The sequence below is a fragment of the Pseudomonas sp. NPDC089996 genome (assembly GCF_044748405.1).
Classification (GTDB): Bacteria; Pseudomonadota; Gammaproteobacteria; order Pseudomonadales; family Pseudomonadaceae; genus Aquipseudomonas.
This window is the reverse complement of sequence record NZ_JBIVGA010000018.1, coordinates 1-94,297: the sequence shown is the minus strand read 5'-3', so window position 1 is coordinate 94,297 and position 94,297 is coordinate 1. Positions and strand designations below refer to the sequence as shown.

The 94,297-nt window shown below is 63.2% G+C and carries 85 protein-coding genes, 4 tRNA genes, 1 pseudogene and 1 riboswitch; of the genes and pseudogenes, 37 read left to right on the top strand and 53 right to left on the bottom strand.

What is annotated here, in order from left to right; genetic code table 11:
- The 5 genes from ACIPW4_RS24390 to ACIPW4_RS24370 all read left to right on the top strand — a co-directional run.
- Positions 1-769: type VI secretion system Vgr family protein (locus tag ACIPW4_RS24390; protein ID WP_400662443.1), on the top strand; the 769-nt coding region annotated here is incomplete at its 5' end.
- Positions 766-1,680: a hypothetical protein gene (locus tag ACIPW4_RS24385; RefSeq protein ID WP_400662441.1), complete on the top strand. Its 915-nt coding sequence runs from the start codon at positions 766-768 to the stop codon at positions 1,678-1,680. The genes ACIPW4_RS24390 and ACIPW4_RS24385, both read left to right, overlap by 4 nt.
- Positions 1,677-4,874, top strand: a complete 3,198-nt coding sequence (locus ACIPW4_RS24380) for a T6SS effector BTH_I2691 family protein (protein ID WP_400662439.1) — start codon at positions 1,677-1,679, stop codon at positions 4,872-4,874. Before ACIPW4_RS24385 ends, ACIPW4_RS24380 begins: the two co-directional genes overlap by 4 nt.
- Entirely contained in the window at positions 4,871-5,674 is an 804-nt protein-coding gene (locus tag ACIPW4_RS24375) for a DUF6708 domain-containing protein (protein WP_400662436.1), read from the top strand. The genes ACIPW4_RS24380 and ACIPW4_RS24375 overlap by 4 nt, the downstream gene beginning before the upstream one ends.
- Complete coding sequence (locus ACIPW4_RS24370) at positions 5,671-5,928, top strand: PAAR domain-containing protein (protein ID WP_400662434.1); 258 nt, start codon at positions 5,671-5,673, stop codon at positions 5,926-5,928. Before ACIPW4_RS24375 ends, ACIPW4_RS24370 begins: the two co-directional genes overlap by 4 nt.
- Positions 5,929-6,062: 134 nt before the next feature.
- Here the strand turns inward: ACIPW4_RS24370 and nirD are convergent, their stop codons facing one another.
- The 3 genes from nirD to ACIPW4_RS24355 all read right to left on the bottom strand — a co-directional run bounded on the left by nirD (position 6,063) and on the right by ACIPW4_RS24355 (position 13,331).
- On the bottom strand, positions 6,063-6,425 hold the full coding sequence (nirD, locus tag ACIPW4_RS24365) for a nitrite reductase small subunit NirD (protein ID WP_400662431.1): 363 nt from the start codon (positions 6,423-6,425) through the stop codon (positions 6,063-6,065).
- On the bottom strand, positions 6,425-8,974 hold the full coding sequence (gene nirB / locus ACIPW4_RS24360) for a nitrite reductase large subunit NirB (protein ID WP_400662428.1): 2,550 nt from the start codon (positions 8,972-8,974) through the stop codon (positions 6,425-6,427). The genes nirD and nirB overlap by 1 nt, the downstream gene beginning before the upstream one ends.
- 346 nt (positions 8,975-9,320) lie before the next feature.
- A complete protein-coding gene (locus ACIPW4_RS24355) occupies positions 9,321-13,331 on the bottom strand; it encodes a molybdopterin-dependent oxidoreductase (RefSeq protein ID WP_400662425.1) in 4,011 nt (1,336 codons plus the stop codon).
- A gap of 336 nt (positions 13,332-13,667) precedes the next feature.
- Here ACIPW4_RS24355 and map point away from each other — a divergent pair, with 336 nt between their 5' ends.
- Entirely contained in the window at positions 13,668-14,456 is a 789-nt protein-coding gene (gene map, locus ACIPW4_RS24350; RefSeq protein WP_400662422.1) for a type I methionyl aminopeptidase, read from the top strand.
- Positions 14,457-14,626: 170 nt separating this feature from the next.
- Here map and ACIPW4_RS24345 read toward each other — a convergent pair.
- The 4 genes from ACIPW4_RS24345 to ACIPW4_RS24330 form a co-directional block, all read right to left on the bottom strand.
- Positions 14,627-14,703 (bottom strand) — tRNA-Asp (locus tag ACIPW4_RS24345).
- Between the two features lie 13 nt (positions 14,704-14,716).
- Positions 14,717-14,792 (bottom strand) — tRNA-Val (locus ACIPW4_RS24340).
- Positions 14,793-14,962: 170 nt separating this feature from the next.
- Positions 14,963-15,039, bottom strand: a tRNA-Asp gene (locus ACIPW4_RS24335).
- A gap of 13 nt (positions 15,040-15,052) precedes the next feature.
- A tRNA-Val gene (locus ACIPW4_RS24330) sits at positions 15,053-15,128 on the bottom strand.
- 215 nt (positions 15,129-15,343) lie between these two features.
- Here ACIPW4_RS24330 and rdgC point away from each other — a divergent pair.
- From rdgC to sugE, 3 genes are all read left to right on the top strand, one after another.
- The gene (rdgC, locus tag ACIPW4_RS24325; protein ID WP_400662419.1) at positions 15,344-16,264 is read left to right on the top strand and encodes a recombination-associated protein RdgC; all 921 of its coding nucleotides are present in this window, start codon (positions 15,344-15,346) and stop codon (positions 16,262-16,264) included.
- 185 nt (positions 16,265-16,449) lie between these two features.
- Positions 16,450-17,415: a bile acid:sodium symporter family protein gene (locus ACIPW4_RS24320; RefSeq protein WP_400662416.1), complete on the top strand. Its 966-nt coding sequence runs from the start codon at positions 16,450-16,452 to the stop codon at positions 17,413-17,415.
- Positions 17,416-17,510: 95 nt separating this feature from the next.
- Positions 17,511-17,828, top strand: coding sequence for a quaternary ammonium compound efflux SMR transporter SugE (gene sugE / locus ACIPW4_RS24315; protein WP_167068038.1), 318 nt, complete (start codon positions 17,511-17,513; stop codon positions 17,826-17,828).
- A gap of 9 nt (positions 17,829-17,837) precedes the next feature.
- Here sugE and ACIPW4_RS24310 read toward each other — a convergent pair whose 3' ends face one another.
- Positions 17,838-19,715, bottom strand: a complete 1,878-nt coding sequence (locus ACIPW4_RS24310) for a 1-acyl-sn-glycerol-3-phosphate acyltransferase (RefSeq protein ID WP_400662413.1) — start codon at positions 19,713-19,715, stop codon at positions 17,838-17,840.
- Between the two features lie 206 nt (positions 19,716-19,921).
- Here ACIPW4_RS24310 and ACIPW4_RS24305 point away from each other — a divergent pair.
- Positions 19,922-21,034, top strand: a pseudogene (locus tag ACIPW4_RS24305) (methyl-accepting chemotaxis protein); the annotation flags it as partial.
- Positions 21,026-21,889, top strand: a complete 864-nt coding sequence (locus tag ACIPW4_RS24300) for a methyl-accepting chemotaxis protein (protein ID WP_400662452.1) — start codon at positions 21,026-21,028, stop codon at positions 21,887-21,889. The pseudogene ACIPW4_RS24305 and the gene ACIPW4_RS24300, both read left to right, overlap by 9 nt.
- Before the next feature lie 70 nt (positions 21,890-21,959).
- Here ACIPW4_RS24300 and ACIPW4_RS24295 read toward each other — a convergent pair whose 3' ends face one another.
- A complete protein-coding gene (locus tag ACIPW4_RS24295; protein ID WP_400662411.1) occupies positions 21,960-23,261 on the bottom strand; it encodes an SLC13 family permease in 1,302 nt (433 codons plus the stop codon).
- Positions 23,262-23,293: 32 nt separating this feature from the next.
- The gene (locus tag ACIPW4_RS24290) at positions 23,294-24,127 is read right to left on the bottom strand and encodes an amidohydrolase family protein (RefSeq protein ID WP_400662408.1); all 834 of its coding nucleotides are present in this window, start codon (positions 24,125-24,127) and stop codon (positions 23,294-23,296) included.
- 169 nt (positions 24,128-24,296) lie between these two features.
- Between ACIPW4_RS24290 and ACIPW4_RS24285 the strand changes: the two genes are divergently transcribed.
- The 3 genes from ACIPW4_RS24285 (at position 24,297) to ACIPW4_RS24275 (ending at position 30,026) form a co-directional block, all read left to right on the top strand.
- Entirely contained in the window at positions 24,297-25,034 is a 738-nt protein-coding gene (locus ACIPW4_RS24285; protein WP_400662406.1) for a GntR family transcriptional regulator, read from the top strand.
- A gap of 105 nt (positions 25,035-25,139) precedes the next feature.
- Positions 25,140-26,318 (top strand): MFS transporter, encoded by a 1,179-nt coding sequence (locus ACIPW4_RS24280; protein WP_400662403.1) that lies wholly within the window; start codon positions 25,140-25,142, stop codon positions 26,316-26,318.
- Between the two features lie 231 nt (positions 26,319-26,549).
- Positions 26,550-30,026: a NahK/ErcS family hybrid sensor histidine kinase/response regulator gene (locus ACIPW4_RS24275; protein WP_400662401.1), complete on the top strand. Its 3,477-nt coding sequence runs from the start codon at positions 26,550-26,552 to the stop codon at positions 30,024-30,026.
- Here the strand turns inward: ACIPW4_RS24275 and rmuC are convergent.
- Positions 29,998-31,371: a DNA recombination protein RmuC gene (gene rmuC / locus ACIPW4_RS24270; RefSeq protein WP_400662449.1), complete on the bottom strand. Its 1,374-nt coding sequence runs from the start codon at positions 31,369-31,371 to the stop codon at positions 29,998-30,000. The two genes, ACIPW4_RS24275 and rmuC, sit on opposite strands and share 29 nt — an antisense overlap.
- Positions 31,372-31,525: 154 nt before the next feature.
- On the bottom strand, positions 31,526-31,885 hold the full coding sequence (locus ACIPW4_RS24265; protein ID WP_400662398.1) for a sel1 repeat family protein: 360 nt from the start codon (positions 31,883-31,885) through the stop codon (positions 31,526-31,528).
- Between the two features lie 951 nt (positions 31,886-32,836).
- On the opposite strand from ACIPW4_RS24265, the gene ACIPW4_RS24260 reads away from it, so the two are divergent.
- The 3 genes from ACIPW4_RS24260 (at position 32,837) to ACIPW4_RS24250 (ending at position 35,204) form a co-directional block, all read left to right on the top strand.
- Positions 32,837-33,061, top strand: coding sequence for a hypothetical protein (locus ACIPW4_RS24260; protein WP_400662395.1), 225 nt, complete (start codon positions 32,837-32,839; stop codon positions 33,059-33,061).
- 248 nt (positions 33,062-33,309) lie between these two features.
- Positions 33,310-33,792, top strand: coding sequence for a hypothetical protein (locus ACIPW4_RS24255; protein WP_400662393.1), 483 nt, complete (start codon positions 33,310-33,312; stop codon positions 33,790-33,792).
- A 146-nt stretch (positions 33,793-33,938) separates the two neighbouring features.
- Positions 33,939-35,204: an OmpP1/FadL family transporter gene (locus ACIPW4_RS24250; protein WP_400662391.1), complete on the top strand. Its 1,266-nt coding sequence runs from the start codon at positions 33,939-33,941 to the stop codon at positions 35,202-35,204.
- A 41-nt stretch (positions 35,205-35,245) separates the two neighbouring features.
- On the opposite strand, the gene ACIPW4_RS24245 is transcribed toward ACIPW4_RS24250, so the two are convergent.
- Positions 35,246-36,175 carry a LysR family transcriptional regulator gene (locus ACIPW4_RS24245; protein ID WP_400662388.1) on the bottom strand — a complete coding sequence of 310 codons (930 nt, stop codon included), beginning with the start codon at positions 36,173-36,175 and terminating at the stop codon, positions 35,246-35,248.
- Positions 36,176-36,292: 117 nt separating this feature from the next.
- Between ACIPW4_RS24245 and ACIPW4_RS24240 the strand changes: the two genes are divergently transcribed.
- Complete coding sequence (locus tag ACIPW4_RS24240) at positions 36,293-36,553, top strand: DUF2798 domain-containing protein (protein ID WP_400662385.1); 261 nt, start codon at positions 36,293-36,295, stop codon at positions 36,551-36,553.
- A 141-nt stretch (positions 36,554-36,694) separates the two neighbouring features.
- Here the strand turns inward: ACIPW4_RS24240 and ACIPW4_RS24235 are convergent, their stop codons facing one another.
- The 21 genes from ACIPW4_RS24235 to ACIPW4_RS24135 form a co-directional block, all read right to left on the bottom strand.
- A complete protein-coding gene (locus tag ACIPW4_RS24235; RefSeq protein ID WP_400662382.1) occupies positions 36,695-37,246 on the bottom strand; it encodes a glutathione peroxidase in 552 nt (183 codons plus the stop codon).
- Between the two features lie 46 nt (positions 37,247-37,292).
- The gene (locus ACIPW4_RS24230; RefSeq protein WP_400662379.1) at positions 37,293-37,415 is read right to left on the bottom strand and encodes a hypothetical protein; all 123 of its coding nucleotides are present in this window, start codon (positions 37,413-37,415) and stop codon (positions 37,293-37,295) included.
- Entirely contained in the window at positions 37,412-38,614 is a 1,203-nt protein-coding gene (locus tag ACIPW4_RS24225; protein ID WP_400662376.1) for an MFS transporter, read from the bottom strand. The genes ACIPW4_RS24230 and ACIPW4_RS24225 overlap by 4 nt, the downstream gene beginning before the upstream one ends.
- A 63-nt stretch (positions 38,615-38,677) precedes the next feature.
- Complete coding sequence (locus tag ACIPW4_RS24220) at positions 38,678-39,082, bottom strand: MarR family winged helix-turn-helix transcriptional regulator (protein WP_400662373.1); 405 nt, start codon at positions 39,080-39,082, stop codon at positions 38,678-38,680.
- Positions 39,083-39,124: 42 nt separating this feature from the next.
- Positions 39,125-40,288: a glycoside hydrolase family 5 protein gene (locus ACIPW4_RS24215; protein ID WP_400662370.1), complete on the bottom strand. Its 1,164-nt coding sequence runs from the start codon at positions 40,286-40,288 to the stop codon at positions 39,125-39,127.
- Positions 40,289-40,449: 161 nt separating this feature from the next.
- Positions 40,450-41,178, bottom strand: a complete 729-nt coding sequence (locus ACIPW4_RS24210; RefSeq protein WP_400662367.1) for an adenosylcobinamide-GDP ribazoletransferase — start codon at positions 41,176-41,178, stop codon at positions 40,450-40,452.
- A 1-nt stretch (position 41,179) separates the two neighbouring features.
- Positions 41,180-41,737: a histidine phosphatase family protein gene (locus ACIPW4_RS24205; protein ID WP_400662364.1), complete on the bottom strand. Its 558-nt coding sequence runs from the start codon at positions 41,735-41,737 to the stop codon at positions 41,180-41,182.
- Positions 41,734-42,789 (bottom strand): nicotinate-nucleotide--dimethylbenzimidazole phosphoribosyltransferase, encoded by a 1,056-nt coding sequence (gene cobT, locus ACIPW4_RS24200; RefSeq protein ID WP_400662361.1) that lies wholly within the window; start codon positions 42,787-42,789, stop codon positions 41,734-41,736. Before cobT ends, ACIPW4_RS24205 begins: the two co-directional genes overlap by 4 nt.
- Positions 42,786-43,307: a bifunctional adenosylcobinamide kinase/adenosylcobinamide-phosphate guanylyltransferase gene (cobU, locus tag ACIPW4_RS24195; protein WP_400662358.1), complete on the bottom strand. Its 522-nt coding sequence runs from the start codon at positions 43,305-43,307 to the stop codon at positions 42,786-42,788. Before cobU ends, cobT begins: the two co-directional genes overlap by 4 nt.
- 1 nt (position 43,308) lies before the next feature.
- Positions 43,309-44,763: a cobyric acid synthase gene (locus tag ACIPW4_RS24190; RefSeq protein WP_400662355.1), complete on the bottom strand. Its 1,455-nt coding sequence runs from the start codon at positions 44,761-44,763 to the stop codon at positions 43,309-43,311.
- Positions 44,760-45,752, bottom strand: a complete 993-nt coding sequence (gene cobD / locus ACIPW4_RS24185) for a threonine-phosphate decarboxylase CobD (RefSeq protein ID WP_400662353.1) — start codon at positions 45,750-45,752, stop codon at positions 44,760-44,762. The genes ACIPW4_RS24190 and cobD overlap by 4 nt, the downstream gene beginning before the upstream one ends.
- Entirely contained in the window at positions 45,745-46,653 is a 909-nt protein-coding gene (gene cbiB, locus ACIPW4_RS24180) for an adenosylcobinamide-phosphate synthase CbiB (RefSeq protein WP_400662350.1), read from the bottom strand. The genes cobD and cbiB overlap by 8 nt, the downstream gene beginning before the upstream one ends.
- Entirely contained in the window at positions 46,650-47,300 is a 651-nt protein-coding gene (gene bluB, locus ACIPW4_RS24175; protein ID WP_400662347.1) for a 5,6-dimethylbenzimidazole synthase, read from the bottom strand. The genes cbiB and bluB overlap by 4 nt, the downstream gene beginning before the upstream one ends.
- Complete coding sequence (locus ACIPW4_RS24170) at positions 47,297-48,592, bottom strand: cobyrinate a,c-diamide synthase (RefSeq protein ID WP_400662344.1); 1,296 nt, start codon at positions 48,590-48,592, stop codon at positions 47,297-47,299. The genes bluB and ACIPW4_RS24170 overlap by 4 nt, the downstream gene beginning before the upstream one ends.
- Positions 48,589-49,200 (bottom strand): cob(I)yrinic acid a,c-diamide adenosyltransferase, encoded by a 612-nt coding sequence (gene cobO, locus ACIPW4_RS24165; RefSeq protein ID WP_054885546.1) that lies wholly within the window; start codon positions 49,198-49,200, stop codon positions 48,589-48,591. Before cobO ends, ACIPW4_RS24170 begins: the two co-directional genes overlap by 4 nt.
- Positions 49,201-49,319: 119 nt before the next feature.
- Positions 49,320-49,541, bottom strand: a riboswitch (cobalamin riboswitch).
- Between the two features lie 103 nt (positions 49,542-49,644).
- Positions 49,645-52,191: a dermonecrotic toxin domain-containing protein gene (locus ACIPW4_RS24160; RefSeq protein ID WP_400662341.1), complete on the bottom strand. Its 2,547-nt coding sequence runs from the start codon at positions 52,189-52,191 to the stop codon at positions 49,645-49,647.
- Positions 52,192-52,331: 140 nt separating this feature from the next.
- Positions 52,332-52,865 carry a C40 family peptidase gene (locus tag ACIPW4_RS24155; protein ID WP_400662338.1) on the bottom strand — a complete coding sequence of 178 codons (534 nt, stop codon included), beginning with the start codon at positions 52,863-52,865 and terminating at the stop codon, positions 52,332-52,334.
- A gap of 137 nt (positions 52,866-53,002) precedes the next feature.
- Positions 53,003-53,641 (bottom strand): C40 family peptidase, encoded by a 639-nt coding sequence (locus ACIPW4_RS24150; protein ID WP_400662335.1) that lies wholly within the window; start codon positions 53,639-53,641, stop codon positions 53,003-53,005.
- 126 nt (positions 53,642-53,767) lie between these two features.
- Positions 53,768-54,475: a DnaA regulatory inactivator Hda gene (hda, locus tag ACIPW4_RS24145; RefSeq protein WP_060509165.1), complete on the bottom strand. Its 708-nt coding sequence runs from the start codon at positions 54,473-54,475 to the stop codon at positions 53,768-53,770.
- 152 nt (positions 54,476-54,627) lie between these two features.
- Complete coding sequence (locus tag ACIPW4_RS24140; RefSeq protein WP_400662332.1) at positions 54,628-55,701, bottom strand: AI-2E family transporter; 1,074 nt, start codon at positions 55,699-55,701, stop codon at positions 54,628-54,630.
- Positions 55,702-55,713: 12 nt separating this feature from the next.
- On the bottom strand, positions 55,714-56,778 hold the full coding sequence (locus ACIPW4_RS24135) for a DUF2066 domain-containing protein (protein ID WP_400662329.1): 1,065 nt from the start codon (positions 56,776-56,778) through the stop codon (positions 55,714-55,716).
- A gap of 254 nt (positions 56,779-57,032) precedes the next feature.
- Between ACIPW4_RS24135 and purM the strand changes: the two genes are divergently transcribed.
- The 4 genes from purM (at position 57,033) to ACIPW4_RS24115 (ending at position 60,140) form a co-directional block, all read left to right on the top strand.
- Entirely contained in the window at positions 57,033-58,091 is a 1,059-nt protein-coding gene (purM, locus tag ACIPW4_RS24130; protein ID WP_400662327.1) for a phosphoribosylformylglycinamidine cyclo-ligase, read from the top strand.
- Positions 58,091-58,744: a phosphoribosylglycinamide formyltransferase gene (purN, locus tag ACIPW4_RS24125; RefSeq protein WP_400662324.1), complete on the top strand. Its 654-nt coding sequence runs from the start codon at positions 58,091-58,093 to the stop codon at positions 58,742-58,744. Before purM ends, purN begins: the two co-directional genes overlap by 1 nt.
- Positions 58,745-58,752: 8 nt before the next feature.
- Positions 58,753-59,463, top strand: a complete 711-nt coding sequence (locus ACIPW4_RS24120) for a DUF3108 domain-containing protein (protein ID WP_400662321.1) — start codon at positions 58,753-58,755, stop codon at positions 59,461-59,463.
- A 494-nt stretch (positions 59,464-59,957) separates the two neighbouring features.
- Positions 59,958-60,140: a hypothetical protein gene (locus ACIPW4_RS24115; protein WP_103449505.1), complete on the top strand. Its 183-nt coding sequence runs from the start codon at positions 59,958-59,960 to the stop codon at positions 60,138-60,140.
- A 190-nt stretch (positions 60,141-60,330) separates the two neighbouring features.
- On the opposite strand, the gene ACIPW4_RS24110 is transcribed toward ACIPW4_RS24115, so the two are convergent.
- The 9 genes from ACIPW4_RS24110 to ACIPW4_RS24070 form a co-directional block, all read right to left on the bottom strand.
- Complete coding sequence (locus ACIPW4_RS24110) at positions 60,331-60,702, bottom strand: hypothetical protein (protein WP_400662317.1); 372 nt, start codon at positions 60,700-60,702, stop codon at positions 60,331-60,333.
- Between the two features lie 10 nt (positions 60,703-60,712).
- Positions 60,713-60,796, bottom strand: coding sequence for a hypothetical protein (locus ACIPW4_RS24105; protein ID WP_400662447.1), 84 nt, complete (start codon positions 60,794-60,796; stop codon positions 60,713-60,715).
- Positions 60,797-61,312: 516 nt separating this feature from the next.
- Entirely contained in the window at positions 61,313-61,852 is a 540-nt protein-coding gene (locus tag ACIPW4_RS24100) for a DUF2058 domain-containing protein (RefSeq protein ID WP_400662314.1), read from the bottom strand.
- A gap of 26 nt (positions 61,853-61,878) precedes the next feature.
- On the bottom strand, positions 61,879-62,712 hold the full coding sequence (mazG, locus tag ACIPW4_RS24095; RefSeq protein WP_400662311.1) for a nucleoside triphosphate pyrophosphohydrolase: 834 nt from the start codon (positions 62,710-62,712) through the stop codon (positions 61,879-61,881).
- 62 nt (positions 62,713-62,774) lie between these two features.
- The gene (relA, locus tag ACIPW4_RS24090; protein WP_400662308.1) at positions 62,775-65,015 is read right to left on the bottom strand and encodes a GTP diphosphokinase; all 2,241 of its coding nucleotides are present in this window, start codon (positions 65,013-65,015) and stop codon (positions 62,775-62,777) included.
- A 96-nt stretch (positions 65,016-65,111) separates the two neighbouring features.
- Positions 65,112-66,470 carry a 23S rRNA (uracil(1939)-C(5))-methyltransferase RlmD gene (rlmD, locus tag ACIPW4_RS24085; protein WP_400662305.1) on the bottom strand — a complete coding sequence of 453 codons (1,359 nt, stop codon included), beginning with the start codon at positions 66,468-66,470 and terminating at the stop codon, positions 65,112-65,114.
- Entirely contained in the window at positions 66,471-67,370 is a 900-nt protein-coding gene (gene cysM, locus ACIPW4_RS24080; protein ID WP_400662302.1) for a cysteine synthase CysM, read from the bottom strand.
- Positions 67,371-67,464: 94 nt separating this feature from the next.
- Positions 67,465-68,895, bottom strand: coding sequence for a histidine kinase sensor domain-containing protein (locus ACIPW4_RS24075; RefSeq protein ID WP_400662299.1), 1,431 nt, complete (start codon positions 68,893-68,895; stop codon positions 67,465-67,467).
- 3 nt (positions 68,896-68,898) lie between these two features.
- A complete protein-coding gene (locus ACIPW4_RS24070) occupies positions 68,899-69,615 on the bottom strand; it encodes a response regulator transcription factor (RefSeq protein WP_400662296.1) in 717 nt (238 codons plus the stop codon).
- A gap of 193 nt (positions 69,616-69,808) precedes the next feature.
- On the opposite strand from ACIPW4_RS24070, the gene ACIPW4_RS24065 reads away from it, so the two are divergent.
- The 4 genes from ACIPW4_RS24065 (at position 69,809) to ACIPW4_RS24050 (ending at position 74,507) form a co-directional block, all read left to right on the top strand.
- Entirely contained in the window at positions 69,809-72,568 is a 2,760-nt protein-coding gene (locus ACIPW4_RS24065; protein ID WP_400662295.1) for a response regulator, read from the top strand.
- Positions 72,569-72,647: 79 nt separating this feature from the next.
- Entirely contained in the window at positions 72,648-73,637 is a 990-nt protein-coding gene (locus ACIPW4_RS24060; protein WP_400662292.1) for a 2-hydroxyacid dehydrogenase, read from the top strand.
- A gap of 31 nt (positions 73,638-73,668) precedes the next feature.
- The gene (locus ACIPW4_RS24055; RefSeq protein ID WP_400662289.1) at positions 73,669-74,106 is read left to right on the top strand and encodes a hypothetical protein; all 438 of its coding nucleotides are present in this window, start codon (positions 73,669-73,671) and stop codon (positions 74,104-74,106) included.
- Entirely contained in the window at positions 74,103-74,507 is a 405-nt protein-coding gene (locus tag ACIPW4_RS24050; RefSeq protein WP_400662286.1) for an META domain-containing protein, read from the top strand. The genes ACIPW4_RS24055 and ACIPW4_RS24050 overlap by 4 nt, the downstream gene beginning before the upstream one ends.
- 165 nt (positions 74,508-74,672) lie before the next feature.
- Here ACIPW4_RS24050 and ACIPW4_RS24045 read toward each other — a convergent pair whose 3' ends face one another.
- Positions 74,673-75,137, bottom strand: a complete 465-nt coding sequence (locus tag ACIPW4_RS24045; RefSeq protein WP_400662283.1) for a TlpA disulfide reductase family protein — start codon at positions 75,135-75,137, stop codon at positions 74,673-74,675.
- 85 nt (positions 75,138-75,222) lie between these two features.
- On the opposite strand from ACIPW4_RS24045, the gene arsC reads away from it, so the two are divergent.
- The 3 genes from arsC to ACIPW4_RS24030 are packed head-to-tail and all read left to right on the top strand — an operon-like array spanning position 75,223 to position 76,584.
- Positions 75,223-75,576 (top strand): arsenate reductase (glutaredoxin), encoded by a 354-nt coding sequence (arsC, locus tag ACIPW4_RS24040; RefSeq protein WP_400662280.1) that lies wholly within the window; start codon positions 75,223-75,225, stop codon positions 75,574-75,576.
- Positions 75,573-76,178 carry an NAD(P)H:quinone oxidoreductase gene (wrbA, locus tag ACIPW4_RS24035; RefSeq protein WP_016501124.1) on the top strand — a complete coding sequence of 202 codons (606 nt, stop codon included), beginning with the start codon at positions 75,573-75,575 and terminating at the stop codon, positions 76,176-76,178. Before arsC ends, wrbA begins: the two co-directional genes overlap by 4 nt.
- A complete protein-coding gene (locus ACIPW4_RS24030; protein ID WP_400662277.1) occupies positions 76,171-76,584 on the top strand; it encodes a DUF2069 domain-containing protein in 414 nt (137 codons plus the stop codon). The genes wrbA and ACIPW4_RS24030 overlap by 8 nt, the downstream gene beginning before the upstream one ends.
- 116 nt (positions 76,585-76,700) lie before the next feature.
- Here the strand turns inward: ACIPW4_RS24030 and ACIPW4_RS24025 are convergent, their stop codons facing one another.
- Both ACIPW4_RS24025 and ttcA read right to left on the bottom strand, forming a co-directional pair.
- Positions 76,701-77,372: a DNA-3-methyladenine glycosylase I gene (locus tag ACIPW4_RS24025; RefSeq protein WP_400662275.1), complete on the bottom strand. Its 672-nt coding sequence runs from the start codon at positions 77,370-77,372 to the stop codon at positions 76,701-76,703.
- 4 nt (positions 77,373-77,376) lie between these two features.
- On the bottom strand, positions 77,377-78,201 hold the full coding sequence (gene ttcA / locus ACIPW4_RS24020) for a tRNA 2-thiocytidine(32) synthetase TtcA (RefSeq protein WP_400662272.1): 825 nt from the start codon (positions 78,199-78,201) through the stop codon (positions 77,377-77,379).
- Positions 78,202-78,464: 263 nt separating this feature from the next.
- On the opposite strand from ttcA, the gene ACIPW4_RS24015 reads away from it, so the two are divergent.
- On the top strand, positions 78,465-79,064 hold the full coding sequence (locus ACIPW4_RS24015) for a Yip1 family protein (RefSeq protein ID WP_159409192.1): 600 nt from the start codon (positions 78,465-78,467) through the stop codon (positions 79,062-79,064).
- Positions 79,065-79,204: 140 nt separating this feature from the next.
- Complete coding sequence (locus ACIPW4_RS24010; protein ID WP_400662269.1) at positions 79,205-79,699, top strand: SprT family zinc-dependent metalloprotease; 495 nt, start codon at positions 79,205-79,207, stop codon at positions 79,697-79,699.
- A 53-nt stretch (positions 79,700-79,752) separates the two neighbouring features.
- Here ACIPW4_RS24010 and ACIPW4_RS24005 read toward each other — a convergent pair whose 3' ends face one another.
- The 4 genes from ACIPW4_RS24005 to ACIPW4_RS23990 form a co-directional block, all read right to left on the bottom strand.
- Positions 79,753-81,075: a dicarboxylate/amino acid:cation symporter gene (locus tag ACIPW4_RS24005; protein WP_400662267.1), complete on the bottom strand. Its 1,323-nt coding sequence runs from the start codon at positions 81,073-81,075 to the stop codon at positions 79,753-79,755.
- 293 nt (positions 81,076-81,368) lie between these two features.
- On the bottom strand, positions 81,369-82,715 hold the full coding sequence (locus ACIPW4_RS24000) for an ATP-binding protein (protein WP_400662262.1): 1,347 nt from the start codon (positions 82,713-82,715) through the stop codon (positions 81,369-81,371).
- Positions 82,712-83,389, bottom strand: coding sequence for a response regulator (locus ACIPW4_RS23995; RefSeq protein ID WP_400662259.1), 678 nt, complete (start codon positions 83,387-83,389; stop codon positions 82,712-82,714). Before ACIPW4_RS23995 ends, ACIPW4_RS24000 begins: the two co-directional genes overlap by 4 nt.
- A 126-nt stretch (positions 83,390-83,515) precedes the next feature.
- The gene (locus ACIPW4_RS23990; protein ID WP_400662256.1) at positions 83,516-84,121 is read right to left on the bottom strand and encodes an outer membrane beta-barrel protein; all 606 of its coding nucleotides are present in this window, start codon (positions 84,119-84,121) and stop codon (positions 83,516-83,518) included.
- Between the two features lie 129 nt (positions 84,122-84,250).
- Here ACIPW4_RS23990 and ACIPW4_RS23985 point away from each other — a divergent pair, with 129 nt between their 5' ends.
- Positions 84,251-85,045, top strand: coding sequence for a dienelactone hydrolase family protein (locus ACIPW4_RS23985; RefSeq protein ID WP_400662255.1), 795 nt, complete (start codon positions 84,251-84,253; stop codon positions 85,043-85,045).
- 68 nt (positions 85,046-85,113) lie between these two features.
- Positions 85,114-85,815, top strand: coding sequence for a 4'-phosphopantetheinyl transferase (locus tag ACIPW4_RS23980; protein ID WP_400662253.1), 702 nt, complete (start codon positions 85,114-85,116; stop codon positions 85,813-85,815).
- Positions 85,816-85,818: 3 nt separating this feature from the next.
- Here the strand turns inward: ACIPW4_RS23980 and ACIPW4_RS23975 are convergent, their stop codons facing one another.
- Both ACIPW4_RS23975 and ACIPW4_RS23970 read right to left on the bottom strand, forming a co-directional pair.
- The gene (locus ACIPW4_RS23975; RefSeq protein WP_400662251.1) at positions 85,819-87,420 is read right to left on the bottom strand and encodes an ATP-binding protein; all 1,602 of its coding nucleotides are present in this window, start codon (positions 87,418-87,420) and stop codon (positions 85,819-85,821) included.
- Positions 87,417-88,115, bottom strand: coding sequence for a response regulator (locus tag ACIPW4_RS23970; RefSeq protein WP_400662248.1), 699 nt, complete (start codon positions 88,113-88,115; stop codon positions 87,417-87,419). Before ACIPW4_RS23970 ends, ACIPW4_RS23975 begins: the two co-directional genes overlap by 4 nt.
- 647 nt (positions 88,116-88,762) lie before the next feature.
- Between ACIPW4_RS23970 and ACIPW4_RS23965 the strand changes: the two genes are divergently transcribed.
- Both ACIPW4_RS23965 and ACIPW4_RS23960 read left to right on the top strand, forming a co-directional pair.
- Positions 88,763-91,642 (top strand): ribonucleoside-diphosphate reductase subunit alpha, encoded by a 2,880-nt coding sequence (locus ACIPW4_RS23965; RefSeq protein ID WP_400662245.1) that lies wholly within the window; start codon positions 88,763-88,765, stop codon positions 91,640-91,642.
- A 571-nt stretch (positions 91,643-92,213) separates the two neighbouring features.
- Positions 92,214-93,464: a ribonucleotide-diphosphate reductase subunit beta gene (locus ACIPW4_RS23960; RefSeq protein ID WP_400662243.1), complete on the top strand. Its 1,251-nt coding sequence runs from the start codon at positions 92,214-92,216 to the stop codon at positions 93,462-93,464.
- Positions 93,465-93,509: 45 nt separating this feature from the next.
- Here the strand turns inward: ACIPW4_RS23960 and ACIPW4_RS23955 are convergent, their stop codons facing one another.
- Positions 93,510-93,740: a hypothetical protein gene (locus tag ACIPW4_RS23955; RefSeq protein ID WP_400662454.1), complete on the bottom strand. Its 231-nt coding sequence runs from the start codon at positions 93,738-93,740 to the stop codon at positions 93,510-93,512.
- Between ACIPW4_RS23955 and ACIPW4_RS23950 the strand changes: the two genes are divergently transcribed.
- Positions 93,630-93,860, top strand: coding sequence for a transposase family protein (locus tag ACIPW4_RS23950; protein WP_400662446.1), 231 nt, complete (start codon positions 93,630-93,632; stop codon positions 93,858-93,860). The two genes, ACIPW4_RS23955 and ACIPW4_RS23950, sit on opposite strands and share 111 nt — an antisense overlap.
- Positions 93,861-93,863: 3 nt before the next feature.
- Positions 93,864-94,097, top strand: a complete 234-nt coding sequence (locus ACIPW4_RS23945; protein WP_400662240.1) for a transposase family protein — start codon at positions 93,864-93,866, stop codon at positions 94,095-94,097.
- Positions 94,098-94,297 lie beyond the last annotated feature (200 nt).

Genomic DNA, 94,297 nt, shown 5'->3' with positions numbered 1-94,297 from the left:
GGCCGGCGGCAGTTGGGGCTCGATGGCCATCCCGCGCATCGGCCAGGACGTGATCGTCCAGTACGTCAACGGTGACCCCGACCAGCCGATCATCACCGGGCGTACTTACTGCGGTAACCAGCTGCCGCCGTACGACCTGCCGGAACACAAGACCCGCATGACCATCAAGAGCCAGACACACAAGGGCGATGGCTTCAACGAGCTGCGTTTCGAGGATGAGCTGGGCCGGCAAGAGGTGTTCATCCATGCCGAGCGGGACCAGAACAATGTGGTCAAGCACGACGAAACCACCCGTGTCGGGCGTAACCGCGTCGAGCAGGTGGGCAATGACGAACAGCTGAAAGTGGGTAATGACCTGCTCCAGGAAACCGGGCGCGACCGTACGCTTCGGGTCGGGCGTAGCAGCCAGGTTGACATCGGCAAGGACCTGATCGAGCAAGTCGAAAATGACCATCGTGAAACCACAGGTGCCAATCACCATGTCGCCATCGGTGGGCACAGCGAGTTGCACATCAAAGGGCGACGACTGATCAACGTCGGCGCAGGTGTGAACAAGCAAACCACCGTCTATCAACTGCAGGCCAGTGAGCGCATCGAGTTCAGAAGCCCCGGCGGCAGCATCGTGCTGGATCAGCAAGGTATCACCCTGAACGGCCTGACACTCACGTTGCTCGGTCCGACCAAAGCGGCCACAGAGGGATCGGGAAACACGCTGACCCTGGATCTGCTCGCCAATGACAGCGATGGGTGCGAGGAAAAAGGCCGATGAACAGTAAAGCCTTGGTCGAACTCATCATCGAGCAACACCGCCCCGAGCAGTACAGTTATGTGCTGCTGGACCCGCTGGCAGTCCCGGAAGCCAGCGAGCACTCATTATTCGCAAGCCTGAAATCGGTAGTGGGCGACAGTGCGATGACACGCGTGGTTCGGCCTGACCTACCCCATTCTGCCGGATCGCATCCCGTGCTCGTGTGCCTGGGCTCACCCGGCAGCGTGCCTGACGCGGCGCTGTTGGCGCTGACGGCACAAGCTGCAGAACACGACCTGCATCGTCGCAAGCGCCAGGTCTGCGGCTGGCTGCTCAGTGAAGCGGCGCCCCCTGCCATTGCAGCCCACCTGACCGCGCTGTGTCGTTTTCCCGAAGCATCCGGAGCGACGTCGTTTCACCCCGTTTACGAGCCGCTGCGCCTGGAGCTGCTGGTCGCGCTGTACGAGCGTGCAGAACAGGGACCGTGGTGGCCGATCGAGCGCTGGGTGTTCGTGACCAGTGGCGGCAGCCTGGCGAGCCTGAAAGGTCAGCGCCATAACCGGCGTGGTTTGCCTGCGGGCGCCATCAGTGTCCAGCAGGACGCTGCGCTGATCGAGGCCGTGTTAGCCGCCTGGAGGACATTGCCTGCGTTTCCCGGTGCCCGCGAGATCCCACCATTTGCTGCCGTGCGGGCATCCAACCATCTCGATGACGCGCGCGGGCTTGGCCTGAAGGTCGAGCAGGACATCCTGGTAATGACCCTTCACCTGCTACGGCTGCACCCGCGCCTGCATACCCAGAAAGCCGTACGCGACATGATCGACATGGCCATCCGTCAGCCACGGCCTCTCGCCGAGATGTTCGCGCATTTTACCGATTCGAGCTGGCAACGCCTGGTTGCAGCCACTCCCCAGCCAGAGGCTCACCCATGAGCATCACTCAAGACATTGCCAATGCAGTCGCCGAAGTCGACTTCCTCCTGAGCCCCTGCAAAGCCTGCCAGCGCCAGGGCCTGCCCATCCTCCCCCTGCGCCACGCCGTGGTCCCCGATACCCGACCCGGCAGCGACCCCGTCACGCAAACCCGCATGGGCCTGCGCACCTTGCGCAGCGGCTACCTCTACGTGCTGCTCGACCAGCGCATCTGGCATGCCTACGAAGTCACTGCTCAAGGTCACCTGCGTCGCTTCGATCCCTACGAACCGAATCCAGGGCCGCCACCGTCCCTGCCCGAGTACTGCGTGCATGAGGATCACGACATCCCCTCGTCCTTCCTCAACATCGACACCGACACTTACGGCTCGGCCTGGCTGGCGTTTTCCAGCGATCCCTGGCCAATCAGCGTGCTGCAGGCCTACAAAAGCGGCCGGGGCCCCGCGCACCGCTTCGAGGGCCTGGACCTGATCCAGGCGCGCAACAATCCTGAGCTGCTGGGCCTGGCCATGACCCCGGACAATCTTCAGGTTGACCGTCAGGTATTCGAATATGCCCAGCAGCTTAACGGTCCGTTCGACAGCGCTCATGGTTTTCACAGCCGGTTCCTGCGCAAGACCGCCCTGCGCGGGTACCTGACCAACGCCATCGCCCAGCACAAGCTGGAGAACGGTGTGCTCGCGGTGGTGATCAACGACACGGTCGGCCTGATCCAGGAATATAACCACCAGCGCCTGAACTGGGTGGTCAAACGCCAGGCCTGGCGCGAGGACCCGCTGCGTGCCTACCAGCTGCAGACCTCGCAGATTCTGCAGATCATCCGCGCTACCCAGCGCGAGTGGGCGGCGCAGGAAGTGCCGACGGTCGAGCCACAGATCAGAGACAGGCTACCGGTGTTCAACGATCCCGAGGTGGTACGACAGCGTGTGGTCGAGAAGCGTCAGCTTAAAAGTGATGAGAACTTGGAGGAGCGCTATGACGAACCCCGGCGCGCGGCGTTCCAAGCGGAGTATGAACAAGAGGAAGCCCGCTTCCAGGGCTTCATCGACCGGCATGCCAGCACCTATGCGAAGCTCTGCGAGAGCGCGGCCTTCGCCCTCATCGAGCGGCACGACTACGACGGCCGGGACCGTGAATCGGGTATCGCTTACAGCAAGACCATGGCCGCCTGTCTGACAGGCGGGATCACCGAAGCTGTACGACCAGGTGCGGAGCCATCCCCGCCAGCCCCCCATACCAGCGAAGCGCTGTGGCTGAAATGGCTACAAGACCCGAACAGCCCACCCTATCGCGCCCTGCTGCTGCGCGACGGGCCCTTGATGGCAGCGCTACTGCCAAGCTTCTCGGCGACCGAGCCGACCAGCTGGAATGACAGCGAAAAGCTCTACAACGTCTTGAGCAGTTTCATCGCCAGTGATGACATTGGCTTCAAACTGCGTGACTCGCTCAAGCAGGCCATCACCGAACTGCAGGGCGCGGTAAACGCCGCCAGTCTGCGCCTTCAAGTGCAGCTCGACCCCGGCATTCAGCAGGCTGTGCGGCACCTGAACAGTGCCAGCCAGCGGGTTTACAACGGTGTGCACCTCATCGAACTGCAGGTGCAGATGAAGCTGGGTGAGTACTACGCCCTGCAAAGCGCGCACCTGCGTGAACTGCAGAACGGCGCCAGCGAGAAACTGGCCAAGGCGCGGGAAGGCATGATGTTGTCCCTCGACGAACTGCAAGCTGGCGTGGAGAACGGAGCGCGCAAGGTCAAACCGATCATCCAGACCGGGCTGCTGAGCCTTGCCGTGCTCGACCCGAAGGTCGCGCATCAGGTGATCCCGGTCAGCGTCTGGGTCGAAGGCACGGCGTATGAACTGCATGAGCGGTTGGCCAGAGAAGTGAAGCTGAACGTCAACCAGCTGAATGACGCCTCGAAGATGGCGTTGGTGGACATCAAGGTGGCTGCGGGGACGCTGGAACTGGAGGCGCGGAAGTCATTGAATGGCATGAAGATCAGTGCGGGCCAAGCATCGCAGTTGGTACGCGACAGTTTCACTGGACTACGAGGAACGGGAAAAGGCTGGGAGTTGCTGGTTTCGTTGGGTGGGCTTTACTTGATGAGCGACAGCCTTGAAAAGAATCTCAAGAAAGCGGAGGAAGAAATCGGCTCGAAGTCGAATGAGGCCATGATGGCACTTTACGGATCGAGTTTAGGTGTCCTTGGCGGAGGAGCTGAACTCCTGGGTTTATTGATGCCGCACAGAGCGAGCATAGGAAGTAAATTCTCCATTGGTCGCGCAATTGTGAAAACCGGGGCAGTCATCGGTGCCGTCACTGGTCTATTTGACGCAACCCAGGCATTGCTCGCAATGAGGCGTAGCAACACGTCCGGCGACGAAACCTCATTCAAATGGTACAGGCGCACTTTCGTTGTGGGAATATTCAGCACTGCCTTCTCAACCGCCGCCGTATTCTACCCAATCATGATGGGCCCTTTAGGTATCGCCATAATTCTTGGCTTTTCCACATACATCCTGATGAAAAAAGCCGCGGATAACGAGTCGACACCTTTGGAGCGGTGGGCTAGGCGCTGTTATTTCGGCCACGCCAACGAATCACCACCCATTCATTGGAACTCGCCCAATCACGCGGACATCGCAATTTCCGAATTGAACGCTTGCACACTGGGCCTCAACAGCGGACTAGAATTCGAAACCTTCAGAGCAGACCACGCAACAAGCTCCAAAATAGGCGGCCTTGTCAACCTTGAAACCAAAACAACACTGAAATTCAGAATCATGCTTCCTCAATTCACAGAAAGCGCCTCCAGTTACCATTGGGCTCTAATAGTTCATCGCTCAGACGACGGAAACCCACCAAATCACACAGGAGGTGAAGTCATTGCAAGCCAACAGCATTTCGTTCCCTCCCAGACCACAGCAACCTCAGGGTACGCATCGCTACAGCCCTCGAAACGTCCAAGCATTCCAGACTACCTGGCAAACACCATTGAAATAACAAACATCAACCAAAAGCCCACGCAACCATACGACACCCACGTATTAAAAATCATCTCTGGAAGTGTAGAGCTCGCTCCTGATATTGGAAGACACAACATTGTGTCTGCCACCCTTGTTGCAGCTTACTGGCCAAACCGAAATATTCCATCCGCGGTCGCAGAAGTTAAAAATCAGGAGGCAAAACAATGAGCCTTCCACATCGCGGACTTGGCTGGAAATATGACCTGCCCTCTCCAGATGACCCTGCTTTTCCGCAATCAATTTCCAATCAATTAGACCCACCCCCAAATCAAGTTAGTCAAAGCCACCTGGAAATCCCCAGACGCATACTGAAGCTCAGGGGATACTGGATCGCCATCGGGCCAATTTTAATTTTACTGGCCACCTTGGAAACAGTATTCGAACTATTTTATGACTTCAGCGGAACACCTGAACTCAATATCGCTCTTGCGAGCGTAACATTGACCCTATTCATAGCCTCGATTTTCCTAGTCACTCCCTACATTCGTTTTGAGTTAGAACTTCCACGCGACCAGCCAATTCGTTTCAATAGGCACCGCCGAAAAGTCTATTTCTACCAGTATCGAATGGATCGATATCGCCCATTCGGCCGTAAGAACTGGGGAGTTAAACCCGTTGCCTACGACTGGGAGAATCTAACTGCCGAGGTTTATCGATTTTATGCGCCCATGGGTTATGGCGGCATAAAGGAAGAAGTCCGAATTTCTGTGAGCAAGCCCGGAGCCGACGAGATAATTGATCGTTTTTTCTTTACCGACGATATCAAAAAAGGCGAACAGTATTGGAATATAGCAAGGCTGTTCATGCACCAAGGTTCAGAAGCTCTCCCCAGCTTCATCAACCCACCCTGGGACTGGAACGAGGGCATTCACTCCAACCCTTTTGATCAACTTGCCCCCAAAGTCCAATGGCCAGCCGAAATGGACCTGGAGTCCCGCACCGCCCCCGCCCCAGGAGAACGACCATGAAACCTGTAGTGCTCGTCGGCCACTCCCACACCTGCCCGATCCACGGAAAAAGCGTCGTGGAAACCGGCAGTCCCAACTACACCTTCAACGGCAAGGCCGTGGCCAGGGTCTGTGACCGGACTAGTTGCGGGGCAGTAATCGTCAGCGGCTCTACGGCCTACCAGATCGGAGGCAAGGCCGTGGCTCGCCAGGGTGATCGTACCGACCATGGTGGGTATCTGGAGGAAGGCGATGCTAGCTGGCTACTTGAATGATCTGCCTGGCCACACATAAAGGGGGCCGCGCCGCGGCCCTCTCGCGACACAAGGCCGCTCCTACAACGGGACGCGATTTCCTGTAGGAGCGGCCTTGTGTCGCGAAAGGGGCGCAAAGCGCCCCCAGCGATTTATCAGGCCACCGCCAGCTCCACCGTCCCGCCATTCAACCGCACCGGCCACACCCGCAACCGCTGCCCGGCATCCTCCAGGCACGCCCCGCTCTGCAGGCTGAAGTGCTGCTTGTACAAGGGCGCCGCCACCACCAGTTCCCCCTGCAAGCTACCCACCAGCCCACGCCCGATGATGTTGGCCCCGGACCGCGGGTCGCGGTTGTCCAGCGCATACAGGCTCTGCTCCAGCCCGGGCAGGTAGAACAACGCCACCTGCGCCCCGTCATGCCACACGACCACGCCGGAATCGGCCACCAGGTCATCGGCCTGGCACACCGCCTGCCAGTTCACTTGGGTTTTCACAGCAGCATTGGACAGGTTCATCAGACAGCCTCCTCGACGGTTGGGATCAGGTGCAGTGGTGCAGCCGGCCGGCGTTGTTCGCGTTCGCGCACGAAGTGCACGTCCGGGTCGGCGCGCCGGTCGTTGACGAAGGTGCGGAAGCGCTTGAGCTTCTCGGGGTCGTTGAGGGCGTTGGCCCACTCGCATTCATACTGGTCGACCACATGCTGCATCTGCGCCTCCAGCTCGGCCGCCAGGCCCAGGCTGTCGTCGAGGATCACCTGCTTGAGGTAGTCCAGTCCGCCTTCCAGGCTTTCGCGCCAGACCGAGGTGCGCTGCAGCTTGTCGGCCGTGCGGATGTAGAACATCAATACGCGGTCGATCAGGCGCACCAGGGTGTCGTCGTCCAGGTCGGTGGCGAACAGCTCGGCGTGGCGCGGGCGCATGCCGCCGTTGCCGCAGACGTACAGGTTCCAGCCCTTGTCGGTAGCGATCACGCCAATGTCCTTGCTCTGCGCCTCGGCGCACTCGCGAGTGCAGCCGGAGACGGCGAACTTGAGCTTGTGCGGGCTGCGCAGGCCCTTGTAGCGGTCTTCAAGGCGCAGGGCCATGCCGACGCTGTCCTGCACGCCATAACGGCACCAAGTGCTGCCCACGCACGACTTCACGGTACGGGTCGACTTGCCGTAGGCGTGGCCGGTCTCGAAGCCGGCTTCGATCAGCTCGCCCCAGATCAGCGGCAGTTCGTGCAGCTGGGCGCCGAACAGGTCGATGCGCTGGCCGCCGGTGATCTTGGTGTAGAGGTCGTATTTTTTTGCCACCTGGCCGATCACGATCAGCTTGTCCGGGGTGATCTCGCCGCCCGGGATGCGCGGCACCACCGAGTAGGTGCCGTTCTTCTGCATGTTGGCCATGAAGGTGTCGTTGGTGTCCTGCAGCGGCACCAGCGCCGGGTCCATGATCGGCTGGTTCCAGCACGAGGCGAGGATCGAGCCCACCGCCGGCTTGCAGATGTCGCAACCGACATGGCCCTTGCCGTGGCGTTCGAGCAGCTCGCTGAAGGTACGGATGCCCTCGACCCGCACCAGCCCGTAGAGCTCCTGGCGGGTGTAGGCGAAGTGTTCGCACAGGCTCTTGTCGACGGTCACGCCGCGGGCCGTGAGCTCATGCTCGAACACCTGCTTGAGCAGTGCCGCGCAACCGCCACAGCCGGTGGCGGCCTTGGTGCAGCCCTTGACCGCAGCGAGATCGCCGCAGCCATTGTCGATGGCCGCACACACCGCGCCCTTGCTGACGTTGTGGCACGAGCAGATGGTCGCGCTGTCGGGCAGCGCGTCGGCGCCGAGTGCAGGAGCACCGCCACTCTGCGGCAGGATCAGCGCTGCCGGATCAGCCGGCAAGGCAATGCCGTTCTGGGCGTACTGCAGCAGGGTGTCGTAGTAGCTGTTATCGCCCACCAGCACCGCACCGAGCACGTGCTTGCCGCTGGCATCCACCACCAGCCGGCGGTAGGCACTGTTGGCCTCGTCGATGAAGCGGTAGCTGCGCGAACCCGGTGTGGCACCGTGGGCATCGCCGATGGAGCCGACATCCACGCCCAGCAGCTTGAGCTTGGTCGACATGTCGGCACCGGTGAATGCGCTGGCGGCTTCGCCCATCAGCAGTGCTGCCAGGTTGCGGGCCATGCTGTAGCCCGGGGCGACCAGGCCGAACACGCTGCCGTTCCACGAGGCGCATTCGCCGATGGCGAAGATGCGCGGGTCGCTGCTGCGGCAATGGTTGTCGATCACCACGCCACCGCGTGCGGCGATCTCCAGGCCGCAGGCACGGCCCAGGGCGTCTTGCGGGCGGATGCCGGCAGAGAACACGATCAGGTCGGTTTCCAGGTGGTCGCCGCCGTCGAAGTTCATGCGGTAGCGGTAGGCTTCGCCGCCACTGATCGACTGGGTGGCGCGCGACAGGTGCACGCCCACACCCAGCGCTTCGATCTGCGCCTTGAGCGCCGCGCCGCCCTCGCCATCCAGCTGCACCGGCATCAGGCGCGGGGCGAACTCCACCACGTGCGCCTCAAGCCCGAGGGACTTCAACGCATTGGCGGCTTCCAGGCCGAGCAGGCCGCCACCGACCACTACGCCACGGCGCGCCTGGCTGGCAGCGGTGCGAATGGCATCGAGATCATCGAGGGTGCGGTAGACCAGGCGGGCATCGCCGCTGGAGCCTTCGATCGGCGGCACGAACGGATAGGAGCCGGTGGCCAGTACCAGTTGGTCGTAGCCGTAACGCCCCTTGGCAGTCACCACTTCGCAGCGCTCACGGTCGATTTCCAGTACCGCTTCGCCCAGGTGCAGGTGCACGCCGTTGTTGCCGTAATAGTCGTGTCCGCACAGGGCCAAGGTCTCGGCACAGCTGCCGCCGAAATACTCCGACAGGTGCACGCGGTCGTAGGCACGCTGGCGCTCTTCGCCGAACACGTGCAGCTCGAAGCGCTCCAGGGCGCCGCGTTCGACCAGTTGCTCCACGCAATGGTGGCCGACCATGCCGTTGCCGACGATGACCAGTCGCTCTCGTTGCCCGCTCGCTGTTGCCTTCATAAGCCGATCCTCGATCAAAAAAAAAGCGCCTGGAGCCGAAGCTCCAGGCGCCTTTGCCTGTATTCATCACGGTGGGTGGCCCGGGTTGATCGCCGTTGATCAATGGGCTTTGTTGTATCAGGGGTAAAGCAGGGACTGTGCCAAATCTGCTTCATGTGCTGGCCCTATCGCTTGTAGGAGCGGCCTTGTGTCGCGAAAGGGCCGCACAGCGGCCCCCGGTCAACGGTGCTCCCTTTCGCCGGGGCTGCTGCGCAGCCCTTTCGCGACACAAGGCCGCTCCTACAGGTATGAGGCGCAAATGCAAGAATGCACATTTCAAGTGCAGCGCTCCCCAACCTGGAGCACATCAATACACATCACGCCGATACCGCTTGGCCTTGCTCAACGCCTCGACATAGGCATCCGCATCCACGCGCCCATGAACGGCAATCACCTCACGCAACGCCGCGTCCACGTCCTTGGCCATGCGCTGGGCATCACCACAGACATAGAAGTACGCCCCCGCCTCCAGCCACTGCCACAGCTGCGCGCCGTGCTCGAGCATGCGCTGCTGCACATAGACCTTCGCGGCCTGGTCCCGCGAGAACGCCGTGTCCAGGCGCAGATGCCCGCTCGCCTGCCAGGCCTGGAGCTGTTCCTGATAGTAGAAATCGGTGGCCGCATACTGCTCGCCGAAGAACAGCCAATTACTCCCTTTGGCCCCCCGCGCCTCGCGCTCTTCGAGGAAGGCGCGAAATGGTGCGATGCCGGTGCCGGGCCCGACCATGATCACTGGCACGTCGTTGTCCTCGGGCAGGCGAAAGTGCTTCGACACCTGCGGGTAAATTGCCACCTTCAGTGATGCCGCGCGATCGGCGAGGAAGGTAGAGCACACGCCCTTGCGCTCACCATAACGCACAGTAGAAACGGTCAGATGCACCTGCTCCGGGTGAGCCAGCGGGCTGGAGCTGATCGAATACAGGCGCGGCTGGAGCGGCTTGAGCAGGTCGAGCCAAGTGGCCAACGGCAATTGCTGAGGAAACGCCCGCAGGACATCGACCAACTGCCGCCCCCACAACCAGTCCTGCAGCTCGGCCTTGCATTCGGGTTGCAGCAGGCGCTGCAAGTCGGCGGCCTGCGCGCTGAACATCTGCAGTTGCTGTGGGGTGACCTTGGCGATTTCCAGCTGGGTTTCCAGGGCCTCGGCCAGTGACATCGCCGACTGCCCCTTCAACTCCACCCGCACCTGGCCATCGAGGTGCATCAGCACCAGCAGTTCCTCGACCAATGCCGGGCAGTTGCGCGGCCATACACCCAAGGCATCGCCAGCGGCGTAGGTGAAACCGCTGCCAGACAGGTCGAACACCAGCTGACGGGTTTCCTTGCTCGCGCCCGGACCGTTGAGCAGCCGATTGGCAACCAGCGGGGCCGAATACGGCTGCTGCTTGCTGTAGCTCGCCACGGGCGCGGGTTCACTGACCGGTGCAGGTGAGCCCGCACTGCCAAGCTCCGGCAACAGGGCTTCGAGCCAGGCGGCGAAGGCCTCATCGAAATCCGGTTCGCAATCGACCCGTTGCAGCAAGCGGCGCCCACCCAGTTCGGCCAGACGCTGGTCGAGCTTGCGGCCAAAGCCGCAGAACTGGTCGTAGCTGGAGTCCCCCAGCGCCAGCACAGCGTAAGGCAGCTGCGCGTAACAGGTGCCCTGCTCGCCTTGCAGTGCCTGCCAGAACGCCGTGGCACTGTCGGGCGCGTCACCGTCGCCGAAGGTGCTGGTGATCAGCACCACACTGGCGGCACCTTGCAGCTGGCAGGGGCTGACCGCCTCCATGCAGTTGAGCACCACGTCGAGACCGGCGCCGCGCAGGCGCTCGGCACAACGTTCGGCCAGCGCCTCGCCGTTGCCGGTTTGCGAGGCCCACAACACCTGGTGGCGCGGCGCGGCGATGGCGGGCGTGGCGGCTGGCTGCGCGAACAAACCGGCCAGCAGGCCATCGACGAACAGCCGCCGGGATGCGGCCAGCGGCGCGCTGGCCGGCAGGCGGGGCACGCCCTCGGCACGCGCCTGGTCGAGGCCGAGCAGAAAGCCTTGCAGGTAATGACGCTCGTCATCTGCCAGCACTGGCGCTGGCAGGGTATCCAGGCCAAGCAGGCGGGACAGGGTCGCGGTCGGCATGCGGGCAGGCTCCGGGAGGGCGGTGTTGAGTTCAAGGGCATCGATGCGCTCGCCAGCGACCCGCTCCAGGGCTACGGCACAGTGCTTGAAGGCTGGCTGCAGCGACAGCGGGTCGACCGCGTCGCAGGTCACGGCATTGATCGCCAACTGCTCGCCGATCAGGTCGTTCCAGTGGAACGGTGCAAAGCAGTTGCCGGGCATGACCCGGTCACTGATGCGCGCAGGCATCACGGCCTGGCCGCGTCGTGAGCGGATGGCGATCTGGTCCTTGTCGGCGATGCCCAGGCGGGCAGCATCATCGGGGTGGATTTCAACGAAGGGGCCGGGCTCCAGCTTGTTCAGCGCCGACACCTTGCCGGTCTTGGTCAGGGTGTGCCACTGGTGCTGCACCCGGCCGGTGTTGAGCACCAGCGGGTAGTCGGCGTCCGGCAGCTCGGCCGCCGGCAGCCAGGGCCGGGCGAAGAAGCGCGCTTTGCCGCTGGCGGTGGGGAACGCCAGGCCAGGCACATTGCCCTGGGGGTCGCGCAACAGTGTCTGGCTGCTGCCATCGTTCAGGTAGCGCAGCGGGCTGCGGTCATCTTCGCGGCCCGGCGCGCAGGGCCACTGCCTTGGGCTGTGGCGCAGCTGCTCATAACCGATCCCGCGCAAGTCATAGCCGGTGGCCGGGTTCCAGAAACGCCGGATTTCGTCGTATACCGCCTCGGCGTCGGGGTAGTCGAAGGCTTCGGCGTAGCCCATTGCGCAGGCGACCCGGGCGATGATCTCCCAGTCCGCCAGGCTCTGGCCCGGGGCCTGGATCGCCCGGGGCATCAGCGTCAGGTTGCGCTCGCTGTTGATCATCACGCCCTCGCCTTCGGCCCACAGGGCAGCGGGTAGCAGGATATCGGCGTAGCGGTTGGTCTCGGTGTCGAGAAAGGCGTCCTGAGTGATCACCAGCTCGGCCTGGCACAGGCCGTCGATCACCTGCTGGCGGTTGGCGACGCTGGCCACCGGGTTGCTGCAGATGACCCAGCAGGCTTTAACCTCGCCGGCCTTCATCTGCTCGAAAAGTGCGATCGTGCCCTCGCCCCCTTCGCTGCGCAGGCTGCCCGCCTGCAAGCCCCACTGCTGCTCGACGAACGCGCGATCCGTGTCCACCAACGCCGAACGTTGCCCCGGCAGGCCCGGGCCCATGTAGCCCATCTCGCGGCCGCCCATGGCATTGGGCTGGCCGGTCAGCGAAAACGGCCCACTGCCCGGGCGGCAGATGGCGCCGGTGGCCAGGTGCAGGTTGCACAGGGCGTTGCTGTGCCAGGTGCCGTGCACACTCTGGTTGAGGCCCATGGTCCAGCAGCTCATCCACTCCCTCGCCGTGCCGATCCATTCTGCAGCCTGGCGGATGCCGGCTTCGCTCAGGCCGGTGATGGCGGCCACGCGCTCGGGGGTGTAATCGTCGAGAAAAGCCGGCAACTCGCCCCAGCCTTCAGTGTGACGGGCGATGAAGTCGGGATTGGTATGGCCGTTGTGCAGCAGCAGGTGCAGCAGGCCGTTGAGCAGGGCCATGTCAGTGCCGGGGCGCACTTGCAGGAACAGGTCGGCCTTGTCGGCGGTGGCGGTGCGCCGCGGATCGACGACGATGAGTCTGGCACCAGCCTTGACCCGGTCGAGCAGGCGCAAGAACAGGATCGGGTGGCAGTCGGCCATGTTCGCGCCGATCACCAGGAACACGTCGGCGCGTTCGAAATCCTGGTAGCTACCGGGCGGGCCATCGGCGCCAAGCGACAGCTTGTAGCCGCTGCCAGCGCTGGCCATGCACAGCCGCGAATTGGATTCGATATGACGGGTGCGGATGAAGCCTTTGGCCAGTTTGTTGGCCAGGTACTGGGCCTCCAGCGACATCTGCCCGGACACGTACAGCGCCACCGCGTCCGCGCCGTGCTGGTCGATGATGCTGCGCAGGCGCTCGCCGGCCTGGACAATGGCCTGGTCCATGCTGCTGCGTGCCGGCGGCAGGTTGCGCTGCTGGCGCACGTAGGCGTCCTCCATGCGCCCGGCGGCGGTCAGCGGCAGATGCGCGGTAAGGCCCTTGGTGCACAGGCGGCCGAAGTTGCTGGGGTGCTGCTTGTCGCCGCTGATCTTGCTGACCTTGCCATCGGCGACGCTCATGACGATGCCGCAACCGACGCCACAGTAGGGGCAGACGCTGCGGACTTCGCGGGTGGACATGGGCGGTCTCCCCTTTCAGGAACGCAAAAGGCGCCGGCTGCCCGGGCTTGCATGGCAAGCGGGGCAACACGGCGCCTTTGTCGTGAGTTTCTGGGCTGTCGACGTTGATAGCCCTGGATAGCAGTCAAATTGCAATTAGTGGGCCAGCTGTGCCGGCCTCTTCGCGGGCACGCCCGCTCCCACAGGATCACCACGGGTTTGAAGACTGCGCAGTACCTGTGGGAGCGGGCGTGCCCGCGAATGGGCCGGCATAGGCAGCGCACCACGCGGTGGCAAGCGAGTGACCCATGGCGCTATGCTGGGGCAATTTCCAGCAAGAGCTACAGCCCGTATTCCATGTCCAAGGTGATCCTCAAGACCCCCGCCCAACTCGAACTGATGCGCAACGCCGGCCAGCTGTTGGCCAAAGTGTTCGCCGAACTCGACCGTTTCATCTGCCCCGGCGTGACCACGATGCAGATCAACGACCGCGCCGAGGCGTTCATCGTCGAGACTCTCAAGGCCCGCCCGGCCAGCAAGGGCCAGTACGGTTTCCCCTACTCGCTCAACACCTCGGTGGACCATGTGGTCTGCCACGGCATCCCAAAGGCCGATGAAGTATTGAAGGAAGGCTCGATCATCAACGTCGACATCACCCTTGAACAGGGCGGCTACATTGCCGACTCGTCGAAGATGTATTGCATCGGGCCGGTCAGTGAAGACGCGCAGCGGTTGGTCGACACCACGTACGACGCGCTATGGAAAGGCATCGAACAGGTACGCCCCGGGGCGACGCTGGGGGATATCGGCCACGCCATCCAGGCCCATGCCGAAGCGGCTGGCTACAGTGTGGTGCGCGAGTACTGTGGCCATGGCATTGGCCAGCAGATGCACGAAGGGCCCGAAGTGCTGCATTTCGGCCAGCGTGGCATGGGCATGAAGTTACAGCCGGGAATGGTGTTCACCATCGAACCGATGATCAACCAGGGTGGGCGCGGCACGCGGACGCTGAAGGATGGCTGGACGGTGATTACCCGCGACCACGGCTTGTCGGCGCAGTGGGAGCATACGGTCGCAGTGACCGAGGATGGGGTCGAGGTGCTGACGTTGCGGGAGGAGGAGCGTAGTCGCTTGAGTTTGATGTGATCGCTGTGGGAGCGGGTTTACCCGCGAAGGCGGCAGTGGCCCCACATTCGCTTTCGCGGGTGAACCCGCTCCCACAAGGTATTACGCAAGGCGGCAGAAACAAAAAAAGCGACCCTAAGGTCGCTTTTTTTGTGGCTTCCGGGTGTTCAGTGGGCCCTGGAAGCGGAATATGGCGCAGCGGACGGGACTCGAACCCGCGACCCCCGGCGTGACAGGCCGGTATTCTAACCGACTGAACTACCGCTGCGCTATTCAACGAGTGGTGGGTGATGACGGGATCGAACCGCCGACCCTCTGCTTGTAAGGCAGATGCTCTCCCGGCTGAGCTAATCACCCATTCGTCTCGGTGAGGCGCGCATTCTACGGACGAACCAACAACCTGACAAGCCATTGATACAACTTTTTCGCAAAAATTATCAAAGGCAAATTTCAGGCACAAAAAAAGCGACCCTAAGGTCGCTTTCTTTGTTACTTCCGGGTGTTCAGTGGGCCCTGGAAGTGGAATATGGCGCAGCGGACGGGACTCGAACCCGCGACCCCCGGCGTGACAGGCCGGTATTCTAACCGACTGAACTACCGCTGCGCTATACATCGAGTGGTGGGTGATGACGGGATCGAACCGCCGACCCTCTGCTTGTAAGGCAGATGCTCTCCCGGCTGAGCTAATCACCCTTCGTCTCGGTGTGGCGCGCATTCTACGGACGGCCTTCCACCCTGGCAAGCACTTTTTTAATTTTTCTCAAAAAAAACTCCAAGCCTTTCAAAGACCTAGCGCAGCCGGTGTTTTCTTCCCTCATATGGCACTGCTGGCCCTCTGACAGGGTTGGCCTCGGAGCACTGCTCGGAGAATAATGCCCGCCTTATGCATTAAGGAGAGATTGCCCCTCATGTGGTTCAAGAACCTGCTGTCCTACCGCCTGACCCAGGAAGTACCGTTCGAGGCTGAAGCATTGGAAGCCGCCCTGGCCACCAAGCCGGCCCGCCCCTGCGCCAGCCAGGAGCTGACCACCTACGGTTTCGTCGCGCCGTTCGGCAAAGGCGAAGACGCTCCCCTGGTGCACGTCAGCGGCGAGTTCCTGCTGGTGGCCGCGCGCAAGGAAGAACGCATTCTGCCAAGCAGCGTGGTCAACGATGCAGTGAAGGAAAAGGTCGAAGAGATCGAGACCGAGCAAATGCGCAAGGTCTACAAGAAAGAGCGCGACCAGATCAAGGACGAGATCATCCAGGCCTTCCTGCCGCGCGCGTTCATCCGCCGCTCGATGATCTTCGCCGCCATCGCCCCGCGCCTGGGCATGATCCTGGTCAACTCGGCCAGCGCCAAGCGCGCCGAAGACCTGCTGTCGACCCTGCGTGAAGTGATGGGCTCGCTGCCGGTGCGCCCGGCCACGGTGAAGATCGCACCGACCGCGACCATGACCGACTGGGTCAAGTCGCAACAGGCGGCCGAAGGCTTCTATGTGCTGGACGAGTGCGAGCTGCGTGACACTGCCGAAGACGGCGGTATCGTGCGTTGCAAGCGCCAGGACCTGACCAGCGAAGAAATCCAGCTGCACCTGAGCACCGGCAAGGTGGTCACCCAGCTGGCCCTGGCCTGGCAGGACAAGCTGTCGTTCGTGCTCGACGACAAGATGGTGATCAAACGCCTGAAGTTCGAAGAACTGCTGCAGGAGCAGGCCGAACAGGACGGCGGCGATGAGGCCGCCCAGCAGTTCGATGCCAGCTTCCAGCTGATGATGATGACCTTTGCCGAGTTCCTGCCGGTGCTGTTCGAAGCGTTGGGTGGCGAGGAGATTCCGCAAGGGGTCTGATTCGTTTGAAATGCCGGTGCTGGCCTGCTGTTCAGTTATAGCCAGTACCGGCCTCTTCGCGGGCACGCCCGCTCCCACAGGTACTGCACAGCCTTCAGATTCTGTGCAGTACCTGTGGGAGCGGGCGTGCCCGCGAAGAGGCCAGTGAAATTCACCAAAGCTATAAATAGAAAAGGAATTGCCCCATGCGCGCCCTCGCCGCCCTCAGCCGCTTCGTCGGCAACACCTTCGCCCTGTGGGTGCTGGTGTTCGCCGTACTGGCCTTCCTGATGCCCCAGTGGTTCATCGCCCTCAAGGTCGCCATCGTGCCGCTGCTGGGCCTGGTGATGTTCGGCATGGGCCTGACCCTCAAGCTCGACGACTTCGCCGCCCTCGCCCGCCAGCCCTGGCGTGTGGCTCTGGGCGTGGTGGCGCACTTCGTGATCATGCCGGGCATGGCCTGGCTGCTGTGCCAGCTGTTCCACCTGCCGGCAGAAATCGCCGTGGGCGTCATCCTGGTCGGCTGCTGCCCGAGCGGCACGGCGTCGAACGTGATGGTCTGGCTGTCCAAGGGCGACCTGGCGCTGGCAGTGGCCATTGCCGCAGTGACCACCCTGCTCGCCCCGCTGCTGACCCCGGCGCTGATCTGGTTCCTGGCCTCCGCCTGGCTGCCGGTGTCCTTCATGGACATGTTCTGGTCGATCCTGCAGCTGGTGATGTTGCCGATCGTGCTCGGCGTGCTGGCCCAGCGCTTGCTGGGTGCGCGGGTGCAGATGGCAGTGCAGGTGCTGCCGCTGGTGTCGGTGGTGAGCATCGTGATGATCGTCTGCGCGGTGGTGGCAGCCAGCCAGGCCAAGATTGCCGAATCGGGGCTGCTGATCATGGCGGTGGTGGTGCTGCACAATACCTTTGGCTACCTGCTGGGTTACCTCACCGGCCGGCTCTGCAACCTGCCGCTGGCCCAGCGCAAGTCGCTGGCGCTGGAGGTGGGCATGCAGAACTCGGGGCTGGGGGCGGCGCTGGCAGCGGCGCATTTCTCGCCGCTGGCGGCGGTGCCGAGCGCGTTGTTCAGCGTCTGGCACAATATTTCCGGGGCACTGCTTTCGACCTGGTTCCGCCGTCTTGAGGAGCCATCGGCCGCACGTGAAGAGGTTGAGCCGGCCGGGCATTGATGTGTACCCTGATGGCCACTGTGAGGACGACCTCACGACGCACCGCGTGACCATCCCGGGGACGGCCCCATCATTCGCAACGATGGAGACGCATCATGTCCTGGATCATCCTGTTCTTCGCCGGCCTGTTCGAGGTCGGCTGGGCCGTCGGCCTGAAGTACACCGACGGCTTCAGCAAACCTCTGCCCACCGCACTCACGGTCGCCGCCATGGCCATCAGCCTGGGCCTGCTGGGCCTGGCCATGAAGGAACTGCCGCTGGGCACCGCCTACGCGATCTGGACCGGCGTCGGCGCCGTCGGCACGGTGATCGCCGGGATCATCCTGTTCGGCGAGTCGATGGCCCTGGTACGGCTGGTCAGCGTGGCGCTGATCGTGACCGGCCTGATCGGCCTGAAAGTCAGCGCCAGCTGATACCCCTCCTTAACGCAGGCCGCCGCGCAAGCGGCTGACCTGCTCACGCAGGGCCTCTGGCTGCGCCGCCTCCACCGGGATGGCGGCGCCTGCCACGATGGTCACCCGCGACCACAGGCGCTTGAAGAAGCCCTTGGCCGGGTCGCGGCTGAAGAAGCTCCCCCACAAACCCTGCAGCGCCAGCGGAATCACCGGCACCGGAGTTTCTTCGAGGATGCGGCTGACGCCCCCCTTGAACACATCGATCTCGCCATCGCCGGTCAGCTTGCCCTCCGGGAACACGCACACCAGTTCACCGTCCGCCAGGTATTGGGCGATACGGGCAAAGGCTCGCTCGTAGGTGGCCTGGTCTTCGTTGCGCCCGGCAATCGGAATGGCACCCGCCGTGCGGAACACGAAGTTGAGAATCGGCAAGTTGTAGATCTTGTAGTACATGACGAAGCGGATCGGCCGACGGATCGCCCCGCCCAGCAGCAGCGCGTCGACGAACGACACGTGGTTGCACACCAGCAGCGCTGCGCCTTCATCAGGGATGCGCTCAAGGTCGCGGTGCTCCACGCGGTACATCGAGTGGCTGAGCAGCCAGATCAGGAAGCGCATGGTGAACTCGGGCACGATGCTGAAGATGTAGGCATTGACCAGCACGTTCAGCAGCGACACCACCAGGAACAGCTGCGGGATGCTCAGCTTGAGAACGCTCAGCAGGACGATGGTGAAAATCGCCGAGACCACCATGAACAGGGCATTGAGGATGTTGTTCGAGGCGATCACCCGTGCCCGCTGATCCTCGGCGGTACGCGCCTGGATCAATGCATACAGCGGCACGATGTAGAAGCCGCCGAAAACACCAAGGCCGACGATCGAGACCAGGATCCACCAGGCCTGGTGCATGCCCAGCAGCGCCAGCCAGTCGTGCGGTTCGGTACCGGCCGGTACGTCACCGGAATGCCACCACCAGAGCAGGCCGAACAGGGTCAGGCCGAACGAGCCGAACGGCACCAGGCCGATTTCCACCTTGCGCCCGCTGAGGCGCTCGCACAGCAACGAACCCAGGGCAATGCCCACCGAGAACAGGGTCAGCACCAGGGTCACTGCGGTCTCGTCGCCGTGCAGCCAGTCCTGGGCGTAGGTCGGGATCTGGGTCAGGTAGATGGCGCCGACGAACCAGAACCACGAGTTGCCGACGATCGAGCGCGACACGGCCGGGGTCTGCCCCAGGCCCATGCGCAGGATCACCCACGACTGCTTGAAGATGTTCCAGTCCAGCGCCATCTGCGGCGACGCTGCCGCAGCCCGCGGGATCCAGCGGCTGGCCAGGTAGCCCAGCACGGCAGTGCCGACCACGCCACCGGCCACTACCGCAGCGTAATTCTCGGTGGACATCATCACCCCGGCGCCGATGGTGCCGACCAGGATGGCGAGAAAGGTGCCCATCTCCACCAGGCCGTTCCCCCCCACCAGCTCTTCTTCGCGCAGAGCCTGGGGCAGGATCGAGTATTTCACCGGGCCGAACAGCGCCGAGTGGGTGCCCATGCCGAACAGCGCCAGCAGCATCAGCGTGAGGTGGTTGGTCACGAAGCCGATGGCGCCGACCGCCATGATGCCGATCTCGGCCAGCTTGATCACGCGGATCAGCGCGTCCTTGGCGAACTTCTCGCCGAACTGCCCGCCCAGTGCCGAGAACAGGAAGAACGGCAGGATGAACAGCAGCGCGCAGAGGTTGACCCAGATCGAACGGTCGCCGTCGCCCAGGCTGAGCTTGAACAGGATCGCCAGGATCAGTGACTGCTTGAACAGGTTGTCGTTGAAGGCACCCAGCAACTGGGTGATGAAGAATGGCAGGAAACGTCGCTTGCCGAGCAAGGTGAATTGCGAGGGGTGACTCATCGTCCTTGTTCCTGAGTGTCTTTTGTCATTGGAGGCACGCGGAGCGCGGCGAGCCACAAATCTGCATTGGAAAGCGGAACTGGCAAGCGATACGGGAACCCGCTCACAGTTTGATATCACGGTGATACTAAATTCATGAACATTGCTGTTCAGATCTCCTTCCCCATGCCGATAATTCATATAGATGACTATATCTGACAGAAGGAATGGACCTCAGGTCTCCTCCACCCACAAGAAAAGGAGCTCGGCAGTATATGTTTACCTGGTTCGGCGACCTCAGGATCGCCCACAAACTCTTCCTCGGTTTCGGCCTGGTGCTGTGCCTGACCCTGCTGCAGTCGCTGATCAGCTGGGACGGCCTGGGCAACCTGGTACGGCGCAGCGAGGTGGTGAGCGATGTTTCGCGCCTCAACGACGCCCTGGGCGACCTGCGCGAAGCGCGCTTGCGTCACGCCATGGCCAATGGCGCGCCCACCGAGGGCAAACAGTTGCAGGCCGCGCTGGAGGCGTTCAAGCCAGCCCTGGCGAAGCTGCGCGAAGTGATGATCAAGGCTCGGACCCACGCGCTGATCGATACCGCCGACCAGGCACTGCAGGGCTATAGCAGCAACCAGGCTGCCAGCTTCCGTTCCTACGAAACGATGCGCGCCGCACAGAAGGAAATGGGCGTGCTGGCCACCCGGTCGTTCGCCAGCATCGAGCAGATTCGCAACCAGGTACGCGCATTGCCCGATGCCGAGCAGCGTTTCGTGCGTATCGAGGCCATCAACCAGATACGGGAAAACCTGATCCTGCTGCGCTATCACGTTCGCGGCTATACCGGTAACACCAATGCCCAGACCGAGCAGCTGATGAACGCCCAGATCGCCACTGCGGTGAATGATCTGCCTGGGCTGGTCGCGCGCTTCAACGGCAATTTCCCGCAGCAATTCCAGCAACTGCAGCAGCAGGTACAGGCCTATGCCGCCGCTGTCGAAGCGTTCCGCGGTGAGGTCAGCAAGCTGGTCGATTACCGCGCGGGCATGGCCAAAGACATCGAAACCCTCAACGGGGTCATTGGCCAACTGCTCGATGACCAGGCCGTGCTGGTCGCCAAGGACAGCCATTTCGCCCGCACCCTGCAGATCGCCACCACCCTGCTCGCCTTGCTGATCGGTGCACTGGCTGCCGTGATCATTGCCCGCCAGATCAGCCAGCCGCTGCGCCAGGCACTGGGCGCCATGGAGCGGGTCGCCGCCGGTGACCTCGGCGAACAACCGGCCAGCCGCCGCCGCGACGAAGTCGGACAGCTGCAGAATGCTTTGCAAGGCATGACCAGCAATCTGCGCGAGCTGATCGCCCAGGTGCGCGATGGCATTTCCCAGATCGCCAGCGCCACCGAGGAGCTTTCGGCGATCACCGAGCAGACCAGCGCCGGCGCCAACAACCAGAAGGTGGAGACCGACCAGGTGGCCACGGCCATGCAGGAAATGGCTGCCACTGTGCATGAAGTGGCGCGCAATGCCGGCGAAGCCTCTGCGGCCGCCAGTGCCACCGATGAGGAGGCCCGCGAAGGGGACGGCGTGGTCAACCGCGCCGTGGTGCAAATCAGCCGCCTGGCCAGCCAGGTGGATGCCACGGGTGAAGCCATGGATGCCCTGCGCAGCGAAAGCCAGCGCATCGGCAAGGTCATGGACGTGATCAAGGCGGTGGCCGAACAGACCAACCTGCTGGCGCTCAATGCCGCCATCGAAGCGGCGCGGGCCGGTGAAGCGGGCCGCGGTTTTGCCGTGGTGGCCGATGAAGTGCGCAGCCTGGCACAACGTACCCAGGCATCGACGCTGGAGATCGAATCGGCGATCGGTAGCCTGGAGGATGGCACCCGTTCGGTGAGCGAATTGATGGAGCAGAGTCAGAGCCTGACACAAAGCAGCGTGGCGCTGGTGCGCGAGGCTGGGGTGGCGCTGGAAGGGATTACCCAGCGCGTGTCGGGGATCCAGCTGATGAACCAGCAGATTGCCGCGGCCTCGGAGCAGCAGAGTGCAGTGGCTGAGGAAATCAGCCGCAGCGTGGTGACGGTGCGGGATATTTCCGAACAGACCGCTGAAGCCAGCCAGCAGACATCGGCGTCCAGTGTCGAGCTGGCGCGGTTGGGTGGGCAGTTGCAGCAGATGATCAGCCGCTTCCGGTTCTGACACGTCGCGCCAAGGCGCAGCAAAAAAAAACCGCAGCCAGGGGCTGCGGTTTTTTTTGCTGCGCGGTGCGTCAAAGTACGAAGGTGAGCACCACGTTAAACGCCAGCGCTGCCACGAACCCGATCGGCGCCGCCTTGAACAACAACTGCGGGAACAGTGATACGCGGCTCTGCTCATTGCTGCAGGAGCCAAGAATCAAGCTACCACCGGAGGAGAACGGCGAAATCGAGGTGGCTTGCGCACCGGCAACGATGGCGATGAACAGGATCATCGGCTCGATCCCCATGCTGCTGGCGATCGGCATCACCATCGGGAACAGCGCAGGCGTGACCACACCCAGGGTGCTGGAGAAGATCGACATGAACGCGGCAACTGCACCGAACACCACCGGCACCAGGATCGGTGGAATGCTGCTGCCGATCCACGACGCGAGAATAGCGATGGTACCGGCCTTGATCGCCACCGAAATCAGCATGCCGACACCGCAGATCATGATCAACGTGCCCCACGGCACGGTGGCCATGGCCTTGCGCTCATCACCCAGCTTCAGCAGCAGCGCGATGACCGAGAACAGGCTGGCGATCAGGCCGATGTCCATTTTCGAGTTGATGAAGGCAGCGGTCGCGTTGTCCGGCATGACAATGGCCGCCACCGGTGCAGCCAGCACGATGACCATCATCGCCAGGGTCAGCCACAGGGTGGTTTTCTGCTGGCCGTTGAGCGGTGCCGGCTCAGTGGAAACGAAGGCCGAAGCCTTCAGTGCGCGGCCGTGGCCGGCAACGAAGACAAAGATGGCGATGACCAGCAGCGGAATGATCAGGGTGCTGACGAAGATACCGGTGGCGTTGATGAACGCCTGGTTGTCGCTCAGCCCGGCATTGGTCATCAGGCCACGGAAGATGATACCGCTCTGGCTGGACATGAAGTTGGCACCGCTCAGGGCACCGTAGTTCACGGCCATGCCGCCGACGATCAGGCTCATGCCGGTGCGCTGGCACAGCAGCAGGGTAATCGGTGCCATGAACGCCAGCACCGTGTAGTAGCCTGCGCCCATCGCCGCGATCAGGGTGGCGGCAAAGAACACCGCGAACGGCAGCAGCTGGGGCACTGCCCGGCAGCGGTAGATCAGGTGCTCGGCCAGTTTCTCCAGAGTGCCGTTGACGGTGGCAAAGCTGTAGAACAGGCACACCGAGAAAATCACGAAGAAGATCTTCAACGGCCACATGCCGATGATCTCGGAGGGGCTCAGGCCCATGCCGAAACTGCCGATCAGGTAAGCGAAGGCAATGGCGAAGAGGCCGATGTTGATCTTGGTCTTGTAGCCAAGGGCCACGGCAGCGACGATGGCCGCGACGACGAGCATGCTCATCATGGTGAAAGTGTCCTGTTGTTATTGTCGAAGTATCAGCGAGAACGGTCGAAGCCGAACAGCCTGGCCGCATTGCTGCCGAGCACCTGCGCACGTTCACCCGCATCGGGCAGCAACGCTTCGAAGAAGGCGTACTGGTCGGCATAGCAGGTCTGGGTTTCATACTGGGTATGCGGCCAGTCGCTGCCCCAGAGCAGGCGGTCGATGCCACCCGCTGCCTGGCGCAGCTGGGCCAGCATCACCCGGGCCTTGGCCAGGTCGGTGTGGCTGCGATAGCCCGCCGACAACTTGAGCCACAGCTTCGGTTCGCTGAGCAGGTGCAGGAAAGTGCGGTGGCTGGCCATTTGCGGGTCGATGCCTTCGGCAGGCAGGCCGAAGTGGTCGACCACCACATCCACGCCACAGGCGAGTATCGCCGGGACGATCATGGCCAGGTCGTCGAAGCCGCGCTGAATCTCGACCTGCCAGCCACGCACCGCCAGGCGTCTGAATAGGGCAGCCCATTCTGGCCCGGCGTAATCGGCGAGGTGCTTGCCAATCAGGTTGAGGCGGATACCCACCACACCGGCCTCGTCCAGCGCCTGCAGCTGCTGGTCACTGATGGTTGCATCGACCACTGCCACCGCACGCAGGCGCTGCGGATGCAGGCGCAGGGCATGGAGCATGTAGCTGTTGTCGGTGCCGAGGAAACTGGGCTGGATCAGTACACCGTGCGACAGGCCGTGCTGGTCCAGATGCGCGAGGTACTGTGAGATCGGCGCGTCGTAGTCAGGGCTGTAGCGGCGGTTAGCCACCATGGGCAGGTGCTGGTGGAAGATATGGGCATGGGTATCGACGCCGATGACGGCGGGCAGATAGGGGTTGGTCATGAACAGATCACCCTGGTCGATTGTTATGGCAGCCACGTTCAGCTGTGGTTTTTATCAAACATGCAGTCATATATATGAATAGTTGACCATATCTTCAGTAGACTGGCTCTGTCAATCGAACAGCTGGTGGTAAAGTACCGTCACTCGTCAGCCACGGACCCTTCGAACCATGAGTACCGGGATACTCGGACAAGACCCACGCCTGCCGCTCTACCAGCAGCTGCGCGAAGAAATGCTCGCCAAGATTGCCGCCGGCCACTGGCTGCCTGGCGCACCGATCCCCACCGAAGCTGAGCTGACACGCAGCTACGGCGTCGCTATCGGCACCGTGCGCAAAGCCGTGGACACCCTGGTCAATGAAGGCTTGCTGTTACGCAGCCAAGGCCGCGGCACCTTCGTGCGGCGGCCCAACTTCGATGCATCGCTGTTCCGGTTTTTCCGACAGGTGGATTCCACCGGCCAGCGCCTGGTGCCGACCAGCCGCATCATCGGCAAGCAGTTGCTTGAACCCCCGGCAGACGTGAGCAGTGCGCTCGCCCTGCATCCGGGGGAACAGGTGGTCAGGCTCGAACGCCTGCGGCTGATCGAGGGTCGGCCCCTGTTCCATGAGGAGATCTGGCTACCGGCTTCGCGCTTCCTGGCGTTGATGGATATCGATGCCGATACGTTCGGCGATCTGCTCTACCCGTTCTACGAATCGCACTGTGGCCAATGCGTGGCCTCGGCCCGGGAGACGCTCACGGTCGGCACTGCCGATGGCGCCAGCGCCGAGCACCTGGCAATCAGCCAGGGAGCACCGGTGGTGGTGATCCAGCGCACAGCCCAGGGCTACGACCGCAACCCGCTGGAATACCGCCTGTCCCAGGCAGCCGCAGAAGGCTTCCGCTACCAGATCGATATATCCTGAAGCGCTGGCGGGCATCGCTCGCCGCGTGAACGCCAGCTTTCGGCTATCACATGTTCAATGACCGAACAGGGGCCATGCGTGCGCCCCGGCATCAAGGATGTGGCCATGACAGGTTTCTTTGCGCACTACCCCAGCGCCGTGCGCCTGCTGTTGCTGACGACGTTCAGCCTGACGCTGGCCCGGGCACTCACCCTGCCCTACCTGGTGGTCTACCTGGCCGACAACTTCCAACTGTCGGTCGGCGACATCGGCCTGTTGATCGGTGGCGCGCTGATCCTTGCCTCGCTGCTGAGCCTCTACGGCGGCCACCTGGTCGACACCGTGCGCAACCACACCTTGGTCAGCACCAGCACGCTGGTCTTTGCCCTGGCCTTCGTGGCTGCCATTGCCAGCCGATCGGCGTTGCTGTTCTTTCTTTGCCTGGTGCTGATCAACCTGGCCCTGGCGGTGGTCGACATCGCCGCCAAGGCCGGTTTCTGCGCACTGCTGCCAGTGGCGCAACGGGCCGAGGTGTTTGCCATCAAGTACACCTTGAGCAACATCGGCTACGCCGTCGGCCCGATGCTCGGCGTGGCCATGCTGGAGTTCGACGACCACCTGCCCTTCATTGCCTCGGCGCTGACTGGCCTGGGCATGAGCCTGGCCTACTGGCGGCTTGGCGACCGCAGGTTGCAAGCCAGCACACAGGAACAGCCGAGCGCTGGATTCAGCCAAGTGGTGCTGGGCCTGGCGCGTGACCGTCGGTTGGTGTGCTTCACCCTGGGCGGGGTGCTGAGCGCGGTGGTGTTCGGCCAGTTCACCGCGTATCTGTCGCAGTACCTGGTGGTGACCAGCAGCGCCAGCGAGGCGGCGCGGCTGGTTGGCTACCTGGTGACCACCAACGCGGTCACGGTGATTGCCCTGCAATATGTGATCGGTCGACGCATCGGCCGCCAGCAGCTGATGCCCTGGCTGCTGGCTGGCATGGCGCTGTTCATTGCCGGGTTGCTGGGGTTTGCCATGGCCGGCTCGGTGGTGGCCTGGTGCCTGGCGATGTTGGTGTTCACGCTGGGCGAGATCATCGTCATACCGGCCGAATACATGTTCATCGACCTGATTGCCCCAGAGCATCTGCGCGGGGTGTATTACGGCGCGCAGAACCTGTCCAACCTTGGCGCGGCGCTGGGGCCGGTGATGGTGGGGTTCGCCCTGGGGCGGTGGTGGCCGGGGGTGGTCTTCTACCTGCTGGTGATGGCGGTGATACTGGCGGGGGTGTTCTACTGGCTGGGCACCCGCAGAGGTTGATGTTGCCTGTGCCGGCCCTTTCGCGGGTGAACCCGCTCCCACAGGTTCTTTGTCAGCCTTGAATGTTGTGATGTCCTCTGGGAGCGGGTTTACCCGCGAAGAGGTCGGCACAGGAGAACGGTGAACCTGCGACGACGCGCCGCTGCGACCATCGTCGGCGCTGACGAACCGCCGCCCGCGTGCCAGACTGACTGATCGGGACCGCGTTATCTTTTTTGCTCCGGAGTCTTCATGTCGTTGTCCAGCGGGCTGATCGCCGTGGTCGCCCTGGCCTATATGGCCGTCATGTTCGCCATCGCCTTCTACGGCGACCGCCGCAGCACACCGTTGCCGCCGCGCCTGCGTGCGTGGGTGTACAGCCTGTCGCTGGCGGTGTACTGCACCAGCTGGACCTTCTTCGGCGCAGTCGGCCAGGCCGCCGAACAGCTCTGGGCGTTCCTGCCGATCTACCTCGGGCCGATCCTGCTGCTGATCTTCGCCCCCTGGGTGCTGCAGAAGATGGTGCTGATCAGCAAGCAGCAGAACATCACCTCGATCGCCGACTTCATTGCCGCACGCTACGGTAAGTCGCAGTCCCTCGCTGTGGTAGTGGCGCTGATCTGCCTGGTTGGCGTGCTGCCCTATATCGCCCTGCAGCTCAAGGGCATCGTGCTCGGCGTCAACCTGCTGATCGGCGCCAACGCCGACGCCACCGGCACCCGCGTGCAGGACACCGCGCTGGTGGTGTCGCTGGTGCTGGCGCTGTTCGCCATCGTCTTCGGCACGCGCAGCCTTGACGTCACCGAGCACCACCGCGGCATGGTGCTGGCCATCGCCTTCGAGTCGCTGATCAAGCTGCTTGCCTTCCTCGCCGTGGGCGTGTTCGTGGTGTTCAACCTGTATGACGGCTTCGACGACCTGCTCACCCAGGCGCGCCAGTCGGTGCATCTGGACAGCTACTGGCAGGAAACCATCAACTGGCCGTCGATGGTGGTGCAGACCGCCGTGGCGATGATGGCGATCATCTGCCTGCCGCGGCAGTTCCATGTCACCGTGGTGGAGAACATCGAACCCCAGGACATGCGCCTGGCGCGTTGGGTGTTCCCGCTGTACCTGGCCCTGGCCGCGCTGTTCGTGGTGCCGATCGCCCTGGCTGGGCAGATGCTGCTGCCTGGCACGGTGATCTCCGACTCCTTCGTCATCAGCCTGCCGCTGGCCCAGGCCCATCCAAGCCTGGCCCTGCTGGCCTTCATCGGCGGTGCTTCGGCCGCCACCGGTATGGTCATCGTCGAGGCCGTGGCGCTGTCGACCATGGTCTCCAACGACATGCTGCTACCCTGGCTGCTGCGCCGCAACAACGCCGAGCGGCCGTTCGAGGCCTTCCGCCACTGGATGCTCTCGGTGCGCCGGGTGACCATCGTAGTGATTCTGCTGCTGGCCTATGTCAGCTACCGCCTGCTCGGCTCTACCGCGAGCCTGGCGACCATCGGCCAGATCGCGTTCGCTGCCGTCACCCAGCTGACCCCGGCCATGCTCGGTGCGCTGTACTGGAAGCAGGCCAACCGCCGTGGCGTGTTCGCAGGCCTGGCGGCGGGCATCTTCCTGTGGTTCTACACCCTGGTGCTGCCGATCATCGCCCATAGCCTGGGCCTGCCGCTCGGGCTGTTCCCGGGCCTGGCCTGGCTGCATGGCAACCCGTTCGACCTGCCGATCAGCCCTTTGACCCAGGGCGTGGTGCTGTCGCTGGCGGGCAACTTCACGCTGTTCGTATGGGTATCGACGCTGTCGCGCACACGTGTGTCGGAGCACTGGCAGGCGGGGCGTTTCATCGGCCAGCAGACCAGCGCCAGGCCCAGTAGCAAACCGCTGCTGGCGGTGCAGATCGATGACCTGCTCAACCTGGCCTCGCGCTTCGTCGGCGAGGAACGCGCGCGGCAAAGCTTCATCCGCTTCGCCTACCGCCAGGGCAAGGGCTTCAACCCCAACCAGAACGCCGACGGCGACTGGATCGAGCACACCGAACGCCTGCTCGCCGGCGTGCTCGGCAGCTCTTCGACCCGCGCCGTGGTCAAGGCCGCCATCGAAGGCCGCGACATGCAGCTCGAAGACGTGGTGCGCATCGCCGACGAGGCCAGCGAGGTGCTGCAGTTCAACCGCGCCCTGCTGCAGGGTGCCATCGAGAACATCAACCAGGGCATCAGCGTGGTCGACCAGAACCTGCACCTGGTGGCCTGGAACCGCCGCTACCTGGAGCTGTTCAACTACCCCGACGGGCTGATCAGCGTCGGCCGGCCGATCGCCGACATCATCCGCTACAACGCCGAGCGTGGCCTGTGCGGCCCGGGCGAGGCACAAGTGCATGTGGCGCGGCGCCTGCACTGGATGCGCCAGGGCCGTGCCCACTCCTCCGAGCGGCTGTTCCCCAATGGCCGGGTGATCGAGCTGATCGGCAACCCGATGCCCGGGGGCGGCTTCGTCATGAGCTTCACCGACATTACCCCGTTCCGCGAGGCCGAGCAGGCCCTGCGTGACGCCAACGAGGGGCTGGAGCAGCGCGTGGCCGAACGTACCCACGAGTTGTCGCAACTCAACCAGGCGCTGTCGGAAGCCAAGAGCCAGGCCGAAGCGGTCAGCAAGTCCAAGACCCGTTTCCTCGCCGCGGTCAGCCACGACCTGATGCAACCGCTGAACGCCGCCAGGCTGTTCTCCGCCGCCCTGTCGCAGCAGGCCGAAGGCATGAACGACGAGGCCCAGCAACTGGTGCAGCACATGGACAGCTCGCTGCGCTCGGCCGAGGAGCTGATCAGCGACCTGCTGGACATTTCGCGCCTGGAAAACGGCAAGATCACCCCCGATGCAAAGCCCTTCGCCCTTAACGAGCTGTTCGACACCCTCGGCGCCGAGTTCAAGGTGCTGGCGGCCGAAAAGGGCCTGGAGTTCCGGCTGCGCGGCAGCCGCCTGCGGGTCGACAGCGACATGAAGCTGCTGCGCCGGGTGCTGCAGAACTTCCTGACCAACGCCCTGCGTTACGGCAAGAGCCCGATTTTGCTGGGGGTACGCCGCCAGGGCGAGCACCTGTGGCTGGAGGTGTGGGACCGCGGCCCAGGCATTGCCGACGACAAGCTGCAGGTGATCTTCCAGGAGTTCAAACGCCTGGACAGCCACCAGACCCGCGCCGAAAAAGGCCTGGGCCTGGGCCTGGCGATCGCCGACGGCCTGTGCCGGGTGCTGGGCCACAAGCTGGAAGTGCGCTCCTGGCCCGGCAAGGGCACGGTGTTCCGCGTCAATGTACCGATTGCCCATCAGGCTGCGGCAGTGTCGAACACCCCGGTGGAATCCGCCAGCCAGCCACTGGCCGGTTTGCAGGTGCTGTGCGTGGACAACGAAGACAGCATCCTGATCGGCATGAACAGCCTGCTCAGCCGCTGGGGCTGCCAGGTGTGGACCGCTCGCAACCGCGCCGAATGCGAAGCGCTGCTGGCCAAGGGCATGCGCCCGCACCTGGCGCTGGTGGACTTCCACCTGGACGACGGCGAAACCGGTAGCGGGCTGATGGGCTGGTTACGTGCGCGCCTGGGCGAGCCGGTGCCCGGCGTGGTGATCAGTGCCGACGGCAGCAAGGAAACCTTGGCCACGGTGCACGCCGCGGGCCTGGATTACCTGGCCAAACCGGTGAAGCCGGCGGCCTTGCGTGCCCTGCTCAATCGCCATCTGAGCCTGGTTCAGTAACTGCCTGGTCGGCCAACGCTTCGTCCGAGAGTGCCCGTTCCAGCAGTTCGGCCGGCAAGCTCTTGCTGGCGCGGGCACCGAGCAGCTTCAACTGCTCGCTGCGGCTGACCAGGTTGCCGCGCCCTTCGCACAGCTTATTGCGCGCTGCGGCGTAGGCCTTGTCGACCTGCTGCAGGCGGCTGCCCAGTTCGTCCAGGTCCTGGATGAACAGCACGAACTTGTCGTACAGCCAACCGGCGCGCTCGGCGATCTCACGGGCGTTCTGGCCCTGGCGCTCCTGCTTCCACAGGCTGTCGATCACCCGCAGGGTGGCCAGCAAGGTCGTAGGGCTGACGATCACGATCTGCCGGTCGAACGCCTCCTGGAACAGGTTGGGTTCGGCCTGCAGGGCCGCCGAGAAGGCCGCTTCGATGGGCACGAACAGCAGCACGAAATCCAGGCTGTGCAAACCTTCGAGGCGGTTGTAGTCCTTGCTCGACAGGCCTTTGACGTGACTGCGCAGCGACTGTACATGCTGCTTGAGTGCGGCTTCGTCGTTGCTGCTGACAAATTGCTGGTAGGCGGTGAGGCTGACCTTGGCATCGACCACCACCTGCTTGTCACCGGGCAGCATGATCAGCACGTCAGGCTGGAAGCGCTCGCCATCGGCGCTCTTCAGGCTGACCTGAGTCTGGTACTCGCGGCCCTTCTCCAGGCCGGCATGTTCCAGCACTCGCTCGAGGATCAGCTCGCCCCAGTTGCCCTGGGTCTTCTGGCCCTTGAGTGCCTGGGTGAGGTTGGTGGCTTCGTCGGACAGGCGCAGGTTGAGCTGCTGCAGGCGCTCCAGCTCCTTGCCCAGCGAGAAGCGCTCGCGGGCTTCCTGCTGGTAGCTTTCCTCGACGCGCTTTTCAAAAGCCTGGATGCGCTCCTTGAGCGGGTCGAGGAGCTGGCCCAAGTGCTGCTGGCTGGTCTGGGCGAAGCGCTGCTCGCGCTCGTCGAAGATTTTCGTGGCTAGGTCGGCGAACTGGGCGCGCAGCGTGTCACGGGCTTCCTGCAGGTCTTCCAGGCGCTGCTGGTGGCTGTCCTGCTGCTCGCGCAGCTCGGCCTCCAGGCGTGCGGTCTGGGCTTCCAGGCGGCGCAATTCAGCTTCGCGCGTGGCGCGTTCGAGGTGCCAGGCGTGGGCGGCATCGCGGGCATTGTCGCGGTCGATCTGCAGCAGTTCCAGTTCACGGCCCTGAGCGGCCAGCTGGGTCTGCTTGACGGTGTTGGCTTCGCTGAGGTCGCTGACCTCGTCGCGGCTGGCATCCAGTTGCGCCTGCAGGCCGGCTTGCGCCAATTGCGCACTGCCCAGGCGCTCTTCGAGCAGGGCCTGCTCGCCCTGCCGCGCGCCCTGCCGGCGCTGTACGTGCAAGACCCAACCCAGGCAAGGCAAGGCCCCTGCCACCAAGCCCAGCAGAATGCTGGTCAGATCCACTGCCATGCTTACCCCGATCACACTGTTGCGAGTTGCGTGCAGCTTATCAGTCTGCCGGGGCAGGCGCCTGTTCCGACGCATCAGCCGGGAACAGCTGCGCATACTCCAGCTGCGCCTGCCGATCCCCGGCCCGCGCCGCCTGGCGCAGCAGCTCATGGCCAATGCGGCGGTCACGGGCGTTGCCGCACTCGCGGCAGAGCATCTGCCCCAGCCGGCTCTGCGCCACCACTACGCCTTCACGCGCGGGCTGCTTGAGCAGGCGCCCGGCAAGGTGTTTGACCTGCTGCTTGTGACCCAGGCGCGGGCTGTCGAGCAGCCAGAGGGCCACTTTCAGGGAAAAGCGCTTGGTCGAATGGGCTGAAGAGGCAACAGCGGGGCTGGCGAGGGGTTTACCGCGAAACTTCATGACCGACAGGGATGGCAACTCGAAAGGCGCGCACTGTACTCCTTTTTTCCGTGCATGACCTGTCGATTTCCGGAGGATTGAAATTTTTTTTCAATGATCTTTTCTTGACGTTTCCGAGTGGGTGACTGGCGGGTCGGCTGATGCCTGTCGATTGTCGGACAGTTCTCCAATTTGCTGGCACGCCCGTCCTAGAGCAAGCGCTCGGGACAATCCACAGTTCCTGTGGATAACTCGGTGGACAACCCCTTCAACGCGCCCGCAAACCCCCGTGAAATGGGGCCTACAGTCAAACTGACGATTTTTTCACCAGCAAAAATTAGTGTTTTTTTTCATTGACTTAAGGTGCCAGTCAAGTCATTGGCGAGCCTCGACTGGGCTGTTGCCGGGCTGTTACAACTCACGCCTCGAATGTGAACAAGTGCACCGAAAGCCTGCGTTTGACTGCACGAAATTGGCACATCGGGCCAGTTGGAGGGGCGTTACCCCCTCTTCCCATCAGGCGAAAGACGCGCCATACTGCGCGGCTCGCCTGAAGAAACGTACAAAGCTTGCAAAGGCCGTACAGTTTCGGTAAGGTGCGCCTCGTTAGTACCAAGCTGAAAGTCAATTCTGGCCAGATGCGTCCTTTGCAGCCCATCGCTCTCCCGAACGATCGCTGCTGAAACCAGGACCGGCCCACTCGATGATTCACTCGCCAGCCCAGCGCTGTTCAAGCACGAATCAACCGGAAGATTGATCAGGATTCCACCCGACGGCCTAGAACCTTGGCCCCGGTGTGCTGCCTGCCTTCTGAAGTACCTACCAGTCAGCCCTGCGCCCACATTTGATTGCGCCCCCTCTGGCTGCCCTGTTCCAGTCAGGTTCGTTCGTCCCTTAATAAAGGCGTCACTGGAACGTTTCTATCATGCACGGATCATATCCCCCGTGTTTAAAGCAGGAACCTCCAACAACATGCAAACTCATCATCAAATTCAGGTTGCCATTGGCACCCTCACCCAGGCCTTCTCGCCGCTGAAGTGCCTGATCACCGCCCCACGCAAGGGCAACTTCAGCTTTACCCTGGTGGACGAGCACGGCGTCGCCTGCCACACCGAACGCCTGTACCCCGAACAGTACAACCGCTCGGAACCGCTGCAGGCAGTGATTGCCCGCACGCGCCAATCGCTTACCGCGTGAGCGGCGAATACCGGGGTATTCAGCGACCGAATGGCACCTGCCAGATGCTGCCCGATCGTTCTTGGCCTAATTGCCGCAAGGCATATAGCGCCGGGAAGCGGGCAGCAATCGATTTAAAAACAGCCCTTTACACCACGATTATCACACTACACTTCAACTCGAGCGGCCCGTGCCGCTTCCGGCGGGCCTGACCACTTACCAGCTGCCAAGCTCCAGCGCCCGTCGGCACCTTACTGCTCGAGGGCATCATGGGTATCGCGGCGAATGAATTGTGTCAGTATGTGATCCGACCAACCCTGGTCTATCTGAATCGTCACTGCGCCAGCGCCGAAGCCCTTCTGCTAGGGATCGCGGCCAGCCAATCGGCTCTTGGTTCAGCCCTGCACGACCGCCGTGGCCACGGCCTCTACCGCATTGGCGAAAGCCGACACCAAGCCGTCTGGGACCACTTCCTGGCCCGTGATCCAGAGCTGGCCAGCCTGGTACGCGGCCTGGCGAGCCAGCACGCATTCCTCGGCGGGCCGCACCTGGAACTCACGGTGAACTTGCGCTACTCCACCGCCATCGCCTGGATGCTGATCGAAGAGCAAGCCACGGCGCTGCCTGCAGCCGATGACCTGCTCGGTCTGGCACGTATCTGGCGGCAGATTTTCCACCCTCAAGGTCGCCTGCGCGACTTTACCCAGGCCTGGCATCTGTGCATTGAACAGAAATTGCCACAGGCATCTTAAGAAACGCCCTACATCACTACCGGAAAAAAAGGAATTTTGGTCGGATTGTCCTACAAAACCGCTCTATCTCCTGTGATTCAGGCTATAGCGCGGCGCGTGATTTGTTGGTAGCTTTTCGCCCCGGAGATCACAAGGAGTTTCTAATAATGAAAAAAGCAATGCTCAAAACCTCCCTCGGTGTAGCCGTTGCCCTGGCTTCCAGCCAACTGTTCGCTGCCGGCTTCGCACTTAACGAACAAAGCATCAGCGGCATGGGGACAGGTTTCGCAGGTCGCTCTTCTTCTGCCGATGATGCCAGCACCGTGTATGGCAACCCGGCCGGCATGTCGCGCCTCAAGCGCCAGGAAGTGACCGTGGGCGGGGCTGCAGTAATCGCCAAAACCGATATTTCGGGCCCGGGCAGCAGCCCGCTGCCAGGCGAAACCGACGGCGACATGGTGCCTGTCGTTGGCGTACCCATGGGCTACTACGTGAAACCGATCGATGATCACTGGAGCGTCGGCTTCGGTGTTTACGTTCCGTACGGTCTGGTAACCGACTACGGCAGCGGCGACGCCGCTCGCTACTGGGGTAAAAAGAGCCACGTCGAGGTCATCACCTTCCAGCCTACCGTCAGCTACGCCTTCAACGACAAGGTGTCGATCGGTTTCGGCCCGACCATCAACCGCATCAAGGGCGAGCTGGGTTCGAACACCATCAACCCGCGCTCCCCGGGCGTGAACGATGGCGAAGTGAAGATCAAGGGTGACGACACTGCCATCGGTTACAACGTCGGTATTCTGGTGCAGGCCACTGACCGCACCCGCGTCGGCCTGACCTACCACTCGATGGTCGACTACAAGCTCGAGGGCGACACCAAGGTCAACAACGCCCTGATCGGGCCGTTCAGCGGCAGCAAGTTCGACGCTACCCTGAAGATCAAGACACCTGAGTCGGTGGACTTCTCGGTCACCCACGAACTGGACGACCAGTGGACTCTGTATGCAGGCAGCACCTGGACCCGCTGGAGCCGCCTGAAGGACATCACCGTCAACAACGAAGTCCCGGCCCCGCTTGCGGCCCAGTTCGGTACCATCACCGAAGAGCAGAACTGGCACGACACCTGGGCTCACGCCATTGGCGCCTCGTACAAAGTGAACAAGGAGTGGGTGCTGCGCACCGGCTTCTCCGTCGACCAGTCGCCAACCAACAACACCGACCGCTCGCCGCGCATCCCTACGGGTGATCGCAAGGCGATCAGCATTGGTGCTGGCTGGAGCCCAAGCGACGACATGACCATCGACGTGGCCTACTCCTACCTGTGGGAAGAGGACACCAAGGTCAACCTGGCAAGCCCTACCAAGGGCCGTTACCAGGCCAAGTACGAGAACAGCGCACACGGTATCGGTGCCTCGCTCACCTACCGTTTCTGATTCGTACTGCAGCATGAAGAACCGCCCTCGTGGCGGTTTTTTCATGCCTGGACCTGCCAGCTATCGCCCAGCGCCTCGCGCAGGTAATCCAGAAAGGCACGCACTTTCGCCGTCATGGCAAAACGGTCAGCCACGCACAGGTAGATGTCCATCGGCTCGGTCTGGGCGTAGGCCTGCCCGCTGTCGCTGTACTCGAACAGCGGCACCAGTGCTCCGCTGGCCAGATGCGGCCTTACGATGAACTCGGCCAACCGGGTGATTCCGCCATCGTTGAGGGCCATCTGGGTCAAGGCATCGATGTCGTCGCTGATCAACACGCCGCCAAACTCCGCCTCGAAACGCATGCCGTCACGCTCGAAGCCCCAGCGCAGGAACCGGCCATCTACCGGGTAACGGAAAACCAGACAGCGATGCTCACGCAACGCCTCGGGCGTGGCCGGCAACCCCGCGCTGGCAAGGTACCCCGGCGACGCGCAGCAGATGAACGGGATGCGGGCGATATGCCGAGCCAGCAACTGGCCTTCCAGTTGTGGGGTGATGCGCAGGCTGACGTCCACATCTTCGCGGGCGTGATTCACCTTGCGATCAGTCGTTACCAACTCTATCGAAAGCAGCGGATAGCGTGCACTGAAGGCAGGGATCAGCGGTGCCAGGACGTGACGACCGAAGGCGGAGGTCGAGGCAATGCACAGGCGGCCCTGGGGCACGCTGTCGGGGGTGGTGATGGCTTGTTCTGCGAGGGCCAGGTCGCGCTCGATATGCCTGACCCGTTCATAGTACTGGCTACCGGCAGGAGTAAGCGCCATGCTGCGGGTGGTGCGACTGAGCAGGCGGACTTGCAGGTGCCCTTCCAGACGCGCCAGATTCTGGCTGACCGCCGCCGGGCTGAGCCCGAGGTTTCGGGCGGCAGCGGCGATGCTGCCGGCTTCGACCACTTTGATGAAACTGCGGATGGCGTTGAGCAGGTCCATGGCTGGCTCTTCGATTCGTAAGAATCTATTTATAAAGAACTCAACTCAGCGGGTCTACAGCCGCTGCCGGCGGCATTGCTAACCTGCAACCCTTCAGCCAGTTTGAGGAGAGTTCACATGAGCAATCTGTCCCCTACGCGCCGCCGGCGCAAACTACGTCCGAGCGCTACACCGTATGTGTTCGCGTTCTACATGTCATCGATCATGGCGCTGCTGATGTGCTTCGTGATCACGGCGGCGAATGCCGGCGTGAATCCGGAGTATCTGGGCAATGTGCTGAAGGCCTATCAGCTGGCGATGCCAGTGGCATTCGTGTGCGTATTGATGGTGAGGCCGGTGGTGTTGAAGCTGGTGGCGATTACGGTGCATCCGCATTGAAAATGCGTTCGCCGAAGGTTATGCAGCGCCTGTGAGATGGAGCGCCGCGCGGGCGGCGCTCCATCTCACAGGCGCTGCATAACCTTCGGCGAACACTTGTCAGCCTCTACGCGATCACCTTGCGCCCTTACAAAACGCCACCTACGGCTGCGAGGCTATCGCCTTCTCGATTGCGGCCCTGAAGGCAGGATCATCGGGCTTGGTGAGACTGGAGAAATTACCGATCACCTTGCCCTTGCGATCCACCACGTATTTGTAGAAATTCCACTTCGGCGCGCTGCTCTGACTCGCCAGCTCGGCAAACAGCGGAATCGCATCCTTGCCGCGAACCGGCTGGGTCTTGGTCATGGTGAAGGTCACACCGTAATTGGCATAGCAGACCTTGGCAGTCTTCTCACTGTCGGCGTCTTCCTGCTTGAAGTCGTTGGACGGCACGCCGAGCATTTCCAGGCCTTGCTCGTGAAACTCCTTGTAGGTCGACTCCAGCCCCTCGAATTGCGGCGCGAAACCGCAATAGCTGGCCGTGTTGACCACCACCAAGGGCTTGCCGGCGAAGCGCTGGCACAGGTCGACCTGCTCCTTGCCACGCAACTCGGGCAAGCTGCCCTGCAACAACGCCGGGCAGTCGGCTGCCCAGCTGGACGTAGCAGCCAGCATGGCCAGCAACGGCATCGTCAGCCAATGTGCACGCATCGTTCATTCCTCCTGCAAACCATTCCTTGAACTTGCAGGGTAGCGCTTAACAAACGCTCATGCCCAATTGCATCAACGCCAACCCACCCCGCTGCCAGCCCCACCACACCAGCGCCAGCAGCAACGCCGCCGCAGCCAGCAGCAGGCCACGGGCCAGGTAGCGGTTCATGCCGCTTGCGCCTGCAAACGGGCCACCGGCCACTCACGCACCGGCCAGTTGAGCGCGGCAGCCAGCAGGCTGAGCAGAATCGAAATCTGCCAGACCAGGTCATAATTGCCGGTCTGGTCATACACCACGCCTCCCAGCCACCCCCCCAGGAAGGCACCCAGCTGATGGAACAGGAAGACGATGCCGCCCAGCATCGACAGGTTGCGTACGCCGAATACCGTGGCCACGGTGCCATTGGTCAGCGGCACGGTGGAAAGCCACAGCAGGCCCATGGCAATACCGAACAGATAGGCACTGACCTGCGTCACCGGCGCCCACAGGAACAGCGCGATCACCACTGCACGCAGCAGGTACAGCCCGGTGAGCAGGCGTGGCTTGGACATGCGCCCACCCAGCCAGCCAGCGGTATAGGTCCCTGCGATGTTGAACAACCCGACCAGCGCCAGCACCGTAGTGCCGGTAGTTGCAGGCAGGTGCTGGTCCACCAGGTAAGCAGGCAGATGCACGCCAATGAACACCACCTGGAACCCACACACGAAGAAACCCAAGGCAAGCAGCCAGAAGCCGGAATGCGAGCACGCCTCACGCAGGGCCTGGCCCAACGTCTGCTCCGCACCATGGCTGGGCAGCGGGCGGTCACGCAGCAGGCCGACGAAGGGCACGATCAGGGCCACCAGCAGACCCAGTACCAGCAGCGCCGAAGACCAGCCCAGCCATTCGATCAGGCCAAGGGTTCCGGGGAGCATGGCAAACTGGCCGAAGGAGCCGGCAGCGCTGGCAATGCCCATGGCCATGCTGCGTTTTTCTGCCGGGACGGCGCGGCCGACCACGCCGAGGATCACCGAGAATGAAGTACCGGACAGGCCGATACCGATCAACAGGCCGGCACTGAGCGACAACGACCAGGCCGAATCGGCGGTACTCATCAACAACAGGCCTGCGGCATAGAGAATGCCGCCGATAATCACCACGCGCGCGGCACCGAGGCGGTCGGCCAGCGCACCGGCAAACGGCTGTGCCAGGCCCCAGATCAGGTTTTGCAGGGCAATGGCAAAGGCAAATACTTCGCGGCCCCAGCCAAAATCGGCGCTCATCGGCGCCAGGAACAGGCCGAAACCGTGGCGCACGCCCAGCGATAGCGCCAGGATCAACGCCGCGCCTACAAGTACCCACCCACTGGTTCGCCACACCGATGTCATTGTCGTAATCTCCGGCACATCGCAAGGTTATACGGGTATATACCCGCTTCTATTCGTAATGCTTCAGGCAAGCCGCTCCAGCAAACGCACAAGCTCATCACGCTGCCCTTCGCCCAACTGCTCGACCAGCGTCAACTGCGCCTGCTCCCAGGCTGGATGGGCCGCTTGCACACGTGCTATACCCGCCTCGGTCAGCAACACCATGCGGTTGCGCTGGTCATCGCCGTCAGCCAGGGCGATCAGGCCTTCTGCCTCCAGCACGCGCAGGTTGCGGCCCAGGGTACTGCGCTCCAGGCCCATGGCCTCGGCCAATGTGGTGATGCTGGGCCGATCGAGCCGTTGCAGATGGCGTAACAGGGAAAACTGGGCGACGTTGATGCCGTGGCCGGCAAGGGCCTCGTCGTAATGCCGGCTCACCCCTCGGGCGGCGCGACGCAGGTGGGTGCAGATGCATTCACTGGTCAACATGGATACGTGTATATACCCGCACCCCTGTTGTTGCAAGAAGTTTCAGTCTGCCAGCCGTCGCCGAATTGGCTCGAATTCCGCTGTGGCTTTGCGTGCCAATGGGTCAGGAGCATCTTGCTCGATCGCCTGCCAATACTGCCAAGGCACCTTTGCCGATCCCAGCTCGTAATCCATGCCATCCCAGCTGTCTTCACGGAAGCTGTAGAACGCCCAGTGCAAACGATGCCGATCCGTGACCGAGAGGACATCTTCCAGGTATTCGCTGCAACCAGGCAGTCGGCGCATGCACCCGAACTCCCCCACGACCAGCCGGGAAAACGGCAGTTTCATACGCTCCATCCAGACCAACGGCAGGTTGAGATACTGACGAACCCGCTCGGCATCCCATTGCTGGATTTCACCACCGAACGGCGCTGGGCCGGGGTAATGGATGGGATCTTTACGCAACAGGTTAGGCGCACTGGTGGCTGCATAGGGCTCGTACATGTGTACGCTGTACAGCACGCGTTCATCTGCCAACGGCGCCCGCCAGTAACCGAAGGCATCGGCGCTGGCGAACCACCCCGCATCGACCATCACCGGGGTCTTGGTATCCACCTCGCGAATCGCCGCTATCAGTTGCCCGTACAGCCTGGGCAAGTCACGCGCCCCACCCTGCACCCGTGCATACCATTGCTGCATGCGCTCAGCCGAAGCATGCTCGGCTAGCCCGCCACGTTTCTCGGGGGCAGGCTCGTTGACCAGGTTGTAGGCCGCGATGGCAGGGTGGTCTTTCAACTCCCGGGCCAGGTCTCGCCAAAAGCGGGCCGCTTGCAGGGCGTAACCGTTACCTTGCCACAGGCGGTCATCGAACTGCCCCTGGTTGTTTTGTGACCAGCGCATGCCCGGTAGCGACAGCGGCGCAATGACCACCTTGAGCCCTGCCCTGTGTGCTCGGTCTAGGGTCTCACGCAGTTGCTCGAGATCGGCGGCGGATAGCTGCTCATAGCGGTCTGCGTTGCCCAACAGGAAATCGCGCTGGGCTGGCTTCCATTTGTCGTAGGACAGCCGCACCCAGCTCGCGCCGTAACCACTCAGCGCATCGAAGTACGCCTGATCCGGCGGCAAGCGATTGAAGCTGTTGCCGCCATGGCGCGGGCTGCTCCAGAAGTCGATCAGATCGGCCGCTGGAACGGGGCCGCTGGCAGTGGCCAGCAAGAGGGTCATCAGGAATGCTCGCACGCGCTTGGCCTCGGCGATGACGAAGAAACAACGAGCATAGAAAGATGCGAGAACGGTGTCATTTGCTGAATATTTTCAGGGATTTTCCGAAAATTATCGACACGATCAACAGGTAGGAATGCTCAACACAACCTGTAGGAATGCGCCTAAACCGCCCATACCAACAACACCGTAAGTTCGAGTATCTCCAGCACCGCTCCTGCCGTATCGCCCGTGGTCCCACCCAGGCGCCTGCACATCAAGCGGCGCAAGCCGATGAACATGGCCAACGCCGCCAGCATCGGCAAGATCGCACCCAGGCCACCCGCCAGCAGACACAACAGCAGGCTGGCAAGCAAGACCCAGCCGGCCGCGCGCCGCGGCAGGTGTTCGGCCAGCGCCTGCCCCAGCCCCCCGGGGCGCACGTAGGGCGTGCCGAGAAACAGCCCCAGCATCGCTGCTCGCCCCATCACCGGTGCCAGCAGCAGTGCTATGCCAGCGCCCTGTTCGACCAGCACCCACAAGGCACAGAATTTCAGCAGCAACACCAGCACCAGGGTGACCACGGCAATCGGCCCGCTGCGCGGGTCTTTCATGATCTGCAGGGTGCGTTCGCGATCACCGAAGCCGCCCAGCCAGGCATCGGCACTGTCGGCCAGGCCGTCCAGATGCAGCGCACCGCTGAGCAGCACCCACAGTGTCAGCAGCAAGGCCGCGTGCAACGGCGCTGCGGTCCCTTGCAGCCAATGGCTGACCAGCCACAGCAACAGACCGAACAGCACGCCCACCAGTGGATAGCACAGCAGCGAACGCCCCATTTCGCGAGGCTCCGGCATACCCGGCAAACGCACCGGCAAGCTGCTGAGAAACTGCAAGGCAATCCAGAATGGCAGCATGTCAAAACACCTCGAGCATCGCGCCATCTTCATCCACCGCCAGGCGCATCAGGGCGCCATGGCCAACCTCCACCTGCAGCAACTGCGCCTTGGGCAGCCCACGGGCACGCGCCAGCAGCAGACGCATGACGCCGCCATGGGTAACCAGCAACACGCGCTTGCCGGCATGCTGCTGGCGCAGCCGGCCGATGGCGGACAGCACGCGCGCGGCGAAGGCCGCGACAGGCTCGCCGTCGGGCGGCGTGTAACTGTAGGGGTCGGCCCAGAAACGCCCAAGCTCGTCAGCCTGGGTTTGCATGATCTGCAAGGCACTGCGCCCTTCCCACTCGCCGAAATGCAGCTCTTGCAGATCGGCCTCGAGCTGAACCGGCATGCCCAGTTGCCCGGCAAAACGCGCACAGCGCTGCAACGGCGAGCTGATCAGCACATCCCATGGGCCTGCGCCTGCCAGCGCGTCGCGCATCTGGCCCCAGCCCTTCTCGGTCAGGGCATCGTCCAGGCTGCCGCGCAGTCCGCCGCCCAGTTCGGTCTCACCGTGGCGCAGCAAGTCGAGGATCATGCCGGGCGGTCCGCCACCGCAGCTTCGGCGAAGGTCGCCATCTGCCCGTGCAAGGCACAGGCCAGTCGAATCAGCGGCACCGCCAAGGCGGCTCCGCTGCCCTCGCCCAGGCGCAACCCCAGCGTCAGCAGTGGTTGCGCCTGCAACGCTGCAAGCAGAGTCTTGTGCCCAGGCTCGGCGCCCTGGTGAGCGAACAGCAGCCAGTCACGACTCTGCGGGTTGAGGCGCACCGCCAGCAGGGCGGCGACGCTGCAGATAAAGCCATCCACCAGCACCGCAATACCCTGCTGGGCGCAGGCGAGGTAGGCACCGGTCAGCGCGGCGATCTCGAAGCCGCCGACACAGGCCAGTGCCCGCAGTGGCTCGTCGGCACGCAGGCCGTGCAGCACCATGGCGCGCTCGATGACTTCGGCCTTGTGGCGCACACCGGCGTTGTCCAGGCCGGTACCCGGCCCGCTCAACTCACGCGCCGGGCAGGCCAGCAAGGTGCTGGCCAGGGCAGCAGCGGCAGAGGTGTTGCCAATGCCCATTTCGCCACCGATGAACAGCTGCGCGCCATTGGCCGCCGCGCGCAAGGCGCTGTCGCGGCCGGCCTGCATGGCAGCCTGCAGCTGTGCATCGGTCATCGCCGGCTGACGGGCGAAGTTGGCGGTGCCGGCGCCCAGGCGCAGATGAAGCACCCCAGGCAATTCCAGCTCAGGGTCGACGGTACCCAGGTCGACCACTTCAAGGCTGGCCTGCAGTTGACGCGCCAGCACGCTGATTGCCGCGCCACCGCCTACGAAATTGCGCAGCATCTGCCCGGTGACCGCCTGCGGGTAGGCCGAAATGCCCTCCTCGACCACGCCATGGTCCCCAGCGAAAAGGGTGATGGCGACCTGATCCAGGGTTGGCCGCTCGCGACCTTGCAAACCAGCCAGTTGCACGGCCAGGCCTTCGAGCTGGCCGAGGGAGCCGGCAGGTTTGGTCAGCTGTTGCTGACGGGCGCGGGCCTGGTCCATGGCGGCGTTGTCGAGAGGTTGGCAGGCATCACGCCACCAGGCTTGGTTCATAGAGCGGGTCCTTTGAGCATGAGAGGCAGGCCGGCCACGGTCAGCACCACACGCTGGCAGCGTTCGGCAACGGCCTGGTGCAGCCAGCCGGCCAGGTCGACGTAACGGCGGGTCAGCTCGCCCATGGGCACCACGCCAAGGCCGGTTTCGTTGCTGACCAGAATGATGGTGCCGGGCAGTTGCTCCAGGCAGTCGAGCAGCGCATCGCGTTCTGCTGCCAGCCGTTGCGGGTCGTCAAGCATCAGCAGGTTGGTCAGCCACAAGGTCAGGCAGTCCACCAGCAGGCAGCGGCCTTCGGCGGCTTCTGCACGCAACACCGCCGCCAGCGCCTGGGGTTCCTCGATTAGCCCCCAGTCGGCTGGCCGACGCTGGCGGTGCAGACGCACGCGCTCATTCATTTCGCCATCGAGCGGCTCGCTGGTGGCGATGTAGGTGACCGGCAGGCCGCTGTCGCTGGCCAGTTGCTCGGCCAGGCGGCTCTTGCCCGAGCGGGCACCGCCGAGGATAAGGTTGCGCATGTCAGGCGACTCCACAAAGCGTTCGTAGCTGCGCGGTGTCCAGGTGCGTTTGCACCAGGTCGGCCAGGCGTTCGATGTCACGTTCGCGCAGGGCCTCGTAATCGATGGTCTGCGCATCCTCCAGCCCCGCCCAGCGCAGCAGCGCGGCGCACGACTGGCTGCCCTCGAACAGGCCATGAAGGTAGGTGGCGAGGACCTGGCCATCGGCACTGACCGCGCCGTCACGGCGGCCATCGGCGAGCTGCACGGCAGGCTGCTCCAGGGCAGGTCCTGCGGTAACGCCGGCATGGATTTCATAACCGGCGACCGGCGACGATTCAAGGTTCAGGGTGCCGGCAACGTTGCGCAATTGCTTGTCGGCTTCGAGCACCGTGACGTAATCGAACAGGCCCAGCCCGGGGCTTGAGCCGGCGATGCCCTCGAGCCCGAGCGGGTCATGCACTTCACGGCCGAGCATCTGCAGGCCACCGCAGATGCCGATCAACTTGCCGCCATAGCGCAGGTGCCGCTCGATGGCCGTGTCCCAACCACGCTCGCGCAACTGCACCAGGTCACCGCGCACACTCTTCGAGCCCGGCAGGATGATCAGGTCGGCGGCGGGGATCGGCTGGCCCGGCCCGATGAACTGCAAATCGACCTGCGGGTGCAGGCGCAGCGGGTCGAAATCGGTGTGGTTACTGATGCGCGGCAGCACCGGGACGATCACCTTGAGCACGCGATCCTGCTTGGCACTCTGGCGGATGTCGATGCCATCCTCGGCTTCCAGGTGCAGGTCGGTGACATAGGGCAGTACGCCCAGCACGGGTTTGCCCGTGCGTTGTTCCAACCAGTCCAGGCCTGGTTGCAGCAGCGAGATGTCGCCGCGGAAGCGGTTGATGACGAAGCCTTTGACCCGCTCCTGCTCACTCGGCGAGAGCAGTTCAAGGGTGCCGACCAGATGGGCGAACACCCCACCCCGGTTGATATCGGCCACCAGGATAACCGGGCAGTCGACCGCCTCGGCAAAGCCCATGTTGGCGATGTCGCCGGCGCGCAGGTTGATCTCGGCCGGCGACCCCGCGCCCTCGACCATCACCACCGGGTAGGCCGCACTGAGGCGCTGGTGCGAGGCCAGCACCGCCTGCATGGCAATGGCCTTGTAGTCGTGATAGGCCACCGCGTTCATGCTGGTGACCGCGCGACCGTGGATGATCACCTGGGCGCCCGTGTCGCTGTTGGGTTTAAGCAGCACCGGGTTCATGTCGGTATGGGGTGCGAGCCGGCAGGCCTGGGCTTGCACCGCCTGGGCGCGGCCGATTTCGCCACCGTCGGCGGTCACAGCGCTGTTGAGCGCCATGTTCTGCGGTTTGAACGGCACCACGCCCACGCCTCGGCGCAACAGCCAGCGGCACAGGGCGGTGACCAGCGTGCTCTTGCCGGCATCGGAGGTGGTGCCTTGCACCATGAGGGTGGTCATGCCGTTTCCTTTTGATAGTCGGCCAAGGCCTGGGCCAGGCGCTGCTCGTCCACCGCACTCGACGGCAGGCCAAGGCGCACGGCAGCAGGCTGCTCGAACAGGCGCACGAGGATGCCGCGGCGGGCGAGAAAGTCATGCAGGTGGGCCGGGCGCTCGCTGCGCACGTACTGGAACAGGGCGCAGCCACCGCTGGGCGCCAGGCCACAGCTGTGCAGCAGTGCAGCGAGGCGTTGACTGGCCAGTGCGCAGCGCTCGATCTGCGCTCGATGCGCCGCGAGGTCGGCAAAGCAGGCTTGCGCCAGCACGCGGGCAGGACCACTGACCGTCCACGGCCCAAGCAGTTCGGCAAGGCGCTGCAGCAACGAGGGTTCGGCCACTACGCAGCCCAGGCGCACGCCGGCCAGGCCGAAGAACTTGCCGAACGAACGCAACACGATCAGGCCTGGGCGCTCGGCGCACTCGGCCACGCTGTGTTCGGGTGTGTTGTCCATGAACGCTTCGTCCACCAGCAGCCAGCCGCCGCGTGCGGCGAGCCGCGCATGCCAGGCCAACAGCCGTTCAGGCGGTACAAGCCGCCCGGTCGGGTTGTTCGGGTTGACCAGCACCAGCACGTCGAGCTGGTCGAGTTCGGCCTCGACCTGGCTTTCATCCAGTTCGACCAGCTGATGCCCCGCCCGGCGCCAGGCATGCGGGTGCTCGGCGTAGCACGGCGACAGCACGCCAACCCGGCCCTGCGCGCGCAACAGGGGCAAGGCCTGGATTGCCGCCTGGGAGCCGGCCACCGGCAACAGGTGCCGCACGCCGTAATAACCTCGTGCAGCGTCTTCGAGGCCGTCTTCCGTTTCCGGCAGCCGCGCCCAGGCGTCCAACGGTATCGACGGGATCGAGTAAGGCCAGGGGGCGATGCCGCTGGACAGATCGAGCCAGTCCTCGCGGGCGATCCCGTATTGCCGTACTGCCCGTAGCAGGCGGCCACCGTGTTCAAGCATTCAGATAGGCTCCCACACAGATCAACAGCAGCCACAACCAGACGCCACGTTGCACCAGGCTCCAGCCGCGCTCGATGGCATCGGCATCGGCCATCGGCCCGTCACCCAGGCGCGGGCGCTCGTGCAGTTCGCCGTGATACACCGCCGGGCCACCAAGTTCGACAGCCAGCGCACCCGCGCCGGAAGCCATCACCGGCCCGGCGTTGGGGCTGTCCCACAGCGGCGCCTGTTTGCGCCAGCACGCCAGGGCCAGGCGCGTCTTGCCCAGCAGCGCATAGGTCAGTGCCACCAGCCTCGCTGGAATATAGTTCAGCACATCGTCGATACGCGCCGCGCACCAGCCGAAGCGCTCGAAGCGTTCGTTGCGGTAGCCCCACATGGCGTCCAGGGTATTGCTCAGGCGGTACAGCACCACTCCCGGCGCACCGGCCACGACGAACCAGAACAGCGCGGCGAATACCGCGTCGCTGCCATTCTCCAGCACCGATTCGGTGGCTGCGCGGGCCACGGCAGGCTCGTCCAGTTCCCGGGTTTCCCGGCTGACCAGATAACCAACGCGGCGCCGCGCTTCTTGCAGATCGCCCTGGCGCAGGGCGTTAGCCACCGGCAGCACATGCTCGCCGAGGCTGCGCAAGCCGAGGGCGCAATAGAGCGCCAGCACGTCCACAAGCCACCCCACATAGGGCAGCCAAGACAAGATCAGCGCCACCAGGGTCAGCGGCACCACGGCAAGGAACCAAGCGCTCACGCCATGGCTGCGCCAGCCGCGCCCACCGGCGTTCAAGCGGCGCTCCAGGCTCGACGCCAGGTTGCCGAAGCCCACCAGCGGGTGCCGACGCCGAGGCTCACCCAGCAGCGCATCCAGGGCCACTCCGGCCACGGTCAGCAACGCCACGCTCATGGGCGTTCTCCCCATTGGTTCTCGAACAGCATGTCACTCAAGGGACGTTCCTCGGCCCAGCTTTCCTGGACCAGCATCGGCTGTGGGTAGAACGCGGTGACCGGCCCCAGGCACAGCACCGCCACCGGTTTGGCCCCGGCAGGCATGCCCAGCAGCGCAGCCAGGGCCTGCGGGTCGAACAGCGACACCCAGCCCAGCCCCAGCCCCTCGGCACGGGCGGCCAGCCACAGGTTCTGGATCGCGCAGGCCAGCGATGCCAGGTCCATTTCCGGCATGGTGCGGCGGCCGAAGATGTGCGGCTCGCGGTTGTCCATCAACGCCGCGACCAGCACTTCGGCGCAGTCGGCGATGCCCTCCACCTTGAGCTTCATGAAGTCATCGGAGCGCTCGCCCAGCGCCTGGGCGGTACGCACCCGCTCCTCTTCGACCAAGGCCTGAATGCGCCCGCGCAGCTCGCGCTGGCTGATGCGGATGAAGCGCCAAGGCTGCATCAGGCCGACACTCGGCGCCTGGTGCGCGGCGCTCAGCAGACGGCCCAGCAGCTCTGGCGCAACTGCGCCACCGGAAAAGTGGCGCATGTCGCGACGCTCGCCGATGGCACGGTAGATCGCGGCGCGCTCGGCGGCGCTGTAGGCGTGATCGCTCATGGCCGCAACAGCGCCGCCGCCGCATCAGGGTTGGATGGGAAATAGAAGTGCACGTAGGAAGCGGTAAGGCGGCCTCGCCGATACACCGCCTCGTTACCGCGCCCGCCATTGGGGCTCAGGCCCCGGGCGATGGGCTCAAGCTCGGTGCTGGTCAGCGAGTGGTGGTAGGTGTGCCCGCGCAGGGTGCCTTCCGGCAGTTCAACAGCCTGCAGGGCCAGGGCCGCCAGGCGCTTCTGCATGGTCGCCTCGCCCGGCAGCAGACCGAGCAGCGCGGCACGCTCGCCAGCGACATCGGTCAGCGCATCGAGCAGGTACAGCATGCCGCCGCACTCGGCCAGCAACGGCTTGCCCTGGGCGTGGTGGGCACGGATCGCTTCGCACATTGGCGTATTGGCAGCCAGTGCGTGGTGGTGGAGTTCCGGATAACCACCCGGGAGATACACGCTGTGCACTGCCGGCAGCTCACGATCATGCAGCGGCGAGAAGAACGTCAGCTGCGCCCCCAGATCACGCAGCAGATCCAGGTTGGCGCCGTAGGTAAAGGCAAAGGCTTCGTCACGTGCGACACCGATACGCACACCGCTCAGCGACGCAGCGCACGGCTGCGGGTCAGGCGCGGCAAAGGCAACAGGCGGCGGCAAGGTGGCATCGCAGCTGGCAGCGAGGGCTTCGGCGGCGGCATCCAGGCGGGCGTCCAGGTCGTTCAGTTCACTGGCCTGGACCAGCCCCAGATGACGGCTGGGCAGCTCGATGCCGCGCTCGCGCGACAGGCCACCGTACCAGCGCAGGCCCTCGGTCAGGCTGCCTTCGAGCAGTTGCGCATGGCGCAGGCTGCCGACCCGGTTGGCCAGCACGCCCGCGAACGGCAGGTCGGGCTGGTAGCGTGCCAGGCCCAGGGCCAGGGCGCCGAAGGTCTGCGCCATGGCTGTGCCGTCGATCACCGCCAGCACCGGCACGCCGAAATGGCGTGCCAGATCGGCGCTCGACGGGGTGCCGTCGAACAGGCCCATCACGCCCTCGATCAGAATCAGGTCAGCCTCTTCTGCGGCTTGCCACAGCAGTCGACGGCTCTCTTCGGCGCCGATCATCCACAGATCGAGCTGATACACCGGTGCGCCACTGGCCCGTTCAAGGATCATCGGGTCGAGGAAATCAGGGCCGCACTTGAACACCCGAACCTTACGCCCAAGGTTGCGGTGCAAGCGGGCCAAGGCGGCAGTCACGGTGGTCTTGCCCTGGCCCGAGGCAGGGGCTGCGATCAGTACCGCCGGGCAACTGCGCGTTTCACTCACAGTTCGACGCCCTTCTGCGCGCGGATACCGGCCTGGAAAGCGTGCTTGAGCATGCCCATCTCGGTGACGGTGTCGGCCAGTTCGATCATTTCAGGCTTGGCTGCACGACCGGTGACGATCACGTGCTGCATCGGTGGCCTGGCCTGAATGTCACTCAGTACCTGGTCGAGGTCGAGGTAACCGTGCTTGAGGGCGATGTTCAGCTCGTCGAGTACTACGAATTGCACACCGGGGTCTTGCAGCAGCTGGCGTGAAACCGCCCAGGCAGCTTCGGCGGCGGCGATGTCGCGCTGGCGGTCCTGGGTCTCCCAGGTGAAACCCTCGCCCATCACGTGGTAGCGCACCTGCTCGGGGAAGCGGCGGAAGAACAACTCTTCGCCGGTGCTGTTGCGGCCCTTGATGAACTGCACCACACCGCACTGCATGCCATGGCCCAGGGCGCGGGCAAGCATGCCGAAGGCCGAGCTGCTCTTGCCCTTGCCATTGCCGGTGAGCACCAGCAGCAGGCCGCATTCGTTGGGGGAATTGGCGATGCGCTCGTCGATGACCGCCTTCTTGCGCTGCATGCGCGCCAGGTGGCGTTCGTCGCGTTCGGTGGATTCGCTCATGAAGGGTTCTCCGCAGGCCGGCGCCGCGCGGGAAGCGGCGACAGGTAAAGGGCGGGCAGACGGAGAACGCGCAGGGGCCGTGGACGAGGGCCACGGTGCACCGCGCATCACCCTCCGTGATGCCGTTGGCAGTATCAGGCCGGTCTCCGGGCTCGTGAGCGGGCGTTCAACCCTGGCCTGCGCGCCTTCCCGGGTATCGACACCCAGTGGCCGTGCGCGACCGCGACTCACCTACCGTTGCGGGGGCAGCGCCGGAATCGCGCCTTGTTGGCGCCCACCGGCTTCCCAGTTTCACCCTGCCCAGTCGGGGCTGGCAGGGCACCTGAAACACGCGCGAAGGTTAGAGGGTTGCACCCGGAGCGTCAATCGAAGCGAGCCGACAAATGGACGCAGGGGCCACTGCGCAATCCGATCTGGGGGGGTGGCAAGCATGGATCGGATGGATCAGCCGGGAAAAAAGCGCTCCACCAACGCCGGAGTCCTGAACCGCGCTCGGTACTGGGTGATGTCGAAAGGCTGCGCGGTGCGCAGGTCATAGACAGTGCCTGAAGCCGGCTTGACCGTCTGACTGAGGGTGACATGGATGAACCGGTAGTGGTCGCCGTAGATCTGCTCCAGCTGATCTATGCGAAAGTAGTTTCCCGGCAAAAACAATGTCTCGGCTTCGTCCCAGTACAGTGAAAAGGCGCAGATCGGCGTTCCATTCTGATGATGGCCTGCACGCAGCTCGAACAGCACCGAGCTGTCATCGAACACTCCAGCCAGCCCGGCCGGGGCCTGAGCTGATGGCTGGCTGGCGAATTCGGCAGCCAGATAGGGGTTTTCGGTGAACGACGACAGGTCGGTGTTCACAAGCACGTCGCCGACCTGCAGCTGGCCATTGCGGTAGCGCTGACCACCGGTGCCTCGGGACAGATGCCCGCCGCGAAACAGCCGCTCCGTGGTGCTTTTGGGGAGCGCGTCGAGGCTGTCGGCGAGCTTGGCGATGAAATCGTCTTCGTCACCGTAGCGGTATTTGCCGGCGCGAAATACATCATTCACCCGCGACTCATCACTGGTGTAGTACTCGATCAGGGAATTGAAATACTCTCGGCCATAGCGGTAGGAATACTCGAGCTTGCCGGCAACCCGCACGCAGTCGATACCATTGGCATCCAGGTTGGGGGCGTGCCCGCGCTGCAGCTCGGCGACCGGCCAGTCGTGCAGCAATGCCTTCTGGCGTTGCAGTGCCTTGGTCGACAACAGTCGAGTCTGCCTGGCGTTTACCGCCGTATAGGTGTCCCAGAACAGCGAAGCCCTGCTTTGCATGCCCTGGATGGAGGGAGGGGCTCCGCCGGCCAGCCTCAGCGGCTGCAACAACTCCCACTCCCCGGAAGCATTGAGGCGCACCGGCCGTATCGGCGCGAAGGCGAAGGGATTGTTTGCCGGCACGATAAGCCATACGGACAACGCCTGACTGTACCGCACCCGATACGTCAGGCCATCGAGCACGATGGAACACGTACCGTCAGGCGCGACATACACCCCGCGCAGGGGCCCGACCTGCCCGGGCTCGTCCGCGAGCACGGTATTGGCTTCAAGGTCTTCGATGTCTCCCAAGGGGGGCTGCGCCGACTGCCACCGCTGGGCCTGCCCCCCTGCTTCATGAGGGGGCGCCTCATACGCCAGGCTCGCGAAACTCGACTGGAAGCCGAAATCCACAAGGTTCAAGGTGGCGTAGACGCTTTCGAGTATGGCTGTACGCAGGGCGAGCTTGCGCGATCGCTCGTCACTGGCCTGCAGGGCGGCGTTCACATCCAGCCCTACCTTGGCGATACTGGCACCGAGCAAGGCCAGCGACATCGGCCAACCCAAAGGCGCGAAACCTCCGAAAACGCTCAGGAACGCGGACAGGTAACCACTGAACATTGCACGGCGCAAACGGCTGTTGTCACGTACCAGCAGCGCCGTACCGCGCATTTCGCTAGCTGCCTGGTCCCGCAGGAAGACAAACAGGTCCGTTGTCAGCGTTCGCTTGAAAAACGACAATGCAATCTGGCCCGCCTGCGCTGAGCTGCTGTCGGCAATGCCTTGCAAGTGCACTTTGATCAAGGCCCTTGCCGTAGTTTCGCCAGGGTTGCCATGGGCGCCTGCAACGAAAGCCTGCATTGTGTCCGGCGATTGCAACTGCTCACGCAACCAGCCAGCCATGGCGAGCTCGGAGGCAAATCCTTTGAGCGCCTGATGGGCCCATGGCATATAGGCCAAGACTCGGCCATCATCGGCCTGCAGTCCGAAGAGGCAACCGCGGTCACCTTCACCAAACACGTACCGGCTGACGATGAAGGGGTTGTGGCTGCTGCCTCGGCGCAGCTGTTCCACTGACGGCAGACGCCCGCCTGGCAGGTCGTCTGCCACGAATGCCCGCAGATGAACCAGATCGGCTTGTGAAATGTCCCCCTTGCGCGCCGCGGTAACACCCTGCCCCAACAGGCTGACCTTGGTCAGTACGAGACAATTTTCGCCACGATCCGACCAGAAACGCTCGACCTCGTTTCGGTACAACGCGGCGAAATCCAGCGCCCACAAGTCTTTCTGTACTTCACTGCCGAGCATCGGCACTTCGTTGCGTTCGTCATATTTCGGCGCGTGCGGCCCCTGCCGGTAGAAGCCGCCGCACATGTCCAGCTCATCGCTCGCCTCCTGGAAGTGCAGGTCGAAACGCTCGATCATCAGCTCGGTCAGCACCAGCGACTTTTGGGGCGGCCCGTTGTGCTGCCAACCGGTGAAGCTCAGGTGGCTGGTGCTGTGCACGTTGAACTGATGCCACCAGATGAACCGCGGGTCCATCGCCTTGCCGGTATGTTTTTTTACGATCGCTTCGGCGTGTTTGTTCGCCAGCGCATACAAATCGGGCAAATCGTCCAGCACCTCGCTGACCAGGTGCACCAACGGGTTCGCCTGGTCCAGTGCATCAAGCACCCGCATCATTCTTTGTTTGCTGTCGTTCATGGGCCACTCCAGACCGCTATCGTCGAACCAGCATGATTGCCAGTGGCGCCGATAGAGACGGGGTAGCGGGCTGCTGCCCATGATGGATCAGGGCTGCCGTGTGAATGACTGCCAGGCTGCGGATTGCGGCAGAGGTGGGCTCAGCGATTTTGCGCCAGATGCCCTTGCGGGATTACCCGCTTGGCCTGCAGGTAAGCTTTGGCCCAGTAGCTGTTGGAGAGGTAATCCAGACGCACCGTGCCCCCCGTGGAGGGTGCATGCACGAAGCGCCCTTCGCCGACATAGATGCCCGCATGACTCACCTGGGAACCACCGCCCGTCGCGAAGAACACCAGGTCGCCGGACTGCAGCGATTTGGCATCTACAGTGGGTGCGCGCATGACGATCATTTCCCGTGTCGAGCGCGGCAGGGTGATACCCGCGGCATCACGGTACACATAACCGATCAAACCGCTGCAATCAAAACCGGAATCCGGTGTGTTGCCACCCCATCGATACGGCGTGCCGACCAGGCCGATCGCACGTATCAGCACATCGTCAGCAAGCGGCGAGCCTTCAGGTTGGTTGTAGGTAATCTGCGGCTGCACCACCGGAGCTGGTGCCGGGGCGCGGCTGGAGCAGGCGGCAAGCAATGCCACCAGGGAAAGGAATGCGAAGCGCGCCATCATCACCATGGCCAGAACTTCCTGTCTGAGACCGAACGGCCGCAGCCGAAAAGAGTTGAGAATTTAGATTAGACGCTTTCTGTAAATGCGCACGGCGGCGAGCTTTTTCAAGCTACGCCGCCGTGGAAGGGTACATCATTTTGATATCAGTTGCGCGCGATGTTGGTAGTCGGCGCCATGGCCAAGGCACGCTTGGCTTCGATGAAGGTCTTGCTCCAGTAGCGATCACCGAGGCTGTCGATGCGCACGCCACCGCTGCGGCGGCTGCTGGAGTGGATGAACTGGTTGTCACCCAGGTAGATGCCGGCATGGCTGACACGGCCACGGCCGTTGGTGCTGAAGAACAGCAAATCGCCTGGCTTGAGCTTGTTGCGGGCCACCTTGGGCGCATCGACGTTGATCATTTCGCGGGTCGAGCGCGGCAGGTTCATGCCGGCTTCTTCGCGGAACAGATAGCCGATGAAACCGCTGCAATCGAAACCGGAGGCTTCAGAGGTACCGCCGAAGCGATAACGGGTACCGATCAGCGACATGCCACGCTCGAGGATGCTGTCAGCCAGCACCGGGAGCTGATAAGGCTTGCTGCTGGAGAAGGCATGCAGGTCATCTTCAGTGGCCTGTTCTTCTTCACCGAAGACCGACGAAGGCGAAGCCTTGGCGTGGTTGACCGATTGCGAAGCAACCGGGGTGTGATCCTGGGGCTGGGAAACCGGGCCTTGGGCCGCGCAGCCAAATAGCAGGGTCACGAGTGCGAGTGGCACGAGGGGTGCGAAGCGCTTCAGCATGGGCACGACCGTGTCTGTAATCCTTTAGAAGGGGGAAACTATGCCCTCTATCATGGCCATTTGCAAATTTTATCGAAAAAGATGTGACTTTTTTGTTTTGCCCCTCAAAGCCCCGTGTTTAAGGGCTCACCAGCCGAGGGTTTCCTTCAGGAAAGGGATGGTCAGCTTGCGCTGGGCCTGCAGCGAGGCTTGGTCGAGGCGCTCGAGCAGGTCGAACAACGCGCTCATGCTGCGTGTGCCGCGGGTAAGGATGAAATGGCCGACTTCGTCGGTCAGGTGCAGGCCGCGGCGCGAAGCACGCAGTTGCAGGGCACGCAGCTTGTCTTCGTCGGACAGGCCGCGCATCTGGAAGACCAGGGCCAGGGTCAGGCGTGACTTCAGGTCGGGCAGTTTGATCGGCAGTTCGCGGGGTGAGGCGGAGGCCGCCAGCAGCAGGCGTCGACCGCTGTCGCGCAAGCGGTTGAACAGGTGGAACATCGCCTCTTCCCAGTCCGCCTTGCCAGCGATCACGTGCAGGTCATCGATGCACACCAGTTCGTATTGAGCCAGGTAATCGAGCAGTTCGACGCCGCGATCGAGCAATTGCGCCAGAGGCAGGTACACAGCGGCTTCGCCGCGCTGCTGGAAGCGATGGGTGGCTGCCTGCAGCAGGTGGCTGCGACCAACACCCTGCTTGCCCCACAGATAGATGAGACTCTCGGTCCAGCCGGCATCGGCTTCGCAAAGCCGCTCGACATAGCCCAACGCCGCAGCATTGGCGCCCGGATAGTAGTTGATGAAGGTGGCGTCATCGCGCAGGCGCACACCCAGGGGCAACTGGATCGGTGGTTTCATGCTCGCGGGCAGTCAGCAGGGACCGCAGGGGGCCTTTGGTGAACAATGTGCAAAGTCTATACCTGCATTGCAGAGCGCACAATCATGTACGCGGATAGCACTAGCAAAATCAACGAGTTGCGCTGTCTGGGGCCGCGCTGTGGCCCCTCGCATCACAGATCCGGGTCAACATCCCCGGCGTACATGTCGGATTCCTTGTACAGGCCATGCACATGCCGCAGCAGCACCATGATCACTGCCGCCACCGGCAATGCCAGCAACACACCGGTAAAGCCGAACAGTTCGCCGCCAGCGAGAATCGCGAAGATCACCGCCACCGGGTGCAGGCCGATGCGGTCGCCCACCAGCAGCGGGGTCAGCACCATGCCTTCCAGTGCCTGCCCAACCATGAACACCGCGACGATACCGAGCATCGGATACAGGTCGCCACCGAACTGGAACAACCCGGCTACCAGCGCCGCACCGATACCGATGATGAAGCCCATGTACGGCACGATGGCTGCCAGCCCCGCGAGCATGCCGATCAACAGGCCCAGTTCGAGACCGACCAGCATCAGGCCAGCGGAGTAGATGACCCCCAATGCGAGCATCACCATCAACTGGCCGCGCACGAACGCCCCCAGCACCTCGTGACATTCGCCCGCCAGGCCCACTATCTGCGACTCACGCTGGCGCGGCAGCAGGCTACGCAGTTTGGCCATCATCACGTCCCAGTCACGCAGCAGATAGAAGCCCACCACCGGGATCAGCACCATGTTGGCCAGCCAGGCGATCAGCGCCAGGCTTGAGGCCGTCGCCTGGGACAGCACCACGCCGACGATGTCGGAGGTCTGCCCCATGTGTTCGCCGATGGCAGCCTTGATCTTGTCGAACCGCCAGAAACCGTCGGCCAGTCCCAACCTGTGCTGCACCCACGGCAGCGCTTCGTGCTGCAGCCAGTCGAGCATCTGCGGGGCCAGTTCATAGAGGCGCAGCAGCTGCTTGGCCAGCATCGGCACCAGTACCAGCAGCAGGGCCAGCAGTATCAAGGTGAAAAGGCCGAACACCACGACCACACCCCAGGTCCGCGAGAGGCCGACCCGCTCGAGGCGGTCGACCAGCGGGTCGGCCAGATAGGCCAGCAGGATCCCTACCAGAAAGGGTGTGAGGATGTTGTGCAGGCTATAAAGCAGCACGGCAATTACCAGTGCCACCACCAGCCAGATCCAGCGACGCATGTCAGTCATGGACAGCCCTCGTTACCAACGGAAGCGCAAGCCGTCGAACGGCTTGGCAGGAGCAGGTGCAGGCGTGGCAGGTTGACCTGGCGTGGCTTGCGGAGCCGGAGCAGGCGTGGCCGCAGCAACCTGATCGGCCGGCAGCTCCTGCAGCTTGGCCAGGCCCAGCTGGGCGCGCAGTTGCTCACGGTTACCGGTAACCCCATAGGTCAAGGTGCCGCCCTCGGCCATCTGCAAGCGTGGGCCGTAGGGCTCGAGTACACGGCTCAATTCGGCATAGCGTTGCAGGTTCATGCCTTGCACCTGCACCTGCAGCTGGCTGCTGGAGCCGGCCTTGACCACGTAACGCGGTGCCAGGCGGCTGCTTACCGCCAGCATGACCGCGTCGGCCAGGGCCGCCTGATCAGCGCCTTCGACGCTGCCCTGCTCGCGCTTGTCGCCCTGCCATAGTTGCCATTTGCCTTGCCATTTGCCATCGGTTTCAAGGGCATGCACCGCCAGCAAGGCGTCTGCGCCATAGCGCTGCGCGGCTTCGCGCAGCGGCGCCGGGTCGTCGCTTTCGAGCTGTTTGGCATTGGCCACCAGTTGCTCCGGCAGGTCAGCCAGTGGCAAGCGCAACGGCAAGCCACGGTGCTGGGCGGCGCGGCGCAGCGGCTGGGCACTGGCCTGGCCGTCACCGACGAGGTTGCTGCCTTCGACGCTGTCGTTGAGCCACCAGCCGAGGATGGAGGGCCGGTTGCTGCCCCACAGCGCCAGGCCGGCCTTGCGCAGGGCGCGTTCGGTGCTGCCGGGGTCGAACTCGACCAGTACGGATTCCGGTGGCCCGGCCTCGGTACCGACCTGGTTGATGATCTGTTTCGGGTCCTTGCGCAGCTCGGCCAGCGCCGGGTTCTGCGCGGCCTTGGGGTCGCCGGTGAGGCGCAGCACCAAGGTCTCGAATGCCTTGCCAGTGGCTGCGGTGCGGGCATCGGCGCCCTGCCCCTGGACCGGCTCGCGTACTTGATAGAGCCCGGAGACGGTTTCTGCCTGAGCGCTGATGCAGGCCAGCGCGAGGCACCCTGCTGCCAGATAATTGAGAAGTCGCATGGGGATTCCTGTCCGGTTGCGCATGAAGCATGTGGATTGCAGCTTATACAGAAGGAGACGCATCAACCACCCGCGCACCTTTTTCAGCAATTAACCGCCCTGCCCGTCGGCCTGAGGATGGCCGCTGCACGGCAACCCTGATAAAATCGCGCGCCTTCACAGACCACTGACGCTTCAGGCAGCCGCCGCTTCACCGCCGGCCTTGGCCGTCATGGTCGTTTTTACGAATCCCTCCCTCTTAAAGGCCTGGATCAATGAGCAAGCAACCCTCCCTGAGCTACAAGGACGCCGGTGTAGACATCGACGCCGGCGAAGCACTGGTCGAACGCATCAAGGGCGTGGCAAAACGCACCGCACGCCCTGAAGTCATGGGTGGCCTGGGCGGCTTCGGCGCCCTCTGCGAGATCCCGGCCGGCTACAAGCAGCCGGTGCTGGTCTCCGGCACCGATGGCGTCGGCACCAAGCTGCGCCTGGCACTGAACCTGAACAAGCACGACAGCATCGGCCAGGACCTGGTCGCCATGTGCGTCAACGACCTGGTAGTCTGCGGCGCCGAGCCGCTGTTCTTCCTCGACTACTACGCCACCGGCAAGCTGAACGTCGACGTCGCGGCCACCGTGGTCACCGGCATCGGCGCCGGCTGTGAACTGGCTGGCTGCTCCCTGGTAGGTGGCGAAACCGCCGAAATGCCGGGCATGTACGAAGGCGAAGACTACGACCTGGCCGGTTTCTGCGTCGGCGTGGTGGAAAAAGCCGAGATCATCGACGGCTCCAAGGTTGCCACCGGTGACGCGCTGATCGCCCTGCCATCCTCCGGCCCGCACTCCAACGGCTACTCGCTGATCCGCAAGATCCTCGAAGTGTCCGGCACCGATATCGAGAACACCCAGCTCGACGGCACGCCGCTGACCGACCTGCTGATGGCACCGACCCGTATCTACGTCAAGCCACTGCTGCAGCTGATCAAGAACACCGGCGCAGTCAAGGCCATGGCCCACATCACCGGTGGCGGCCTGCTGGACAACATCCCGCGCGTACTGCCGAAGAACGCCCAGGCCGTGGTTGACGTGGCCAGCTGGCAGCGCCCGGTCGTGTTCGACTTCCTGCAGGAAAAAGGCAACGTCGACGAGCACGAAATGCACCGCGTCCTGAACTGCGGCGTCGGCATGGTCATCTGTGTTGCCCAGGATCAGGTCGAAGCCGCCCTGAACGAACTGCGCACCGCCGGTGAGCAGCCTTGGGTCATCGGCCACATCGCCGAAGCCGCCGAAGGCGCCGCCCAGGTCGAGCTGCAGAACCTCAAGGCACACTGATGCCGAGCAAGCCCTGCAATGTTGTGGTACTGCTGTCGGGTTCCGGCAGCAACCTGCAAGCCTTGATCGACAGTTGCCACGCGCAGGACAGCCGGGTGCGCATCGCCGCGGTGGTCTCCAACCGCGCCGATGCCTATGGCCTGCAACGGGCCCAGGCAGTCGGTATCGACACCGTGGTGCTCGACCACACCCAGTTTGACGGCCGTGAAGCCTTCGATGCCGCGCTGATGGCGCGCATCGACGGCTTCGCGCCGGACCTGGTGGTGCTGGCCGGTTTCATGCGCATCCTCAGTGGCGACTTCGTGCGCCACTACCAGGGCCGCCTGCTCAATATCCACCCGTCGCTGCTGCCTCGCTACAAGGGCCTGCATACCCACCGTCGGGCACTGGAGGCAGGCGACGCCGAACATGGCTGCAGCGTACACTTCGTCACCGAGGAACTCGATGGCGGGCCTCTGGTCGTACAGGCAGTGGTACCGGTGCTGTCTGATGACACGGTGGAAAGCCTGGCCCAACGGGTTCACCATCAGGAACACCAGATCTACCCGCTGGCGGTGCACTGGTTTGCCCAAGGTCGCTTGCACCTGAGCGAACAGGGCGCCTTACTGGATGACCAACCGCTGCCGGCCAGTGGTCACTTGATCCGACCCTAGGAGAACTTATGCGTCGCGCCCTGCTATTGGCTCTCGCCGTGCTCGCCCTGCCCCTCCAGGCAGCCGACCTGAAGCCGTTCTCGGCAAGCTACACCGCCGACTGGAAACAACTGCCCATGAGCGGTACCGCCGAGCGCAGCCTGGTCAAGAATGCCAACGGGACCTGGGACCTTGATTTCAAGGCTTCCATGATGATCGCCAGCCTGACCGAGCAAAGCACTCTGCGTATGGACAATGACACCCTGCTGCCGCAGAAGTACCACTTCGAGCGTGGCGGCCTGGGCAAGGCCAAGAAGGTCGACCTGACTTTCGACTGGACTGGCAAGAAGATCACCGGCAGCGACCGCGGTGATGCGATCAGCCTGCCGCTCAACCGCGGCGTGCTGGACAAGTCTTCCTACCAACTGGCCCTGCAGCACGATGTGGCGGCCGGCAAGAAGAGCATGACCTATCAGGTGGTCGACGGTGACGAGATCGACACCTACGACTTCCGCGTACTGGGCACCGAGAAAGTCACCACCAAGACCGGCCAGGTCGATGCGGTCAAGGTCGAGCGCGTGCGCGACCCGAGCCAGAGCAAGCGCATCACCGAGCTGTGGTTCGCCAAGGACTGGGACTACCTGCTGGTGCAGTTGCGCCAGGTCGAAACCGATGGCAAGGAGTACGTGATCGTGCTGCAGGATGGCACGGTAGACGGCAAGTCGGTGAAGGGTAACTGATCCGGTACCCGCTATACCCCAAGCCCCGCCTACGCGGTAATGCTGTTCACTTGAGTTGATCTCACACTGCTTGGGGCTGCTTCGCAGCCCCAAGCAGGCAAGCCAGCCCCTACAGGACCGCGCACATCTTGAAATCTGCGCTGTACCTGTAGGAGCTGGCTTGCCTGCGATGGGCCGCAGAGCGGCCCCAATTGCTTAATTGAACAGCATTACGCCTATGCGGGGCTTTTGTGCCCGGAAGCGATCAACGTGTAGGAGCGGCCTTGTGTCGCGAAAGGGGCGCGAAGCGGCCCCACAATCTCGGTTCCACCACACGATTGTCGGGGCTGCTGCGCAGCCCTTTCGCGACACAAGGCCGCTCCTACAAATTGACCGCGTTCGGACGGTCATGAAGATTGTTTCATGTGCGTTTTATTTACTTAGCCTGCTATCAAACTCTATAAAGGGGTTGTGCGACACAGTGTCGCAGCCAACTCAAGCAGTGGAGTTTACCGATGACAGTCCAAGTAACCGAACGCGACGAATCGAAAATGTCCCACGAAGGCCTGGCCGCTGGCGTGCGGATCTGGGATGTGCACCAGCAAGGGCAACTGGTAGGTATGTTCCACCAGGAACATGAAGCTCACCAGTACCGGGCAGAGCTTGAAGAGCTGGAAAACCAGCGCACGACTCAATGACCCTACAATGACACAGTCTTTCAGTAAAGTTACCGCTTGGGCGGTAATGCTGTTCACTTGAGTGTTTTGAGTTCAGGTCGATCTGGTAAAAATCCGATGTCAGTTAGCTGGCGTCGGGTTTTTACGTCATTTTATAAGCTACCGCTCACTCCCTTAGTGCGGCGGCCAATAGAACTCCCCGCGTAGATGTTCATCGACAACGTAGCCATACACAACATTTAGCCAGAAGGGCCTTTTTCTTTTTGGCAACATGAGATTCAATCAGCCCAAGAATACGAGTGAAGAAAACATTTTCTTCAACGCCGAATCGTTCAGGTATGAAAGAGAGATCGTACCACGACAGTATTTCATCAACAGTGAAATCTCCGGATTTCTGGAGCGCGATATAAATTGCAATGTCTTTCCTCAAAGCACGCGCAGAGAAATACGATTTTTTAGCCATCCACTGTTCAATTATTTCCTCGACACTGAGCTGCCCCACCCGCTGATCATCGGGCAAGTAAACGAGCAGGCCATCACCCAATGCCTTCATGAAATCTACTAATTCCATATAGCCACGCATCGAAACCACCTTAGGGAATGGGGAACGCAGTAAGGATATACCTTGGCATATAGTTATATTCAATGAACTTTACTACCACCCTCACTTTTGTCATGCTGACTGGCGTGCTCTGTGCCGATCGATAAATACCCTATCCTAACGCTATAGATAGATGCAGTAGATAATAGCATCACAAACTCAGTAGCAAGACCAATAACCTGGCCGGTTGCCCGTAACACACCAAATACTTCTACAGCGGTAGCGCCAACTTTAAATACGTATGTTTCAGTTTATTTGCCTTTCATAATCTGCGTGCAAGCATCAAACGACATAGTAGCTCCTTGCTAGACCAGGCTAAAAATCAACATTCTAGGGGGCCGATTGCCTTGTTGATGTAGGACCTGATCGCAAGGAGTTGTAGGAAAAATCGCCGCATGACTATGCCTGCCTACGAGAAAGCCCGTTCAGTTGTTTACCTGCTTCAGTCACAGCTCCAGATGCCGACCAATGTCTGCTGAATAGGCATAAAAAATCCGACACCAGTTAGCTGATATCGGATTTTCTAAAAACCTCGGCTAGGTCACTCAAGTCTCAGTGAACAGCTTTGCCGCCTAAGCGCGGTCTTTCCTGCTTACCACATCAGATCATCAGGGATCTTGTAGGCCGCGTACGGATCGTCCTCGTCCGCCTCCTCGACATGGGTATTGAGCAGCAGGATGCGGTTCGGGTCGCGCTCCTGGATCTTCACCGCCGCCTCGCGCGGGATCACTTCGTAGCCCCCTGCGTGGGAAACGATCGCCAGCGCGCCGTTGCTCAGGCGGCTGCGCATCAGGGCGTTGACGGCAATGCGCTTGACCTTCTTGTCGTCGACGAAGTTGAAGTAGTCCTCGGTGGTCAGCTTGGGCAAGCGGGTGGCTTCGATCAACTGCTTGATCTGCGCCGCACGGGCCTTCTGCTCGGCCTTTTCCTGCTGCTGGCGATTCAGCTCCTGGTCACGCTTGGCCTTCTCGGCCATCGCTTCCTTGGCGATGCGCTGCTGACTGTCGTCGACGTCGACCTGGCCCTTGTGCTCCAGGCGTTTCTGTTTCTTTTCGGCTTTGTTGGTCTGCGAGACCTGTTTCTGGTTGACCAGACCGGCTTTGAGCAATTGGTCGCGAAGGGAAAGGCTCATGAATGTTCACTCACTTATGCAACAGCTCAGCCGCAGCTGGGCAGGTTCTTTTCCTGACGTTTGGCTTCGCCCCAGAGGGCGTCCAGCTCATCAAGGTTACAATCTTCGATCGGCCGGCCACTGTCGCGCAATGCCTGTTCGATGAAGCGGAAACGCCGCTCGAACTTGCGGTTGGCGCGGCGCAGGGCGTTTTCCGGGTCTTGCTTGAGGTGGCGGGCCAGGTTCACGGCGGCAAACAGCAGGTCGCCGACTTCATCTTCAAGCGCGTCGGCGTCGTTGTCGGCCATGGCCTGCAACACTTCGTCGAGCTCCTCGCGCACCTTGTCCAGCACCGGCAGTGCCGCTGGCCAGTCGAAACCGACGGTGGCCGCGCGCTTCTGCAGTTTGGCCGCCCGCGACAGAGCAGGCAATGCTGCCGGTACATCATCGAGCAGCGACAGTTGTTCGGGGGTGCTTTTCTCGGCGCGTTCCTCGGCCTTGATTTCCTCCCAGCGTGACTTGACCTGGGCCTCGTTCAGGCTGGGGGTGTCCAGCGGCGCGTACAGCTCGCCGGTCGGGAACACATGGGGATGACGGCGGATCAGCTTGCGGGTGATGCTGTCGACCACGCCATCGAACTCGAAACGCCCTTCTTCCCGGGCCAGCTGGCTGTAGTAGACCACTTGGAACAACAGGTCGCCCAGCTCACCCTGCAGGTGCTCGAAATCGCCGCGTTCGATGGTGTCGGCGACTTCGTATGCTTCTTCGATGGTGTGCGGGACGATGCTCGCGTAGTCCTGCTTCAGGTCCCACGGGCAGCCGTACTGCGGGTCACGCAGGCGGGCCATGAGGTGCAACAGGTCTTCGAGGGTGTAGGTCATTTAAGCAGGTCCTTCGGTGGTCCCTTCTTCGCGGGTTTACCCGCGAAGCAGGCGCCGCGGTCTCAAGGGGTACGATTACGCCGTGTTTCGATGATGTTCGGCAACTGCGAAATCCTGCCCAGCAAGCGCCCCAACGCATCCAGGCCCGGAATTTCGATGGTCAGCGACATCAGCGCGGTGTTGTCTTCCTTGTTCGAGCGGGTGTTGACCGCCAGCACGTTGATCTTCTCGTTCAGCAGCACCTGCGACACGTCGCGCAGCAGCCCTGGGCGGTCGTAGGCGCGGATGACGATGTCGACCGGGTAGGTCTGCACCGGAATCGGCCCCCAGCTCACCTGGATCATCCGCTCCGGCTCACGACCGGCCAGTTGCAGCGCCGAGGCGCAGTCCTGGCGATGGATACTGACGCCGCGGCCCTGAGTAATGTAGCCGACGATGGCATCGCCTGGCAGCGGCTGGCAGCAGCCGGCCATTTGCGTAAGCAGGTTGCCGACGCCCTGAATCTGGATGTCGCCACGCTTGCCAGTACGCGGGCCAGTAGGCTTGCGCTGTATCAGCTCGATCTGCTCGATGCGCTCGGGCTCGAGCAACTGCTGAGCAGCGTTGACCAGGTGCGCCAGGCGCAGGTCACCGGCACCGAGCGAGGCGAACATGTCCTCGGCGGTCTTGACGTTGGTCTTCTCGGCCAGGCGCTCGAAGTCCACCTGCGGCAGGCCCAGGCGGCTGAGCTCGCGCTCGAGCAAGGTCTTGCCGGCAGCGACGTTCTGGTCTCGCGCCTGCAGCTTGAACCAGTGGACGATCTTGGCCCGGGCCCGCGAGGTGGTGACGTAGCCCAGGTTGGAGTTCAGCCAGTCACGGCTAGGGTTGCCGTGCTTGCTGGTGATGATCTCCACCTGCTCGCCGGTCTGCAGGCTGTAGTTGAGCGGCACGATGCGCCCGTTGATCTTGGCGCCACGGCAGTTGTGGCCGATCTCGGTGTGCACGCGATAGGCAAAGTCCAGCGGCGTGGCACCCTTGGGCAGGTCGATGGCGTGGCCATCCGGGGTGAACACGTAGACCCGGTCGGGTTCGATATCGACCCGCAATTGCTCGGCCAGGCCACCGATGTCGCCCAGCTCCTCATGCCATTCGAGTACCTGGCGCAACCAAGAGATCTTCTCTTCGTAATGGTTGGAGCTTGGTTTGACGTCGGTGCCTTTGTAGCGCCAGTGGGCGCAGACGCCGAGCTCGGCTTCTTCGTGCATGCCGTGGGTACGGATCTGCACTTCCAGTACCTTGCCCTCGGGGCCGATCACCGCGGTATGCAGCGAGCGGTAGCCGTTTTCCTTGGGGTTGGCGATGTAGTCGTCGAACTCCTTGGGGATGTGCCGCCACAGGGTGTGCACGATACCCAGTGCGGTGTAGCAGTCGCGCACCTCCGGCACCAGCACCCGCACCGCACGCACATCGTAGATCTGGCTGAATTCCAGGCCTTTGCGCTGCATCTTGCGCCAGATCGAATAGATGTGTTTCGCCCGGCCGCTGATGTCGGCCTTGACGCCGGTGGCCAGCAACTCGTTCTGCAGCTGGTTCATCACATCGCTGATGAAGCGTTCACGGTCCAGCCGGCGCTCGTGCAACAGCTTGGCGATCTGCTTGTACTGGTCAGGCTCCAGGTAGCGGAAGGACAGGTCTTCCAGCTCCCACTTGATGTGGCCGATGCCCAGCCGGTGGGCCAGCGGTGCATAGATGTCGAACACCTCGCGCGCCACGCGCAGGCGTTTTTCGTCATCGGCGGCTTTCACCGCCCGGATCGCGCAGGTACGCTCGGCCAGCTTGATCAGCGCCACACGCACGTCGTCGACCATGGCCACGAGCATCTTGCGCAGGTTCTCGACCTGCGCCTGCGAGCCCAGCACCAGTGACTGGCGCGGGCTGAGGCTGGCACTGATGGCAGCCATGCGCAGCACGCCGTCGATCAGCTTGGACACCACCGGGCCAAAGCGCTGGCCGACTTCGGCGAGGGTCACCTTGCCTTCACGTACCGAGCGATAGATCACCGCCGCGACCAATGAATCCTGGTCGAGCTTGAGGTCGGCAAGGATTTCGGCGATTTCCAGGCCAGCCTGAAAACTGGAGGTGCCATCGGCCCACGAATGCTTGGCCGGGTTGCCCTTCTTTTCGATTTCCTGGGTGAACTCGCAGGCTTCTTTCAGTGCCACGCGATCCAGTGCCGAATCGACGCTCACCACATGATCCAGCCATGCTTCGAGATTGATACTGCCGTCCGTGTTGACCGGCTGGTGCACTCTCACCTGTACCATCTTTGTTTTACCTTTCCATACAGCGCACCACCCGGGTGCGCTGGCTATCACCGTACAGCTTCGCTTCCGTGGAAGCTGCACCAAGGGGCCAGCCTGCTAGCCCGCTTCGAATAACGCCATGGCTTCGACATGCGCCGTCTGAGGAAACATGTCGAGAATCCCGGCCCTTTTTAACCGGTACCCTTGACCGACCAGCACCTGGGCGTCTCGCGCCAGCGTGGCCGGGTTGCACGATACGTACACCAAGCGCTTGGCGTTGAGGCGGGCGATGCCTTGCACCACCTCGTAAGCACCGTCACGCGGTGGATCCAAGAGTACCGCAGAAAAGCCTTCGGCGGCCCATCCGGCCCCTGCCAAAGGCTGCGATAAATCGGCCTGAAAAAACGCGGCGTTATGCACATCGTTGTTCCGGGCATTGGCCGCAGCCCGATCGACCATGGCCTGCACACCTTCCACCGCCACCACCTCACGTGCCCGGCGAGCCAGCGGCAGGGCGAAGTTGCCCAGGCCGCAGAACAGGTCCAGCACACGCTCGTCAGCCTGCGGTGCGAGCCAGGCCAGGGCCTGCTCGATCATCGCCGTGTTTACCTGGGCGTTGACCTGGACGAAATCGCCCGGGCGCCAGGCCAATTCCAGCTGCCAAGGCTCCAGGGCAAAGCCCAGTTTTGCCTCGGCATCCACAGGTGCCGGCTCACCCTCGCCTTGCAGCCAGAGCTGCGCCCCGGCCTCGTCGCAGAATGCCTGAAGGCGTGCCAGGTCGTCCGCCGGCAGGGGGGCCACATGGCGCACCAGCACGGCTTCGGCGGTACCACTGAACAACTCCACGTGGCCGATCGCCTGCGGTTTGGCCAGCGAACGCAACACGGTCGGCAAATGGCGAAGAATAGTTTGCAAAGGCTGTACCAGCACGGCGCAGTCATCGATGGAGACAATTTCCTGACTGGCTTCGGCGCGGAAGCCGACCTCCAGGTACTTTGCCTTCACGTCCCAGCGCACCGCCACCCGGGCCCGGCGCCGGTAGCCGAATTCTGGCCCGCTCAGGGGCGCGGCCCACGCTTCAGGCTGCACTCCGGCCACCCGCTGCAGCTGCTCCGCCAGGGTGCGCTGCTTGAGCGCCAGCTGGGCGTCGTGGGGCAGGTGCTGCAGGTTGCAGCCGCCGCAACGCTCATAGTGGCGGCACGGCGCCTGGCGGCGCTCGGGGCTGGCCTGCAGCACCCGCTCCAGGCGCGCCTCGACCACCTTGCCACGGGCGTTGAGCACGCGCGCTTCGACCGCCTCGCCGGCCAAGGCACCACTGACGAACCAGGTGCGGCCCTCGACGAAGGCGATGCCGCGGCCGTCACCGGCCAGGCGCTCGATATCCAGGCGCTGCTTCTTGCCCACGGGGACCTGCGGCGTGCGGTTGCCGCCGGCCGGCTGGAAGCGCAGGCCGCTGTTGCTTTTTTTCTTGGACATTTAGCTCGGGTCGAACAGGCCGGTGGATAGATAACGGTCGCCGCGGTCACAGATAATCGCGACCAGCACGGCGTTTTCCAGTTCGCGGGACAAGCGCAGCATGGCTGCCACCGCACCACCGGAAGACACACCACAGAAAATGCCCTCCTCGCGAGCGAGGCGGCGCGTGGTGTCTTCGGCTTCCTGTTGGGACATGTCCATCACAACGTCGACGCGGGTGGCATCGAAGATCTTTGGCAAATATTCCTCGGGCCAGCGACGGATGCCCGGGATGGCCGAGCCCTCCATCGGCTGCAGGCCGACGATCTGCACATTGGGGTTCTGCTCCTTGAGGTACTGCGAGCAACCCATGATGGTGCCGGTAGTACCCATGGAGCTGACGAAATGGGTAATGCTGCCCTGGGTCTGCTGCCAGATCTCCGGGCCGGTGCTGCTGTAGTGAGCGATCGGATTGTCGCCGTTGGCGAACTGGTCGAGGACCAGGCCGCGGCCTTCGGCCTGCAGTTTCTCGGCGAGGTCGCGGGCGCCTTCCATGCCCTCTTCCTTGGTCACCAGGATCAGCTCGGCGCCGTAGGCGGTCATCGCCGCCTTGCGCTCGGCGGTGGAGTTGTCGGGCATGATCAGGATCATCTTGTATCCCTTGATCGCCGCTGCCATCGCCAGGGCAATGCCAGTGTTGCCGGAGGTGGCTTCGATCAAGGTGTCGCCTGGCTTGATCTGGCCGCGCAGTTCGGCGCGGGTGATCATCGACAGCGCCGGGCGGTCCTTCACCGAGCCGGCTGGATTGTTACCTTCGAGCTTGAGCAGGAGGGTGTTGCTGGTGTCGCCAGCAATGCGCTGCAGGCGAACCAGGGGCGTATTGCCGACGCAATCGGCGATGGTTGGGTACTGCAAGGTCATGGCGTATTTCACAATCCGGACGGCAGGGGTGCCTATCATACCGGCAAACCCTTCGCGGCCATATCACGCAATCTGTGGTCGCTATAGCTACACGCTATAACGGAGTCGCCTGCTTCGCGGGCACGCCCGCTCCCACAGGGACCGCGCAGCCCTGTGGGAGCGGGCGTGCCCGCGAAGGGGCCGGCAGATGAATCGGCAACCTCATGCACAACCGCAGCCCGCGCTTGCCGTTTTCCGCCCACAAGGTCCCGCCCTGACGCTGGATCGCACTGCGGGCAATGCTCAGCCCCAGGCCAAATCCGCCATCACCCGGTCGCGACCCATCGAGCCGGGAGAACGGTGCAAAAATCCGCTCCAGGTCCTCATCAGCCACGCCCCCGCCCTCATCTTCCAGCCACAAACGCCAATACCCGCCCTCGCGCTGCCCGCTCAACCGCACCAGGCCGTTTTCCGGCGAATGGCGGATGGCATTGCGCAGCATGTTCTCCAGGGCCTGGGCCAGGTGATTGAGGTTGCCCTGCACCCAGCAGTTAGCCGGCAGTTCGCAGCGCAACCGCTCGGGCGACCAGCCGCTTTCGTAGCTGGCGTCTTCGCTCAGCAGGTCCCACAGCGCCTGGACCTGAATCGGCTCCAGGTTCATCGGCGCGCGTTCGGCATCCTGCCAGGCCAGCTGCAGCGTGTTTTCGACCAGCTGCTGCATGCCGTCCACCTCACGGCCCAGGCGCTCACGCAGTCGCGCCAGGTCAGTCTCGCCGTCGCAGGCCACGCGCAGGCGGCTGAGCGGGGTGCGCATTTCATGGGACAGGTCGCGCAGCAGTTGCTGCTGCATCATCACGGTACCTTGCAGCCGCTCGGCCATCTGGTCGAAGGCACGGGCCAGTTCCCCCAGCTCGTCGTGCCGGGCTGTAGTGCGTGAATCGAGGCGTGCGCGAAGCTGGTCGGCGCGCCAGGCGTTGGCCTGCTCGCGCAGTTGGTTGAGCGGTACGATCAGCATGCGGTACAGACCGACGCACAGCAGCAAGGTGAACAGGCCCGGGATGATGCCGTTGGTAACGATCTGCCAGACCAGCCGGTAGTGGCCCGGATTGAGCCGTTGCGGCAGCTCGATCACCAGCATGCCCTGCTCCGGTGCGCCGGGGAACGGAATGCGCAACCAGGGCTGGTCGACGCTGCGCCGGCTCATGGGCCAATCGACGCCCCGCAAGCGGGTGAGCCGCTGCATGACTTCAGGGCCGAGCACGGCACTGTCGAGTGGCCGCAGGTGCATGTCGAGCACGCCAACCCAGCCGTGCTCACGCTGGTGCATCGCCGCCACCCAGCGATCAAGCCCCTCGCGCCCGCCTGCGCGCCAGGCCTTTTCCGCGTCGCTGGCATAGTCGCCCAGGACCTGGCGCGCCGGCTCGTCGAGAAAGGCATTCTGGGTTTCCATATGCCGGCCCCAGGTGTAGCTGAGGCCGATCATCAACAGGCAGAAGCCCACCAGCAGGATGGCAAGCTTCCAGAACAGCGAATGGCGATCGAGCATGGCCTACTCCACCTCTGCTGCGCTGAGCACGTAGCCTTTGCCCCACACGGTGCGGATCTGCCGCTCGTGGTAGCCGATACACTTGAGCTTGCGGCGGATCTGACTGACGTGCATGTCGAGGCTGCGGTCGTGCCGCGAGTAGCCGCGCTGCAGGACGTGCTGATAAAGGAAGGGCTTGCTCAGCACGTCGTCGACATTACGGTAGAGGATGTCGAACAGGCGGTATTCGCTCGGCGTCATGCCGGCTTGCTGACCACCCAGGCGAACGTCACACAGGCTCTCGTCGAAATGCAATGCGTCGCCGGCAGCCTCCAGCGGTGGCTGATGACGACGCTCGAGGGCAACCCGACGCAGGATCGCCTCGATCCGTACCTGCAATTCAGCCAGGCTGAAGGGCTTGGGCAGGTAGTCGTCGGCACCGCGCTGGAAGCCGCTGATACGGTCTGCCTCGGCGCCCAGTGCCGACATCAGGATCACTGGCGTGGCACTGCACTGGCGCAGCCTGGCCAAGGCGTCCAGGCCATTCAGGCCAGGCAGCAGAATGTCCATCAACACCACGTCGAAGGCTTGCCGGCCGGCCGCCTCCAGGCCTTCCAGGCCATTGCGGCACCACGTGACCTGGAAACCGCCACGCTGCAACTCTTCGTGCAGGTAGGCGCCCAGGACCGGATCGTCCTCGATGGCCAGGATGCGGGAGGCGTAATTAGCTTCAGGATTCATTGGCAACTGTTATCAATTCTCAGTTGCGCGATTATTGAGCATGCTCACCTTCCAGGCAACCACCCTGCGACCAACGCCTCGGCCAGGCAACGAAATCACATACAAAAGGTGCATTAGCGCAGCCAGCGGAGTAACTTTCCGCTTTGTTCCGTCGCACCGACGACGGCGTCCAGGCACATCACAGGAGGCGAGTGTGCTCGATCGTTTGGGAATCAGAAGCCGGGTGCTGCTGCTGGCACTGCTGCCGGCCAGCCTGATGGCACTGGTGCTGGGCAGCTATTTCACCTGGCTGCAGCAAGACCAGTTGCGCACCCAGCTGCAGCAGCGCGGCAAGATGCTCGCCGAGCAGCTGGCACCGCTGGCCGCACCGGCCTTGGCACGGCAGACGTCAGAGCAGCTGGAGCGGATTGCCGCGCAAACCCTGGAGCAGGCCGACGTGCGTGCAGTGGCCTTCCTCGCCCCCGACCGCAGCCGCCTCGCCCACGCCGGCCCGAGCATGATCAACCAGGCCCCCAGTGGCGGTACCGGCACGCAGCTGTTGCAGCGCACCGGCAACGACGCCACCCGCTACCTGATGCCGGTATTCGGCCACCACCGCGACCTGGCCACCGACGCCGTACCGGCCGAGGCCGAACGCCTGCTGGGCTGGGTCGAGATCGAGCTGTCCCACGACGGCACGTTGCTGCGCGGTTACCGCAATCTGTTCACCAGCGTGCTGCTGATCCTCGTCTGCCTGGGCCTCAGTGGCCTGCTGGCGATGCGCATGAGCCGCGCCATCAATGACCCGATCGCACGCATCAAGCATACGGTCAACCAGCTCAAGGACGGCCACCTCGACGAGCGCCTGCCGGCCATGGGCAGCCATGAACTGGACGAACTGGCCCACGGCATCAACCGCATGGCCGAAACCCTGCACGGAGCCCACGAGGAACTGCAGCACAGCATCGACCAGGCCACCGAGGATGTGCGCCAGAACCTGGAAACCATCGAGATCCAGAACATCGAGCTGGACATGGCGCGCAAGGAGGCCCTGGAGGCAAGCCGCATCAAGTCGGAGTTCCTGGCCAACATGAGTCACGAAATCCGCACCCCGCTCAATGGCATCCTGGGCTTCACCCACCTGCTGCAGAAGAGCGAGATGACGCCGCGGCAACTGGACTACCTGAGCACCATCGAGAAGTCCGCCGACAACCTGCTGGGCATCATCAACGAGATCCTCGACTTCTCCAAGATCGAAGCCGGCAAGCTGGTGCTCGACAGCATTCCGTTCAACTTGCGTGACCTGGTGCAGGATACCCTGACCATCCTCGCCCCTGCCGCCCACGCCAAACAGCTCGAACTGCTCAGCCTGATCTACCGCGACACGCCGTCGTCGCTGATCGGCGACCCGTTACGGCTGAAGCAGATCCTCACCAACCTGGTGAGCAACGCGATCAAGTTCACCCGTGAAGGCACCATCGTCGTACGGGCGATGCTCGAGGACGAACACGAAGACAGTGCCCAGTTGCGCATCAGCGTGCAGGACACTGGCATCGGCTTGTCGCCGCAGGACGTGCGCACCTTGTTCCAGGCCTTCAGCCAGGCCGACAACTCGCTGGCCCGCCAGCCCGGTGGCACCGGCCTGGGGCTGGTGATTTCCAAGCGTCTGATCGAGCAGATGGGCGGTGAGATCGGCGTCGACAGCACGCCGGGCGAAGGCTCGCAGTTCTGGATCAGCCTGAGCCTGCCCAAGGCTCACGACGACATCGAGGAGCAACCGCTGCAACCGTTGCTGGGGCGCAGGGCGGCAATTGTCGACAATCATGAGCTGGCGCGCCAGGCGTTGGAGCACCAGCTCGAGGATTGCGGCCTGAGCGTCAGCCTGTTCGCTTCCTACGACCAGCTGCTGCAGGGTGTGCAGGCGGGGTTCCAGGCCGGCATGCCTTTCGAGTTCGCGGTCCTCGGCGCCAACCTCGGCACGCTTTCACCAGAGCAGCTCGGCCAGTACAACCAGCAGCTGGAGCGCCTGCACTGCCAGTGCGTGGTGCTGTGCCCGACTACCGAGCAGGCGCTGTACCACCCCTACCTGCCCAACGGCCATGGCCAGTTGCTGTCCAAACCGACCTGCACGCGCAAATTGCGCCGCCTGCTGCTGGAGCTGGTGCAGCCCCGACGGCCGCAGGCCGAGCCGGCGCTGGCCAGCAGTGGCCAACGCCGGGCGAAGATATTGTGCGTCGACGACAATGCCGCCAACCTGCTGTTGGTGCAGACGCTGCTCGAGGACCTGGGCGCCGAGGTGCTGGCGGTCGACAACGGCCATGCTGCGGTAAAGGCGGCACAGGCCGAGCCCTTCGACCTGGTGCTGATGGACGTGCAGATGCCAGGCATGGACGGCCGCGCCTGTACCGAGCAGATCCGCCTGTGGGAAAAAACCCAGAGCGGCACCCCACTGCCGATTGTCGCCCTGACCGCCCATGCCATGGCCAACGAGAAACGCGCCCTGTTGCACAGCGGCATGGACGATTACCTGACCAAACCGATCAGCGAACGGCAGCTGGCCCAGGTGTTGATGAAGTGGACCGGGCTGAGCCTGGACGCATCGCCGCTTGAGCACACCAGCGAGCCGCAGGGCGACAGCCCTGAGCTGCCGGTGCTGGACCCGGACGAAGGCTTGCGCCTGGCCGCTGGCAAGCAGGACCTGGCGGCCGACATGCTGGCCATGCTGCTGGCGTCGCTGGAAAGTGACCGCCAGGCAATTCGCGCCGCGCGCGAGGCGGATGACCAGGCGACGCTGATCGAACAGGTGCACCGGCTCAACGGTGCCTCACGGTATTGCGGCGTGCCTCAGCTGCGCGCAGCCTGCCAGCGCAGCGAGACCTTGCTCAAGCAGGACAGCCCACAGGCACGGCAGGCGCTGGATGAGCTGGATGCGGCGATCAACCGTCTGGCGGTGCAGGCACGGCTGAGCGCCTGACACCTGCCTTGCAGGCAACAGACTCCCACAGGGATCGCGCCGGCCATTGGAAATTGTGCAAGACAGTTGAGGACCCACCATGCGCGTTCTGTTGTTCAGCAGCCAGCACTACGACCAGGAAAGCTTCACCCGGGCCAACGGCAGCAGTGCTCTGGACCTGCACTTCCAACCCGCCCGTCTGACCCTCGACACCGCCGCCCTTGCCCAGGGCTACGAAGTCGTCTGCCCCTTCATCAACGACGAGCTCGACGCCCAGGTGCTGCAGCGCCTGGCCGCTGGCGGCACGCGCCTGATTGCCCTGCGCTCGGCCGGTTACAACCACGTCGACCTGGCCGCCGCCCAGCGCCTTGGCCTGGCGGTGGTGCGCGTGCCGGCCTATTCGCCGCATGCCGTGGCCGAGCATGCCGTGGCCCTGATCCTGGCGCTCAACCGCCGCCTGCACCGCGCCTACAACCGCACCCGCGAAGGCGATTTCACCCTGCACGGGCTGACCGGCTTCGACCTGCATGGCAAGACCGTCGGCGTAGTCGGCACGGGCCAGATCGGCGCTGCCTTCGCCCGGATCATGGCTGGCTTCGGCTGCCAGCTGCTGGCGTACGACCCCTACCCCAACCCGGCGCTTCTGGCCCTCGGAGCCCGCTACCTGGAACTGCCCGAACTGCTGCGCGAAGCGCGGATCATCAGCCTGCATTGCCCACTGACCGAGCACACCCGGCACCTGATCAATGCGCAGAGCCTGAGCCAGTTGCAGCCAGGCGCGATGCTGATCAACACCGGCCGCGGTGCACTGGTCGACACGCCTGCGCTGATCGATGCCCTGAAAAGCGGCCAGCTCGGCTACCTGGGCCTGGACGTCTACGAAGAGGAGGCCCAGCTGTTCTTCGAAGACCGTTCCGACCTGCCGCTGCAGGATGATGTGCTCGCACGGCTGCTGACCTTCCCCAACGTGATCATCACCGCCCACCAGGCATTCCTGACCCGCGAGGCACTGGACGGGATCGCCACCACCACCCTGGACAACATCATCCGCTGGGCGGCGGGTAATCCGCAGAATCTGGTCAGCGGTTGATGCTAGGATACGCGGCATTTCTGGAGGACCCATGGTCGAGCACGATTTCCGCTACACCCTTTTCAACCCGCAACACACCCTGATCGAATGCCGTGCCCTGGTACCGGGCCGTTATCAGGTGACCGGCAACGGTGGCTCCATGCACCGGGGCGACGTCCTGATCGTGACCCTCAAGGGCAGCAAGGACCTGGCCATGCGCCTGACCGTAGAGAGCGTGCGCCACCTGATCAACCCACGGGGTCAGTGGGTTGCCGTGGCCAGCGGCCCGGTGTTCAACGAGCTGGAAATCCTCACCTGGAAGGCCGAGTGCGACAGCTGCGACGCGGTGCTGGACTTCGAGTTCGCCGTCGACGCCAAACTCGGCAAGGCGGCCCGTCAGCCGGCTGCCAGCGCCCGTATCGCCGAACTGGGCTGGGCCAGCCGCGGCGACAAGCACCTGTGCCCGCGTTGCCAGGAGAGCGCCGAGTGAAGAATCTGCTGACCGGCGTGCTGCTTGCCACCGGCCTGCTCGGCTGCGCTGCCGAACCTTCGAAGCTGCAGCAGGAACGCAGCTACGTGCTGGAGTGGATCGGCGAGCGCCCGCTGATCGACTACAGCCACCTCACCCTGACCCTGGCCAGCGATGGCCGCGCCTACGGCAATGCCGGATGCAACCACTGGTTTGCGCCGTACACACTGGACGGTGAGCACCTGAGCTTCGGCAAGGTCGGCAAGACCCGCAAAATGTGCGCGCCAGCGTTGATGGAGCAGGAAAAACGTTTTCTGCAGGCGCTGGAGACAGTGCAGCGCTGGGATGTGTCGCCTGTCGAGCAGATGCGTTTCTGGCCGGCCGAAGGCAAGCCGCTGCGCTTCTGGCCCGAGGAAGGCTGAAGATTGCCGGGGCTGCTGCGCAGCCTTGTGGGAGCGGCCTTGCGTCGCGAAAGGGCTGCGCAGCAGCCCCGGCAATCTCAGCGCTGACGCTGATATCTGGGGCCGCTGCGCGCCCCTTTCGCGACGCAAGGCCGCTCCTGCAAGACCGCGTAGCCGCCTGAAGCATCAGGCGCCTTTCAGGGCCTTGATCTTGGCCTGCAGCCCTTCCAGGGTCTGCTCGCCCATCAGTTGTTCACGCACTTTGCCCTTGTCATCGATGATGTAGGTCACCGGCAGCGCTTCACTGCGTGGCAGGTCGTAGCGCTCGGCCGGGTCCTGGGCCAGCACGGTGAAGCCGATGCCCAGGGCTTCTGCCGCCTGCTTCAGCTCCGGCCCCTGCAGGCCGTCGAAGTTCACTCCGACCACCTTGACGCCATCGGCCGCCCACTGCTTGGCCGCCTGGTTCAGTTCAGGCACCTCGGTGCGGCATGGGCCACACCATTCTGCCCAGTAATTGAGCACTACCCAGTGCCCGTCGATCTGTTCCGCCTTTACCGTCTTGCCGTCTTGGTCCACGCCATAATCGGCACCGCAACCACCGAGCAAAAGGCTTGCGGTGATGGCCAGTACTGCTGCCAGACGCTTTGCCATGGGTCAATCCTTCTCGAAGTTTCAAGCAAATAGGTCAGTCGCTGCGGTTAGAATAGCCGCCACACCCAGCTGGATGCGACCCGACATGACTGACTTGACGCTCTATCATAACCCGCGCTGCTCGAAATCCCGCGGCGCGCTGGAACTGCTCGAACAACGCGGCCTGGCACCGACCATCGTGCGCTACCTGGAAACCCCGCCCGATGCTGCCACCCTCAAGGCTCTGCTCGGTAAACTGGGCATCACCCCGCGCCAGCTGCTGCGCAGCGGCGAAGACGAATACAAGGCCCTCGACCTTGGCAACCTGGCGCTGACCGACGCGCAACTGATCGACGCCATGGTTCAGCACCCCAAGCTGATCGAACGACCGATCCTGGTCGCCGGTGACAAGGCTGTCATCGGCCGCCCACCGGAGCAGGTGCTGGAGATCCTGCCGTGAGCGCGCCGTACATTCTGGTGCTGTATTACAGCCGCCACGGCTCCACCAGCGAAATGGCCCGGCACATCGCCCGCGGCATCGAGCTGGCCGGCATGGAAGCGCGCCTGCGCACGGTACCGGCGATTTCCACCGAGTGCGAAGCGGTGGCCCCGGACATCCCGGCCAGCGGCGCGTTGTACGCGACTCTCGACGACTTGCGTCACTGCGCCGGCCTGGTGCTGGGCAGCCCGACCCGCTTCGGCAACATGGCCGCACCGCTGAAGTACTTCCTCGATGGCACCAGCAGTCTGTGGCTGGGCGGTGAACTGGTGGGCAAACCGGCTGGCGTGTTCACCTCCACTGCCAGCCTGCATGGCGGCCAGGAAACCACCCTGCTGTCGATGATGCTGCCGCTGATGCACCACGGCATGCTGGTGATGGGCCTGCCGTACAGTGAATCGGCACTGCTGGAAACCCGTGGCGGTGGCACCCCTTACGGCGCCAGCCACCATGCCGGCGCGGATGGCAAGCGTGAGCTGGACCAGCATGAGATCGCCCTGTGCCGCGCCCTTGGCCAACGCCTGGCGACCACCGCCAAGGCCCTGGAGGCCGCGCGTGGCTAAAAAGGCCAAGGTGTTGCCGCCACTTGAATGGCTGGCGCCGCGCTTGCGCTTGACGCGAGCGCTGAGCCTGGCGTTCTTCTTTGGCCTGATCGCGCTACTGGTGGTGAACAACTTGTGGTTCGCCAACTTGCATGGGGCGCGGGTCGAAGTGATCCTGGCAATCGAGCTGGTGCCACTGCTGTTGCTGCTGCCAGGCATGCTGATGGGCAGCGCCCGGGCGCATGCCTGGACCTGCTTCGTGGTGAATATCTACTTTATCAAGGGCGTGCTGGCGGCGTTCGACCCGTCTCGGGCGGTGTTTGGCTGGGTGGAGGTGCTGGTGAGCCTTGGGTTGTTCATTGCCGGGCTGCTTTATGTGCGCTGGAAGTTCCAGTTGGAACGGCGCATGGCGGGCGAAGGCAGTTGAATTCGGGGGCTGCTTTGCAGCCCTTTCGCGACACAAGGCCGCTCCTACAGGGGAATCGCGTGCTCCTGTGGGAGCACCTTGTGTCGCGAAAGGGCCGCACAGCGGCCCCGGCGATCTCAATGGTTGACGGTATGCGCCAGCATCACCGACAACTGGCACAGCGGTCGCCCGCTCTCTGCGTGCCATTGATTGAACGCCTGCTGCACCAGGGCCAGGTCGCGCTGGCTGGTCGGCTGCTTGTCGATCACCTTCTGCGCGATCAACGCTGCCGTCATGTCATCGGTAGGGATGAAAGTGTCCTTGCCGACCATGCGCAGGAACCGCGGCGCCGACAACCCACCCAGCTGGTTGCCGTGCTTGGCCAGGTACTTCCACAGCCCGACGATATCGGTCACCGGCCAGTCGGCGATGAACGCGCCGAAGCTGCCCTTCTCCTTCGCCACATCGAGGACCATCTGCGCATTGCGCGGCACGCTCTTGAGCTTGCCCAGGTGGCGAATGATGCGCTCGTCGTGCATCAGCCGCTCCAGGTGCTCGGCACCCATCAGCACCACCTTTTCCGGGTTGAAGCCGAAGAACACCTGCTCGAACGCCGGCCACTTGGCATCCACCAGGCTGTGCTTGAGCCCGGCGCGGAACACGCGCAGGGCCAAGGTCGACAGGTAGCGGTCGTCAGTGATTGCGCGCAGTTGCGCCGGTGTGCGCGGCTGCGGCAGGAAGGCCTCCAGCGCCTGGGCCGAGCCGAAGCGGTTCAGGCAGTACTCATGCAACCACGGGTAGTCGCGCATGGGCTCAGATGTTCACCACGTCGAGGAAACGCGGGGTGGCGTTCTCGTCGATCTTCAGGCTGGTGAAGTCGAACAGGTTGCGGTCGGCCAGCTGCGACGGCGCCACGTTCTGCATTGCGCGGAAGATGCTTTCGGTACGGCCCGGGTGCTTGCGCTCCCATTCCACCAGCATGTCCTTGACCACCTGGCGCTGCAGGTTTTCCTGCGAGCCGCAGAGGTTGCACGGGATGATCGGGAATTCCTTCATGTCCGAATAGGCCTGGATGTCCTTTTCGCTGCAGTAGGCGAGCGGGCGGATCACCACGTTGCGGCCGTCGTCGGCGCGCAGCTTCGGCGGCATGCCCTTGAGGGCGCCGTTGAAGAACATGTTGAGGAAGAAGGTTTCGACGATGTCGTCGCGATGATGCCCCAAGGCCATCTTGGTCGCGCCGATTTCATCGGCGAAGGTGTACAAAGTGCCACGGCGCAGGCGCGAGCACAGCGAGCAGGTGGTCTTGCCTTCGGGCACCAGCTCCTTGACCACCGAGTAGGTGTCCTTCTCGACGATGTGATACTCGACGCCCAGTTCCTTGAGGTAGGCCGGCAGCACATGCTCGGGGAAGCCCGGCTGCTTCTGGTCCATGTTCACCGCAACGATCTCGAACGTGATCGGTGCCACCTTCTGCAGGTGCAACAGAACGTCGAGCATGGTGTAGCTGTCCTTGCCGCCAGACAGGCAGACCATGACCTTGTCGCCATCCTCGATCATGTTGTAGTCGGTGATGGCTTCGCCGGCGAGACGACGCAGGCGTTTTTGCAGTTTGTTCTGGTTGACCGAGAGGGTGCCCATAGCGCTTGGATCCGCGAGGTGTGACAAAAGCCGGCTATTTTACGCACAAACCACGCGTACCTGTAGGGATTCCGATAAAGACTTCAAGGGAATCAACAACGGCTCCTACAGCGCAATTTGCTCTAAAAAGCGGGGTTTATGCTGGAATTGGCTTCCTATACTGCGACATAAGGCCACATTACCGTTCTGCTTCGGTTTCCTGGCCTCGGGCCGCTTGCGCTCCATGAGGGGGGCGATTGGCAACACAGAGAGGAGTGACCGGCATGATTCATCACGTTGTGGGGCTGTTTACCCATCCCGACCAGGAGTGGCGGGAGATTCGTGGCGAAGAAGAAAGCATCAGCCACATGTACCTGACCCATACCCTGATCCTGGCGGCGATCCCCGCCATTTCGGCCTTTATCGGCACAACCCAGGTGGGCTGGGTGATCGGGGGCCGACCGGCGGTGATGCTGACCATGGAAAGCGCGGTCTGGATGAGCATCATGTCCTACCTGGCAATGCTCGCCGGCGTGGCGGTGATGGGGGCATTCATTCACTGGATGGCTCGCACCTACGACGCCAACCCGTCCATGGCGCAGTGCATCGCCTTTGCCACCTACACCGCCACCCCGCTGTTCCTCGGCGGCCTGGCGGCGCTTTATCCGCACCTGTGGCTGGGCATGCTGGTGGGGACCGCTGCCATTTGCTACACCGTTTATCTGCTGTATGTCGGCTTGCCGACCTTCATGAACATACCGTCAGATGAAGGCTTCCTGTTCTCCAGCTCGGTGCTGGCAGTGGGCCTCGTGGTACTGGTGGCGATCATGGCTGCTACCGTGATCATCTGGGGTTTGGGCGTGGGGCCCGTGTACACCAACTAGATCCAGCCAACATAGGGCATCAAGCAAGGGCCGCCGCAAGGCGGCCTTTGTCTTTACAGCCGATGCCTGTCTGCTGACCGGTGGCTCGGCACCAGCACCATGCTTGCGGCATAATGCCCGGTCAGGAGAACCACCCCGCCATGCCCGAGCTGCTCAAACAACGCGTCGAAACCTGTTACCAGCAAGCCGAAGCCTTCTTCAAACGCCCCTTCCCACGCCCGGAAGTCAGCTTCAAGCTGCGCGGCCAGAAGGCCGGCGTCGCCCACCTGCACGACAACCTGCTGCGCTTCAATCTGCAGCTGTATCGCGAGAACCAGGACGACTTTCTGCGCCAGACCGTGGCCCATGAAGTGGCGCACCTGGTGGCCCATCAGCTGTTTGGCGAGCGCATCCAGGCCCATGGCGAAGAATGGCAGCTGATCATGCGCGGGGTGTACGAACTGCCCCCCAATCGCTGCCACAACTATGCAGTGCAGCGGCGTGTGGTAACCCGCTACATCTACCGCTGCCCGTGCCCGGAGAGCGACTTTCCGTTTACCGCGCAGCGGCACAAGCTGGTGCGCCAGGGGCGGCGCTACCTGTGCCGGCGCTGCCGGGCCATATTGGTATACAGCGGCGAAACCCGGGTCGAATGAAGCAGGTATGAAAAAGGCGACCCGAGGGTCGCCTTCTTTTTACCGCATCAGGATCAACGAACCGGGACTTCTGCAACACCCAGATCATCGGTAGGCGCAGTCATTTCAAGCGGCGCGCCACCGGAGGCCAGCTCGGAGGCCAGCTTGTCGTCGTCCATCTCCTTCACCCACTTGGCCACGACCACGGTAGCCACGGCGTTGCCGACCAGGTTGGTCAGTGCGCGGGCTTCGGACATGAAGCGGTCGATGCCGAGGATCAGCGCCAGTCCGGCAACCGGCAGGTGGCCGACGGCCGACAAGGTGGCAGCCAGCACGATGAAGCCCGAACCGGTCACGCCGGCAGCACCCTTGGAGGCCACCAGCAGCACCAGCAGCAGGGTGATCTGGTGGGTGATGTCCATGTGGGTGTCGGTGGCCTGGGCGATGAACACCGCAGCCATGGTCAGGTAGATCGAGGTACCGTCGAGGTTGAACGAGTAGCCGGTCGGGATCACCAGGCCAACCACCGATTTCTTGGCACCCAGGCGCTCCATCTTGGCCAGCATGCGTGGCAGGGCCGACTCCGAGGAGGAAGTACCCAGCACGATCATCAGCTCTTCACGGATGTAACGGATCAGCTTGAGGACACTGAAGCCGTGCGCGCGGCAGATACCACCCAGCACCACCAGCACGAACAGCAGGCAGGTGATGTAGAAGCAGGCCATCAGGTAGCCCAGCTGTACCAGCGACCCCACGCCGTACTGGCCGATGGTGAAGGCCATGGCGCCGAAGGCACCGACCGGGGCCAGCTTCATGATCATGTTGATGATGTTGAACATGACATGGGCGAAGCGATCGATCAGGTCCAGCACCGGCTTGCCGTAGCTGCCCAGGCGGTGCAGGGCGAAGCCGAAGATCACCGAGAACATCAGCACTTGCAGGATGTCGCCGTTGGCGAAGGCACCCACCACGGTGTTGGGGATGATGTTGAGCAGGAAGCCGACAGTGGTCTGCTGTGCGCCGGCGGCGGCGTAGGCGGCCACGCTGCTGGCGTTCAGGGTGCTGACGTCGATGTGCATGCCAGCGCCCGGCTGGACCACGTTGACCACCACGAGGCCGATGATCAGGGCGATGGTGGAAACGATTTCAAAGTACAGCAACGCGTAGCCGCCGGTCTTGCCGACCGACTTCATGCTCTGCATGCCGGCGATGCCGCTGACCACGGTACAGAAGATGATGGGCGCGATGACCATCTTGATCAGTTTGACGAAACCATCACCCAAGGGTTTGAGGGCGACGCCGGTTTCGGGGTAGAAGTGGCCAAGCAGAATGCCGATGGTGATGGCGACCAACACCTGGACATACAGGGATTTGTACAGCGGCTGACGTGTCGTCATGGCTCAATTTCCTCAAGTGTGCCGGCTCACCCTTCCCAGGGTGTTTTGGGCACCTGAATCGCTAACCCTCCTGCACCTGGAGGGATTTGTCGTTGTGTTCGAGCTGCCTGGGCAGGCCTCTGCCACTGAGATAGCAAGGGCGATGCCAAAATGCCCATCTCGGGTGCAGAGGTAATGATTACGGGCTGTCGATGCCCAAAGAGGGGGCGAATTTTCTGAGGAGGGATGGCGGATTTCCGCCCTGTGGCGGGAAATGTACGAGTGATATGGCGGGAATCCGCCCGAGCGACAAGTCAATCCAGGTGCAAGGTGATGCAGAAGGCCGCTCCGCCCAGTGGCGACTCGTCAAGGGTCAGCACGGCGTCATAGCTGTCGACGATGTCCTTGACCACCGCCAGGCCGATACCCTGCCCCGGATGCTGCCGGTCCAGCCGTTCGCCGCGCTCGAGAATCCGCTCGCGTTGGTCGGCGGGCACTCCGGGGCCATCGTCCTCGATGCACAGCGTCAGCGTTCCTGTCGCCTCTTGCAGGCTCACCCGCACGCGTCCCAGGCTCAGCCGGTAGGCGTTTTCCAGCAGATTGCCCAGCAGTTCCAGCAGCGCGCCCTGCTCCATCGGCACACGCGACTGCGCCGGGACTTTCAGCTCGACCTCGACCTGTTTGTCGCGGTAGACCTTGGCCAAGGTGCTGCACAGACTCTCCAGCACCGGCAGCAGCAGCACGCTGTGGCGCACCAGGCCGCTCTTGCGCAGGCTGGCGCGCTGCAGCTGGTAATCGATCTGCTGGCTCATGCGCTCGATCTGGCTCTGCAGTACCCGCGCCTGTTCGCGCTCGCCGTCACGCTGCTGCAGGCTCTCGCCCACGCCCTGCAACACGGCCAGCGGTGTCTTCAGGCTGTGGGCCAGGTCGCCCAGTGAATCGCGGTAGCGCGTGCGCTGTTCCCGTTCGCTGCGCAGCAAGCGGTTCAGCGAGCCGGTCAGGCGCAGCAGTTCGCGCGGGTGCTCGCCACTGAGGCCATCGCGCGCCCCCGCTTCCACCTCATCCAGTTCGTGGCTTAGCCGGCGTAGCGAGCGCAGGCCCCAGGTCAGGCCGGCCCACAGCAACACCAGCAAGGCCAGCAAGGCGGCGCCAAAGCCCAGGTAGAGTTTTTCGCGCAGGCCATCGAGCGTCGCCTTGTATTCACTCACCGGCTGCAGCGCCACGATGCTGTAAGCCGCGCTCTGGCCGCCGAGCAGCTTGATCTCGACGTCATAGACGAAGAATTCTTCGCCATCGTCCTGATGGATACGGGCGAATTCGTTGCCGCGCCCGTCGTACCGCGGGCGGTAGTTGATGTGCCGGTCGCTGGTGGCCCGCGAACGCCAGACCAGGTTGCCGTCACGGTCGAAGATGTAACCCAGCAGGCCGGTGTATGGCAGGTTGTAGCGCTCGTCCGGCAGCAGCGCGGGCATCTGCAACTGGCCGTGCTCGATGCGCGCCGCGGAGATCAGCGTGGTCACGTCCGAGGCCAGGCGCTGCTCGATCGATTCCTGCAGGGCCAGGCTGAAGGCCTTCTGCAAGGCTGGCAGCAGCGCCAGCATGAACAGCAGCGCCAGCACTGCCGCCGCGAGCATCAGACGTACCCGCAGCGAGCGGATCATCGGCAGCGCTCGGTGAACAGATAGCCCAGGCCGCGCACCGTGTCGATCGGCTTGAAACCGCTCTGCCCCTCCAGCTTGCGCCGCAGGCGGCCGACCAGCACTTCGATGACATTGGGGTCACGCTCTTCGTCGCCGGGGTAGAGCTGTTCCATCAGGCGGTCCTTGGCCACCACCTGCTGGTGATGGCGCATGAGGTATTCGAGGATGCGGTACTCGTAGGCGGTCAACGCCAGTGGTTGCTCATCCAGGGTCGCCTGCTTGCGGTTGAGGTCCAGAACCAGGGGGCCGGCGGCGATGGTGGATTGGGTGAAACCGCTGGAACGGCGCAGCAGGGCGTTCAGACGCGCTTCGAGTTCCTCGAACTGGAACGGCTTGACCAGGTAGTCGTCGGCACCGGCGGCCAGGCCCTCGACCTTGTCCTGCCAGTTGCCGCGGGCGGTGAGAATGAGGATGGGGAACGACTTGCCCTGGCTGCGCAGGCGGCCGATCAGTTCAAGCCCGCTGATGCCGGGCAGGCCAAGGTCGACGATGGCCAGGTCGAAATGGAAGTGTTCGGCCTGGTACAGCGCCTCTTCGGCATCGGCCACGGCCTCGACCACGTGGCCGCTTTCGCTCAGGCGTGTGTGGAGGTGGTGCCTTAACAGGGCTTCGTCCTCGACCACCAGCAGTTTCATTCAAGACTCCTCTTTAAATGTCGCCTGTACTGGCCTCTTCGCGGGTAAACCCGCTCCCACACGTGCATTCCTGTGGGAGCGGGTTTACCCGCGAAGAGGCCAGTACAGGATAACCCGGCGTGCTGGTCAGAACTTGTAGCTTGCCGCCAGGTAGGTCTGGGCGCTGCTGGTCAGGCGCAGTGTGCCCTCTTTCGGCCCGCCACTGGCACCCACTTCAGTCGCGGCATTGGTGCGCAGGTAACGGTAGCCCAGTTCGACCGACGCCTTGTCGGTGATGTCCTGGATCACACCGGCCTGCAAGCCGTAGGCATAGCCATAGTCGGTATCACGGCTGGCCCCCGGCGAATCCTGGGTCAGCTTGGTCATGCCCAGGCTGCCACCGCCGAACAGCTTGGTGGTATCGCCCACCGGCAGGAACAGGTCGTAGCTGCCAAGCAGGTTTTCCTGGCGCAGCTTGAGGCCGCTATGGTCGCCCGAGACGTTGTCATAGGTCATGTAATAGCGACCCTGGTCGTTGATCTTGCCCAGGCGTACGCCCCAGGTGTCGTCCTTGCCGATGATGCCGTCGGCGTTCAGGTGGTCGGTGTTGCGCTGCAGCAGCCCGGACTTGCGCACCTTGTCGCTGGTCTGGCCGTAGGTCAGGCTGGCAAAGTTGTCATCGGCGGCTTGGGCGCTGGTCATGCCGGCGGCGCAGACGGCCATGGCAGCAAGCAGGGTATTGAAAGTTTTCATGGCGTTGTACTCCAGATGAAGGCGCTGTTGCGGTCTGGAAGCTAGAGTAAGCAGGGTGCCCTGAACCGCGGCTGAACCCTGGCTGAACCGCGGCTGAACGATCTGTTTGCAAAACAAGGAGTAGTGAACATGCGTGCCCTGCTGGCTTTGACCCTGATGTGCAGCGCCGCCCTCGCCCAAGCGGCGGTCGTGACCCGCGAAATCCCCTACCAGGACGCGGACGGAAAACGCTTGATCGGGTATTACGCCTATGACGACGCGCTGGATGGCAAGCGTCCCGGCATCGTCGTGGTGCATGAATGGTGGGGGCTGAACGACTACGCCAAACGCCGTGCCCGCGACCTCGCCGCCCTGGGCTACAGCGCGCTGGCCATCGACATGTACGGCGATGGCAAGCACACCGAGCATCCACAAGATGCCCAGGCGTTCATGGCCGCCGCGATGAAAGACCCGAAGGCCGCCGCCAAACGCTTCGACGCGGGCTTCAAACTGTTGCAACAGCAGCCCTACACGGACAAGAGCAGCCTGGGTGCCGTCGGATACTGCTTCGGCGGCAAGGTGGTGCTGGATGCCGCGCGGCGCGGTGTGAACAAGCTCGATGCGGTGGTGAGCTTCCACGGCGCACTGGCCACGCAGACACCGGCCGAGCCCGGCAAGGTGAAGGCCTATGTGCTGGTCGAGCACGGTGCTGCAGACAGCATGGTGACCCCGGAACAGGTCAGCGCATTCAAGGCGGAAATGGACGCGGCCAAGGTCAACTACCAGTTCGTCAGCATTCCCGGCGCCAAGCATGGGTTCACCAACCCGGATGCCGACCGCCTGAGCCATGGCGATCATGGCGGGCCCGATATTGGCTACAACGAGGCGGCGGACAAGAGTTCCTGGGCGGATATGCAGGCGTTCTTCAAGCAAGTGTTCAAGTAAAGGTCGCCGGGGGTGCGAAGCAGCCCCCGGGCTCCCACACAGGGCTCGTGGCTGGCACAATAGTCGCCATGAACACACTCCCCGCCTGCTGCGCCCCGCTTCAGCACCACTGGCCCCTGCCTCGCCCGCTGCCCGGTGCGGTGCTGGTCAGTTGTGCCTTCGACCCTGCCCACCTGGCTGCCGATGACTTCCAGTGCGCCGGCATCGTGCCCAGCGCCAGCCTGCAGCGCTCGGTGGCCAAGCGCCAGGCCGAGTACCTCGCCGGCCGGGTCTGCGCCCGCGCCGCGCTGCAGCGCCTGGATGGCCGCGACTACGTGCCGGGCACCCATGAGGACCGCTCGCCGATCTGGCCCGCCGGCATCCACGGCTCGATCACCCATGGCAAAGGCTGGGCGGCTGCCGTGGTAGCGGCCGATGGCGCTTGCCGCAGCCTGGGCCTGGATCAGGAAGCGCTGCTCGACGACGAACGCGCCGAACGGCTGATGGGCGAGATCCTCACGCCTGCCGAATGCGAGCGTCTTGACCGCAGCCAACTGGGGCTGACCGTCACGCTGACTTTCTCGCTCAAGGAAAGCCTGTTCAAGGCGCTCTACCCGCTGACCCGGCAGCGCTTCTATTTTGAACACGCCGAAGTGCTGGCATGGTCCGCCGATGGCCTGGCGCGCCTGCGCCTGCTCACCGACCTGTCGCCCGAGTGGTGTCATGGCGCCGAAGTCGAAGGCCAGTTCTGCCTGCAAGACGGCCACCTGCTCAGCCTGATCAGCGTCTGAGCCTTACTGCGGCGCCTGCTCGCGCGGCCAGCTGAGACTGAAGCAGGCCCCTCCCAGCGCCTCGCTGCGCCCCACCGTGGCGCGGCCGGCGTGCCAGTAGATGATCCGCCGCACGATCGACAGGCCCAGGCCATGCCCGCCCGAAGCGCGGGTGCGGCTGTCGTCGAGCCGGGTGAAGGGGGTAAAGATGCGATCCCAGACGCCTTCGGGGATGCCCGGGCCATCGTCTTCCACATCGATGCGGCAACGCTGCTGGCCCAGCTGGTAGCTCAGGCGCACCTCGCTGGCGGCATGGCGCAGGGCATTGCTCACCAGGTTCTGCAGCGCACGGTGCAGGTAACGCGGTTCGGCCTCGACCCAGCAGCCGTCGTTGCCCTGGCAGGCCCCTCGCAGCAAACGGACCTTGTTGTTGAGCGGTGCCAGCTCTTCGATCACCCGGTCGAACAAGGCATCCAGCTCGACGCGCTGGAACTTAAGCGCCGGGGCGCCCTGCTCCAGGCGTGCGTAGGTCAGCATCTCGTCGACCAGCTTGTCCAGGTCCTGGATGTCGCCATCCATGCCCGCCAGGTGCTTGGCACGGGCCTGTTCGGTGCTCGCGCTCTCGATCATCTCCAGGCCAAAGCGCAGGCGGGCCACGGGCGTGCGCAACTCATGGGAGACCGCCCGCACCAGCTCGCGTTGCATGTTCAGCGAGCGCTGCAGGTGCTCGGCCATACCATTGAAGGCAGCGGCCAGGCGCCCCACCGAATCGGCATCACCGGCCGGTACGCGCGTGTCGAGGCTGCCCTGGGCGATGCGCGTGGCGGCGATTTCCATGCCCGACACACGCCGCTCCAGCTGGCGTACCAGCAGGTACACCACCAGGCCGATCAGGCACAGGCCGAGGAACGCGATCAGGACCAGCAACTGCGGCGGATAGGGGTTGAGCTGGTAGAGCGGGCCGATCTCCAGTACCAGCGGCGAGCCTGGAAGGCCGGCGAACACGCGGATCGAATCACCATCGCGGCCCAGCGCCATCACCGTGTCGCCCTCCTCCACCCGGCGCCGCTGATCATCGTCCAGGCCGACCCGCTCGATGCGCTGCAAGGCGACGCCGAAGCCGAAGCCCTTGCTCCGGGTTATGTCTGCCAGGCGCTGCTGCTGCTCGGTCACGGGGTAACGCACCAGTTCATCGGCCAACAGATAAAGGGTGGCACGCGCCAGCTGCTCGCTGACCTGCTTGACCTGGGCCACCAGCAGCAGGTCTTCCTGGCCGACCTTGCGCAGCACCTGGGCAGCGTGCGGCCCGGTCTTCTCTACCACTACCAGGCCGCGGTACAGGCGTGCGCGCTGGCCTCCTTCGAGCGTGCGCGCCGACATCGGCTGCAACACCAGCGGCACGCCCAGCAGGCGCTCCCACATCAGCAGCGAGCGCTTGCGCTCGGTTTCGTTCTGCTGCGCCAGGTTGTCGGCCATCAGGCTGAACGTGCCCTGGGCCAGGCGCTCGCGGTGCTGGGCCGCACGCACCTCGTTGACCAGGTGGAGGCTGAGCACGCCGAGCAGCGCCACCAGCACCAGCACGGCGAGCATGCCGCCGTAGATGCGCAGGAAGATCGAGCGGTTCATGGGGCGTCGCCGACGAACAGGTAACCCTTGCTGCGCAGCGTCTTGATCAGCCGCGGGTGGATCGGGTCGTCACCGATCTTGGGGCGAATCCTGGAAATGCGCACGTCGATGGAGCGGTCCTGGCCGTCGTAGCCGACCCCGCGCAAGGCAGTGAAGATCTGTTCGCGTGACAGCACCCGCCCGGCGTTGCTGGCCAGCAGCCAGAGCAGGTCGAATTCGGCGCCAGTGAGTTCGATCTGCTGCTGGTCGAGCCAGGCTTCGCGCAGGCGGTTGTCGATGCGCAGCGGGCCGAAAGCCAGGTCGTGGCGCTTGTGGTCGGGACTTTCGCTGCGCCGCAACAGGGCCTGGATACGCGCCAGCAGCAAGCGTGGGCGCACGGGTTTGCAGACATAGTCGTCGGCGCCCAGATCCAGGCCCTGAACCTGGTCGAGTTCGTCGCTGCGGGCCGTCAGCATCAGAATCGGGCCGGGGTACTGGGCCCGCACGCGGCGGCAGATGCTCAAGCCGTCTTCGCCGGGGAGCATCAGGTCGAGGATCACCAGGTCCGGTTGGCTGTCGATGATGCGTCGGGCGGCGCGGGCGCCATCGCCCTCCACGGCGACCTCATAGCCGTTGGCCTGCAGGTATTCGGCGGTCAGCTCGGCCAGGCGCTGGTCGTCTTCGACGATGAGGATGCGGTTGCTGGGTTGGTCCATGGTTTTTGTCGTTTTTCTTTGGGATCTTGGTAGGGCTGAGGGTATGACTGTAGATCTCTGCCGTCCATGAGATCGAGCGCCGCGCGGGCGGCGCTCGATCTCAAGGCAGACACACCTCCAAAGACACACACCCGTGGCGCCCCAAAAATTCTGCCTGAGGGCTGCGACCGAGAGAAAAATAGTGCACACCACTTGGCACTAGGCCTACAGCGATTACCCACTATTCACTCACAAAGTACGCACAAGTTATCCACAGGCGATCGCCTTGCAAAGACCCCTGTACCGCATTATCTTGTATCCCCAGCACAGCAAACCACTAGATGTTGGGTTTCAGCCACCAACGCCAAGCATGAGTCAGCAGAGAAATTCAAGCGATTTTTCTGGCAGAACTCGTTGTGGTTTCATCGATCCAACCGCTCCTAGCGGATACTGAACAGCCTGCTCTGGCCTACCCCAGAGCATTTGACTTCGGCCAGGGAGCGGCAAGGTTCTTGCCCCCATTTCCTGATCTGTCCCGAAGTCGGTACGCCCGAGCGGGTGGATGCGCGTGCATGACGCATCCTCGCCAGGGCCATCGAGCAAGTGGACGGAACGGTGGGCGCCCAAAAGGCGCCTGAACACTATAGAAACTGTGGAGACACCCACCCATGCAAACCGACACAACTCGCGAGAACCCGCAGGCTTTGGCGCCGCAGGCCGCCGATTCCAATCAGGATCTGGCTGCCACCGCTCCAGGCCAACTGCGCGTGATCAAGCGCAACGGCACTGTCGTCCCCTACACCGACGACAAGATCACCGTGGCCATCACCAAGGCGTTCCTCGCAGTTGAAGGCGGCACCGCCGCCGCCTCGTCGCGCATCCACGACACCGTCGCGCGCCTGACCGAGCAGGTCACCGCCACGTTCAAGCGTCGCATGCCATCGGGTGGCACCATCCACATCGAAGAAATCCAGGACCAGGTCGAACTGGCGCTGATGCGTGCCGGCGAGCAGAAAGTCGCCCGTGACTACGTCATCTACCGCGACCAGCGCGCCAAGGAGCGCGCCACCCGCAGCAATGCCGAGTCCGTGGTCGAGCCGCACCCAAGCATCCGCATCACCCTGGCCGACGGCAGCCTGGCGCCGCTGGACATGGCGCGCCTGAACACCATCATCAGCGAAGCCTGCGAAGGCCTGGCCGAAGTCGATGGCGACCTGATCCAGCGCGAAACCCTGAAGAACCTGTACGACGGCGTGGCCATCAAGGACGTCAACACCGCCCTGGTGATGACCGCCCGTACCCTGGTCGAGCGCGAGCCGAACTACTCCTTCGTCACCGCCCGCCTGCTGATGGACACCCTGCGCGCCGAAGGCCTGGGCTTCCTCGAAGTGGCCGACAGCGCCACTCACCACGAGATGGCCGACCTGTACGCCAAGGCCCTGCCGGCCTACATCGCCAAAGGCGTCGAGTTCGAACTGCTGAACCCCGCCCTGGCCGACTTCGACCTTGAAAAACTGGGCAAGGCGATCAACCACGAGCGCGACCAGCAGTTCACCTACCTGGGCCTGCAGACCCTCTACGACCGCTACTTCATCCACAAGGATGGCGTGCGCTTCGAGCTGCCGCAGGTGTTCTTCATGCGTGTGGCCATGGGCCTGGCGCTGGAAGAGAAAGACAAAGAAGCCCGTGCGATCGAGTTCTACAACCTGCTCTCGTCGTTCGACTACATGGCGTCGACCCCGACCCTATTCAACGCCGGTACCCTGCGCCCGCAGCTGTCGAGCTGCTACCTGACCACCGTGCCGGACGACCTGTCGGGCATCTACCACGCGATCCACGACAACGCCATGCTGTCGAAATTCGCCGGCGGCCTGGGCAACGACTGGACCCCTGTGCGCGCACTGGGCTCCTACATCAAGGGCACCAACGGCAAATCCCAGGGCGTCGTGCCGTTCCTCAAAGTGGTCAACGACACTGCCGTAGCCGTCAACCAGGGTGGCAAGCGCAAAGGCGCCGTGTGTGCTTACCTGGAAACCTGGCACCTGGACATCGAAGAATTCATCGAGCTGCGCAAGAACACCGGTGATGACCGTCGTCGTACCCACGACATGAACACCGCCAACTGGATCCCTGACCTGTTCATGAAGCGCGTCTTCGATGACGGCAAGTGGACCCTGTTCTCGCCATCGGAAGTGCCTGATCTGCACGACCTGACCGGCAAGGCCTTCGAAGAGCGCTACGAGTACTACGAAGCCCTGACCGAGTACAACAAGATCAAGGTGTTCAAGACCATCCAGGCCAAAGACCTGTGGCGCAAGATGCTGTCGATGCTGTTCGAGACCGGCCACCCATGGCTGACCTTCAAGGACCCGTGCAACCTGCGTTCGCCGCAGCAGCACGTGGGCGTGGTCCACAGCTCGAACCTGTGCACCGAGATCACCCTGAACACCAACAAGGACGAGATCGCGGTCTGCAACCTGGGCTCGATCAACCTGCCGAACCACATTGTCGATGGCAAGCTGGACACCGCCAAGCTGCAACGCACCGTGAACACTGCCGTGCGCATGCTCGACAACGTGATCGACATCAACTACTACTCGGTGCCGCAAGCGCGCAACTCGAACTTCAAGCACCGCCCGGTCGGCCTGGGCATCATGGGCTTCCAGGACGCGCTGTACCTGCAGCACATCCCGTACGGCTCCGATGCAGCCGTCGAGTTTGCCGACAAGTCGATGGAAGCGGTCAGCTACTACGCGATCCAGGCTTCCTGCGACCTGGCCGACGAGCGCGGTGCCTACGAGACCTTCCAGGGTTCGCTGTGGTCCAAAGGCATCCTGCCACTGGATTCGCAACAGATCCTGATCGAAGCCCGTGGCCAGAAGTACATCGACGTCAACCTGGAAGAGTCGCTGGACTGGGCGCCGGTGCGTGCCCGCGTACAGAAAGGCATCCGTAACTCGAACATCATGGCCATCGCGCCAACCGCGACCATCGCCAACATCACCGGCGTGTCGCAGTCGATCGAGCCGACCTACCAGAACCTGTACGTGAAATCGAACCTGTCGGGCGAGTTCACCGTGATCAACCCGTACCTGGTCCGCGACCTGAAGGCCCGTGGCCTGTGGGACTCGGTGATGATCAACGACCTGAAGTACTACGACGGTTCGGTGCAGCAGATCGAGCGTATCCCGCAAGAGCTGAAAGACCTGTACGCCACCGCGTTCGAAGTCGAGACCAAGTGGATCGTCGACGCCGCCTCCCGTCGCCAGAAGTGGATCGACCAGGCCCAGTCGCTGAACCTGTACATCGCCGGCGCCTCGGGCAAGAAGCTGGACGTGACCTACCGCATGGCCTGGTACCGTGGCCTGAAGACCACCTACTACCTCCGTGCCCTGGCCGCGACCAGCACCGAGAAGTCGACCATCAACACCGGCAAGCTCAACGCCGTTTCCAGCGGCGGCGACAGCGCCCCGGTCCAGGCAGCGGGCCCTGCGCCAGTGCCGAAGGCCTGCGCGATCGACGAGCCTGACTGCGAAGCCTGCCAGTAAGGCCTGATGCCGCCAGGGGTGCCCAATGGGTGCCCCTCGCGGCTTTTTTGCGTCCGCAAAACGGCCTATTGTAGGAGCGGCCTTGTGTCGCGAAAGGGCTGCGCAGCGGCCCCAGGGTCTCCGCTCCTTGCGAGATTGTCGGGGCCGCTTTGCGGCCCTTTCGCGACACAAGGCCGCTCCTACAAGCGATCGCTAAAACCCCATATCCAGTATCTATAAAATAAAAATCCACAAGATGTAGTGCTTAGCGCCATTTGCCGCTAAACTTCTTTCCCGTAAAAGACGACACGAGATTCCCTGAACGGACGCGCACAGAACCGGTCGAAAATTTACCCTCGCCCGCAAGACTTGCGCCCCGATCAAACCCGAATTCCGGTATACTGCGCCCCCTCTGAAAAGGGCACCCATTCACGTCCCTGGCCCCTCCCCGAGGCCTGGCCAGGCACGAATCCAGATGTAACGAGAGTCAGCCTCTCGAGCTGTCCATTCGCCGTAACGGCCTTGCGTCAGGCATCACATTCTTAAAATCCAACCGGTTGCCCCAGGGCAACCCTCAAGCAGGAGCCAAACCATGCTGAGCTGGGACGAATTCGATAACGAAGACGGCGAAGTAGCCGCCAAAGGCGCCACCCCTGCGCAGGCCAACGCCGCCGCCTCCCTCGACAAGCTCGACAGCGCCGGCGGGGCTGCCGCCCTGGAAGCCCGTGCGGTCATTTCCACCGATTCCGAGGCGGTAAAGCGTGCCAAGGCGTCGCTGAACGACCTCGACATCGCCGAAGGCCTGGCCGAGCTGGAAGGCTCCTCGGCCCGTGTCGCCGTTGACGAAAAGCGCATGATCAACTGCCGCGCCGACCTCAACCAGCTGGTGCCGTTCAAGTATGACTGGGCCTGGCAGAAGTACCTCGATGGCTGCGCCAACCACTGGATGCCGCAAGAGGTCAACATGACCGCCGACATCGCCCTGTGGAAGAGCCAGGACGGCCTGACCGAGGACGAGCGCCGCATTGTCATGCGCAACCTCGGCTTCTTCTCCACTGCCGACTCGCTGGTTGCCAACAACCTGGCACTGGCCGTGTACCGCCTGATCACCAACCCGGAGTGCCGCCAGTACATCCTGCGCCAGGCCTTCGAAGAGGCGATCCACACCCACGCCTACCAGTACTGCATCGAGTCGCTGGGCATGGATGAAGGCGAGATCTTCAACATGTACCACGAGATCCCGTCGGTGGCGAAGAAAGCCGCCTGGGGCCTGAAGTACACCCGCGCCATCTCCGACCCGGAGTTCAACACCGGCACCGTCGAAACCGACAAGGAGCTGCTGCGCAACCTGATCGCCTACTACTGCGTACTGGAAGGCATCTTCTTCTACTGCGGCTTCACCCAGATCCTGTCGATGGGCCGCCGCAACAAGATGACCGGCGTTGCCGAGCAGTTCCAGTACATCCTGCGTGACGAGTCGATGCACCTGAACTTCGGTATCGACGTGATCAACCAGATCAAGATCGAGAACCCGCACCTGTGGGACGCGGCGATGAAGGAAGAAGCGACCCAGATGATCCTGCAAGGGACCCAGCTGGAGATCGAATACGCCCGTGACACCATGCCACGCGGCGTGCTGGGCATGAACGCGGCGATGATGGAGGACTACCTCAAGTTCATCGCCAACCGTCGCCTGACTCAGATTGGCTTGAAGGAAGAGTACCCGGGGACTACCAACCCGTTCCCTTGGATGAGCGAGATCATGGACTTGAAGAAAGAGAAGAACTTCTTTGAGACGCGCGTGATCGAGTATCAGACCGGTGGGGCGTTGAGCTGGGACTGATCGTCCGGGCTGAGTATCGAGAAGGCTGCCGAATGGCAGCCTTTTTTATGGTTCTTCACGGAATCCCGGGAAAGACAGAAACAAGAACGCCGGTTTGATGGATGATGTTCGTGCGAGCAAACACATCAACAAACCGGCGTTCTTGTGCACGATATTAATACGTTTCTGCCCTGTTGGGAGGGCTTTTCTGTCATCGCGATCAGGCCAGACGGCGATGACCTGCTGATCGACCTGATCCCTCAGCCCACCCGATTCCCCACCTGCAGCGGCTGCCATCGGCCCAGCACCACCACCCACGAATACTGCCAGCGCTCGATCCGCGACCTGCCCATTCTTGGCCGCGCAGTTCGGCTGAATGTGGAACTGCGCCGTGTCGGGTGCAATGCATGCGGCTAGCGAATGGAGTCAGTCAGCTGGCTTGACCGCTATTCGCGCATGACCAAGCGCTTGGCCGAAGCCGTGATCCAGGCTTGCCGACGTCTGCCCATCCTGCACGTCGCCGAGCTGTTTGGTTTGCATTGGGACAGCGTGCGTTTGCTGGAGCGACGGGCGCTACAAGCCGCATTGGAGAAGCTGCCAAAGGCCCAGCCCAGACGCTTGGTGATGGACGCCATGGGACGACCCTCTCTGTAAAGACATTCGTCATTACAATGCATTTATCTTAGCTATTGCACAACTGCTGTCCGTGTTTCAGAACTCCAGGAATGATGGGCCTGCATGGCACCGGCTATGCCGGTGTTCGCGGGCAAGCCCGCTTGTATGGTAGGACTTGAAGGGAGGAGGAGGGACATAGCTCGCTTCTGACTGTTCGCAGCAGTACAGACCGTGGGAGA

Excerpts from the sequence above, each read along its gene's own strand:
- ACIPW4_RS24385 (WP_400662441.1), top strand. The coding sequence starts at position 766 with ATGAACAGTAAAGCCTTGGTCGAACTCATCATCGAGCAACACCGCCCC.
- ACIPW4_RS24380 (WP_400662439.1), top strand. The coding sequence starts at position 1,677 with ATGAGCATCACTCAAGACATTGCCAATGCAGTCGCCGAAGTCGACTTC.
- ACIPW4_RS24375 (WP_400662436.1), top strand. The coding sequence starts at position 4,871 with ATGAGCCTTCCACATCGCGGACTTGGCTGGAAATATGACCTGCCCTCT.
- ACIPW4_RS24370 (WP_400662434.1), top strand. The coding sequence starts at position 5,671 with ATGAAACCTGTAGTGCTCGTCGGCCACTCCCACACCTGCCCGATCCAC.
- nirD (WP_400662431.1), bottom strand. The coding sequence starts at position 6,425 with ATGAACCTGTCCAATGCTGCTGTGAAAACCCAAGTGAACTGGCAGGCG.
- nirB (WP_400662428.1), bottom strand. The coding sequence starts at position 8,974 with ATGAAGGCAACAGCGAGCGGGCAACGAGAGCGACTGGTCATCGTCGGC.
- ACIPW4_RS24355 (WP_400662425.1), bottom strand. The coding sequence starts at position 13,331 with ATGTCCACCCGCGAAGTCCGCAGCGTCTGCCCCTACTGTGGCGTCGGT.
- map (WP_400662422.1), top strand. The coding sequence starts at position 13,668 with ATGTCCAAGGTGATCCTCAAGACCCCCGCCCAACTCGAACTGATGCGC.
- rdgC (WP_400662419.1), top strand. The coding sequence starts at position 15,344 with ATGTGGTTCAAGAACCTGCTGTCCTACCGCCTGACCCAGGAAGTACCG.
- ACIPW4_RS24320 (WP_400662416.1), top strand. The coding sequence starts at position 16,450 with ATGCGCGCCCTCGCCGCCCTCAGCCGCTTCGTCGGCAACACCTTCGCC.
- sugE (WP_167068038.1), top strand. The coding sequence starts at position 17,511 with ATGTCCTGGATCATCCTGTTCTTCGCCGGCCTGTTCGAGGTCGGCTGG.
- ACIPW4_RS24310 (WP_400662413.1), bottom strand. The coding sequence starts at position 19,715 with ATGAGTCACCCCTCGCAATTCACCTTGCTCGGCAAGCGACGTTTCCTG.
- ACIPW4_RS24300 (WP_400662452.1), top strand. The coding sequence starts at position 21,026 with ATGACCAGCAATCTGCGCGAGCTGATCGCCCAGGTGCGCGATGGCATT.
- ACIPW4_RS24295 (WP_400662411.1), bottom strand. The coding sequence starts at position 23,261 with ATGATGAGCATGCTCGTCGTCGCGGCCATCGTCGCTGCCGTGGCCCTT.
- ACIPW4_RS24290 (WP_400662408.1), bottom strand. The coding sequence starts at position 24,127 with ATGACCAACCCCTATCTGCCCGCCGTCATCGGCGTCGATACCCATGCC.
- ACIPW4_RS24285 (WP_400662406.1), top strand. The coding sequence starts at position 24,297 with ATGAGTACCGGGATACTCGGACAAGACCCACGCCTGCCGCTCTACCAG.
- ACIPW4_RS24280 (WP_400662403.1), top strand. The coding sequence starts at position 25,140 with ATGACAGGTTTCTTTGCGCACTACCCCAGCGCCGTGCGCCTGCTGTTG.
- ACIPW4_RS24275 (WP_400662401.1), top strand. The coding sequence starts at position 26,550 with ATGTCGTTGTCCAGCGGGCTGATCGCCGTGGTCGCCCTGGCCTATATG.
- ACIPW4_RS24265 (WP_400662398.1), bottom strand. The coding sequence starts at position 31,885 with ATGAAGTTTCGCGGTAAACCCCTCGCCAGCCCCGCTGTTGCCTCTTCA.
- ACIPW4_RS24260 (WP_400662395.1), top strand. The coding sequence starts at position 32,837 with ATGCAAACTCATCATCAAATTCAGGTTGCCATTGGCACCCTCACCCAG.
- ACIPW4_RS24255 (WP_400662393.1), top strand. The coding sequence starts at position 33,310 with ATGGGTATCGCGGCGAATGAATTGTGTCAGTATGTGATCCGACCAACC.
- ACIPW4_RS24250 (WP_400662391.1), top strand. The coding sequence starts at position 33,939 with ATGAAAAAAGCAATGCTCAAAACCTCCCTCGGTGTAGCCGTTGCCCTG.
- ACIPW4_RS24245 (WP_400662388.1), bottom strand. The coding sequence starts at position 36,175 with ATGGACCTGCTCAACGCCATCCGCAGTTTCATCAAAGTGGTCGAAGCC.
- ACIPW4_RS24240 (WP_400662385.1), top strand. The coding sequence starts at position 36,293 with ATGAGCAATCTGTCCCCTACGCGCCGCCGGCGCAAACTACGTCCGAGC.
- ACIPW4_RS24235 (WP_400662382.1), bottom strand. The coding sequence starts at position 37,246 with ATGCGTGCACATTGGCTGACGATGCCGTTGCTGGCCATGCTGGCTGCT.
- ACIPW4_RS24230 (WP_400662379.1), bottom strand. The coding sequence starts at position 37,415 with ATGAACCGCTACCTGGCCCGTGGCCTGCTGCTGGCTGCGGCGGCGTTG.
- ACIPW4_RS24225 (WP_400662376.1), bottom strand. The coding sequence starts at position 38,614 with ATGACATCGGTGTGGCGAACCAGTGGGTGGGTACTTGTAGGCGCGGCG.
- ACIPW4_RS24220 (WP_400662373.1), bottom strand. The coding sequence starts at position 39,082 with ATGTTGACCAGTGAATGCATCTGCACCCACCTGCGTCGCGCCGCCCGA.
- ACIPW4_RS24215 (WP_400662370.1), bottom strand. The coding sequence starts at position 40,288 with ATGACCCTCTTGCTGGCCACTGCCAGCGGCCCCGTTCCAGCGGCCGAT.
- ACIPW4_RS24210 (WP_400662367.1), bottom strand. The coding sequence starts at position 41,178 with ATGCTGCCATTCTGGATTGCCTTGCAGTTTCTCAGCAGCTTGCCGGTG.
- ACIPW4_RS24205 (WP_400662364.1), bottom strand. The coding sequence starts at position 41,737 with ATGATCCTCGACTTGCTGCGCCACGGTGAGACCGAACTGGGCGGCGGA.
- cobT (WP_400662361.1), bottom strand. The coding sequence starts at position 42,789 with ATGAACCAAGCCTGGTGGCGTGATGCCTGCCAACCTCTCGACAACGCC.
- cobU (WP_400662358.1), bottom strand. The coding sequence starts at position 43,307 with ATGCGCAACCTTATCCTCGGCGGTGCCCGCTCGGGCAAGAGCCGCCTG.
- ACIPW4_RS24190 (WP_400662355.1), bottom strand. The coding sequence starts at position 44,763 with ATGACCACCCTCATGGTGCAAGGCACCACCTCCGATGCCGGCAAGAGC.
- cobD (WP_400662353.1), bottom strand. The coding sequence starts at position 45,752 with ATGCTTGAACACGGTGGCCGCCTGCTACGGGCAGTACGGCAATACGGG.
- cbiB (WP_400662350.1), bottom strand. The coding sequence starts at position 46,653 with ATGAGCGTGGCGTTGCTGACCGTGGCCGGAGTGGCCCTGGATGCGCTG.
- bluB (WP_400662347.1), bottom strand. The coding sequence starts at position 47,300 with ATGAGCGATCACGCCTACAGCGCCGCCGAGCGCGCCGCGATCTACCGT.
- cobO (WP_054885546.1), bottom strand. The coding sequence starts at position 49,200 with ATGAGCGAATCCACCGAACGCGACGAACGCCACCTGGCGCGCATGCAG.
- ACIPW4_RS24160 (WP_400662341.1), bottom strand. The coding sequence starts at position 52,191 with ATGAACGACAGCAAACAAAGAATGATGCGGGTGCTTGATGCACTGGAC.
- ACIPW4_RS24155 (WP_400662338.1), bottom strand. The coding sequence starts at position 52,865 with ATGGTGATGATGGCGCGCTTCGCATTCCTTTCCCTGGTGGCATTGCTT.
- ACIPW4_RS24150 (WP_400662335.1), bottom strand. The coding sequence starts at position 53,641 with ATGCTGAAGCGCTTCGCACCCCTCGTGCCACTCGCACTCGTGACCCTG.
- hda (WP_060509165.1), bottom strand. The coding sequence starts at position 54,475 with ATGAAACCACCGATCCAGTTGCCCCTGGGTGTGCGCCTGCGCGATGAC.
- ACIPW4_RS24140 (WP_400662332.1), bottom strand. The coding sequence starts at position 55,701 with ATGACTGACATGCGTCGCTGGATCTGGCTGGTGGTGGCACTGGTAATT.
- ACIPW4_RS24135 (WP_400662329.1), bottom strand. The coding sequence starts at position 56,778 with ATGCGACTTCTCAATTATCTGGCAGCAGGGTGCCTCGCGCTGGCCTGC.
- purM (WP_400662327.1), top strand. The coding sequence starts at position 57,033 with ATGAGCAAGCAACCCTCCCTGAGCTACAAGGACGCCGGTGTAGACATC.
- purN (WP_400662324.1), top strand. The coding sequence starts at position 58,091 with ATGCCGAGCAAGCCCTGCAATGTTGTGGTACTGCTGTCGGGTTCCGGC.
- ACIPW4_RS24120 (WP_400662321.1), top strand. The coding sequence starts at position 58,753 with ATGCGTCGCGCCCTGCTATTGGCTCTCGCCGTGCTCGCCCTGCCCCTC.
- ACIPW4_RS24115 (WP_103449505.1), top strand. The coding sequence starts at position 59,958 with ATGACAGTCCAAGTAACCGAACGCGACGAATCGAAAATGTCCCACGAA.
- ACIPW4_RS24110 (WP_400662317.1), bottom strand. The coding sequence starts at position 60,702 with ATGCGTGGCTATATGGAATTAGTAGATTTCATGAAGGCATTGGGTGAT.
- ACIPW4_RS24105 (WP_400662447.1), bottom strand. The coding sequence starts at position 60,796 with ATGACAAAAGTGAGGGTGGTAGTAAAGTTCATTGAATATAACTATATG.
- ACIPW4_RS24100 (WP_400662314.1), bottom strand. The coding sequence starts at position 61,852 with ATGAGCCTTTCCCTTCGCGACCAATTGCTCAAAGCCGGTCTGGTCAAC.
- mazG (WP_400662311.1), bottom strand. The coding sequence starts at position 62,712 with ATGACCTACACCCTCGAAGACCTGTTGCACCTCATGGCCCGCCTGCGT.
- relA (WP_400662308.1), bottom strand. The coding sequence starts at position 65,015 with ATGGTACAGGTGAGAGTGCACCAGCCGGTCAACACGGACGGCAGTATC.
- rlmD (WP_400662305.1), bottom strand. The coding sequence starts at position 66,470 with ATGTCCAAGAAAAAAAGCAACAGCGGCCTGCGCTTCCAGCCGGCCGGC.
- cysM (WP_400662302.1), bottom strand. The coding sequence starts at position 67,370 with ATGACCTTGCAGTACCCAACCATCGCCGATTGCGTCGGCAATACGCCC.
- ACIPW4_RS24075 (WP_400662299.1), bottom strand. The coding sequence starts at position 68,895 with ATGCTCGATCGCCATTCGCTGTTCTGGAAGCTTGCCATCCTGCTGGTG.
- ACIPW4_RS24070 (WP_400662296.1), bottom strand. The coding sequence starts at position 69,615 with ATGAATCCTGAAGCTAATTACGCCTCCCGCATCCTGGCCATCGAGGAC.
- ACIPW4_RS24060 (WP_400662292.1), top strand. The coding sequence starts at position 72,648 with ATGCGCGTTCTGTTGTTCAGCAGCCAGCACTACGACCAGGAAAGCTTC.
- ACIPW4_RS24055 (WP_400662289.1), top strand. The coding sequence starts at position 73,669 with ATGGTCGAGCACGATTTCCGCTACACCCTTTTCAACCCGCAACACACC.
- ACIPW4_RS24045 (WP_400662283.1), bottom strand. The coding sequence starts at position 75,137 with ATGGCAAAGCGTCTGGCAGCAGTACTGGCCATCACCGCAAGCCTTTTG.
- arsC (WP_400662280.1), top strand. The coding sequence starts at position 75,223 with ATGACTGACTTGACGCTCTATCATAACCCGCGCTGCTCGAAATCCCGC.
- ACIPW4_RS24025 (WP_400662275.1), bottom strand. The coding sequence starts at position 77,372 with ATGCGCGACTACCCGTGGTTGCATGAGTACTGCCTGAACCGCTTCGGC.
- ttcA (WP_400662272.1), bottom strand. The coding sequence starts at position 78,201 with ATGGGCACCCTCTCGGTCAACCAGAACAAACTGCAAAAACGCCTGCGT.
- ACIPW4_RS24015 (WP_159409192.1), top strand. The coding sequence starts at position 78,465 with ATGATTCATCACGTTGTGGGGCTGTTTACCCATCCCGACCAGGAGTGG.
- ACIPW4_RS24010 (WP_400662269.1), top strand. The coding sequence starts at position 79,205 with ATGCCCGAGCTGCTCAAACAACGCGTCGAAACCTGTTACCAGCAAGCC.
- ACIPW4_RS24005 (WP_400662267.1), bottom strand. The coding sequence starts at position 81,075 with ATGACGACACGTCAGCCGCTGTACAAATCCCTGTATGTCCAGGTGTTG.
- ACIPW4_RS24000 (WP_400662262.1), bottom strand. The coding sequence starts at position 82,715 with ATGATCCGCTCGCTGCGGGTACGTCTGATGCTCGCGGCGGCAGTGCTG.
- ACIPW4_RS23995 (WP_400662259.1), bottom strand. The coding sequence starts at position 83,389 with ATGAAACTGCTGGTGGTCGAGGACGAAGCCCTGTTAAGGCACCACCTC.
- ACIPW4_RS23990 (WP_400662256.1), bottom strand. The coding sequence starts at position 84,121 with ATGAAAACTTTCAATACCCTGCTTGCTGCCATGGCCGTCTGCGCCGCC.
- ACIPW4_RS23985 (WP_400662255.1), top strand. The coding sequence starts at position 84,251 with ATGCGTGCCCTGCTGGCTTTGACCCTGATGTGCAGCGCCGCCCTCGCC.
- ACIPW4_RS23980 (WP_400662253.1), top strand. The coding sequence starts at position 85,114 with ATGAACACACTCCCCGCCTGCTGCGCCCCGCTTCAGCACCACTGGCCC.
- ACIPW4_RS23975 (WP_400662251.1), bottom strand. The coding sequence starts at position 87,420 with ATGAACCGCTCGATCTTCCTGCGCATCTACGGCGGCATGCTCGCCGTG.
- ACIPW4_RS23970 (WP_400662248.1), bottom strand. The coding sequence starts at position 88,115 with ATGGACCAACCCAGCAACCGCATCCTCATCGTCGAAGACGACCAGCGC.
- ACIPW4_RS23965 (WP_400662245.1), top strand. The coding sequence starts at position 88,763 with ATGCAAACCGACACAACTCGCGAGAACCCGCAGGCTTTGGCGCCGCAG.
- ACIPW4_RS23960 (WP_400662243.1), top strand. The coding sequence starts at position 92,214 with ATGCTGAGCTGGGACGAATTCGATAACGAAGACGGCGAAGTAGCCGCC.
- ACIPW4_RS23955 (WP_400662454.1), bottom strand. The coding sequence starts at position 93,740 with ATGGCAGCCGCTGCAGGTGGGGAATCGGGTGGGCTGAGGGATCAGGTC.
- ACIPW4_RS23945 (WP_400662240.1), top strand. The coding sequence starts at position 93,864 with ATGGAGTCAGTCAGCTGGCTTGACCGCTATTCGCGCATGACCAAGCGC.